The sequence below is a fragment of the Gulbenkiania mobilis genome (assembly GCA_004346645.1).
Classification (GTDB): domain Bacteria; phylum Pseudomonadota; class Gammaproteobacteria; order Burkholderiales; family Chromobacteriaceae; genus Gulbenkiania; species Gulbenkiania mobilis.
In genome coordinates this window covers 337,076-451,743 of the sequence record SMDA01000001.1, presented here as the reverse complement: position 1 = coordinate 451,743, position 114,668 = coordinate 337,076, and the positions used below count along the sequence as shown (strand labels likewise).

Sequence of the window (114,668 nt, the reverse complement as noted above, 5' to 3'; positions counted from 1 at the left end):
TGCGGTTCCGTTACCCGCTCGTTCGATCAGTTGCGGCAACCGCGCAAACACGGAAGGCGGATAACCCTTGGTGACTGGGGGCTCTCCGATCGCCAGCGCGATCTCCCGCTGTGCCATGGCATACCGGGTAACCGAATCCATCAGCAGCAGCACATCGAGCCCCTGCGCGCGGAAGTATTCAGCCAGGGCGGTAGCATATGCTGCGCCGTGCAGGCGCATCAGGGGCGGCATGTCCGCCGGTGCGGCCACCACCACCGAGCGGGCAATGCCCTCCTCGCCTAGGATGTTCTCGATGAAGTCCTTCACCTCACGGCCCCGCTCGCCGATCAATCCCACCACCACCACATCGGCCTTGGTGTAGCGCGCCATCATGCCCAGCAGCACAGACTTACCCACACCCGAGCCGGCGAACAGCCCAAGACGCTGGCCCCTTCCCACGGTGAGCAGGCCGTTGATCGCGCGCACCCCCACGTCCAGCACGTCACGTACCGGCGTGCGCTCCAGCGGGTTCATCGGCTGACTGTAAAGGGGAAAATACGCCTCCGGATGCACCGGCCCCTTCTGATCGAGTGGCCGACCCAGCGAATCGACAATCCGGCCCAAGAGGCTTTCGCCCACTGGCACCTGCCGTCCGGCGGGGCCGGCCGCACGCGGCGGCGGGGCCGGCTGGCCATAACTGGGAGGATGATGCGGGATCAGCGGAGTGACCGAGGTGCCCGGAACCAGACCATGCACATTGCTGATCGGCATCAGGAACACCTTGTCGGCAGCAAAGCCGACCACTTCGGCCTCCACGCTGCCGCCATCGGGCAACTGCACGCGGCAGGCACTGCCCACAGGTAGCTTGATGCCGGCCGCTTCCATCACCATCCCGGTCACCCGGGTCAGCTGTCCGCAGGGCTGCCAGAGCGGCGTTTCCACCGCAGCGGCGGCACAGGCAGCCAGATAACTGCGCTGACGGTCAAGCAGGGCGTTCGGCGTCATGCGTGTCGGTCTGTCCCAAAACTTCGAAAAGCGCCTTCAGGCGTGAGGAAATAGTCAGATCCAGATGAGTAAAAGGCGCATCGATGATGCAGCCACCGCGGCTGATGGCTGGGTCCTCCTGCCATTGCCATACCGTCTGCGGCGCCTCCTGCTGAAGAAAATCGCGCAGAAGCTCTACATCGTCAGGATGCGCGCGCACCCGAGCGCTGGCAAGGACTCCAGGCAGTTCGCCCAGGGCTTGGCGGAGCACCGGCAACAGTGCCTGCGGATCGACCTGCAGCTGGGTCATGAGCAGCTTTTCGGCCAAGGTCACCGCAACCCGCAACAGATCTTCGGCCAACAGGGGCTCCATCTGCGAGACAGCCTCGGCAAAACTGCGGGCAAGCGTCTCGGCAGGCGCCCACACCGTAGAGAACTGCTGCATGGCCTCGGCTCGGGCGGCTTCGAACCCGGCGGACTGGCCTTCAGCCAGACCTGCCGCCTGCCCCGCTTCGAAACCCGCCTGCCATGCTTCCTGATGGATGGCCTCGAGTTCGGCCGCCGTTGGATAGGCCGGGGGCGGCAGGTCCGGCTCGGGCGGCATCTCCCTCTCGGCGGGTGGGTCTGCAGGCTCCGGGGTGGCCGAAGGGCTATCGGGCTGGGCCGCGGGGGGGCTGCCCGTGCCGCCGACAAAGGCTGTTAGCGCCGCGGCCTGTTCCGGGGTCAGCAGCTGCGGCTTGGTGCGCCCGCTTTGCGCCAGATCGGCAGGCTGCCAAGGCTGCCAGCTAGGGGCCTCCTCCTCGCGAATGATGGGATTACTCGACGAGGCCTTCATCACCGCCCTTGCTGCCTAGCACGATCTGCCCATCGTCGGCGAGCCTGCGAACAATCTTGAGAATTTCCTTCTGCTCGGCTTCCACCTCGGACAGTTTGACCGGTCCCTTGGACTCCAGATCGTCACGCAACATCTCAGCCGCACGCGACGACATGTTGCGGAAGATCTTGTCCTTGAGTTCCTGGCTTGTCCCCTTGAGCGCCACCACCAGCGAATCGGTCTGCACTTCGCGCAGAATGGTCTGGATGGAACGGTCGTCAATGTCGAGCAGGTTCTCGAACACGAACATCTTGTCCTGAATCCGCTGCGCCAGTTCGGGGTCGTACTCGCGGATGAAATTCAGCGCCGAGGCCTCGACATTTGACCCCATGAAATTGAGGATCTCGGCCGTCATGCCGATACCGCCGGCCGCGCTCTTCTTGATGCGGTCGGAACCCGACAGCAGTTGCGTCAGCACGTCGTTCAGCTCGCGCAAAGCCTGGGGCTGCACTCCTTCCAGGGTGGCGGTGCGGATCAGCACCTCATTGCGCAGTCGCTCGGGGAAATTGGCCAGGATGGCGCTGGAGAGGTCGGGATCGAGATGGACCAGGATGGTAGCCACGATCTGCGGATGCTCGTTGCGGATCAGGTCGGCGGCCGACGCTGGGTCCATCCACTTCAGGCTCTCGATACCGCTGTGGTCGTTGCCCTGCATGATCTTGTCCAGCAGGTTGGACGCCTTGTCCGGCCCGAGGGCCTCCATCAGCACATTGCGCAGGTATTCGTCCGAGGCACCGATGCTTGCACGGGCAGCGCACTCATCCCGGAACTGCGACACCACGGTGTCGATTTCCTCGTGACTAAGGTTATTGATCGCAGCCATGGCCAAGGAAATCTTCTGGACTTCCTTCGGCCCCAGATACTTGAACACTTCCACCGCCTCGGCCTGCCCCAGACTGAAGAGCAGGATTGCGCTGCGGCGTACGCCGGCGTCACTCATCGGTGCTGATCCATTCCTTGATGATCTGGGCGGCCATGCGCGGGTCGGACTTCACGATCTCGCGGGCAGCTTCCAGATTGTTCGTGTACTGACGACGCTGCTGCTCGCGCGGATCCAGCGCGGTGGCGGCAGCGCCTGTACCCGCCCCGGCAGGCACGCTGTCTTCTTCACCGGCCACGGCGATCAGGCGGCCGCCGGTCTGGCTCGCGGCTTCGGCAGTGCCATCCGGGGGTACCACCGGCGCAGGCGGCTTGAGCACATCGCGTACGATCGGTCTCACCACTCCGAACAGCAAGTAGAGCACTGCAATGCCCAGCAGCCCGTACTTGATCAGGTCAGACAGGTTGGTGCTGACATAATCCACCACCCGCTCCTGCACGGAAGGCACGGTGCGCGCATCGGCAAAGGCCGCATTCACCACATTGAGCGTGTCGCCCCGCTGCGCGTTGTAGCCCATCGCTTCGCGCACCAGATTGTTGATCTGCTGCACCTCCTGAGCGGTGAGCGGGGTCGGCTTGAGTTCACCGTTGCGGTCCGGCATCTGTCGGTAGTTGACCACCACCGCGGCCGACAGCCGGGTGATGTTGCCCTTGGGCTGCTTGGTGTGCTGGATGGTCTTGTCCAGCTCATAGTTGGTTGTGATCTCGCGGTTGACCGCACCAGCCTGCCCAAGCGGCTGTCCAGAAAGGGTGGCCGTGCCGGGAGCGGCCCCGGGCGGGAGTGTGATCGGGGCCGAAGCGGCCGAAGGCGGCTGATTGGACAGGGCCCCGGGCACCCCGCCAGGCAACGGCGCTCCGTTGCCCAGCGATTCGACGATCTGCTGACTGCGCGTGGCCGACGGATTGGGCGTGGAGTTGGGGCGATAGGTCTCAGACGTCTGCTCGACCTCGGAAAAGTCCATCGCGGCCGTTACTTGGGCGCGGGCATTGCCCTTGCCGAAGATCGGCTCGAGGATGGCCTCAATGCGCTTGACGTAGTCTTCCTCTACCCGGCGCACATAGCCGATCTGGCGCTGGTCGAGACCGGCGTTCTCGTTCAGGTCGGGAATGCGCGACAGCAGGTTGCCATCCTGATCGACCACGGTGACATTCTTGGCCGGCAGGTTAGGCACCGAACTGGAGACCAGATGGATGATGCCGGCAATCTGCCCACCATCGAGCATCCGTCCCGGCAGCATGTTTACCATGACAGAGGCCGTGGGTTGCTGCTGGTCCCGCAGGAAAACGGTCTGCTTCGGCATGGCGATGTGCACTCTGGCCGACTCGATGACACCGATGGCCTCCACGGTGCGCGCCAGCTCGCCCTCGATCGCGCGCTGATAGTTCACCTGTTCGGCGAACTGGCTGATGCCGAATTTCTGGTTGTCCATCAGCTCGAACCCGACCCCGCCTGCCTTGGGCAGGCCTTGTGCGGCCAGGCGCAGGCGTACGTCGTACACCTGATTGGATGGAACGGAAATGACGCCCCCCGCGCCGATCTGGTAAGGCACGTTCTGCTGCTGAAGCGCAGCCGTGATCTGCCCACCGTCGCGGTCGGACAGGTTGGCAAAGAGGATCTTGTAGGGAGGTTCGCGATTAAGAAAGACGAGGCCGATGATGACAGAGACCACCGCGGCCAGAGCTGCGAACAGCAGGATTTTCTTGTTGTTGGGAAGCGCCCTGAACCGGTCCGAAGCCCCGTTCAGGCGTGCTCTCCAAGCAGGCGTAGCATTATCGACCAGATCAGCCATACAGTGGTTTTAGCTAGCGGTTCTAACCGCTGTCGGCTTGCTATCGGACAGCGCTAGACCTGGGTGTTCATGATTTCCTGATAGGCGGAAACTAGTTTGTTTCGTGCTTGCACCATGGTCTGAAATGACAGGCTGGCTTTTTGCAGCGAAACCATCACATCCTGCAGATTCACCCCTTCTTCGCCCAGTTCGAACTGCTGCTGCATTTCCTGGGAGGTCTGCTGGGCCGCGTTGACCTGCTCGATGGTCGATTTGAGAACGTTGGCAAAGTCAACCTGCGGCGTTTCCTGTGGCGCGGGGGCCTTGCCGGCGGCAAGTGCCGAGGCTGCCCGCAGTTCACCCAGGAGTTGGTCTACACCTTGCAAGGCCATGTTTACTCCAAACTGCTCGATGCTGCGTTCGGTGGGAGTGGCTCATCGGGGTGTTCTTCTTCCCGATAGCGCTGGAGCTTGTAGCGCAGTGTGCGCTCACTGATGCCAAGGCGCTCTGCTGCAAGCTTCCGCACTCCCCCGACCGCGGCCAGGGTTTCCAGAATGTGACGTTTTTCCAGGGCCTTCATGTCGGCATCCTGCGATGCCTCGGGCCCGGCCACCGAAGGAAGCACCGGTTCCGCAGTTCTGGCTTGAGTCGGCAGCATGAGGTCGGCGGCAAGTATTTCCGCCCCAGCGGCAAGAATCACCGCACGCTGCACGACATTTTCCAGTTCGCGGATGTTACCCTCCCAACCATAGGCCGTCAATTGACGCTCCGCCTCGTCGGAGAAGGCCGGGACCGGGCTGCGCCCGGCTGCTTCGGCGTGCTTCTTAAGCAGCATCCGTGCCAAGGGAAGAATGTCCTCGGGCCGTTCGGCCAACGCCGGAATCCGCAGGGGAATGACGTTGAGCCGGAAGTAGAGGTCCTCGCGGAAGCGCCCTGTGGCGACCTCGACATCAATATCACGGTTGGTGGTGGCGAGAACCCGGATGTTCAGCTTGAGCGTGCGAGTGCCACCGACCCGTTCGACCTCCCGCTCCTGCAGCACGCGCAGCAGCTTGGCCTGCAGCGCGAGCGGCATTTCCGTGACCTCATCCAAAAGCAGGGTCCCCTGCTGGGCCTGTTCGAACTTGCCGGGCAGCGTCTGGGTGGCGCCGGTGAAGGCCCCCTTCTCATGCCCGAACAGGGTGGACTCGAGCAGGTTTTCGGGAATTGCCGCACAGTTGACCGCAACGAACGGGCCGTCACGCCGGCGTGAATGGCGGTGGATGTAGCGGGCCAGCACTTCCTTCCCCGCGCCGCTGGGCCCGGAGATGAGAACTGTGGCATCGCTGCCGGCTACGCGCGAGGCGAGCGAATAGACCTGCCGCATCACGGCGGACTCGGCAATCACTTCGCCCTTTTCCTCGGGCATGCGCAAGAGGTGCTTTTCCACCTCCGCCAGCAGACTGGATGGCTCGAAGGGCTTGATCAGGTAGTGAGCGGCCCCGGCACGCAGGAGTTCGATGGCCCGCTCGATGACGCCGTAGGCGGTCATCAGGATGAAGGGGATGCCTGGGGCACGCTGCTTCATTTCGGCAAACAGGGTATAGCCGTCCATCGGCGCCATCTGTGCGTCGGACACGACCAGACCGACGGGGTGGTCCCGCAGGCGCTGCAGGGCCTGCGTACCGTCCGCCGCCTCAAGGGTGGGATAACCGGCCAGCGATAGGGTGTCGACGATGGCTTCGCGCAGATCGGAGTCGTCTTCGACGACCAGTACGGGGAGGTATTTCATACGGAAACTTGGCTAGAGGTTCAGGCAGTGGAGGCCCGCTGCACCGCCAATTGGGCAAGCCGGCCGGCGATGGCTGCGAGCGGCAGCACTTCGTGGGCAGCGCCCAGCGCGATGGCTTCCTTGGGCATGCCGAATACCACGCAGCTTTGCTCGTCCTGGGCAATATTATATGCCCCGGCTTCCTTCAGCTCTAACAGGCCCTGGGCGCCATCCCGCCCCATGCCGGTCAGGATCACGCCGATACAGTTGCGGCCGACCAGGTTGGCGGCCGAACGGAACAGCACATCCACCGACGGACGGTGGCGGTTGACCGGGGGCCCGCTGCTGAGTGCGGTGCACAGGCCGATTGTGGGGGTGGGCTTGACCATGAGGTGGGAATGACCGGGCGCAATGTAGACGGTGCCGGGCTGGAGACGCTCGCTATCCACCGCTTCCTTGACCGTGAGCTTGCACAAGGAGTCGAGCCGGGCCGCAAAGGACTTGGTGAACATCTCCGGCATGTGCTGGGTGATCAGGATCGGCGGCATGTCTGCCGGCAGTGCCGACAGCAGCACGCGCAGGGCTTCGGTTCCACCGGTGGAGGAGCCAATGGCGATCACCGTCTGCCGGGCAAGGGGCACCCGCCCCGCCACTCGCGGCAGGATGATGTCTGCGCTGTTGCTGGGGACGACGTTCAGGGCGGACTTGTCCGGGTTGGCCGAAAGCGGTGGCGACATGCGCATCCTTTCTGGTCTGTGACACGGGCGGCAGGCAAGCATAGCAGAGGCTGACGGGCGTGCATCAGGCCCCTGCTTCTTTTTCCTTTGTACAGGGCCGCCCGGGAAAGGTCGAGTCCTGCTTCGGCCAACCTTGCCTGCAAAAGGCGGCTTACAGGTCGTTGACCCAGGCTTTTTCCTTTAGCGCCTTCAGTTCGTCGCGCAGCCGGGCAGCGCGCTCGAACTCCAGATTGCGCGCGGCCTCCTGCATTTCCTTCTCGAGGCGCTTGATTTCCTTGGCCAGCGCCTTGGCGTCCATCATGGCCACCCGTGCCTTTTCCTTGAGTGCCTTCTTGTCCTCGCTGTCGTTGTAGACGCCGTCGATGATGTCCTTGATCTTCTTGCTGACCCCTTTGGGCGTAATGCCGTGCTCGAGGTTGAAGGCGATCTGCTTGGTGCGGCGGCGCTCGGTCTCGTCGATGGCGCGGCGCATACTGTCGGTGATGCGGTCGGCGTACAGTAGGGCCTTGCCGTTAAGGTTGCGGGCGGCGCGGCCGATGGTCTGGATCAGTGAGCGGTCGGAGCGCAGGAAGCCCTCCTTGTCGGCATCAAGGATCGCCACCAGGCTGACCTCGGGAATATCCAGACCCTCACGCAGCAGGTTGATGCCGATCAGCACGTCAAACATGCCCAGGCGCAGGTCACGGATGATTTCCACGCGCTCCACGGTATCGATGTCGCTGTGCAGATAACGAACCTTCACGCCATGCTCGGTGTAGTAATCGGCCAGTTGTTCGGCCATGCGCTTGGTCAGCGTAGTCACCAGCACCCGCTCGTTGCGGTCCATGCGCAGCCGGATCTCCGACAGCAGGTCGTCCACCTGGGTGGTCACTGGGCGGATTTCGATGGTCGGGTCGACCAGGCCCGTGGGCCGCACTACCTGCTCCACCACCTGCCCCGCATGGCTGGCCTCGTAGGCGCCGGGAGTGGCCGAGACGAAGACGGTCTGCGGCATCAGCCGCTCGAACTCCTCGAACTTGAGGGGACGGTTATCCACGGCGGACGGCAGGCGGAAGCCGTACTCCACCAGGTTTTCCTTGCGCGCCCGGTCGCCCTTGTACATCGCGCCCACCTGCGGCACGGTCACGTGCGATTCGTCGATGAACATCAGCGCGTTCTTGGGCAGGTAGTCGATCAGCGTCGGCGGCGGGGCACCGGCAGGCCGGCCCGAGAAGTGGCGCGAGTAGTTCTCGATGCCCTTGCAGAAGCCCATCTCGTAGAGCATTTCCAGATCGAAGCGTGTGCGCTGCTCGATGCGCTGTGCTTCGACCAGCTTGCCGTTTTCCTGGAACCAGCGCACCCGCTCGTTCAGCTCCAGCTTGATCGTCTCGCAGGCGCGCAGGACAGTGTCTCGCGGGGTAACGTAGTGGCTGGAGGGGAAGATGGTGTACCGCCCCACCCGCTGGCGCGTAGTGCCGGTGAGCGGGTCGAACAGGGTGAGGTTCTCCACTTCGTCGTCGAACAGGCTGACGCGGATCGCCGTTTCAGCACTCTCGGCCGGGAAGATATCAATGACATCGCCGCGCACGCGGAAGGTACCGCGCCCGAAATCGATGTCGTTGCGGTCATACTGCATCGTGGTCAGGCGGGCGATGATGTCGCGCTGGCTGAGTTTCTCGCCTTCCTTCAGGTGCAGGATCATCTGGTGATAGTCGGAGGGGTCGCCAATACCGTAGATGGCGGACACCGTACCCACGATGATGCAGTCGGGCCGCTCCAGAATGCTCTTTGTGGCCGACAGCCGCATCTGTTCGATGTGCTCGTTGATGCTCGAATCCTTCTCGATGAACAGGTCGCGGCTGGGCACGTAGGCTTCGGGCTGGTAGTAGTCGTAGTACGAGACGAAGTACTCCACCGCGTTTTCGGGAAAGAACTCGCGCATCTCGGCATAGAGCTGGGCGGCCAGGGTCTTGTTGTGCGCCATGATGAAAGCCGGGCGCCCCGTCCGGGCGATGACGTTGGCCATGGTGTAGGTCTTGCCAGAACCCGTGACGCCCAGCAGCGTCTGATAGGCCAGGCCGTCTTCCAGACCTTCCACCAGCTGTCCGATGGCGGTGGGCTGGTCGCCGGCCGGAGGAAACGGCTGATGCAGTCTGAAGGGGCTGTTCGGGAAGGTGATGACCATGTCCTTGGGGTCGGAGAGAAGATCGTCCGATTTTACGTGAGCACGGGCTGTCATTGCGTCTCCAGGGCAGAAAAAAACCTGCAAGGGCGGTTTTCTGCCTTTGCGCTTGCTTCAGATTGTTTAAAATGCCGAACTATCCGACACGACTTTCCACCGTCGTTATCAACCCCCACTTCTGGAGTCTGCGAATGCTCAAGCGTATCGCGAGCGGTCTGGTGGCCATCGTACTGGCCATGCCCGCCGTGGCAGCCGCGCCCGCGGGGATCGAAGTCGCCACTTCGATGGCCGGCGAGGCCGTCCCCCATCTGAATTCCAGCTCGGTGCTTGTCCTCAATGGCCTCACCGGCGAACCCGTCTATCAGAAAAACCCCACAAAAAGGGTGCCGATCGCTTCGATCACCAAGCTGATGACGGCCATGGTCATCCTGGACTCGGGCGTTTCGCTGGAGGAACCCGTGACGATCACCGACGCCGAGATCGATCGCCTGAAAAACACCAGTTCGCGCCTGGCCATTGGCACCACGCTTAGCCGTCGCGAACTGCTGCTCCTGGCGCTGATGTCCTCGGAAAACCGGGCCGCTGCCGCACTGGCGCGCAGCTATCCGGGCGGCACGCAGGCTTTCGTGGCACGCATGAACCGCAAGGCCCGCAGCTTGGGGATGAGCGACACCATCTATTACGATCCGACCGGTCTGGACGTGCGCAACACCTCCACCGCGAACGATCTGGCGCGCATGGTGCGTGCCGCCTACGGCTATCCGCTGATCCGTGCCTTTAGCACCACGCACGAGCACAGCATCACTGCGGCCAACAACCGTGTACTGCAGTACAAGAACAGCAATGCACTGGTGCGCTCGGGCGAGTGGGAGATCAACCTGCAGAAGACCGGCTATATCCAGGAGGCAGGGCGCTGCTTGGTGATGCACGCCACCGTGGGCACGCAGCCTTTGATCATCGTACTCCTGGCCGCGAGCGGCCCCAGCGCGCGCGTCAACGATGCCAAGGCCATCCGCACCTGGCTGGAGGGCCATCCCTCAAGCTGGCTGGCAGGCTGACTTCCTCACCGTCAAGCAAACCCGATGCCGAAGGTTGGCCGAAGCCGCAGGGCTTCGGCCAACCTTTTCTTCATCTGCGAGCGGAATACCAGATGGGGTCAGTGGGCCGGAAAGGCAATGAGGTGATCCATTTCCAGCCGGATGCCGATCGGCTCGCCAACAGGGTGGTCATGGTGGCTGGGCACCTCGGCCAGCACGCGCCGACCGGAAGGCAGGGCGAGGGTGTAGTGGAACTCCGAGCCGCGGAACACCTTGCTCTCTACCACGGCCTTGCGCGAGCTGGCGTCATCGTGCTGCACATCGTCCGGACGCAGCAGCACCTCCACCCGCTGCCCTACATCGAACGGTACTGGCACGGCACCGCAGAACTCGCCGATCTCCGTCTCGATGCAGGCCGGGCCCGTGACCACGCCCGGCAGGAAAACACCTTGTCCGATGAAGTCTGCCACGAAGCGGCTGGCCGGCTGATGGTAAAGCGTGTAGGGAGCGGCCCACTGCAACAGCCGCCCCGCCTGCATCACGCCAACCCGGTCGGCCATGGCGAACGCCTCGTGCTGGTCGTGCGTCACCAGGATGGCGGTGGTGTTCTCCTGCTTGAGGATGGCGCGCACTTCGGCAGACAGCCGACTGCGCAGGTCTACATCCAGATTGGAGAACGGCTCGTCCAGCAGCAGGAGTCGTGGCCGCGGCGCGAGCGCACGAGCGAGCGCCACCCGCTGCTGCTGCCCGCCCGACAGCTCGTGCGGATAGGACCGGGCCAGGCCGGCCAGCCCTACCAGATCCAGCAGCGACGCAACCCGGCGCAACCGCTCCGCGCGGGACCAGCGACGCAAGCCGAAAGCCACGTTGTCGCCCACCGTCAGATGTGGAAAGAGAGCATAGTCCTGAAACACCATGCCGATCTGCCGGGCATGCGCTGGCACCTGATGCCCGGGCAGACTGAGCGTCTGTCCGGCCAGACGGATGCTGCCGGCACGGATCGGCTCGAAGCCCGCCAGACAGCGTAGCACGGTCGTCTTGCCACATCCGGAGCTGCCTAGCAGGCAGCCGATCTCCCCCTCGACCAGGGTGAAGCTCATGGTATCGACCACCGTCTGCTGGCTATAAGCATGGCTGACCTGATCAAACTCGAGAAAAGCACTCATCACAGCGATTCCTTCTGACGCGACAGCAGGATGACGGGCAGGAGGCCGGCCAGTACGATGGCCACGGCCGGCAGTGCGGCACGCTCCCAGTCGCCCTCGGATGTGAGGGAAAAGATGCGCACGGCCAAGGTATCCCAGCCGAAGGGGCGGGTCATCAGCGTGATCGGCATTTCTTTCATCACGTCGACAAATACCATCAGTACAGCGGTGAGCAGTCCACCGCGCAGTAACGGCAGATGCAGGGCCAGCACCAGGCGCCAGCCAGTCAGGCCCAGCATGCGGGCGCACTCCTCCTGAGTGCGCGTGATGCGGTACATCGCGGCCGCAACGGCAGAATGCCCCACCGCTAGGAACCGGGCGGCATAGGCTAGCAACATCACGAACAACGTGCCCTTGAAGACGGCGGTGGTGCCCTCCGGCAGCCAGCGGCCCAGCCCGTCGATCAGAAAATTGTCCAGCGCGGCCACCGGAACGAACACGCCCACGGCCAGCACCGTACCCGGCACTGCATAGCCCAGGGTGGCCAGACGCGCCCAGAGCGGTGTCATGCCGTACGGAGCGCGCCGCACCGCGAAGGCAAGCGCCAGCGCCAGGGCCGTGACCAGGCCGGCGGCGATCAGCGCAATCAACAGCGAACGCCCCACGTATCCCAGCAGTTCGCCCGTCCATTCGCCCTCCATTGCACGCCAGGCCCAGAGGCACAGCTGGGCAAAGGGCAGCAGGAAAGCTAGCGTCAGCACCAGGGCTGCCCAGGCCGCGGCCACCCAGCCGGCTACCCCCTTCAGCGGCAGACGGGCCGCCCTCCCGCCCCTTCCCGCTTGGGTATAAGCCCGCCTGCCCCGCGAGCGCTGCTCAAACCACACCAGCACGAACACCAGCAAGATGAGCAGCGAAGCGAGCTGCTTGGCCGTAGGCAGCGAGAACAGGCTGAACCAAGCCTTGTAGATGGCCGCGGTGAAGGCGTCATAGTTGAAGATGGCCACCGTCCCGAAATCGGCCAGCGTCTCCATCAGCGCCAGGGTCAGACCGCCCGCAATCCACGGACGGGCCATGGGCAGCGCCACACGCAGAAAGCCCGCGCGCTGCGAGTAGCCGAGTGAGGCGCCCACCTCCAGCGCCCGTCGCCCCATGGTGGCAAAGGCATTGCGCGCCAGCAGATAGACATAGGGATAGAAAGCCAGCGTCATCACCAGGATCACGCCGGGCGTGGAGCGGATGGAAGGCACCCAGCTTGAATCGCCGAAGCGTTCGCGCAGGAAGGTTTGGAAGGGCCCGGTGAAGTCGAACAGCCCGAGCTGCGAAAAGGCCAGCACATAGGCGGGCATGGCCATGGGCAGCATCAGCGCCCAGTTGAAAAAGCGCCGCCCAGGAAAGTCATAGAGCGCCACCAGCCAGGCCAGGGGGACGCCCAATAGCAGGACTCCCAGCCCCACACCAGCCATCAGCCAGAAAGTGTTGACCAAGAGGCGGGGCAGCGTGTGCTGCATCAGGTGATCGACAATCGCCGGGTCCGGCGAGGCGATGGCCGAGAGGATGACCAGAACGGGCACCAGCGTCAGCAGTGCAATCAGAAAAGCCGTGACAGACCAGCGCAGAGAGGATACAGGCATTGTGAAGCAGGGTTCCGGAAAGACAGGTCAGCGTGCTGCGCCACCACAAGGTTGGCCGAAGCCGGGGCAGGAGCAAAAAAGGCGCCCTATGAGGCCGCCTCTCTTGCTCCGCCATCAGGCAGCGATCAGCGATAGCCGACGCGGTCCATCAGCATCACGGCTTCGGCCTGGCGGGTACCGGCGTTGGCCACATTAATCAGATTCTGCTTGAAAGGCCCCCAGGCCGCCACGCGCGGATCAGGTTTCACCTTCGGATTCACCGGATATTCCATGTTGAGGTCGGCAAACAGGTTTTGCGCCTTTTCGGACGACAGCCATTCGATGAAGCGCACAGCGCCCTTCTCGTTCTTGGCATAGCGCGTCACGCCGGCACCCGAAATGTTGACATGGGTCCCCTTGCCGGCCTGGTCTGCCCAGAAGATACCGATCGGCAAGGACGGGTTCTTCTCCATCATGCGGCCGTAGTAGTAGGTGTTGGCAATGCCCACCTCGCACTGGCCAGCCGCAATCGCTTCCAGCATCTTGGTGTCATCGGCAAACACATCGGTAGCAAGGTTGTTGACCCAGCCACGCACCACGCGCTCGGTGCGCACCGGCCCGATATCGGCCAGCATCATCGCCACCAGCGACTGGTTGTAGACCTTTTTAGATGACCGCAGGCAGAGCTTGCCCTTCCACTTCGGGTCGGCCAGTTCCTCGTAGGACGACAGCTGGGCAGGCTTCACTTTCTGGGTGTTGTAGAAGATGGTGCGTGCGCGGATCGACAGCCCGAACCATTCGCCCTTGGGGTCGCGCAAGTGGGCCGGAATGTTGGCGTCGAGCACCGGCGACTTCACCGGCTTGAGCAGGCCACGCTTAGAGGCCTGCCACAGGTTACCGGCATCCACCGTCAGCAGCAGGTCGGCGGGCGAGTTGCTGCCTTCGGCGCGCAGGCGCTCCATCAGCGGCCCTTCCTGGTCGTTGACAAGCTTGACGTCAACGCCAGTTTCCTTGCGATAGGCGTCCACCAGCGGCTTGACGAGCTGCTCGCCGCGGGCACTGTACACAACGAGCTCTTCGGAGAGAGCGGAACCCGACCAGGCGGCCAGAAGGGCGACCAGCAACAGCGGCTTTTTCAAGATGCGTCTCCTGCAGTGACTTGGGATCAGACGCAGGAAGTATAAACCAACACGAGAATCATTATCAATTCGTTGCAGAGCCCGTCGCAAACATTCTCAGCCTGCCTTGCGCACCACTTCATACCCCTGCGCCTTCAAGGCTTTTTCCAGCTCGGCGATGGCGATACCCACCAAGGCGGGCGCACCGGTAAAACCGAACTCGATGTGCATCTGTGCAAAGCGCGCATTGCCGAAGTTGGGCAGGCTGGAGAAGCGCAGTGCCGGATAGCGGGCGGTCATGTCTTGCATCAGGCTGATGAGGTCCCCCTCCCTTGCCTCCAGGGCCACCAGGGTTTCCTCCACATCAGGCTGGTCGTTAAAGAGATGGACATAGTGCGTGTCGAGCACCCATTCGATCATCGGCCAGGCCATGGCCGGAAAACCGGGTACGAAGTGCACGTTCGACACCGAGAAGCCGGGGATCTGGTTGACAGGGTTGGGGATGATGCGCGCGCTTTCCGGGAAGGCGCCCATGTTGATACGGTGTGGATAGGCCTCTTCCCCAAAGCGCTCTTCGATCAGCGCTCGCGCCTCTGGATGCACCGCCAGCGGCACCCCTAGCGCTGTGGCCGCGCACTGCCGGGTATGGTCGTCGGGGGTAGCGCCGATACCGCCGAAACTGAACACGAGATCCGGGCTGGCAAAGGCACGCTTCAGCGCATCGGTGATGCGTTCGGGGCGGTCGCCCAGGTACTCGGCCCAGGACAGCTTCATGCCGCGGGCGGCCAGAATCCGGATCAGCCCCTGTAGATGCTTGTCTTGACGCTTGCCCGACAAGAGTTCGTCACCAATGATGAGTGCACCAACATCCATGCCTTCTACTCCTTAGGTTCAGTACCCACGGAGCCTACCATAGATCAGCCCCACGATTTCCCGCAGCGCCTGATGGGTCTCCTGCATGGCCCGCCCAGTCGGCAGCCATCGGTACACACCGGTCTCGGCATAGCGGGTGAAGCCGGTAGGTGCGGGCACGACCGTCAGGCCCTGGGCCCGGAAATACGGCAGGGCCCGACGCATGTGCCACGCCTGGGTAACCAGCGTGATGTGTGAAATACCTGCGGCCCGCAGGAGTCGTGCGCTGTTGCGGGCATTGGCCTCGGTGTTGTCGGACGCGGCTTCCACCCAGCGGGGCACCAGCCCATAGTCCTCGGCCAGCACTTGCGCCATTACCCGCCCTTCGGCCAACCCGCCCTTGGGCGCGCCTCCGGTAACCAGAAGCGGCAGACCGGTACGCCGAGCCAGCCACGCTCCATAACGCACCCGGCTGCCACTGTCGGCGGACAGGACCATCCCACCGGTTTCTGGCGCAGGCCGGATCCCTCCACCCAGCACCACGATCGCTTGGGTCGCGCGCACGGCTGCCAGCGAGGCCGGCGGTTCGGTCTCCAGGAAACCGTTGAGCCAGATGGCGCTCTGCGGCAGGGTCAGGAGGTAGAACAGCACCCCGGAGAGCCCCAGCAGGCTTCGGCCAACCCTGGGAACCCGACGTGCCAGCCAGGCACCGGCCAAGGCTAATAACAGGATGGAGACAGGGGGCAGGAAAAAAGCCCCGAGAAGCTGACGCATCAGCACCGCGGGGCTTGTCAGATCGGGCATGTCGCTCACGCCGCCTGATCGGTTCGCCGGCTCATTCGCCCAGATAGGCGTTGCGCACGCGCTCGTCGTCCAGCAGGTCGCGCGCGTTGCCGCTCATGGTGATCTTGCCACTTTCCATTACGTAGCCGCGCTGGGAGATCTCGAGTGCCAGCTTCGCGTTCTGCTCCACCAACAGCATCGTAACGCCCTCGGCCGCCACCATCTGGATGATCTCGAAGATCTTCTGCACGATGATCGGTGCCAGACCCATGGAAGGCTCGTCCAGTAGCAGCAGCTTGGGCTTGGAGAGCATGGCGCGCCCCATGGCCACCATTTGCTGCTCGCCCCCGGAAAGAGTACCTGCCAGCTGCTTCTGGCGCTCCTTCAGGCGCGGGAAGAGCTCGTACACTCGCTCGGTCTCGGCCTGAATGGCCGCATTGTCATTGCGGTAGTAGGCACCCATCTTCAGGTTTTCCTCTACCGTAAGCTTACCGAAGATGCCGCGGCCTTCCGGTACCATGACCAGACCGTTGCGCACGAAGTTGTAGGAGGCAATGCCGGCCGTTTCCTTGCCGTTGTAGACGATGCTGCCGCCCGACTTCTTCACCATGCCCACCAGCGTCTTCAGCGTGGTGGTCTTGCCTGCACCGTTTGCGCCGATCAGGGTGACAAGTTCGCCCTGCTCGATGTGGAAATCGATGCCCTTGACTGCCTGGATGCCGCCGTACGACACCTGCAGGTTCTTCACTTCCAAGAGACTCATGCGTGTGCCGCTCCCAGGTAGGCTTCAATCACTTTCGGGTCCTTGCGCACCACTTCCGGCACCCCTTCGGCAATCTTCTTGCCGTAGTCGAGCACCGCGATGCGGTCACACAGGTCCATCATCAGCTTCACGTCGTGCTCGATCAGCAGGATGGTGACACCGCCGTCACGGATCTTGTGCATCAGGCCCTTGAGTTCGTCGGTCTCGCGCGGGTTCATACCGGCTGCTGGCTCGTCCAGCGCCAGCAGCATCGGCTCGGTGGCCAGTGCGCGGGCGATCTCCAGACGGCGCTGGTGGCCGTAGGAGAGGTTGCGGGCCCGCTCTTCGGCCACATCGGCGATGCCAACATAGGCAAGCAGTTCCATCGCCTTGCTGCGGATGGAGCGTTCCTCCTCCATCGTGCCCTTGTTGCGCAGCACCGCGCCCAGCGCACCCGCCTTGGAACGGATGTGGCGCCCCACCATCACGTTCTCCAGCGCTGTCATCTCGGCAAACAGCCGGATGTTCTGGAAGGTACGGGCGATGCCGGCGCTTACCACCACATGGGGCTTGGCACGGAACAGATCGCGTCCGTTGAAGGTAAAAGTACCTTCGTCCGGCTGGTAAAGACCGGTCAACACGTTGAACAGGGTGGTCTTGCCGGCACCGTTCGGGCCGATCAGGCCATATACCTCACCCTTGTTGATGGTCAGGCCGACGTTGTTAAGCGCGTGCAGACCACCAAAGCGTTTGTGGATGCCTTCGATTTTCAGCAATGCTTCAGCCATTTCTTAACCTTTCTGCGCAGCCGCTTCCTTGGCGTCCTCGAACTCGGCCTTGCGCCGCTTGGACGGCCACATGCCTTCCGGACGAACCAGCATCATCACGACCAGTGCCAGGCCGAACAGCAGCATGCGCGCATTCTCCGGGTCGATCAGCATGCGACCGAAGGTCTTCATCTGCAGCGGGCCGATCACGTCACGCAGCACTTCCGGCGCAATCGTCAGCACGACCGCCCCCAGGATCACTCCCGGGATATGCCCCATGCCGCCCAGCACGATCATGGCCAGAATCATGATGGATTCGAGCAGACCGAACGACTCGGGCGAGATGAAGCCCTGGAAGGAGGCGAACAGGCCACCTGCCACACCGCCGGACAGTGCGCCCAGCGCAAAGGCCAGCAGCTTGATGTTGCGGATGTTGATCCCCATCGCGGCAGCAGCGATGTCATCCTCACGCAGCGCTACCCAGGCCCGCCCGATGCGGGAGTGCTGCAGGCGCCAAGCCATGATCACCACCAGCACCGTCAGCGCCAGGAACATGTAGTAGTACAGGTACACGCTGTTGAGCGATGTGCCTCCCACCTGCAGCGCCTTGCCCAGCGACAGGCCACCAACGTTGATCGGGTCGATCAGATTGATGCCCTGCGGGCCATTGGTGATGTTCACCGGTGCATTCAGGTTGTTCATGAAGATGCGGATGATCTCGCCGAAGCCGAGGGTCACGATAGCCAGGTAGTCACCCTTCAGGCGCAGCACTGGCGTGCCGAGCAGGATGCCGAACAGTGCCGCGAACAGGGCGCCGAGCGGAATCGTGATGTAAAACGGCAGATGCAGGCCGAAATGCGGCGAGCCCAGCAGCGCGTAGGTGTAGGCACCTACGGCGTAGAAGGCGATGAAGCCCAAGTCCAGCAGGCCGGCAAAGCCCACCACGATGTTGAGGCCCAGCGCCAGCATGACGTACAGCAGCGCGAAGTCGATGATCCGGATCCAAGAATTGCCCAGCGTGTTGCCAACGATGAACGGCAGCACGGCCAGAACAACGGCTGCAATCAGGAACAGGCCGACTTTCTTGTTGGTGTCGAGTGCCTTTGTCACTTTGTTTCTCCCAGCAGATCAGGCACGGTCGGCCATCTTTTCGCCCAGCAGACCGGACGGGCGGAAAATCAGCACAGCGATCAGCACGATGAAGGCGAAGATGTCCTGATAGTGCGAACCCAGGAAGCCGCCGGTCAGCGTACCGATATAACCGGCACCCAGGCTTTCGATGATACCCAGCAGGAGGCCGCCCGCTACCGCACCACCCAGGTTGCCAATGCCACCGAGCACGGCGGCGGTAAAGGCTTTCAGACCAATCATGAAGCCCATGTAATAGTGGGCCTGATCATAGTTGGTGGCGACCATCACGCCGGCGATCGCGCCAAGGGCCGAGCCGATGACGAAGGTCGTGGAGATGATGGTGTTGACATTCACCCCCATCAGTCCGGCCACGGACGGATTCTGGCTGGTGGCCCGCATCGCCCGTCCAAGTTTGGTGCGCTCGACCATCATCAGCAGACCAGCCATGATGGCAATGCACAGCACGATGATGACGATCTGCAGCTTGGTAATGCTGGCCCCGAAGAATTCCACGGTGTCGTGGTCGAGGATTTGCGGGAAGGGAATATAGTTGCGGCCCCAGATGAGGATGGCGACCTGCTGCAGCACGATCGAAAGACCGATCGCCGTGATCAGCGGTGCTAGACGCTGGGCGCCCCGCAACGGCCGGTAGGCGACGCGTTCGATCACGTAGCCTAGCAGCATGCAGGCGGGAATCGCCACCAGCAGGCCGATCAGCACCAGCACCACACCGGGCAGGTCCACACCCGCACCGGTCAGCGCGGTGATGACCGAAATGGTCACCATGGCACCGAACATTACCACCTCGCCGTGGGCGAAGTTGATCAACCCCATGATCCCGTACACCATGGTGTAGCCCAGCGCGATCAGCGCATAGATGCTACCCAGCACGAGGCCATTGAGGATCTGTTGCAGAAAAATGTCCACGTGGGAAATCTCCTTGTTATGAACGACCCTGCGGCTTGGGATGTTTGCCTCTTTTTGCCGCGTGTAGTTATTGTCATCAGTTGCTTTTCAAGCTGGCTTCTGTCTGACAGCGGTCGGATTATGCGTGTGGATTCAATCGACTGTCAATCTTAAAACCGGCTTAAAACCCCCTTAAAAACACCCCCCAACAGTTGCATTTAAGTATTTGATACTTAAAGAATATTTCATCAGTCAACTTTAGCGTGTCACATGCTTTACGCCGGTAGTGAAGGGTTGCAAACAGCGCATGACAATGGTTTTTTTTGGACAGACGTTTTCCATAACGAAAAGCCAGCCTTGCTTTTTCTCAATAAAATGTTCGAAAGCGCACCATGTTTTGATTCAAAATTTCGCTACCGAATGGCGGGATACAATCATCAAACTACAAAAACAAAACCGCCTCCCGAGGGAGGCGGTTTTGCAACGCTTCTGTCACAGACGCCTTCAGACCAGCTGAAAGGGGTAGACACTGCCCAGCCCCAAGATCTGCGTCAGCTCATCCAGCGCCCTGCGGCATTCGTCGAGCAGCGCTGGGTCGGCAAGATCGTCCGGTGCCAGGCGATCCCTATAATGTGTATCCACCCAGTGGGTCAGCATACTGTACAGGCTGTCGTCCATCATGACACGTGGGTTGACTGCAGCCAGTTCCTGCTCCGAGAGCGCTACCCGCAGCCTGAGACAAGCGGGGCCGCCACCGTTCTGCATGCTCTGCTTGAGATCGAACACCCGCACCTCGTCGATCGGCCCGCCCGTAGCCACAAGCGCTTCTAGGTACTGCCAGACGCGTCCGTTCTGGCGACACTCTTCTGGTACAACGATGATCATGCCACCTTGCGGTTTGGAGAGCAGCTGGCTGTTGAAGAGGTAGCTCTTCACCGCTTCTTCCACAGTCACGTTGGCCTCGGGCACCTCGACGGCGACAAATTCCGTCCCCAGACAGTCCAGCTTCTGGTGTAGTTCAGCGAGCACACGGGCCTGATCCAGGAAGGCCTTCTCATGGTGGAACAGTACGTTCCCGTTGCCGACGGCAATCACATCGTTGTGGAATACGCCCTTGTCGATGGCATCCGGGTCCTGCTGCGCATATACCACCCGCCCGTCGTCAAGGCCATGCAAACGCGCGATGGCTTGGCTGGCTTCCAGAGTCTGGCGCGCTGGAAAACGCTTGGGCGCGGGATAACGGCTGTCGAAGGCCGAAGCACCAAACACGAAGAACTCCACCCCCGGGCCGTCGTAGCGGCCGCAGAAACGGGTGTGATTGGCTGCGCCCTCGTCACCGAAGTGCATCTGTGCTGGCAGGGCTTCATGCACGACGAAGTGGCGTGCGTCACCGAACATTGCCTTCAGCACGCGCCCGGTGGTGGGGTGTTCGATGCTGCGGTGGAACTTGTTGTTGAGGTTGGCTGGGGTGAAATGAACCCGGCCATCGGCGGTATCGCCCGACGGGCTGACGGTAGCAGCATTGGCAGTCCACATCGACGAGGCCGACGTGGCTGCAGCAAGGATCGCGGGCGCCTGCAGACCAGCGCGCCGGATCACCTCTGCATCGCTTCCAGTAAAACCCAGCCGACGCAGGGCGGCCACATCCGGACGCTCCTGCGGGGCGAACACGCCCTGCTTGAACCCCAGATCCGCCAGCGCCTTCATCTTGTCCAGTCCCTGACGGGCGGCCAGGCGCGGGTTGGAAACGGCCTTCTGGTTGCCGGTGGAGGCTACGTTGCCGTAGGAAAGACCGCTGTAGTTATGGGTGGGCCCGACCAGACCGTCGAAATTGACTTCAAAGGCACTCATAGCGTCATCCCCGGCGGAAGCTGTTGCGGCAGGGCCAGCGCATTGCTCTCCAGCGAAGCCACCGGCCAGGCACAATAGTCGGCCGCATAGTAGGCGCTGGGGCGATGGTTGCCCGAAGCGCCCACTCCGCCGAACGGCGCAGCACTGGAAGCCCCGGTGAGCGGCTTGTTCCAGTTGACGACACCGGCGCGGCTTTCGAGCAGGTAGCGCTCGTACAGGGCGCGCTCGTCCGACAGCACGCCACCTGCCAGACCGAAGCGGGTATCGTTGGCGATGCGAATGGCTTCGTCCACGTCACGGTAGCGGATCACCTGCAGCAGGGGGCCGAAGTACTCCTCGTCCGGGCGCTCGGAAACCGCGGTCACGTCGATCACGCCCGGGGTGAGCAGGGCGCCCTGCCCGTCCAGCCGCCGCATTTCCAGCAGCACTTTCCCTCCTTTACCGCGCAGGGCCGCCTGGGCCGCAAGCAAGGCCTCGGCTGCAGGGTTGGAGATCACCGCGCCCATGAAGGGTGCCGGCTCCGCGTTATACCGGCCGACGCGCAGCCGGGCCGACACGTCCACCAGCCGGGCGAGAAAGCTGTCGCCCCATTCTCCAATCGGCACCAGCAGGCGCCGGGCGCAGGTACAGCGCTGGCCGGCGGATACAAAAGCCGACTGGATGACGTGGTGGATTGCCGCGTCGACTTCCTTCACCTCCCCCACGATCAGTGGGTTGTTGCCCCCCATCTCCAAGGCCAGGATCTTGTCCGGATGGCCGGCGAAGGCCTTGTGCAGCAGGTTGCCGGTGGCAGAGCTGCCGGTGAAGAACAGCCCGTCCAGCCCTGCATGGTTGGCCAGCGCCACTCCCGTCTCCTTGGCGCCCTGCACCAAACCGATCACCCCCGCCGGCAGCCCGGCTTCCAGCCACAGGCGCACAGTGAGCTCAGCGGTCCAGGGCGTGAGCTCGGACGGCTTGAAAATCACGGTATTACCAGCCAGGAGCGCAGGCACGATATGCCCGTTGGGCAAGTGTCCGGGGAAGTTATAAGGTCCGAACACCGCCACTACCCCATGCGGCTTGTGGCGCAGCACGGCCTGGGCATCCCCCATGGGCGCACTGCGCTCGCCGGTACGCTCCTGATAGGCCTTGATGGAGATCTCCACCTTGTTGACCATGGTGGTGACCTCGGTCAGCGCTTCCCACATCGGCTTGCCGGTTTCCCGGGCGATGGTTTCGGCCAACCCTTCGCGCTGCGCAGTCAGGCACTCTGCGAAACGCCGCACAATAGCCACACGGGTATCGAAGGGCAGACGCGCCCAGGCAGGAAAGGCCGCGCGCGCTGCGCGCACGGCCGCATCTACCTGGTCGGTGCTGGCGGCATGTCCTGTCCACAGTAGTTCGCCCGTGGCCGGATCGGTTTTCTCAAACGGCTGGCCCTCGCCTTCCAGCCACTGGTCATGGATGAGATGAGTGGTCATCAGCTTGCCTCCTTGGGCGACAGGGCCACGCAGCGCACGTGCTCGCCCTCGCTTACGTTGAGCGCCTGCGCCTGCTCCGGCGTCAGGCAGACTTCGTGGGTGGGTGCAACGGTCTCGACCAAAATCACGCGGAACCCGGACAGGGCGGTGTTGGAGACCAGATAGCATTGCCGCTCGCCTTCGGGCAGCGGGTCGGTCAGGCGCACCGCTACTTCGCGGCTTTCCTTGACGGCGCGTACTTCGTGAACATAGGCCTGCACCGTCGGGCCGGCGTCGAAGATGTCGACGTAGCCTTCGTAGCGGAAGCCTTCGGACTCCAGCATGGCCACCGCTGGGCGGGTATTCTCGTGGGTCTGTCCGATCACCGCCTGGGCATCAGGCGGCAGGAAGTCGATGTAGACGGGATGCTTGGGCATCAGCTCGGCCACGAAGGCCTTCTGGCCGATGCCGGTCAGGTAATCGGCCTGGGCAAAGTCGATGGAGAAGAAGTGGCGGCCCAGCGCCTCCCAGAACGGCGAACGGCCTTGCTCGTCGGAAACGCCGCGCATCTCGGCCACCACCACCTTGCCGAAGAGGTGGGGGAACTGCGCCAGAAACAGGAACCGGCTCTTGGAAAGCAGGCCGCCGTTGCGATTGGCACGGAAGTCCGGGTGCAGGAACAAGGTGCACAGTTCGGAATAACCGGTGTGGTCGTTGGACAGAAACAAGGTCTCGTGCCGCGAATAGACACCCAGCTCCTCGCTGGCATGCACGATGGTGCCCACGCGGTAGTTGTACCAGGGCTCCTTCAGGCCAACGGCAGCCTCAAGGGCACAGATGCCGGCGATGGCCCCGGTGGTGCTGTCTTCGAGCACGAACACGTAGCCTTGATCGGCTCGATCCAGCTCACCGGCAAAGGACAGTTCGGAACGGCTGATGCGCCGTGCAAGCCGGTCTTCGTTGACCGGCAGCGAGGTCAGACCGACGCCGGCACTACGTGCCAGGTTCATCAGGCCATCCAGGTCTTTGCGACCGACAGGGCGAATGATCATCATGGTGAAGGCCCCTTTCGTTTACAGGCTTTTCTGGGCCGGATCGTGTAGATCGGTCAGACGCAGGGTATCCCCGTCCACCACGTCCAGAAGGCGCGCACTGTCCGGGTTGATGTAGGCCACGCCCTCGACAACGGCCACCCGGGCGAGCGCCGCCTTGAACTGGCTGACGCGACGGTTGGAAACCAGGCGCAGGTTGGCCGAAGCCGGCAGGCTGGCGGTGACACCGACCGGACAGTCGCAGCTGTGCTCCAGCGTGTGCAGGCGGTCCAGCTCGGCGGTGAGCACTGCCCCGCCATCGAAGATGTCGATGTAGTTGTCGGCCTCGAAGCCCTCGCGGGTCAGCAGGCGGAAAGGCTGCTCGAATGCGGGATGGATCTGGCCGATGGCGTTCTGCGCCTCGTCTTCCAGAAGCGGCACGTAAATCGGGTAGCTCGGCATCAGCTCAGCGATGAAGGTCTTGCTGTGCGACACGAAGGCCTGCTCCACCTGCAGGAAGTCCATATTGAAGAAACGGCGCCCGATGGCGTTCCAGAACGGCGACTGCCCGGCGTCGTCGTGAATGCCCTGCATTTCGGCGATCACGCGGCGCCCGAAACGCTCGCGCTCAGCCGCCACGAACAGCAGGCGGGCACGAGAGAGCAGCTCCCCGCCGCGTGCGGCATGGGCCGGGTCGACGTAAAAGCCGGCCAGCTGCACCATGCCCGTCAGGTCATGGCACATGTTGAGCACGTGAATACGGTTGTGCACCTTCAGCGGACGCGAGGCGTGGACGAAGGTTTCGCTGCGGTAGCTGTAGAACGGCTCGTCGAAGCCCGCCGAGGCGTTGATCGAGGCGGTGCCCACCACCTCCCCGTCGGCCTCCAGCACGAACATGTAGTATTCGGTGCCGGTCTCTGCAGTGGCTTCGTGCTCGAAGGCGGTTACCGACTGGCGGATGCGTTCGTAGAGCTTGTCGCGATTGTTCGGCAGGCTGGTGACGCCGATGCCGCTGGCCACGGCCATCCGTTCGATGGCGGGCAGGTCCGATGTGCGGACAGGACGCACGATCATCATGGCAATACCTCTTGCGCAGGGATGCCGCATGCGTCAGGCACGCGGCAACGCACGGTCCGCAGGGAGCGGACCATGTCCATCAAGATAACGGCGCCTTGTGGCGCCGTGGAAAGAAAGCTTAGCGGGGGGTGACGAAGTCGGCGATGGCAGCTTCGAAGCGGGCCAGACCCTCATCGATGTCCGCTTCCTCGATGTTCAGCGCCGGCGCGAAGCGCACCACGTTGAGCCCGGCCACCAGCACCATCAGCTGATGCTGCTCGGCAGCCTTCAGCACGTCTTTGGCGCGGCCAGCGTAAGCATCGGACAGGACCGCTCCCATCAGCAGGCCCATACCGCGCACTGCCTTGAAGACGCCGTACTTGGCATTGATGGCCTCCAGGCCCTGGCGCAACCGTGCATGACGCGCACGCACGCCGTCGAGCATGGCCGGTGTGTTGACCAGCTCCAGCACCTTCAGCGCCACCGCGCAGGCCAGCGGATTGCCGCCGTAAGTGGAGCCATGGGTGCCGATACCGAAGCTCCGGGCCACCTTCTCGGTGGTGAGCATGGCGCCGATGGGGAAGCCGCCGCCCAGCGACTTGGCCGAAGTGAGGATGTCCGGCACGATGCCATATTCCATGTAGGCGTAGAGCGAGCCGCTACGGCCGACGCCGGTCTGCACCTCGTCAAAGATCAGCAGGGCATTGTGCTGGTCACACAGCGCGCGCGCAGCCTCCAAGAAGGCTTTGTCGGCCGGCAGCACGCCACCTTCGCCCTGTACAGGCTCGATGACCACCGCGCAGGTCCGGTCGCTGATGGCGGCCTTGAGAGAATCGATGTTGTTGAATTCGACATGGGTGACGCCAGCCGGCACCGGCGCAAAGCCCTCGGTGTACTTGGGCTGCCCCCCCACCGTGACGGTGAAAAGGGTACGGCCGTGGAAGGCGTTCTTGCAGGAGAGGATCTCGTGCTTGTCGGTACCGAAATGGTCGGCGGCGTACTTGCGCGCCAGCTTGAAGGCGGCCTCGTTGGCCTCGGCACCGGAGTTGCAGAAGAAGGCACGGTCAGCGAAGGTAGCCTCGGTGAGCGCGGTGGCCAGCTTGAGCACGGGCTCATTGGTGAACACGTTGGAGACGTGCCACAGCTTGCCGGCCTGCTCGGTCAGTGCCGCTACCAGTTCGGGATGACAGTGCCCCAAGGCGTTCACCGCGATGCCGCCGGCAAAGTCGACGAATTCGCGGCCGTCCTGGTCCCATACGCGGGAACCCAGCCCCTTGACCGGGATGAAGCCGGCCGGGCCGTAGTTGGGCACCATGACCTTATCGAAGGTGGCGCGGGTGATCGAGATGCTCATCTGATGGTTTCCTTCTGTATCTTGGGTTCTGGTTATTATGGTTTCAGGTTTATGAAACGATTCTAATCGAATCCCTTTCCCCGCCCATATCCGGTTTGCGACATGGGTTTACAAAAACCTTTGACATTACGCAAAGCCGGAAAACCCGATCAGAGCGTGTCCAGCAGACGTCGCAGCGCGGCGGTATCGGGCACCCGGATGTCGCGGCCGTCCACCACGAGACCGGCCTCCTCACCCAGCTTCTGCAACAGGCGCGAGAAGGTTTCGGGCGTGAGGTTGAGCCGTGAGGCGAGAAGCTGCTTGTTCACAGGAAGCGTCACCACCCCCGACGGTGCATCACCCAGCGTATTGAGGAAATAGCTCACCACCCTCTGGCGCGCGCTGTGCAGCGTGTAGCTCTCCACATCGCGCAGCAGGCTGCGCAGACGCATCGACAGACCGGCCAGCATGCGCCGCGCCAGCCGGTTGTCCGCCTCCAGTGCCGGCAGCACACGGGAGGCGGGCAGGAACAGCACCAGACTGTCTTCCACGGCCTGGGCCATGACCGGGTACGGCTCGCCCAGGAAGAGGATGGCCTCGCCGAAGCTCTGTCCAGGATTGATGATTTCCAGCACCTTCTCCTGGCCATTGCGGGCCACGAGTACGATCTTCACCCGCCCGACCACCAGCACATGCATACCGTCGCAGGCATCCCCCGGCTGAAAGAGGATCTGTCCGCGTTCAACGCGGCGCTCGACCGCGCCTTCGGCCAACCTGGCCAGCTGCGCCGGTTCACAGGCGGAAAAGAGCGGGATATGTCGCAGGAACTGCTCGGGAGAAATCGTGCTCATGATGTGCCTTCTGAATCCTTGATCCGGGTCATTCCGGCCGGGACGGGCTGCCGCCGATACTTGGCGCCCACCTCCAACCGGTTTGCTGTGATGAATTCTGCCACCCTGCCCCTGTTGCGTGCGCCGCACCGCCTGGCCTTCCTGCCGGGCCTGCTGGCGGGCGCCCTGCTGTTGCTTGCCTGGCTGGGCGAACTCGTGATGCGCCAGGCGGCGGTCGGTCATGCGCTTGCGGTACCCCCCACGCTGGCCCATGGCTTTTTGATGCTGTACGGCATTTTTCCCTTCTTCATGGCCGGCTTCGTTCTGACGGCCGGCCCCCGCTGGCTTTCAGTGGACGGGCCGCGCCTTGCAGAGGCCGCGCCGGTGCCGGCGCTGATGACCTTGGGCCTGAGCCTGTGGCTGGCCGGGTTGTGGTTCGGCCAACCCTGGCTGCTGACGGGCACGCTACTGTACATGGCCGGCCTGGGCTGGCTGGCGCTGCTGCTCATCCGCCTCATCCGGCGCAGCCAGGTGGACGACACCCTGCATGCGCGGCTGGTGGCGCTAGCGTTCCTGTTGGGCCTTGTCGGGCTGGCATGTGCCGCGTACTGGCTCGCCACAGGCGATGCTCGCAGCTGGCTCTGGATGCGGGACCTGGCGCTCTGGGGGTGCCTGTTGCCGGTATTCGTCACTGTCTCCCATCGGATGATACCGTTCTTTACTGCCAGCGCCCTGCCCGGCCGGGCCGCTTGGCGCCCACGCAGCTGGCTGTTTGCCACTCTGGGCGGGCTCTGGCTGCATGGCCTGCTGTCAATTGCGGGCTGGAGCACCCTGTTGCCCGACGCTGTGCTGACTGTCCTGTCGGCCTGTGCACTCTGGCGCTGGCATCTGAAGGCCAGCCTGACCGTGCCGCTCCTTGCGATGCTGCACCTGGCCTTTGCTTGGCTGCCGGTTGCCTTCTTCCTCTATGTGTTGCACGGGCTCACCGGCCTCTCTACCTTGGCACCGCTGCATGCGCTCACCACCGGCTTCTGCCTCACCATGCTGTTGGGCTTCGCCTCACGCGTGATGTTGGGTCACTCTGGGCAGCCGCTGACGGCCTCACCCGGCCTGTGCCGTCTGTACACCCTGGCCCAGTTGCTGGCGCTGGTGCGGGTGGCTGCCGATCTGGTGCCCGCTGCGTTCACCCCTTGGCTGTACCTGATTGCTGCTGCGGGCTGGCTGGTCGTGTTTGCCGGCTGGGCCCGACGTTTCGTTCCTGTCTTGCTGCGGCCGCGTGCTGATGGCAAGCCCGGCTGACCTGGAGAATTAAATGACTGCCGTGAACAGACTGATCGATGAGCACCGCCACTGCGACGACCTTTTTGCCGCCACCGAGGCCGCCGTGCAGGCCGGGCGGGTGGGCGAGGCGAAGGAAGCGTTCGCCGGCTTCCGTACACAGATGGAAGCGCACTTCCGGCTGGAGGAGGAGCGCCTGTTTCCGGCCTTCGAGCAAGCCACCGGCATCCATGGTGGCCCCACGCAGGTAATGCGCAGCGAGCACGCCGACATGCGCGCCCTGATGGATGAGATGGAAGCCAGTCTGTCCGGCACCGGACTTGCCACGTTCCCGGGGTTGGCCGAAACCCTGCTCATCCTCATGCAGCAGCACAACATGAAGGAGGAGAACATCCTTTACCCCATGTGCCAAGCGCATGTGCCGGACATGGGCGCGCTCCTGGCCGGAGAACCCGCATGACCCCACGTGACCTGCGCGACCTGGTACCGCCCGAGCCCATGGAAATCATCCTTGATGCGGTCGAGGCAGCCCGGCCTGGGGATACTCTGGCGTTCGTCCTGCCTCATTTCCCCACACCGCTGCTGCCGCTGCTGGAGCCCTGCGGCGTCCGCTATCACAGCGAACTGTCGGGCGATGGCGGCATCATCTTCCATATCGAACGCCTCTGAATGCAGCCGGTTCTTGCCTACGACCAAGCCCCACCCTTCACACTGCCGGCACGGTTCTTCTTGGCCATGCCGGTTTGGCTGGCCTGTAGCGGGCTGGTCTGCCTCGCTTGGGGTAGTCAGGCTGAAGCCGGGCGTTTCAGCCCGGTGGTCCTGGCCCTGACCCACCTCCTCGCACTGGGCGTGCTCGGGAACGTAATGGCCGGTGCAGTCCTGCAGATCCTGGCGGTGGTGGCGGGGGCGGGCTACCGCCACCCCGGGCGCCTGGGGCTGGCAGTTTTCTGGCCCCTTCAGCTTGGGGTGGGTGCCTTGGCAGGCGCCTTCCTCACCGGCTTTTCGGCACTGCTCTTCCGTCTGGCCTTGGCCTGTCTTGTCTGGGGGCTTGGCCTGCTCGCGCTGGTGCTGACCCGGGGCCTCCTCAACAGCCCGGCACGCGATGCCACCAGCCGGGCACTGGCGTTTGCCGCAGTCGGTCTGCTGTGCACAGTATTGTTCGGCGGCACTATGGCGGCGGTGTTCGGATGGGCCCTGCCCTTGCCAATGACAGGGCTGCTGGAATTGCACATGCTCGCGGCCGCTCTGGGATGGCTGCTGATGCTGGTGGCAGGGGTGGCGGTGACCGTGGTGCCGATGTTCATGCTGACCCCCGCCTACCCAGCCAGCTTCATGCGCGTTTTCAGTCCGGCCCTGGCCTTGGCAGCGCTCCTCGGGGCGCTGGCAGTTGTCGCGGGCTGGCCCCGGCTCGCGGCCCTGCCCGCCATCGGAGCGGCAGCTGGCTTCGCACTTCTCACGCTGGGCCGGCTGCAGGCCAGCCGGCGTCCGGCCGACCCCGCACGCCGCTTCTGGCTGACAGGCATGCTCGCTCTGTTGCTGGCGCAACTCACGCTCGCCGTGGGCCTCTGCTTGGCCGAAGCGGCCCCGTTGTGGGCCTTGGCTACCGGCTGGCTGTGGCTGGCAGGGTTTGGTTGTGCGGCGGCGTTCGGCATGCTCTACAAGATCACCCCGTTCCTGGCTTGGCTGCACCTGAAAGCGCTGCATCCTCCCCGCGGAGCCCTGCCCTCGATGCATGGCTTCATCGATGCCTCCGCGCAGGCACGCGGCTGGCAGGTCTATCTTTTTTGGCTGGCAAGCGGGCTGCTGTGGTGTGCTTGGCCGGCCACTGCGCCCTTGCTGGGCATGGCCACCCTGGCGCTGGCTGGAGTGCTGGGCCATGCCCACGGTCGCGCCCTCTGGCGTTATTACCGGCTGCGGCAAGCTTTCCTGGCCGCACCAGACTACCCCCCCTCATGAAAAAAGCCCGCTTCAAAGCGGGCTTCTGACTTCTTGCAACTCGGTGTTACTTATCGGTTTTCAGGCCGAAGGAGTCGGCAGTCTCGCGGGCCACCTTGGCTTCGTCTTCCAGCAGCGCCTTGATCGACAGACGGACGCGGCCGCGGTCGTCGGTCTCGATTGCCTTGACCTTCACCACCTGGCCTTCCTTCAGGTAGTCCGAAACATTCTTGATGCGCTCGTTGGCGATCTGGGAGATGTGCACCAGCCCATCCTTGCCCGGCATGATCGAGACGATCGCACCCACGTTGTTGTCGAGAATCTTCACCACGGTGCCTTCGTAGACCTTGCCCACTTCTACTTCGGCGGTGATTTCCTCGATGCGCTTCTTGGCCGCTTCCGCGCCTTCATTGGAGACGGAGGCAATGGTGATGGTGCCGTCTTCCTGAATGTCGATCTCGGTGCCGGTGTCCTTGGTGATGGCGCGGATGGTCTCGCCGCCCTTGCCGATCACTTCACGGATCTTGTCCGGATTGATCTTCATCACGTAGAGGCGCGGTGCATACTGCGACAGTTCCTGCGTGCCCGAAACCGCATCCTTCATCAGCTTGAGGATATGCAGACGGCCTTCCTTGGCCTGATCCAGCGCGATCTGCATGATTTCCTTGGTGATGCCCTGGATCTTGATGTCCATCTGCAGGGCAGTTACGCCCGCCTCGGTACCGGCCACTTTAAAGTCCATGTCACCCAGATGATCCTCATCACCCAGGATATCGGTCAGCACCGCAAAGCGGTTGCCTTCCAGGATCAGACCCATGGCGATCCCGGCCACATGCGCCTTCAGCGGCACGCCGGCGTTCAGCAGCGACAGGCAGCCACCGCACACCGAAGCCATCGATGACGAGCCGTTGGACTCGGTGATCTCCGACACTACGCGCATCGAGTAACCGAAGTCCGCTTCGGACGGCAATACCTGCAACAGTGCACGCTTGGCCAGACGGCCGTGGCCGATCTCGCGACGCTTGGGCGGGCCCATGCGGCCGGCTTCACCGGTGGAGTACGGCGGGAAGTTGTAATGCAGCATGAAGCGGTCGGTGTATTCCCCGGCCAGCGCGTCGATGATCTGCTCGTCCTGCTTGGTACCCAGCGTGGTCACCACCACGGCCTGCGTCTCACCGCGGGTGAAGAGCGCGGAACCATGCGTACGCGGCATGATGCCGGTACGGATGCTGATCGGGCGTACGGTGCGGGTGTCGCGGCCGTCGATGCGGGGCTCGCCCGCAAGGATCTGGCCACGCACGATCGAGGCTTCCATCTCCTTGAAGATGCCCTTGATCTCGTTGGCCTTGAGGGTGTCGGTGTCTTCGGTAATCAGTGCGGACTTTACTTCGTCCCAGGCTTCATTCAGCGCCTGGCTACGCACCTGCTTCTGGCGCTGACGGAAGGCGGCGGCCACTTTTTCGCCTGCGATTTCGTGGATGCGGGCTACCAGCGCCTCATCCTTGGCCGGCGGAGCCCAGTCCCACATTACCGGGTTCACTTCGTCCGCGAACTCGTTGATGGCGCGGATGGCAGCCTGCATCTGCTCGTGGCCGAAAACGACGGAGCCAAGCATCACGGCTTCGGGCAGCTCCTTGGCTTCGGACTCGACCATCAGCACGGCACGTTCGGTACCGGCGACGACCAGATCCAGCTCGGAGGTTTCCAGCTCGGTCTTGGTCGGGTTGAGGATGTATTCGCCATTGGCGTAGCCAACGCGAGCGGCGCCGATCGGACCCGCAAACGGAATGCCCGAGATGGCCAGTGCTGCGGAGGCACCGATCATAGCCGGAATATCGGCGTCCACTTCAGGGTTGAGCGACATCACGGTGGCGACGATCTGCACGTCGTGGAAGAAGCCCTCGGGGAACAGCGGACGCAGCGGGCGGTCGATCAGGCGGCTGGTGAGCACTTCCTTCTCGGACTGCTTGCCTTCGCGCTTGAAGAAGCCGCCGGGGATCTTGCCGGCCGCGTAGGTGCGCTCGAGATAGTCGACGGTTAGCGGAAAGAAATCCTGGCCCGGCTTGACGTTCTTGCTGCCAACCACGGTCACCAGCACAACGGTTTCTTCAACGGTCACCAGTACGGCGCCGGAGGCCTGACGGGCGATTTCGCCGGTTTCGAGCGTCACGGTGTGGCGGCCGTACTGGAACGATTTGGTCACTTTATTGAACACGGGTTTCCCTTTTCGTTGATGCAGGAATACAAAAAACAACGGGAACCCCTAGGATTGCGGACCGGTCCGGTGCGGCTTCGCAGGCCTAGAGGCTCCCCCCGTTGCAGACAATATGGTGCATCAGTCAGGAAAAACGAAAAAGTCGCAGCGGACTGCGACTTTTTCGTACCTGAATGGTTACTTGCGCAGACCCAGACGGGTGATCAGGGCGCGGTAGGCTTCGGCATCAGTGCGCTTGAGGTAGTCCAACAGGCGACGACGACGGCTTACCATCTTCAGCAGGCCACGGCGGCTGTGGTGGTCCTTGGTGTTGGCCTTGAAGTGCGGGGTCAGGTCATTGATACGTGCGGTCAGCAGTGCAACCTGCACTTCCGGGGACCCGGTGTCGCCTTCCTTGCGCTGAAAATCCTTGACGATGTCTGCTTTTTGCGCAGTCGTAACGGCCATTTTTGTAACTCCAGTTTTTAAATGAGGGTATTGCTACCCGACAAGCAGGGCGAGCCAGAACCCATCCCTGCTCCTCAGCCGGCAGCGTGTGCTGCCAGGAGCCTGACCGGATGCAGCATGCCATCGGCACGTTGCTCCCCAAGCCCCAGGAATCCGCGTCCGCCGGAGCGGTACACGCGAAAGCGCGACATTATGGCATGGTTTTCGGTTACGTGCACGGCTTGGCCATGCAGGAAGCGGCCAGCAGCGACCTCGTCAAGGCTGCAGGCCGGCAAATGCCCGACCAGTACGTCCACAGGCAGGAGGCGCGCATGGCGCTCTGTGCGATCCAGTGCCTCGAGCGCTTCAAGTGTGACGGCGTCATCCAGGCTGAACCCGGCAGTGCCTGTGCGGCGCAAGGCAGTCAGGTGGGCACCGCAGTGAAGGTGTTCGCCGATGTCTTCGGCCAAGGTGCGGATATAGGTACCCTTGCTGCACACCACATCGAATACCGCACTCTCCTCCTGCAAGGCAACCAGGGTGATCGAATGAATCGTGACGGTACGTGCCGCCCGCTCGATTTCCACCCCGGCCCGTGCATATTCATAGAGTGCCTTGCCCTGATGCTTGAGGGCGGAGTACATCGGCGGAATCTGTTCGATCTCGCCAGTGAAGCGTTCGAAGGCCGCCAAAAGATCCGCTTGGCCGAAAGCGACCGGGCGTTCGCGTACCACCTCGCCTTCGGCGTCACCCGTGGTAGTGGTCACGCCAAACCGGGCCGTGGCCCGGTAAGACTTGTCCGCATCCAGCAGGAACGAGGAGAACTTGGTCGCTTCACCCAGACATACCGGCAACAGGCCTGTCGCCAGCGGATCCAGCACACCGGTATGGCCGGCCTTGGCGGCATTGTAAAGCCAGCGCGCCTTTTGCAGAGCGGTGTTGCTACTCAGTCCCAAGGGCTTGTCCAGCAACAGCACGCCATTCACTTCTTCCCGCTGACGGCGCGGCTTGCTCATTCGCGTGCCTCGCCCGCCTCATCCGCAGGTGGGGAGGGCGCTCCTTCATCAGACTCACCCTGGCGGGCGGCGTCCTCGCGGGCCACCTGTGCCAGCAGCTGATCCATGCGCATGCCGCGCTCGATGGACTCGTCATAGACGAACACCAGCTGCGGCGTGGTGAACATCTGCAGGTTACGGCCCAGCTCGCTGCGCAGGTAACCTGCAGAATGCTCCAGCGCTGCCTGCGTAGCATCGCGGGTAGCACTGTCCATCACGGTGTAAAACACCTTGGCATGTGAGTAGTCACGTGCGACCTGAACGGCTGTGATCGTGACCCAGCCGGCACGCGGGTCCTTCAGCCCCTTGCGCAGCAGCTCGGCCAGGTCGCGCTGGATCTGATCGGCCACACGGTCGGCACGGGCAAAGCCTCTCTTGGGTTTGGGCATGATGGGTCCTTCCTAAATAGGGCAGAAATGACAAGGCGGGTGCCGCTCGCCAAGCGTGCGGCACCCGCCCTGAGCCGGCAACTTACAACGTGCGGGCCACTTCCACGATTTCGAACACTTCCAGCTGGTCGCCTTCACGGATGTCGTTGAAGTTCTTGAGCATCAGACCGCATTCATAGCCCTGCTTCACTTCCTTGACGTCGTCCTTGAAGCGCTTGAGCGAGTCGATCTCGCCGGTGTGCATCACGACGTTGTCGCGGATCACACGCACCGAGGCGCTGCGTTTGACGATACCGTCGGTCACCATACAACCGGCGATGTTGCCCACCTTGGAGACAGTGATCACTTGGCGGATCTCCACCGTACCGATGACCTGCTCCTTCTTCTCTGGCGAGAGCATGCCCGACATGGCCGCCTTCACGTCATCCAGCGCATCGTAGATGATGCTGTAGTAGCGGATCTCCACGCCTTCGGACTCGGCAAGTTTGCGGGCGGCGGCATCAGAACGAGTATTGAAGCCGATCACGATGGCCTTGGAGGCGATCGCCAAGTTGATGTCGGACTCGGAAATCCCCCCGACACCCGAGTGCAGGATGTTGACGCGCACTTCGTCCGTCGACAGTTTCTGCAGGCTCTGAGCCAGCGCTTCGTAGGAACCCTGCACGTCTGCCTTGATGATGATGGACAGCGTCTGAACTTCACCTTCGGCCATCTGGGCAAACATGTTCTCGAGCTTGGCAGCCTGCTGCTTGGCAAGACGTACGTCGCGGAACTTACCTGCACGGAACAGCGCAATCTCACGGGCCTTCTTCTCGTCGGCCAGCACCATTGCATCTTCGCCAGCGGACGGAACATCGGACAGCCCCAGGATTTCCACGGGGATCGATGGACCGGCTGCGTCGATCGGCTTGCCGTTCTCGTCCACCATCGCACGGACACGACCGAAGGCGGTGCCGGCGAGGACGATGTCCCCCTTGTGCAGGGTGCCGGACTGCACCAGCAAGGTGGCCACAGGGCCACGGCCCTTATCGAGACGGGCCTCGACGATGACACCCTTAGCGGGCGCATCCTTCGGGGCAGTCAGTTCCAGCACCTCGGCCTGCAGCAGAATCGCCTCGAGCAGTTGATCGATCCCTTGTCCGGTCTTGGCCGAAACCTCGACGAACATGGCATCGCCACCCCAGTCTTCCGGTACAACTTCCTGGGCAACCAGTTCCTGACGGATACGCTCGGGGTTGGCGCCTTGCTTGTCGATCTTGTTCACTGCCACCACGATAGGCACCTTGGCCGCCTTGGCATGGTGGATGGCCTCAATCGTCTGCGGCATCACGCCATCGTCGGCCGCTACCACGAGGATCACGATATCGGTGGCCTTGGCACCGCGAGCCCGCATGGCGGTGAACGCCTCGTGCCCCGGCGTATCCAGGAAGGTGACCACACCGCGCGGGGTTTCCACATGGTAGGCACCAATGTGCTGGGTAATGCCACCGGCCTCGCCCGCCGCCACTTTGGCACGACGGATGTAGTCCAGCAGCGATGTCTTGCCATGGTCGACGTGACCCATGACGGTCACGACCGGCGGACGCGGCTGCGCCTCGACCTCGGTCACGCCGTCAGTGTTTTCCAGATAGGCCTCCGGATCATCTGCCTGGGCGGCCTTGGCCACGTGGCCCATTTCCTCCACTACGATGATGGCGGTTTCCTGGTCCAGTACCTGGTTGATGGTCACCATCATGCCCATCTTCATGAGCACCTTGATCACCTCTACCGCTTTTACTGCCATACGGTGGGCGAGGTCGGCCACGGTGATGGTTTCAGGCACCAACACCTCGTGAACGATCGGCTCGGTGGGCGCATGGAAGGCGTGCTGGCCACCGCCGGACTTATTCTTGCCGCCCTTGCGGGATTTCCAGTCGTTTCCGGCATCCCCGCCACGGGTCTTGAGGCCGCGGCCTTTCTTGCCGTTGTCATCCCAGCTGCGATCGCCGGCCTTCTTACCTTTTTTGTCGGCAGAGGGACTACCCGGACGGGCGCTACCCGGCGCAGGCGCGGCAGCGGGAGCCGGACGGCCCTGGCCACCCGGGGCCGGACGCGCAGCCGGTGCACCACTGCGTGTCGGTGCTCCAGCAGCGGGACGCGGACCGCGACGGTCGTCAGCAGCCGGCCGTGCCTCGGCAGCACGTGGTGCGGGCTCTGCAGGCTTAGGCGCCGGAGCCTGGGCGGCCGCCTGTGCAGCGGCTCGGGCAGCCTGACGGCGCTCTTCCCGTTCGATCTTCTCGCGCATCAGCGCCTCTTGGCGAGCGCGGAACTCGGCCTGGCGGCGTGCCTCGGCTTCGCGCGCTGCGATCTCCTCAGGCGTCAAAATGGAAGCCTGAGTGGGCGCAGCTGCGCGCGGAGCCGGCTTGGCCGGTTCGGGCTTGACTTCTGCCTTGGGCGCCTCGGCAGCAGGCTTCGGCTCCGCCTTGGCGGGCTCGACAACTGCTTTCGGAGCAGGGGCCGGCTTTTCTTCCACCTTTTCCGGTGTAGCCGCTACCGGTGCCACGGGGGTCTCTACCTTGACAGGCGCAACCGGCGCTTCTGCCGGAAGGATCGGTGCTTCCGCCTTCACAGGCTCGGCCACCGCTACGGCCGGCTGCGGCGCGGCGGGCGCTGCTGCAACGGGCGCATCTTCGGGGCGAACCACCACCCGCTTCTTGCGGGTTTCGACGCGAACGGTGCTGCCGTCAGCGGTGCGGATCTCGCTCGTCTGCTTGCGGGTTACGGTAATGGCACTGTTGCCTGCCGCTCCCCCATGTGCGCGCTTCAGGTATCCCAGAAGCTGCGACTTGTCCTGCTCGGAAAGGGTGTCGTCAAGCGAACGCTTGGCTACGCCCGCCGCTTTCAGCTGCTCCAGCAACCGATCCGGAGACATGCCAATTTCGCTTGCGAACTGTCTTACGTTAGTCAATACCATGCGTGTTCCCAAATTTCCTCGAATCCTTGCGGAGCCTTACTGGTTGAACCAGTGCTCGCGTGCTTTCATGATGATGGCGCGGGCAGCCTCCGCGTCGATGCCGATCATGTCGGTCAGGTCGTCCACGGCCAGATCCGCCAAGTCATCGCGGGTCACAACCCCCTGTTCGGCCAAGGTGCGAATCATCTCCGCGCTCAGGCCGTCGATCGATTTCAGATCGTCGGAGGCTGCTTCCACTTTCTCTTCGGACGCGATCGCAAGGTTGAGGAGTGCGTCGCGGGCACGGCTGCGAAGATCGTTCACGAGGGTTTCGTCGAAGCCCTCGATTTCCAGCATTTCGTTGATCGGTACATAGGCCACTTCCTCCAGCGAGGTGAAGCCTTCCTGCACCAGCGTATTGGCCACGTCTTCCGGCACGCTCAAGTGCGTGACGAAGAGTTCGCGCAGGGCGGCATCCTCGGCCTGATGCTTTTCCTCTGCCTCGGCCACGGTCATGATGTTGAGGTACCAGCCGGTCAGCTCGGCGGCGAGCTTGACGTTCTGGCCTCCACGGCCGATAGCCAGGGCCAGTTGCTCTTCCTCGACGACCACATCCATGCTGTGATTGTCTTCGTCGATCATGATGCGGTTTACCTCTGCAGGTGACAACGCATTGATGACGAACTGGGCCGGATCCGGTGCCCAGAGGACAATGTCGATGCGCTCGCCGGCCAGTTCCTGTGTTACAGCCTGGACGCGGGAGCCGCGCACGCCGATGCAGGTACCCTGCGGGTCAATGCGCGGGTCGTTGGCCTTGACGGCGATCTTGGCGCGCATTCCCGGGTCGCGGGCTGCCTCCTTGATCTCCAGCATGCCTTCCTCGATTTCGGGCACTTCGAGTTCGAAGAGCTTGACCAGAAATTCGCGTGCTGTGCGCGACAGAATCAGTTGCGGACCACGACCCAGACGGTCGATACGGAGCAGATAGGCCTTCACGCGGTCGCCCACGCGCAGGTTCTCTTTCGGAATCATCTGCTCGCGCGGCAGCACGGCTTCTAGCTTGCCGCATTCTACGATGGCATTGCCGCGCTCGATGCGCTTCACGGTCCCGGTAACCAGATGTTCACGGCGCTGCAGGAAGTCGTTCAGCAGCTGTTCGCGCTCGGCATCGCGGATCTTCTGCAGGATGACCTGCTTGGCAGTCTGCGCACCGATGCGACCGAACTCGACGGCTTCCAGCGGCTCCTCGATCACGCCGCCCACTTCCGCGCGTGGGTCGCGCTCGCGGGCATCGGTCAGACCGATCTCACGGGCCTCGAACTCGACCATGTCGTCTTCCACAACCGTCCAGCGACGGAAGGACTGGTGCTGGCCCGTCTGGCGGTCGATCTCGACGCGCACATCCACTTCGTCTTCGTTGAACTTCTTCTTGGTCGCCGAAGCGAGCGCCAGTTCCAGCGCCGAAAACACCACTTCCTTGGCTACGTTCTTTTCACTTGCCAGCGCATCCACCAGCAACAGAATCTCGCGACTCATGCAATCCTCCGAAATTTATCCTTTGCGCGGGTCCGCATCCGACTCAGAACTCCGGCTCCAGCCGGGCCTTGTCGATGTTGCTGAACGGAATCACCACGGTGCGTCCTTCGACCTCGAGCTTGACGGCGCCATCCTCGACGCCGGCCAGACGGCCCAAGAACCTTTTTTGCTGTTCGATCGGCAGGCGGGTCCGGATCTTGGCCAGCTGCCCGGTGAAGCGCACGAAGTCGGCCTCCTTCTTGAGAGGGCGGTCCAGCCCGGGAGAGGAGACTTCGAGGCGCTCGTAATCCACATTTTCTACAGTAAAGAGGCGGGTCAGGTGGTTGCTGACCTGTACGCAGTCCTCGACGGTAATGCCACCGGGCTTGTCGATGAACACACGGAAGCTCCCCCCTGGGGCGAGCTCGAAATCGACGAGCTCGTACCCCAGGCCGGGCAGCGTGTTGTCTAGAAGAGAACGTACATCCATTGCGGTTTCCGGAAACAAAAAATGGGCGAGCCGCCCATCCCTAAATACTTGGATTCTAATGCATTCAGCGCGAAAAGGGAACCACGCGCACGGGTTGCGGAAACGGGACGGGGCAAGGCCGCTGTCATGGGCCCACTTTGCGGGCCAGTCACTCTCCTGTAAATTAACTGCGCCCGAAAAGGCTTTGCCGGGCCATAACAATAGCTAACGCAGCAACTACGACACTCGTTGGGCTCCGCTTCGCGGAAACGCCCGCACGCACGATGGAGAAGCACAACATGGAAAAGGTCTGGCTGAAGAATTACCAGCCTGGGGTAAGCCACGAGATCGACGTGAACGAATTCCGCTCGGTGGTGGAAGTCTTCGAACGCAGTGCGGCCAAATTCCGCGATCGCCCGGCCATGGCCAACATGGGCAAGGTCCTCACCTATAGCGACCTCGACCGGCTTTCGGCCAACTTTGCCTCCTTCCTGCAGCATGGTCTGGGGCTCAAGAAGGGCGACCGCGTGGCGGTGATGATGCCCAACCTGCTGCAGTACCCCATCAGTGTCTTCGGTACACTGCGCGCTGGCATGACGGTAGTGAACGTCAATCCGCTCTATACGCCGCGCGAGCTGGAGCATCAGCTCAATGACGCAGGCGTGGAAACCATCGTCATCCTGGAAAACTTTGCCAGCGTACTGGAAGAGGTCATCCGCAAGACCAAGGTCAAGAACGTGATCCTGGCTACCATTGGCGACCTGCTGGGCTTCCCCAAGGGCCTGATCACCAATCTGGTGGTGCGCAAGGTCAAGAAGATGGTACCGCCTTTTCGTCTGCCGGGCGCCATTGGCTTCAAGGATGCCTTGGCCCGCGGTGCGCACAAAGCGCCGGCACCGGTGGACATCGGCCACGATGACATTGCCTTCCTGCAATACACTGGGGGCACCACGGGTGTTTCCAAGGGCGCCATGCTGCTTCACCGCAACATCATCGCCAACATGCTGCAGGCCGGAGAGTGGGTGAAGCCGGTGGTACGGGAAGGTCAGGAAGTCATTGTGACTGCCCTGCCGCTGTATCACATCTTCTCGCTGACCGCGAACCTGATGGTGTTCACCAAGGTGGGGGCGCTGAATGTGTTGATCACCAATCCGCGCGACATCCCCGGCTTCATCAAGGAAATGAAACAGTACAAGGTGACCGCGATGACCGGCGTGAACACGCTGTTCAACGCCCTGCTTCACCATCCAGACTTCAAAACGATCGACTTCTCCACGTGGCGCGTGGTGCTGGGCGGCGGCATGGCCGTGCAGAAGGCGGTGGCCGACCAATGGAAGGCGGTCACGGGCGTGCCGCTGATCGAGGCCTACGGATTGACGGAAACCAGCCCGGCGGCGTGCATCAACCCGATGGATCTGAAAGAATACAACGGCACCATCGGCGTACCGGTGCCTTCCACGGACATCGAGATCCGCGATGGTGATGGCAAGCCCGTGGCCCCTGGTGAGCGGGGTGAGCTGTGGATCAAGGGACCGCAGGTGATGAAGGGCTACTGGAACCGCCCTGACGAGACGGCCAAGGTGATCGACGCCGAAGGCTTCCTAGCCACGGGGGACATGGCTGTGCTGACCCCGGAAGGCTTCGTGAAGCTGGTGGACCGCAAAAAGGACATGATCCTTGTGTCGGGGTTCAACGTGTATCCCAACGAGGTGGAGGACGTGGTCGCAGCCCATCCGGGCGTGCTGGAGGTGGCATGCATCGGCGTACCCGACGAAAAGTCCGGTGAGGTGGTGAAGATCTTCGTGGTACGCAAGGATCCCAGCCTCACCGTGGAGGCGCTGCGTGAGTACTGCCGGCACAACCTGACCGGCTACAAGGTGCCGAAGTACATCGAGTTCCGGGACGAACTGCCGAAGACCAACGTCGGCAAGATCCTGCGTCGGGCGCTGCGCGACCAGGAAGTGGCAAAATCGGCCTGACCGGGTCTGGCCGCAAGCCCGCCTGTCGGCGGGCTTTTTTGTTGAGGGGGTACCACCCTGCCCCCGTAACCGCAGGATGACGAAGCATGTTGATGCTGCCCTTTTTCCGTCTGATGGCCGAAAAGAAAGCCAGTGATCTTTTCTTCACCGCTCATGCAGCGCCGCAGATCAAGATTGACGGTACCACGCTGCCGGTCAACGACAAGCCTTTGGCCCCTGAGACCGTTCGCCAGTTGGCTTACAGCCTGATGAACGAGGCCGAGATCGCGCGCTTCGAGACCGAGCTGGAAATGAATTTCGGCCGGCAGGTGGAGGGGTTGGGCAACTACCGCATCAACATCTTCCGCCAGCGGGGACATGTTGCGATGGTGATCCGCTACATCCTGCCGAACATCCCTTCGCTGGAGGCGCTGAACCTGCCGGAGAAACTGCGCCCGCTGGTAGAGCAGAAACGCGGCCTGATTGTGGTGGTCGGTGCGACCGGCAGCGGCAAGAGTTCCACCGTTGCGGCACTGCTCGAAAACCGCAACCAGCGCATGAGCGGGCACATCCTGACGGTGGAGGATCCGATCGAGTTCATCTACGCGCACGGCAAGTCGATCGTGAACCAGCGCGAGATCGGGGTAGACACGCTCAATTACCAGAACGCACTTAAAAACGCGATGCGCGAAGCGCCGGACGTGCTGATGATCGGCGAAATCCGTGATGCGGAGACGATGACATATGCGATCAACTACGCACAGTCCGGCCACCTGTGCCTGTCCACGCTGCATGCCAACAACAGCTATCACATGCTCAACCGCATCATCAGCTTCTTTCCGCCAGAATCGCGGACAGCCCTGCTGATGGACCTGTCGGTCTCGCTGCGTGCGGTCATTTCGCAGCGGCTGATCCCCACCGTGGACGGCAGGCAGGTCCCTGCGATCGAGCTGATGGTCAACACCCCGCACATCGCCGAACTGATCCGCAACGGACAGATCGACCAGATCAAGGAAGCCATCGAGAACAGCATGAGCGATGGTGCCCAGACCTTTGAACAATCACTTTTCCGGCTGTATCAGGCGGGCCGCATCACCCTCGACGAAGCGTTGCGAAACGCAGACTCGCCCACCAACCTGTACTGGCTGGTCAATCATGCGCAAGACAAGAAGAGCAGCGACGCCCCGGCGACTCCGCTGCCCAGCCCCCACGACGGAGACGCGCCGCGCTTCGACGGTTTTACCCTTAACGACTGACCGCCCACCACCATGACCACGATTTACGGCATCCCGAACTGCAGCACCGTCAAGAAGGCCCGCCAGTGGCTGGCCGACCAGGCTATTGACGCCACATTCCACGATTTCAAGAAGCAGGGTGTTCCCGGCCCGGCCCTGGCCGAATGGGTGCAAAAGGCGGGGCTCGATACCGTGCTCAACCGCAAGGGCACCACCTGGCGCGGCCTGAGCGACAGCGACAAGGCGCAGGCCGATACGCCGCAGGGCGCGCTGGCCCTGCTTTCGGCCAACCCTTCCCTGATCAAGCGCCCGGTGCTGGAGCACAAGGGCCAGCTGCTGATCGGCTTTGACGAGTCCCGCTACCGCGAGGTGTTCGACCGATGAGCCGCTCTACCCTTGCCCTGACCGAAGCCCTGATCCGGCGCGACTCTATTACCCCACATGATGCCGGCTGCCAGCTGCTGATGATCGAGCGCCTGGAAGCACTCGGCTTTCAGGTGGAGCAGCTGCGTTTTGGCGAAGTGGACAACTTCTGGGCCCGCCGCGGCAATGGCGGCCCCGTCCTGTGCTTTGCCGGCCATACCGACGTGGTCCCCACCGGCCCGATGGAAAAGTGGCACACCCCGCCATTCGAGCCCACGATTCGGGACGGCTACCTTTACGGACGCGGCGCGGCCGACATGAAGGCATCGCTGGCCGCCTTCATCACTGCCATCGAGGACTTCGTCCAAAGGCACCCCAACCACAGCGGCAGCATTGCCCTGCTCATCACGTCCGACGAAGAAGGCGTTGCCCATGACGGTACCGTGCGTGTGGTGGACTGGCTGGAAGCGCGAGGCGAGACCATCGACTACTGCATCGTGGGCGAACCGACCTCGACCAGCACGCTGGGCGACACCATCAAGAACGGCCGGCGCGGCTCGCTGTCGGGCACGCTGACCGTCAAAGGCCAACAGGGTCATATCGCCTACCCGCATCTGGCGCGCAACCCGGTACACCTGCTGGCGCCGGCGCTGGCCGAGCTGACGGACACGGTATGGGACCGGGGCAATGCCCATTTCCCCCCCACCAGCTGGCAGGTGTCCAACCTGCATGCAGGCACTGGCGCCACCAACGTCATCCCGGGCACCTGCGAGGTGAAGTTCAACTTCCGCTTCTCAACCGAAAACACCGCCGACACCCTCAAGCAGGGCGTGCATGCCATCCTGGACCGTCACGGGCTCGAATACGACCTGGAGTGGGCGCTTTCGGGCAATCCCTTCCTGACGGAGCCGGGCACGCTCACCGCCGCGCTCGGCGAGGCGATCAGTGAGGTGACAGGTCTGTCGCCCGCCCTGTCCACCAGTGGCGGCACGTCCGATGGCCGCTTCATCAAGCGCATCGCGCGTGAACTGGTGGAGTTCGGTCCGGTCAACGCCACCATCCACAAACTGAACGAGTGCGTGGCGGTGGAAGACATTGAACGTCTTTCGGCGGTATACCGCAGGACGCTGGAAAAACTGCTGGCGTGACCGCCTTCCGGGTGCGGCGTGTCCCGTACCCGGAGAAACCTGTCCCATACCGGATTGAGCCCTTTCGGGCCAGCCGCTACCATCAAGGCATTATGGAACTCGAAATCGCCAAAATCTTCATCTCGCTCCTGGTGCTGGTCAATCCGCTGGGTGCCATCCCCATCTTCATCAGCCTGACGCCGCGCTCCAGCCAGGCGGAGCGCAAGCGGATCGCCAAGACATCCGCCACCGCCGTGGCCGTAGTGGTCGGCGTTTTTGCCCTGGTCGGCGAATCCCTGCTGCGTTTTCTGGGCATCAGTCTTGGCTCGTTCCAAGTGGGTGGCGGGCTGCTGGTGATGCTGATCGCCATTGCTCTGATGAATGCCCAGCCCGCACCGACCAAAACCACTGACGAGGAGCGCGAGGAAGCCGAAGCGCGCACCAATATCGCCGTCGTGCCGATGGCCATCCCGTTGCTCACCGGCCCGGGCACCATTTCCACCGTCATCATTTATGCCTCCAGCGGGCAAGGCTGGCTGCAGCTTCTGTATCTGGTGGTCAGCGGCATCCTCGTTGCCATCACCTGCTACGGTGCGCTGGTCATGGCCTCGCCCATCAGCCGGCTGCTGGGCCAGACCGGAATCAACATCGTGAACCGGGTCATGGGCATGCTCCTTGCCGCGGTATCGGTCGAGATTGTGGTGGACGGGGTTTACCGTCTCTTCCCGCAACTGACTCGCTGAACACGCCGGGCCCGCACGCACACCCGGTTTTCCTGGTCCCCCGCCATGCCGCCGTGCTGGGTTAGAATCGGGGGCTTTGAATTTTTCTTCGCGGACAGCTCACTTCCATGCGCATTGCACTGGCCCAATTCAATCCTGTCGTCGGCGATCTGGCCGGCAACACCCGCAAGATCCTCGACCTCGCGCAGGAAGCTATGCGCGCCGGCGCCGATGTCCTGGTGACTCCGGAACTCGCCCTCACCGGCTACAGCCCGGAAGACCTGCTACTGCGCGATCACTTCTACAAGGCGTGCGATGCGGCCTTGGATCAACTGCTGGAGCTGGATGGCATTACCTTGGTAATCGGCCATCCGGTCAAGCTGGGCAACGAACGGTTCAACGCCGCGACCGTCCTGCGCGACGGCAACCGGCTGGGGCAGTACCACAAGATGCTGCTGCCCAACGATGAAGTATTCGATGAATGCCGCTACTTCCTGCCGGGCGCTGCTCCTCTGGTGTTCGAACAGAACGGCACCAAGGTGGGTGTGCTGATTTGCGAGGATGTGTGGGCTCTGGACCCGGCCGCCGAGACCGCCGATGCCGGAGCAGAGGTGGTGGTGGTGCTCAACGCTTCACCCTTCCACCGCAACAAGATTGAAACCCGGCGCGAGATCGTGGCCTACCGGGTTCAGGAAACCGGCCTGCCGTTTGCCTATGTCAACATGTTTGGTGGCCAAGATGAGCTGGTGTTCGACGGAGGCTCCTTCGCACTCAACAAGGCTGGGGAAGTGGTGGCGCAAGCCCCTGCCTTTGCCGACAGCCTGCTGATGGTGGACTTCGACGACGGCGATCTGCAAGTTGGCGCGCGTACTGCCCTGCCCGGGCCGGAGGAAAGCGTTTACCGCACCCTGGTGACCGGTGTACACGACTACATCACCAAGAACGGGTTTCCGGGGGTGCTGCTCGGCCTCTCGGGCGGGATCGACTCGGCGCTGACACTGGCGATCGCCGTGGATGCCCTGGGTGCCGACAAGGTGCATGCGGTGATGATGCCCTCACGCTACACCGCCGATATCAGCGTGGACGACTCTCGCGACATGATCGCCCGCCTGGGGGTGAAGTACGAGGAAATCGCCATCTGGCCGATCTTCGAGAGCTTCCGCAGCGCGCTTGCCCCGAGCTTCGCAGGGTTGGCCGAAGATACCACCGAAGAAAACCTGCAGGCCCGTATCCGGGGGACCCTGCTGATGGCGTTGTCCAACAAGACCGGCAAGCTGGTGCTGACCACGGGCAACAAGTCGGAGATGACCACCGGCTACGCCACGCTGTATGGCGATATGGCAGGTGGCTTTGCAGTATTGAAAGATGTGGCCAAGACTCTGGTATACCAGTTGGCCGAATGGCGCAATGCGCAAGGGGAAGTGATTCCGCGCCGCATCATCGAGCGCCCGCCCTCCGCGGAACTTCGTCCCGACCAGAAAGACCAAGACAGTCTGCCGCCCTACGATGTGCTGGATGCCATCATGCAGCGCTACGTCGAGTTCAACCAGTCGGCCGAGGACATCATCGCCGACGGATTCGAAGAGAGCGACGTGTGCCGTGTGGTGCGCCTGCTCAAGATCAACGAGTACAAGCGGCGCCAGGCGCCGGTGGGCCCGCGCATCACACAGCGCGCCTTCGGCAAGGACTGGCGCTATCCGATCACCAACCGATTCAGCTAACCGGACGACTGCATGAAAAAAAGCTTCTTTGCCCTGTCGATGCTGGTGCTGGCGCCGTTTGCTAGCGCTGCTGCCATTCCGCAACTCAAGGCCTTCGTGGCCGAAAGCCGGACCCTTTCGGCCAGCTTTCACCAAACGGTGACGGCCAAAGGCAAGCGTGACGAGGCGCAGGGCACGCTGGAGATCGCCCGCCCTGGCAAATTTCGCTGGAACTACAACAAGCCTTACGACCAGCAGATCGTAGGCGACGGCAAGAAGCTGTGGATCTACGATCGGGAGCTAGCGCAGGTGACTACAAAGCCGCTTGATGCCGCGCTGGGTTCCAGCCCAGCAGCGCTCTTGGCCGGTAGCAACGCGATCGAGCGCGACTACACGCTGAAGGAAGCAGGCACCCAGAACGGCCTGGAGTGGCTGACGGCCGCCCCGCGCAAATCCGAGAATACCTTCGAGTCGATTCGCATGGGGTTTAGCGGTAACACCCTGCGTGAGATGGAGCTGGCCGACAGCTTTGGCAACGTCACCCGCATCCGCTTCGACAACCTGAAGAAGAATCCGCCGATTGCAGCCTCGCACTTCACCTTTACCCCGCCCAAGGGAGTGGACGTGCTGAGCGAGTGAGAAAGGCAGCGCCCCCAGGAACAGCCCTGCCCCGTTGTGGCGGGGCTTTTCTTTTGCCGGACACCGCTTCTGACGCTGGCGGCCCGATGCATTAAACTGGCCGATTGAGCCTTGTGACACCGTCGCCCATGGATGATCTATTCCAGCACGAACCCCGCAAACCGTTGGCCGAAGCACTGCGGCCCGGTTCGCTTGACGAAGTGGTCGGTCAGGCACACCTGATCGGCCCGGGCAAACCCCTACGACTGGCCGTGGAGTCCCGCACGCCCCATTCGATGATCCTATGGGGCCCGCCGGGTGTGGGCAAGACCACGCTGGCACGCATTCTGGCGCGATCCTTCGACGCCGAGTTCATCCCGCTTTCGGCGGTGTTCTCTGGCGTCAAGGACATTCGTGAGGCCGTGGAGCGCGCCCAGACGCTCCTGGCACAGAGCGGACGTCATACCATCCTGTTCGTGGATGAGGTTCACCGCTTCAACAAGGCCCAGCAGGATGCTTTTTTGCCGTATGTGGAATCCGGTCTGCTGACCTTCATCGGGGCCACCACCGAAAACCCCTCGTTCGAGGTCAATTCCGCCCTCCTCTCCCGCGCGCAGGTGTACGTGCTGCACAGTCTGAGCGATGAGGAGATGCGGCAGCTTATCGGCCGTGCCCGTGACAGCGGTGCCTTGGCAGGGCTGTCATTCGATGCCGCAGCCGAAAGCATCCTGATTGGCTATGCCGATGGCGATGCCCGCCGGCTCCTCAACCTGCTGGAGCAGGTACGCACCGCGGCCCAAGTGCGCGGTGCCACGACGGTCGATGCCGCCTTTCTCGAGGAGGTGCTCACCCTCAATGCCCGACGCTTCGACAAGGGGGGAGATGCCTTCTACGATCAGATCTCGGCCCTGCACAAGTCGGTGCGCGGCTCACATCCGGACGCCGCACTCTACTGGCTGACGCGCATGCTCGACGGAGGCGCCGACCCGCGTTATCTGGCGCGCCGCCTGATCCGCATGGCGTGGGAGGACATCGGCCTGGCCGACCCACGCGCCGCCGAGGTAGCCATGAACGCGGCCGATACCTATGAGCGGCTGGGCAGCCCCGAAGGCGAGCTGGCCTTGGGCCAGGCCGTGATCTATCTGGCTGTGGCCGCCAAGAGCAATGCCGGTTACAACGCGTATAATGAGGCCCGAGCCTTCGTAAAGAAGGACCGCTCGCGCGAGGTGCCGGTGCATCTGCGCAATGCCCCGACGCGGCTGATGAAGGAACTGGGTTACGGCAAGGCCTACCGGTATGCCCACGATGAACCGCATGCCTATGCCGCAGGAGAGACCTATTTGCCAGACGGCATGGAAGAGCCGGGCTGGTACCGGCCTGTGCCCCGCGGCATGGAACTCAAGATCTCGGAAAAACTGGCGTTTCTCAGACAACTGGACGCACAGGCGAAACAACAGGAATAAAAATGCTCGATATTCAATTGCTAAGGAACGATGTGCAGGCGGTGGCCAACCGTCTGGCACTGCGTGGCTATGTACTGGACACCGAACTGTTCGCCTCGCTGGAAAGCGAGCGCAAGGCGCTGCAGACCCGCATGCAGGACCTGCAGGCCCGACGCAATGCCACGTCCAAGCAGATTGGCGAAGCCAAGCGCAAAGGAGAGGACGTCTCGGCCATCATGGCCGATGTGGCATCCCTCGGTGACGAGCTGAAGGCTGCCGAAGGCGCCTTCGAGGTGGTACAGAAGAAGCTGGATGAATGGCTACTGTCCATCCCCAACCTTCCGCACGAGTCCGTCCCCTCCGGCCGGGACGAGCAGGACAATGTGGAAGTGCGCCGTGTGGGTACGCCCCGCGCCTTCGACTTTGAGGTGAAGGATCATGTCGACATCGGCGCGCCGCTGGGCCTGGATGCCGACACCGGGGCCAAACTGTCCGGCGCTCGCTTTACCGTGCTGCGCGGTGACATCGCCCGGCTGCACCGCGCCCTTGCGCAATTCATGCTCAATACCCACACCGGCGAGCACGGCTACACGGAGATGTACACACCGTACATCGTCAACGACTACGTGCTGTACGGCACCGGCCAGTTGCCGAAGTTTGCCGAGGACATGTTCAAGGTGCAGAAGGGTGACGATGACAGCGGTACCGCTCAGTACCTGATTTCCACTTCGGAGATCACGCTGACCAATACCGTGCGCGAGAGCATCCTCAAGGCCGATGAGCTGCCGATCCGCCTGACGGCGCATTCGCCATGCTTCCGCTCGGAGGCTGGCGCTTACGGTCGTGACACGCGCGGTATGATCCGACAGCACCAGTTCGACAAGGTGGAAATGGTGCAGATCGCCCATCCGGACCACTCCTTCGAAGCATTGGAGGAAATGGTGGGCCATGCTGAGGTGATCCTCCAGCAGCTGGGACTACCCTACCGTGTAGTCACACTGTGCGCGGGCGACATGGGCTTCGGCGCTACCAAAACCTACGACCTGGAAGTGTGGCTGCCCGCGCAGCAAACCTATCGCGAGATCAGCTCCTGCTCCAATATGGGCGATTTCCAGGCACGGCGCATGATGGCCCGGTTCAAGGACGAGAACGGCAAGAACCGGCTGGTGCACACGCTCAACGGGTCGGGTCTGGCGGTGGGACGCACCTTGGTGGCCGTGCTGGAGAACTACCAGAATGCCGATGGGAGCGTCACTGTTCCGGAGGTACTGCGTCCTTACATGGGCGGCAAGGAACGCATCGGCAGCTGAAGAAGCCATATCGAAACGACAAAACGCCGGCCTTGCCCGGCGTTTTGCTTTGAATCGCTCCGGCCTGCGCTAGGGTTGGCCGAAGCCTGGTCTAGCGAGCGCCCTTGAGGTCCTCGGCCTGCTGTGCCCGCAGTCGTGCTTCGAACTCTGCGGGTGGCAACGGGCGGCTGAATAGGTAGCCTTGCGCCCAGATGCAGCCGTTGCGCAGCAGAAACTCCCGATGCTCCTCCAGCTCCACCCCTTCGGCCACCAGATCCAGTCCCAGACTGCCAGCAATCGAGATGATCGCGCGCGCAATCGCGGCATCATCCCGGTCTTCGTGCAGGTTGAGCACAAATGAGCGGTCGATCTTCAGCCCCCGTACCGGCAGGCGCTTCAGGTAGGACAGCGAGGAGTAACCGGTGCCGAAGTCGTCGATGGAGAGATAGACGCCCAGCTCCTGCAGACGGTACAGCACGTCGATCATGCCGCTGTCGTCGTCCATCGCCACGCTTTCGGTTACTTCCAGCTCCAGGCAGTCGCTGGGCATCCCCAGGTCGGAAAGGGTTCGGTTGACCAGCTCTGCGATCCCGCCGAACTTGAGCTGGCGGCCGGAAATGTTGACCGCGATCCGGCCCGGGAAGAGTGCCTGGCGCTTCCACTCGGCCACGGTCTCGCAGGCCGTGCGAAACGCCCATTCGCCCAGGCTGACGATCAGCGAGCTCTCCTCGGCGATGGGGATGAAAACCGCAGGCGATACCATGCCCATCTCCGGATGCTGCCAACGGATCAGGGCTTCGGCGCCGATGATGCGCCCGGTGGCCAGCTGCACCTTGGGCTGGTACCACACCTGGAGTTCGTCCTGCGCCAACGCACGGTGCAGCGCATACTCCAGACGCAGGCGCTCAAGGCGCCCGCGCGTTCATGTCGGCCGTGTAGAACTGGAAGGTGTTCTTGCCCCGCTCCTTGGCGCGATACATCGCGGTATCGGCATTCACCAACAGGGTATCGGCGCTGGTGCCGTCTTCGGGGTACATGCTGATCCCCACGCTGGCCGAAACGAAGACCTCCTGGCCCGACACCACCGTTTCGCCGGAAATCTGGTCCAGCACCGCCTGCGCCTGGCTAGCCACCTGCTGCACTGTACCGACGTTCTCCAGCAGGATGATGAACTCGTCCCCCGAAAGCCGCGCCACTGTGCCATCCGCCGGTACGCTGCGACGCAGACCTTCGGCAATCTCGCACAACAGCTCGTCGCCGGCATGATGGCCGAGCGTGTCGTTGACCAGTTTGAAGCGGTCCAGGTCGATGAAGAGGAGCGCACACCGCTGATGGTTGGACTTGGCGTGCATCACCGCCATCTGCAGCTTTTCGATGAACAGTGTGCGGTTGGGCAGTCCGGTCAGCGCGTCGTGGTTGGCGAGAAAGTGCAGCCGCTCCTCGGCCTGCTTGCGCTGGGTGATGTCCGAGAAGACCGCAACATAGTTGGCAAAGCCACCGCTCTCGTCGCGGATGCCGGTGATGCTGAGGTGCTCGGTATACAGCAGGCCGTTCTTGCGGCGGTTGATTACCTCTCCTTGCCAGAAGCCCTCCTTCTTGAGGTTGTTCCACAGGTGCTCGTAGAACTCTGGGGCCTGCTTGCCGGATTTGAGGATGGCGGGCGTCTGCCCGATGGCTTCTTCGGCCGAATAACCGGTGATGCGGGTAAAGGCCGGATTGACGGAACGGATGATGCCGTACCCATCGGTGATGAGGATGCCTTCCAGGGTGGATTCAAACACCTTGTCGGCCAGAAGCAGGCTCTGGCGCGAGCGCAGCAGTGCCTCATCCCGCTCGCGAAGGGCATGGTGCAGTTCCAGCACGAACTCATGTTCGATGTTCTGCAGGATATCGCCAAGGCCGACGATATGGGCCAACTGGCCTGCATTGTCGAGCACACCCAGGTGCCGCACCTGATGCTGGATCAGCAGCCGTCGCGCCTGCAGCAAGCTGGTTGAGGCCGGCAGCGACAGCAGCGTGGCCGAGCTGGCCTCCCCTGCCGTGGAGGCGCGACCGCCCTGGGCCAGAAGGCGGATGACATCGCGCTGGGTAAGGATGCCGTGGCTGCCATCGGCAAAGCGGACCCCGAGCGCATCCACCGTCAACGCACGCATGCGGTTGATGGCATCCCGGATGTCGGCGCCAGCGTCAATCACTCCCGCAGGGGTGAGTTCCAGCGCGTCCAGCCGCTTGAGGCCAAGAAAAGCCTCGGCGCCGTGGTTGAAGATAATGTCGGTGACCGAAACCACGCCGAGGTACTGCTTGCCATCGGACACCAAGGCATGGCGGATATTGTTCTTGCGGAACACGCCGGTGGCATCGTGCACCGTCATTTCCCCGGTCAGGGTGACCACTGGCTGGCTCATTACCTCCGAAATCGGCTGACGACAGCTCTTCTCGTCGGAAAAGTCCACTTTCAGGGCATCGGTTTCGGTCCAGATGCCCAGGGCCTCCCCGGTTTCGTTCATCACGATGATAGAGCCGCAACGCGTCTCGGCCATGCGCCGGGCAGCTTCGAACACCGGCGTCTCCGGCGCGCAGCTGAGGATGTCGGGTGTCACGATCTGCTTGATGGGTTGCAGAAGCTGGGACATGGCCTTGGTTTTGGTTTCAGACATCAGCGAGATCGGGCAGCCCGCGAGAAGGGCTGAACATTATTCATTCTCAAAAAAACGGTAACCCGGGACTTGTTCCCGAGGCCTCGCTGCAATGCCCGAGGTCAAATCCGCACGAGCTTTCAGCTTTTGTTGAGGCCGAGGCAGCCACTATAGTGGAAATGCTGAACAAATAGTTTGCATTTGATCAATACCACAAATATTGACAGCCCCGGTGCAACTCCGTTCCTGCCCGCTCAGAGCCTTTCTGCCCAAAGATCATGTTCGCTGGCATCGACGATGGACACGTTGGCAAACGCTCCCGGAGCCAGACCAGCGCTATCCTCAATGAAGACCAGCCCGTCGATCTCGGGCGCATCGGCGTAGGTGCGGCCGATCGCGGTACCCTCGTCGTCGATTTCGTCGATCAGCACCTGCATGGTTCGGCCAACCTTGGCCGCGAGCTTGGCCGCACTGATTTCGGCCTGCACCTCCATGAAACGAGCCTTGCGGGCCTCCTTGATCTCCTCGGGTACAGACCCCGGCAGGGCATTGGCGGCAGCGCCGTCGACGGGCGAGTAGGTGAAGCACCCGACGCGATCAAGCCGGGCCTCGCGCAGGAAGGCCAGCAGTTCCTCGAAGTCCGCCTCGGTCTCGCCGGGGAAGCCGACGATGAAGGTGGACCGCAGCGCGATGTCTGGACAGATGGCGCGCCAGTTCTCAATGCGCTTGAGCACGTTATCGACATTGGCCGGACGCTTCATTGCCTTGAGCACGCGCTGCGATGCATGTTGGAAAGGAATGTCCAGATATGGCAGCAGCTTGCCCTCGGCCATCAGGGGGATAACCTCATCCACATGCGGATAGGGGTACACATAATGCAATCGGGTCCAGATGCCCAGCCGGCCCAGCTCCTCGCACAGCTCCGTCATCCGCGTCCGGACCGGACGACCGTTGTGAAAGCCCAGCCGGTAACGCATGTCCACCCCGTAGGCAGAGGTATCCTGCGAGATTACCAGCAGTTCCTTCACACCACTGCGTGCAAGGTTCTCCGCCTCGCGCAGCACGTCGTGCACCGGTCGGCTGACCAGGTCCCCCCGCAGGGAGGGGATGATGCAGAAGGTACAACGGTGGTTACATCCTTCGGAAATCTTGAGATAGGCGTAGTGACGCGGGGTGAGCTTGATGCCCGCCTCCGGTACCAGATCCACGAAAGGATCATGCGGCTTGGGCAGGTGGGCATGCACTTGGCTGAGTACTTCGTCGGCTGCATGCGGGCCGGTGATGGCGAGTACCGAGGGGTGCACCTGACGTACCACATCGTCTTTGGCGCCCAGGCAGCCGGTGACAATGACCTTGCCATTTTCGTTCAGCGCTTCACCGATGGCATCCAGCGATTCGGTGATGGCGGAATCGATGAAACCACAGGTATTCACCACGACGAGGTCGGCCCCGTCGTAGCTGTCGGCGATGTCGTAACCTTCCGCCCGCAGGCGGGTAATGATCTGTTCGGAATCCACCAGGGCCTTCGGGCAACCAAGGGACACCATTCCAATGCGCGGGGCTTTCATGCTGGGCAGTACGAGTTAGAAATAAAAATCGCAAAGTATACAACCCTTTAAAGCACCCTGACTGAAGAGTTCGTCTGTGAAAGTCATGAGGCGGCACGGGTAGCACTGACACTAGGGGAAATCCGCCATGGTCCTGGTCAGCAGGCGGTGTATGCTTGTGAAAACAGCCCTGCCCGCCGCGCTGCCGTCCGATAGCAGGCCCCACCAGAAGGAGACCCCACCATGTTCAACAGCGCCCTCAAGAAGGATATGCTTGCCTGCCAGGCGCGCAATGCCGAACTCGAAGCCACGCTCGCCGCCATTCGCAGCGCCCTGGCACAGATCGAGTTCGCACCGGACGGCACCATCCTCGATGCCAACCCCCTCTTCCTGAACACGGTCGGCTATACGCTGGAGGAAATCCGTGGCCAGCATCATCGCCTGTTCTGCAGCCGCGACGAGGTGACAAGCCCCGGTTATACCCGCTTCTGGGAACGGCTTAAATCCGGTGAGAGCTTTACCGACAAGTTTCTGCGTTACGGCAAAGGCGGGCGGGAAATCTGGCTGGAGGCAAGCTACATCCCCCTGCGCGGGGCGGATGGCCAGGTACGCCGCATCCTCAAGCTCGCGTCCGACATCACTGCGCGCATCCGCAAGGCACAAGTGCAGGACAGCCTGGTGAATGCGCTCAACCGGTCGACGGCCGTCATCGAGTTCGACCTGGAAGGCCGGGTGGTGAACGCCAACGAGAACTTTCTGGAAATGATGGGCTACCGCCTGGAAGACATCCGTGGCCAGCATCATCGGATGTTCTGCGACCCGTCCGAGGCCGATGCACCCGATTACCGGGGGTTCTGGCAGCGCCTCACGCAAGGCGAATACATCTCGGGGCGCTTCCGGCGTCTGGACCGCAACGGCCGCACGGTATGGCTGCGCGCCACCTACAACCCACTGTTCGATGCACGGGGGCGGCAGTATGGCGTGGCGAAGTTTGCCACCGATGTCACCGAGCAGACGCTGCAGCGCGAAGAAGAACATCAGGCGGCACAGCTGGCCTATGTCATCTCGCAGAAAACCGACGAGAGCGCCAGCGCGGGCGCGGCCGTGGTACGCGAGACTGTCAGCGTGGTGCAGCACATCGCAGGCGAACTGCAGGGTGTGTCGCAGGACATCGGCGCCCTTAGCCAGCAGTCTGACAGGATCAGTTCGATCGTGGAGACGATCAGCGGCATCGCCGACCAGACCAACCTGCTTGCGCTCAATGCGGCGATTGAGGCTGCCCGGGCGGGCGAGATGGGACGCGGCTTTGCGGTAGTGGCCGACGAGGTGCGCCACTTGGCGGCCCGCACCAGCCAGGCAACGATCGAGATCGCCGACGTGGTGCGCCAGAACCAGGCACTGGCAAAGAGCGCGGTGGACAACATGCAGGCCAGCCGAAGCAAGGCCGAGCAGGGGGTGGCGTTGGCCAACAGCGCCGGCGCCGTAATCGTGGAGATCCACGAGGGCGCCCGGCAGGTCGTGGATGCAATCGGCCGATTTGCCGATGCGTTGAAGCAATAGCCGGCTTCGGCCAAGGCACAAAAAACCGGCTCTCGGAAGCCGGTTTTTCTTTCACTGCCGTGAAGGTCAGCCTTTCGGGGGCTCGTCCTTCTTGTCCGGCCCCTTTTCCTGGCTGCCGGGCGCGGCATAGGGATTGAAACCGAAGCCGCTGAAGAGCTGACGGGTCTGCTCCTGCATGCGATTCTGCATATCCAGGAACAGGTTGGTACTCTGCTCCATGTAGTTGGACATCATATTCTGCATGTTCGGACCCTGAAACTTCATCAGGTCGGACCAGATATTGGGGTTGAGCATGGCATTTTCCCCGTAGAGCGCGCGCGTCTGCTCCTGCATCTTCTGCTGCAGCTGCGAGAACACCTGCAGATTGCGCTCGAGGAAGGGCCCCATCATGCCCTGCATGGCCTGGCCATAAAAGCGGATGAACTGCGTGAGCACTTCATAGCTGAACATCGGCATGGTGCCGTTTTCCTCGTCCAGGATGATCTGCAGCAGTACGCTGCGAGTGATGTCCGCCTGCGTCTTGGCATCCACCACCTGGATGTCGACCTGGTCGAGCACCAGCTGCTTCACGTCCCCCAGCGTGATGTACGAGCTGGTGGCGGTGTCGTACAGCCGCCGGTTGGGGTACTTCTTGATGACCCGCTTCTCAACACTCATTCATTACTCCCGGTTTTGTATTGTGGTTGGTGTTGTGCGCGTGCAATTTACCATAAATACAACAATATAGAGCAATCATCCTAGGCGTATGCTGCACCGCCGTGATACATTTTGCCACTTATTGTGCAGTGCGCAAAAAAACCCGGCACCGCACCCCCTACATCGCTCGTAACCAGCAGAGGTTAACTATGGTCAACAACACCGAACAGCTGAACCAGTTTTCGATGGACCTGGTGGAAGGCGCGCTGCGCTTTGCCCAACTGTCGCTCGACAGCACCGAACGCCTGATGCGCTTCCAGTTTGAAGCCTCCAAGCAGATTCTTGAAGAAAACGTGGCCGCCGCCCGCCAGCTGACCCAGCTTGGTCTGACCGCGGAAGCCATGGAAGAAGCCCGCAAATACTCCACTCAGGCCATGGAGCGCTCGCTGGCACAGTCCCGCACCCTGTACGACATCGCATCGCAGGTTCAGGGGGATTTCACCCGCCTGGCCGAAGACCGCGTGGACACCCTGACCAAGTCGCTGACCAACGGTCTGGACCACCTTTCCAAAAATGCTCCGGCCGGCTCCGAGACCGCCGTCAATGTAGCCAAGTCCTCGCTTGCAACCGCCACGGCCGCGATGAGCAGTCTGAGCAAAGTCGCCAAGCAGATGGCTGAATTCACCGACACCAATGTGAAGGCCGCCTCACATGCCACCGTCGAAGCCGTGAAGACGGTAAGCCGTCGCGCACCGCAAGGCCCGACCGCGCAGGCCTGATCGCATACGTCCCGCTTCTGCAACCCGGCGCACTGCTGCGCCGGGTTTTTGCTGTCCGGCCGCCGGCGGGCGTACAATGCCACCATTCCTTTGTCCGTCCTTCCAGGGTTGCGCATGAAAATCAGCAGTAACTTCGATGCCGGCAGCATCGAGATCGTTTCCGCCGAAACGTTCGACGACATCCAGCTGCGGATCCGCCGCGACAATGCCGCCGAATTCGCCCAGTGGTTCTACTTCCGCCTGCAAGGGGCGGCCTATCAGAACTGCACGCTGCGCTTCCTCAACGCCGGTGAATGCGCCTATCCCGCGGGCTGGGAAAACTACCAGGTAGTGGCCTCCTATGACCGGGTAAACTGGTTCCGTGTGTCCAGCACCTACGCCAATGGCGTGATGACGGTCGAACATGTGCCCTTGGCCAATAGTGTCTACTACGCCTATTTCGAACCCTATTCCTACGAGCAGCATCTCAACCTTATCGGCCAAGCCCAGGGATCCGGCTTGTGCGACGTGAGCTGCGTGGGGGAAACGGTAGAAGGCAGAGACCTGGACTTGCTGACCATCGGCCATCAGGTGGAGTCCGACTTGAAGGTATGGGTGATCGCGCGCCAGCATCCTGGCGAGACCATGGCCGAATGGTTCGTCGAAGGCTTCCTGAACCGTCTTCTGGACCCGCAGGATCCCACAGCCCGCGCCCTCCTCGATAAGGCCACCTTTTATGTAGTGCCCAACATGAACCCGGACGGCTCGGTGCGCGGCAACCTGCGCACCAATGCGGCGGGCGCCAATCTCAACCGCGAATGGCTGGAGCCGTCGCTGGAGCGCAGCCCCGAGGTGTTTCATGTACGTCGCAAGATGGAGGAAGTTGGCGTGGACCTCTTCCTGGACATCCATGGCGACGAGGCGATCCCGTATGTGTTCGTAGCTGGCACCGAAGGTGTGCCAAGCTACAACCCGCGCATCGCCGCACTGGAAGAACGCTTCAAGCATTACCTGCATCTGGCGAGCCCGGACTTTCAGGATGAATTCGGCTATGCCAAGGACGCGCCCGGCACGGCCAACCTGTCGATGGCGACGGCCTGGGTGGGCAACCGTTTCGACTGTCTGGCCTACACGCTGGAAATGCCCTTCAAGGACAACGACAACCTGCCGGACGATGACTACGGCTGGAGCGGCCAGCGTAGTCTGCGTCTGGGCGAGGCAGCACTGACGGCGATCTACGCCGTGATCAACCAGCTGCGATAGTCCATACCGCACCTCATCATGAAAAAACCGCCCTCCGGGGCGGTTTTCTCTTGAAAGGTTGGCCCAAGGCCGCTTTGCTTCGGCCAACCTTACCGGCGCTACACGCGCTGACGGCGCATCTCCACTGCAGGCACGCGCATCATCTGGCGGTACTTGGTCACGGTCCGGCGCGCCACTTGCAACCCTTGACGAGCGAGAAGGCGGGCGATTTCCGCATCCGAGAGCGGGTTGGTCGCATCTTCACCATCGATGAGGTCCTTGATCACTCCCCGGATGGCGGTCGCCGAGCAGGCTCCTCCACTGGAAGTGGGCAGCGCACGCGAGAAGAAATACTTCAGTTCGAACACACCGGCCGGCGTGGCCAGATACTTGTTATTGGTAACGCGCGAAACCGTGGATTCGTGCAGCCCCAGCTCCTCGGCAATTTCCTTGAGCCCCAGCGGCTTCATCGCCAGCGCACCATACTCGAGGAAGTTCTTCTGGCGTTTCACGATGGCTTCGGCCACGCGCAGGATAGTGGCAAAGCGCTGCTCTACGTTCCGTACCGTCCAGCGTGCCTCCTGCAGATGAGAGGCGAGGTCGCCATGGTGCGATTCGCGGTGGCTCTGGAACAGCTCTGCATACACCTTGTTGAGGCGCACTTTGGGAATGGCGCTGGGGTTGAGCGTGGCTTGCCACTCGCCCTTTACTTTGCGCACGATCACATCGGGCGTGACGAACTGCACCGCAGTCGAACCGAAGCGCCAGCCCGGGCGCGGGTCCAGGTGCCGGACGCGTTCGCAGGCCGCCTCGACAGCGGCGACGGTGGATCCTAGGGCCTTGGCCATGCGCGAGATATCGCGCTGGGCCAGTTGTTCCAAGTGATGGGCGACGATACGCTCGGCCAAGGCACGCTCCGCCTCGTCGGGGATGTCGCACACCTGCAGCAGCAGGCATTCGCGGATGTCGCGGGCGCCCACGCCGTTGGGTTCCAGCGACTGCACAATGCGGATGGCAGTCTGCATTTCGGTCTCGTCCGGCAGCGGATCGAGTTCCACCATCTCCTGCAAGTCTTCCAGGGTCAGGCGCAGGTAGCCGTCGTCATCCAGGGCCTCGACGATCACCGCCGCCAGCAGGCGGTCGCGCTCGGAAAGCGGCATCACGTTCACCTGACGATGCAGGTGATCGCGCAGCGATACGGTGGATTCTGCCAAGTCCATCATGTCGACATCACTGTCACCGTGGCTGGCCCCAGAGCCGGAGCCCCAGGTTTCGGTGTCCCATTGTGCATCCTCTCGGCTGGAATGGTCGTCTTGGGCCGGGGCGGCCACGGGGAGTTCTTCGGCAGGCGCGACCGAGGCCATTCCTGCCATGCCGTCCAGATCCTGGCCAACCCCTTCCTCGCCGTCATCATCCGGCTCCAGGAAGGGGTTGGTATCCAGTGCCTGCTGGATCTCCTGTGCGAAGTCCAGCGACGAAAGCTGCAGCAGGCGCACGGCCTGTTGCAGGCGAGGGGTAAGGGTTTGCTGCTGGCGGGACTCAAGCCGGATTACCGGTGCATTCATGCATAGCTCCTGCAATATTCCGTCTGCCACCGGGCGGGTCCGTCTGCCGCAGGCCCGTCGGTGCTTGTTGTGTGCGTGACGATGCTCTTTGTCATCGGCTCGTGTTCTTGGTCAGCGCCCTTGCTTCGGATGGAAGGGCGGGCCCGGCCGTGCCGCAGAGGGGCGCTCTGTCGGACGGGCCGGGCACCGGAATAGTAGCAAACAGCGTGCCCGGGTTCGGCTGGGCACGCAAGGGGCACGATCAGGCGCTCCGTCCCATCAGGACAGCGAGGAGGAGGAAGCCGCGCTACCGTTGGCCGAACGGGCCACCACCGCCGCTTCGGCCAAGCTGGCGAGCGTGGCGTCGTCCAGTTCGTTCTCCGTCGATGCCGCCGGCTTGAGCGGACCGATATCGAGCGGGCGCACCACAGTCTGGGCATGGCCCGCCAAACGGCGTGCGGGCAGATCGGTAAGCTGCTGGGCAGTGTGCAGCAGAAGTTGCCGGAAGTCGCTGCCAAGCTCAGCATGCTTAAGGGCATATGCCAGCGTGGCTTCCAGATACCCGAGCTTGCTACCACAATCGTAGCGCTTACCTTGATAGCGATAAGCAAACACCGACTCATGCTGCAGCAAGCGAGCGATGCCATCGGTGAGCTGAATCTCGCCTCCGGCCCCCGCCTCAAGACCATCAAGGCAATCGAAAATTGCCGGGGTGAACACATAACGGCCCACAACGCCGAGCGTGGAGGGCGCGTCTTCGGGCTTGGGCTTTTCCACAACCGTTTTGAGGCGGGCGCCGCGCGCATCAGTGGCATGGATGTCCACGATACCGTAGCGACGGGTGTCCTCACGCTTGACCGGCTGCACCGCCACCAGGCTGGCCGGCACCTTCTCGTAATGGGCTACCAATTGGGCCAGCGCCCCGGGCTGCGCGTCGATCAGGTCGTCAGGCAGCAGCACCGCGAAGGGTTCGTTGCCCACCAGATGCCGCGCACACTGGATGGCATGCCCCAGCCCGCGTGGCGCACTCTGGCGTACGAAGCTGAACTTCACGCCCTCGGGCGTAAGCGCTCGCAACTCCTCCAGAAGCGCATGCTTGCCTTGCTGCTCCAGCTCTGCCTCCAGATCCGGCATGCGGTCCACATGATCTTCGATCGCACGCTTGGTGCGGCTGGTGACAAAGATCATCTCGGTGATTCCCGCAGCGCGGGCTTCCTCAATCGCATATTGGATCAGGGGCCGGTCCACCACCGGCAGCATTTCCTTGGCCACAGCCTTGGTGGCGGGGAGGAAGCGGGTGCCCAGCCCGGCGACGGGGAACACGGCTTTGCGGATTACACCGGTACGGGGGGATGCCTCAGCGAGGGAAGCGGGACGTTTTTTCGAAGTTTCGAAATTCATGGGGAGGTCCCAGTTCGGTTTTCGTTTGCTGGACAGTTCAATGCAGGGGCGTGGCAGCATCGACCATGCGGTCAGCGGTCCACATAGCTCTGGTCGCCCGGCCCCCGGCGGTCGGTATCGACCAGCCCGTTCTCAAGGTCATCATGGGCCTGCTCGATGCGGGCGTCCTCATAGCCCTGCTGGCTGTCGGGCGACTCGTCCCGTTCATGTGGCTGGCGCGGCACCCGCGGACGGCGCGGGTCGACTCCGTTTTCCTGTTCGGTCAGCGGCGTGACCTGATCTGCCGGGGGGGACGGTGGTCTCTTCTGGCTCATGGCAGCTTCCTTGTCTCAAATTCGTGCGTCATGGATCAGCAAACATCGTGCCTGTGTTAAGCGCACTTTAATGCTGCTCGCATCAAAAGCCGTGGATCCTGCCGGCACGTGAATTGCTGACGGCCAAGGGTGCGCAGTTCAAGCCTGCGACCGATTCCCGACCCCGCCGCAAGGAGACTCTTATGGCAACCCGCAGCCAGAGCAGTGCCCGTGAAGAATTGCTGGGCATGCTGATCGAAGACCACAAACGCATGAAGAAAGCCCACCGCGATTTTGAAAAACTGGACCCCGAGTCCGACCGTGAGGCCCGTACCGCCATCGTGGAGCGCACCTGTGCCGAGCTGGAAGTGCACGCCCAGCTGGAAGAAGAACTGCTCTACCCCGCCGCGCGCACCAAGGTGGCGGAAGACAACCTGATCGACGAGGCCGAGGTGGAACACCAAAGCGCCAAGCAGCTGATCGCCCAGATCAAGACCATGAACCCGGACGATCCCAAGTACTCGGCCAGCTTCACCGTGCTGTGCGAATACGTTAAGCATCACGTCCGCGAGGAAGAAGGCGAACTCTTCCCGCAGCTGGGCCGTTCGCGCCTGGACTGGATCGGCATGCTGGAAACCATGGTCAGCCGTCGCCGTGAACTGATGACGGAAATGGGTCTGCTGGACGAAAGCCTGGTGGCCGACGCGATGGAAGACCTGGAAAAGAATGTCAAGACGCCGGCAGCACGCCGCAGCGGCCGTGCAGCGGGGAGCACCGGCAACCCATGACAGGCAGCACGTTTCGAAAGCGCGCCTTCGGCCAACCTGGCGGCATGGTCCGCCGGGCGCCGGGAGGCGTTTTCCGTTCCTTCTGGATGGCCGGCTTCGAAGGGGCCGATCATGTGAATGGCTGGGGCCAGCCCTTGGATATGGCGGCCCTATCCGGTCATGCGGAACAGGTGGAAGAAGATTTTGCACGCTTGGCCAGACTGGGCATCCGCACCGTGCGCGAGAGCCTGGGGTGGAGGCTATGTGCCCGCCCCATTGCCCAAGGAGGCGGCTACGACTTCAGCCGGCTGCTGCGGATCGCCTCGGCCGCCCAGCGACACCGCATCCAGGTGCTGTGGACGCTCATGCACTACGGCATGCCCGAGGATGTGGATCTGTTCAGCGACAGCTTTCTGCCACGCTTCGTGGAATATGCCGCCAAGACCGCGGCGATGATCCGGCCGCTGTCCGACCTGCCGCCGGTCTATACACCGATCAACGAAATCAGCTTCTTTGCCTGGGCGGCGACCGAAACCAACCTGATGCACCCGTATCGTGGCGACGCCCACGCGCCCGATCCGGATCAGCCACCGCGCAGCGGCTATGCGCTGAAGTGCCGGCTGGTCAAGGCCACCCTCGCAGCCATGGAGGCCATCCGCGAGGTGGACCCACGCGCACGCTTCCTGCACATCGAGCCGGTGGTGCACATCACCCACCCTGCAGACCGTCCGGACCTGGCTGCACGTGCTCAGGAAGTCCGTGACTACCAGTGGCAAGCCTGGGACATGCTGGCCGGGCGGCGTGAGCCCCAGCTGGGCGGCCATCCCGCCGCACTCGACCTTCTCGGGGTGAACCACTACCACAGCGGCCAGTGGGAGGTGGACACCAACGAACGCCTGCACTGGCACCTGAACGACCCGCGCCGGCTGCCATTTGGCGACTTGCTAACGGAAGTGTGGGAGCGCTACCGCCGACCGGTGGTGGTCGCCGAGACCGGTCACGTCGGTGAAGGCCGTTCCGCCTGGCTGAACGATATCGCCGCAGAAGTGGCACGCGTGCGCCGGGCCGGCGTGCCGGTGGAAGGGCTATGCCTGTACCCGGCGGTGGACCGACCGGATTGGCAAGACCTCAGTCACTGGCACCACAGCGGCCTGTGGGACGCAGTACTGCCCGCTGAAACCGACAACAAGACGGCGCCGATCCAGCGTCGCCTGCACTGGCCGTTGGCGAAAAGCCTGCGGCGCTGGCAGCAGCGCCTGCCACAACACCTTGCTGTGTCAACCCTCAATACCGGAGAGAAGAACATGAAAAACCTGATCGTATTTTCCCACCTGCGCTGGGACTTCGTTTATCAACGCCCGCAGCACCTGCTGTCGCGCCTGGCACGTCATTACAACGTGATCGTCTTCGAAGAGCCGGTACGCATCGATGGCGAGGCCTTCCTGCAGCATTTCGAGCCGAGCGAGAACATCACCGTCCTGCGCCCGCACACGCCGGTGGAACAATGGGGCTTCAGCGACGCCCAGATGCCGACCCTGCGCCATCTTCTTGACGATTACCTGCAGGAAAACGGGGTCGACGACTATATGGTGTGGTGCTACACCCCGATGGCGCTGCCCTTGCTGGAAGGCCTGGAGCCCGAAGCCATCATCTACGACTGCATGGACGAGCTGGCTGCCTTCAAGGGCGCGCCGCAGGCAATGCTGGACCGTGAGACCGAACTGATGCGGCGTGCCGACCTGGTGCTGACCGGCGGACCGAGCCTGTTCGAATCCAAGCGCGACAAGCATCACAACATCCATTGCTTCCCGAGTGCTGTGGATGCAGGGCATTTCGCACCGCGCAGCGATACCGACCCCAACGTCGAAAAGCTGCAGGGCCATCTTGGCCGTCCACGCATGGGCTTCTATGGTGTGATCGACGAGCGTCTGGACACCGAGCTGGTGGCGCGTCTTGCCGATGCCCATCCCGAATGGCAGATCGTGATGGTGGGTCCGGTGGTGAAGATCGACCCGGCCTCGCTGCCCCAGCGCGACAACATCCATTGGCTGGGACAGCAAGGCTATGAGCGCCTGCCCTACTTCCTGGCCGGCTGGGACGTCGCCCTGCTCCCGTTCGCGCTGAACGAGTCCACCCGATTCATCAGCCCCACCAAGACCCTGGAATATCTGGCTGCGGAAAAGACCGTGGTCAGCACACCGATCCATGATGTGGTGGGTCTGTACTCCGATGTGGTGCGTCTGAGCGACGGCCACGACAGCTTCATTGCCGCCTGCGAGCAGGCCCTGGCGGAAACCGCCCAGGAACGCGCCGACTGGGATGTACGCCGTCAGGCCTGCGTGGCCCGCTTCTCGTGGGATGGCGCTGCAACCGCCATTCATACCCTGATCCAGGAAGCCCTGCAGAAGCGTGCCGAGCAGGACATCGCCCAGATCACGGTACCGGAGATCGTGGTCTCCGCCACCTCCGTGACTGAGACTGCGCCGCAAGAGGAAGACGAACCGGCCTTCGAAGCAGGCTTCGTCCCGCCGCCACAGAAGCCGACCACCGGTTCCGCCTTCGGCGTGCACTGAGCTGCATCCGCACAGCCGGCCCCGACCGAGGCCGGCTTTTTCCTTCCTTCGGCCAACCTCAGGCCGCAGGCCTCTTTCCAGGAGAAACCGATGAACAGCAGCAAGCCGCAAGATGCCGACGTAACCCCTATCCAGGCCGTATCCAAGGTGGCCGAGCTCGAACCCAACCGTGAAGCCCCGGCCGCCATGCTGACCACCAACCAGGGCGTGGGTATCGTCGACAACCAGAATACGCTCAAGGCCGGCACGCGTGGGCCCAGCCTGCTGGAAGACTTCATCTACCGGGAAAAGATCACCCACTTCGACCATGAGCGTATTCCGGAGCGTGTGGTGCACGCTCGCGGCCACGGTGCGCACGGCTACTTCCAAGTGTACGAATCACTGGCCCCGTACACCCGTGCCCACTTCCTGCAGGATCCGGCGGTGCGCACCCCGGTGTTCGTTCGCTTCTCCACCGTGCAGGGCTCGCGCGGCTCGGCCGATACCGTGCGCGACGTGCGCGGCTTTGCCACCAAGTTTTACACCCAGGAAGGCATTTTCGACCTGGTTGCCAACAACATCCCGGTGTTCTTCATCCAGGACGCGATCAAGTTCCCGGACCTGGTCCATGCGCTGAAGCCCGAGCCGCACAACGAAGTGCCGCAAGGTTCCACCGCCCACGACACCTTCTGGGACTACATTTCCGTCACGCCCGAGTCGGCACATATGATCATGTGGGCGATGTCGGACCGCGCCATCCCCCGCAGCAACCGCATGATGGAGGGCTTCGGCGTCCACACCTTCCGCTTGGTGAATGCCGAGGGCGTGAGCACCTTCGTCAAGTTTCACTGGAAGCCCCTGCTGGGTATCCATGGCCTGTCCTGGGATGAAGCCCAGACATTGGCGGGCCGCGATCCGGATTTCCACCGCCGCGACCTCTGGGAAGCGATCGAGACTGGCAACTATCCCGAATGGGAGCTGGGTCTGCAGCTGATCACAGAAGAAGACATGGACAAGCTGGACTTCGACCTCTTGGACTCCACCAAGATCATCCCTGAGGAGATCATCCCGGTAAAACGCGTCGGCAAAATGGTACTCAACCGCAACCCCGACTACTTCTTCGGTGAAACCGAGCAGGTGGCCTTCCACATTGGCCATGTGGTGCCCGGCATCGACTTTACCAATGACCCGCTGCTGCAAGGCCGGCTGTTTTCCTACACCGATACCCAGTTGCTGCGCCTGGGTGGCCCCAATTTCCACCAGATTCCGATCAACCGCCCGATCAACCCGGTATACAACAACCAGCGCGACGGCTTCCACCAGCACCGCATCTACACGGGGCGTGTGGCTTATGAGCCCAACACGCTCGCCGGCGGCCTGCCCAAGGAGGCTCCGCCGGAACGCGGCTTCGTTACCTATCCTGATGCAGAGAGCGGCCCGAAACTGCGCGATCGCAGCCACACCTTCATGGACCACTACACCCAGGCCCGCATGTTCTGGCTGAGCATGACCCAGCCCGAGCAGGACCACATCGTCGAGGCGTTCAGCTTTGAACTGGGCCGGGTGGAAACCGTAACGGTACGCGCACGCATCGTCACCATGCTGCAGCAGGTCGACGCCACACTGGCACAGCGTGTGGCCGATAACCTGGGGCTGGCACTGGAAGGTCAGCCCGGCCCGACCGCCTCCACCGAAGTGATGCCGTCCCCCGCGCTAAGCATGATCGGGACTGGCAACGGCACCATCCGCACCCGCAAGGTCGCCATCCTGGCAGCAGACGGAGTGGACGTGGATGGGCTCAAAGCGATGAAGGAAGGGCTGGAAGCGGCCGGTGCTCTCACCAAGATCATCTCGGTCAGACTGGGCGGCCTGGTCGGCGCACAGGGGGGGCCGGGGCTGCCGATCGACGCTACCCCGAAGACCATGCCCTCGGTCATGTTCGACGCGGTGTTCGTGCCCTGCGGTCCCGACAGTCTGGAAGTTCTCAAGGCCAACGGAGACATGCTCCATTTCGTGATGGAAGCCTACAAGCACTGCAAGCCGATTGCAGCGGCCGGCTACGGGGTGGACCTGCTGCGCATGACCGGCATCGTTCAGGACGGTGTCCCCCCCCAGGACGGCGTGCTGCTGGCTGAAAAGGGCGGCGCCGACAAGGCTCTCGCCCAGCAATTTGTTCAAGCGATCGGTATGCACCGCTTCTGGATGCGTGCAGACAAAATGCAGATTCCGGCGTAAAACGCCTGATTAGTATGCAAGCCCGGCTACGGCCGGGCTTTTTCTTTGCAATGCTGGGCCTGCTTTGGGCACGCCCCTTGCTATTCACACAGGGCGGATTTGCCGCAGAGATATTCCGATCAATTGCCGGAGGACATTCCGATGAAAAAGCTTCTCGTTGCCGCCAGCCTTGCCGCTGCCACCATGACTGCCGTGACCGGCTGCGCTGTCACCAGCGGCCAGAGCTCGATGGGCCAGTATGTGGATGACGCCACCATCACTACCCGCGTGAAGACCCGCATGGCCGAGGACAAGACCGTCAGCGCCATGCGCGTGAACGTGGAAACCCTGAACGGTGTGGTGCAGCTGTCGGGCTTTGCGGCCAATGAAGCCGAAAAAAGACGCGCAGCCGAGATCGCTCGCAGCGTGCCGGACGTGAAGGACGTGCGCAACAACATCATTATCCGCACCCCGACCAACTAAACGGTCCTTGATGCAGACAGGGCGCTTTCCCGAGGGAAAGCGCCCCTTCTTTTTTGGTGCTGGCAAGCGTCCCGTTCTTTAAGCCGCGTCCGCCGCCTGCCCCACTGCCTCGATCGTGACCGGCTTGCCCGCGGCCGCTTCGGCCACCAGCCACTCGATGGAGCGCTCCACGTCCTCGCCGCGCACCGGTTTTGTCAGATGCAGCGCAAACCCTGCCTTGCGGCTGTCCTCGATATCCGCGGCCTTGCCATAACCGGACAGTGCCACAGCCACCAGCTCAGGCTGGATGCTGCGCAGGCGGGCCACCAGCACCAGTCCGCTCTCGTCAGGCAGGCCCAAGTCACTGACCAGTACGTCATAAGGTTGCTGCTGCGCCAGCGCCAGCCCTTCGGATGCTGTGGCCGCTACGTCCACCTGCCAGCCCCGTAACCGCAGTACCAGCGCCAGCATCTCTGCGCTGTCGGCATGGTCTTCCACCATGAGGATGCGCAGGGCATCCACCATCGGACCGTGGCTGGGTCCGTCGTGGCGACCAGCGCTGTGGTGCAGCGGCGCGGCTTCCAGGGGTAGAGTCAGGGTGAAGGTGGCGCCCTTGCCGGTACCGTCGCTGTGAACGGTCAGCGTGCCATCGTGCAGTTCGGTGAGCGCGCGCGAGATGGCCAGCCCCAGCCCCAGGCCCCCGTACTGCCGCGCAATGCCGCTGCCGCCCTGCTCGAATGCGTCGAACACACGTGGCAGCACATGCGGGTCGATGCCCAGCCCGGTATCGCGCACCTCCACCACGATGCAGCCATCGCGGTTGAAGGTGTCCACCATGATGCGACCGTGCTCGGGGGTGAACTTGATACTGTTCTTCAGCAGATTCCAAAGCACCTGTTGCAAGCGGGCCGCATCTCCCATCACCCCCGCCTCCCCTGCCTCCAGCCCCAGCACCAGCGTCTGGTGCTTGGCGGTCAGTTCGGGAGCGCAAATTTCGGCGGCATGGCGGATGATGTCGTGCATGTTGGCCGCAACACGCCGCACGTCCAGCGAACCGCGCGTCAGATGGGTGAGATCCAGAAGATCGTCGATCAGCTTGATCTCCAGGCCGACGTTGCGGCGGATCATGGCCACCTTGTCGGCCAGCGGACGCGGCAGGTCTGGATATTTTTCCATCAGCTGCGACGCCAGCAGCACTGGCGTGAGCGGCGTGCGCAGTTCGTGGCTGAGCACCGCCAGGAAGTGGTCCTTGGCGGTGTTGGCTTCCTCGGCCTGGCGCTTGGCGTGCAGTAGTTCCTCCTCAGCGCGCTTGCGGGCGGTGATGTCGCCGATCATCATCCCGACTCCGATGGGCACCTCGCTGCCGGCGGTGAAAACCGGGTAATAGCTGCCCTGGAGCGTACGTACGGCGTCGCCCGGCCGGATGGGCGGTGCAGCCACCTCGAGCCCGGTCTGTGGCTGACCCGTCTCCAGCGCAGCGCGGAACACTGGCTCCAGCTGCGGCCACAGATGTGGAGTGACGTCCGCCACGGTCTTGCCGATGATCTCGTCAGGGTCACGCCCGGTCAGCCCGGCAGCCACCAGGTTGCAGCGGACATAGCGGAAGTCGCGATCCACGAAGGCCACGCCTTCGGGCGCGTTTTCCAGGAGCGTATCCAGCAGGGCCAGGTTTTCGGCCAAAAAGTCCTGCAGTCGCCGGGTGTCGGTGATGTCCTGCACGATGCCGAAGAAACACTGCCGGCGCGGCGCATACTGGCCCACGGCCGAGATCCAGCGCAGCTCACCATTGTCCAGGCGTACACGGTACTCGTAGCGCACCTCGCTGCGGCTGGCAAACGCCTGTGCGGCCCGCCCCTCCAGCCGGGGCAGATCGTCCGGATGGATGCGCTCTCGGATATCCAGGGGTGAGGCCAGCAGTGCATGGGCGGCAAAACCGTGCATCAGCTTGGCGTGCACGTCCGCAAAGAAGGATTCGGTATCAGGGTTGTAGGTCCAGGTACCCAGTTGCGCACCATCCAGCGTGGCCAGCAGGCGGTATTCGTTGTCCTGCAGGGCTTCGGCCAGACGCTTCTGCTCGTCGATATCGGTGAAACTACCAAACCAGCGCGCAATGCGTCCGTGGGCATCGTATACCGGCAGTGCATGTGCCAGGTGCCAGCGGTAGCTGCCATCATGGTGACGCAGGCGACACGGCTGCTCGTAGGCGGCATCTGCCTGCACCGCACGGCACCAGGCGGCTCGCACTTCGGTAAGGTCCTCCGGGTGAACCGCGCTCAACCAGCCCGAGCCATAGGAGGCACAAGGCTCCAGCCCGGTGTATTCGAACCAGCGCCGGTTGAAGTCATCGGCCTGACCGGCCGCATCGGTTGCCCACAGCAGCTGTGGCACGCTCTCGGCGAACCCGCGGTAGCGCGACTCGCTCTGCCACAGCGTTTCATCCAGCTTGCGCCGCTCGGTGATGTCCTGGGTGATGCCCACCACGCGCAGCACTTGCCCGTCGAGATGGCGCACGATCAGCGCATGGGTGGCGATCCAGCGCACCTGCCCGTCCGGTCGGCGGATGCGGAATTCGTCCCGATAGGCCGAGGCACAGCTGCCGAGCTTCTCCATGAACGTGTCGCGCGCCGAGCGCCGGTCGGCCGGATGCACAAGGCGCATGAAGGCGCGCGAGGCACGATGGTAGCCGGGCAGGTCCAGCCCGAACACGGCGCGGCAATGGCTTTCCCAGACGATCTTGTCCGAGGCCAGGTCCCACTCCCAGGCCCCCATGAAGCCGGCGGCCAGCGCCAGCTGCAGGCGCTGCTCGCCGGCGCGGGAGGATTGCTCCAGTTCGCCGATCCGCGCCTCCCCGGCCAGCTTCTCGGTGATGTCCTCGGCCGTGCCGACCAGCTCGCGGCAGGTGCCTTCAGGCAGCCGCGAGAACACGCCCTCGTGGGCGTGAAACCAGCGGTAGCGTCCGTCGGCATGACGCAGCCGGTACAACGTCTCCAGGGTTTCACCATCGCGTAGCCCCGCCACACGCTTACGCTGGGTAGCCAGCACTGAAGCGTCATCCGGGTGAACCAGTTCACGCAGCACGTCCTCATGACCTTCGGCCCAGCCGGCCGGGTAGCCCAAGAGCTCTGCAAGGCGGTCGTTGAGGTAGCTGATGCGCTGGGCGCTCAAGTCGTAGAGATAGAACACCTGTGGCAGCCGCTGGGCGATCTGGGCAAGGGTGTCGACGCCGGGGGGGGTGCCCAAGGCGGGATCAACCGGCTGGAAGAGATACACCGTGACCGACAGGCCGGCATGGGTAGCAGGAGCCGAGTCGGCACTCAGCCAGATTTCGGCGCCATCCGGACGCAGGAAGCACAGGGGCCGCCCCGTCGGCAGCGTGCCGGCCGACACGGCAGCGTCATCCGGATACAGTAGCGTGGAAAGAGGTTGGCCGAAGAGATGGGGCAACGGTCGGGCCAGTTGCTGGCAGAAAGCCGGACTGGCCTCCATCACCCGTCCATCGTCCGATACAGTGACGCTCAGCACACCCGGGCGGGCGGCAAGCAGGCGCCCCAGTACTTCGGCCGGGGCAGCCGGCCTGGGGCCAGGAGATGGAATAGGCGCATCGGCCGACGGCGCGGCGGCCCTGCCCTTTTTAAACCATCTCCACAAACTCAGCATTGCATCTCCCGCCAGGCTCTTATCAATAACCATCATACCGTCGCAAGCGAACGGCATCAGCTTTGTTCGGTTCGTAGGACAGGAGTTCCGGCACAGAAAAGAGGTGCGGCAGGACGACAGGGCTGTACTTTTTACCGAGCAGACCCGGTTGTTGGCTCCGCGCCGGTCGGGCGGCGCGGATCGGTAGTTTCCAGGGCACGCCCGAAGGCAGCCCCCAGCAGCAGGATCTGGGAGGAATAATACACCCACATCAGCAACACCACGAAGGAGCCGGCCGCGCCGTAGCTGGAGGCGACGCTGGCCCGTCCAAGGTAGAGCCCGATCAGATGCTTGCCGACCGCGAACAGTAGGGCACTGATGAAGGCACCGGCCACCACCACGCGCCAGTTGGGGCGGGTATCCGGCAGCCAGCGCAACAGCACCGCGAAGGCCACGCCGATCAGCAGGGTGGAACTGACCAGGTCCACCACCGTGATCACGCCTTCCAAGGCTGGATAGCGACTGGAAAAGAAGGCGGAAACCGCTGCCAGCGCAGCACTGACGATCAGCGAGACAATACTGAGGAAGCCGAAGCCCAAGACCAGTGCGAAGGCGGTGAGGCGCGCCTTGACGAAGGCGGTCAGCCCGCTGGGCGCAGGGCCGCTATGCAGAATGGCGTTGAGTGCTCGTCGCAGCTCAACGAATACCCCGCTCGCACCGACCAGCAGCGTGCCCACCCCGATGAGGGCCGCCAGAAGGCCATCGTCCTCGCGCCAGGCCGAAGCGATGATCGCTTCCACCCCCTTGGCGGCCTGTGTGCCAACAAGCGAAGCGATCTGCCCCACGATCTGGCCGCGGGCGGCCTCGGGACCGAACACCATGCCGGCCAAGGCGATCGCCACCACTAGCAGCGGCGCGAGCGCGAAGATGGAGTAGAAGGCGATGGTGGCGCCCATCTGCGGGCCTCCGTCATCCACCCAGCCGATCAGGGTGTGCCAGACGAGTTCGGCCGGTCGGCGCAAACGAGGGGGCAGACGGTGCCAGTAGGCAATCAGGGTATCGGTAAGTTTCATGCCGCTCGGCCGGCATAAAGCATGCCCGGCAGGGCAGGCACGCCGCATGCTAGGAACCGCCTATCGACCCTGTTGTGTTTGGACACCGCCATGCATCACGCCCCTGCCAACTTCTACGGACTTCTGGTCCAGCTGCCCGGTTTCATCCCCGACGATGAGCGTGCGCTGCGCGCGCGCCAGCCCTTCTCGGGCTTGGCCACCACTGTGCCTGTGACGAGCCGCAGCGGCGGGGAAGCGCAATGCATCCGCCAGGTTCAGGGTCTGATGAACGATGCACAGGATGCCGAGGAAAAAGGCAACCTATTGCGAGCACGCCGGTTGGCCGAAGCGGCCGAGCTGGCCTTGCTTTCCGCACGTTCCGACCATGCAGCGGTGGACCACAAGCTGACGCTGGCCGCTCTACGCGAACGGCTGCGCCTGATGCGCGCCCAGCTCGACCGCGGCGTGTCCCCCTTGGCGGGAGAAACCGATCATGAAATCTGCTGACTTCCTTGTCCTGCGTATCGTAACCTTGGCCGCCGGAAGTGTGCTGGCCGTTGCAGCCACCCTGGCCGGCGAAGAGATGGCCCCCGCCGGCGCCCGTGGCGAACACCACTTTGCCGCCAGCACCCTCACCTCGCCTTCACCTGCGCCCTTTCTCCTGCACCCGGTCGGTCAGGGGGCTGGCACCGCGCGGCCACATGAAGGCAGCCGGCCGTTGGGGCTGGTGCGCCCTGCCAAGCCTCTGCTGATGAAAGCCTGATGTGCCGCGAGAGTCGCGCCCTACGGTAGATGCGCCAGTCGCGGAGCTAGCCTTTGTCGGCAAGGGGCTCCTGGCCTTGGCTGTCCTTTTTACCCTGCAGGCGGCCAGCGCCGTTCTATTGCCGGTTGCAATGGCGGTGATGCTCACCTTCGTGCTGGCCGGACCCGTACGACGCCTACGCCAATGGGGCATTCCGGAAGTGTTTGGCGCTGCGCTGGTGCTGGTCACCCTGCTGGGAGGTATCGGCCTACTGGTGTCCGTTCTGGCACGCCCGGCGGTGGAGTGGTCCGCGCGCGCGCCCACCGACCTCAAGCAACTGATGGAATCGGTGGACCGGCTGCGTTCCACCATCCCGCTTCTGGCACCGCCTCCCGCACCAGCGGCACCGGTCAGCCGCGTGGGTCCGGTACCGCCGGTAGACCCGATCAAGGAAAAGCTCACCACCGAGAGCGTCAATTTTACCCGTGCTATCGTGGCCCAGCTCGGCTCCTTCGTGATCCAGGCGGCAGCCACGCTGATCCTGCTGTATTTCCTGCTGATTTCAGAACGCTGGATGATCACGCGTACGGTGGAGACCATCCCGCGGCCTAGGGCGCGTGGGATGCTGCTGGCCAGCATCCGCGACGCCCAGCGCGAGATCGGCCAGTTTCTGGCCACGATGACCATGATCAATGTCGGGCTGGGGGTGTTCACCGCGCTGGTGCTGGCCCTGGTAGACATGCCCAATCCTCCCCTGTGGGGCACGATCGCGGCCGTGCTCAATTACATCCCTTATCTTGGCCCCCTGCTGACGATGCTGATGCTGCTGATGGCGGGCATCCTCACTTTCAACACTTTCGGCGCCATGGTGGCGCCGGCCTTCGCCTTCGTGCTCGTCAACCTGGTGGAAAGCAATCTGGTCACACCCTTCGTGGTGGGGCGGCGGCTGCAGCTTAGCCAGGTGGCGGTATTCCTGTCCGTGCTGTTCTGGGGCTGGTTGTGGGGGATCGTCGGCGCGCTCTTGGCGGTCCCCATCGTGCTCGGACTGCGCACCTTCTGCAAACGCCGCAAGCGCTACCGTCTACTATGTGCCTTCCTCAACGGCGACGATGAGGAGCAGCCCACGCTGCGCACCCTGCTGCGCGAGCGCACCCGGCGCAATACCTGGCTGACACGTCGCACCGCGCCCAGCAACCGGCAGTGAGCCCGCCAGCAGCCTTCGGCCAACCTTTCTAGCGTTCTTCTCCCTGACCGCTGCAGCAAAAAGGGACAGCCTGAGCCGTCCCTCTTCTTTCCTGATCCCGGGATCAGAACTTGTAGCGCATGCCCACCGAATACATCCGTACATCCTCGCGACCATCAACGAACTTGAAGCGATGGTTTTCCCATTCGGCCACGGCCTGCAGGTTCGGGGTGACGTCATAGCCCAAACCCGCACCGTAGGAAAGCCCGAATCCGTCTTCCTTGCCGCTGGGGTAACCGGCCGCCGCATTGGTCTTGGTGAAGCCATAAGTGGTGCCCACCTTGGCAAAGGCGTTGAAGCGTTCGGTCAGCGGTGCGTTCCCCACCAGGCTCAGGTTCACGCCTTGGGCACGGCTGCGCCCGCCGTTGCGCTCGGCATTGCCCATGTTGACGTAACCGAGTTCAAGTCCGATGCGGTCGTTGATCAGCCCGCCGGTGTATACCTTGCCACCGAAGCGGCTGGTATCGCAGTCCTGGCCACTGGCACACGCGAGGTCGAAGTCGGTGCCCCCGAGGTTGATGCCCGCGTACCCGCGGGTGGTGTAGGGAATCCACGATGCGCCCGAGGCTGCGCGGGCCGCGCCGGGGTTGGCAGTATCGGGATAGTTAGAGGGGGCAGAAGAGGTGTCCGCCAAGGCGGGCAACGCCAGAACACTACACAGGATCGCAGGCAGAAACAGTTTCTTGTCGTTCATTGCTTGGTACTCCTTATCTTGCAACAGGGAAACGGGCTGTGGCAGCAGCCCAATTACCTTTCGGCAAACACCGTGCCCCGCCGCCCCACCCATGCCGGACGGCCGCAGCCGCAGCACCTTCGACCCGATCGACATGCCCCCTTTCCAAGCCGTCCCGGGTGCGCAGAGGCAGGCACAGAGCTTGCCATATATAGGCGTGTTCCAACGGATCTAGAGAGGCAACGCATGGCATCAACCGGGCACGAGTCTTCGGCCAGCCGGCTGCAGGTCGCGGTCCGACGCTGGCTGCGTTCCCGAAAGGCTGACATGGGGGCTTCAGAACATCTTGGCGCGCGCGATGGCGCGCGTCTTTTCTACTTCAACGAAGACCGCTCGGCACCCTCGGGCGGTCCGCTGTTCCGCAAGCACGCCGAAGTACTGACCACCGCGCTGGGGGCCACGCTCTCGGAGGGGAATGCAGTGCGCGTGCTGGTGAACGGCCCGCCCACTTACGAAGCGATGTTCCGCGCCATCGAAGGCGCACGCGACCACATCAACATCGAGAGCTACATCATCGACGGCGAAGGCCCGGGCAAGGCCCTGGCGGACCTGCTGCTGGCCAAGCGCCGCGAGGGCGTGCGCATCAACGTGCTCTTCGACAGCTTCGGTTCGCTGAGCACCGACCGGGTGTACTTCGACATGCTGCGCGATGCGGGCATCGCCGTATGGGAGTTCAACCCCCTGCGCCCGCTGCGCAACCTGCTCAACCGTGCCTTCCACCTGCGTGACCACCGCAAGCTACTGATCGTGGATGGGCGCATCGCCTTCATCGGCGGTGTAAACATCAGCAGCGTCTACTCGCCCGGTCTCTCCAAACCCGACGAAAAGGAAGAAGCCACGCAGTGGCGCGACACCCATCTGGAGATACGTGGCCCGGTGGTCAAAACACTGCAGCGCCTGTTTCTGGACCATTGGCGCAGCCAGAGCGGCCGCCCTGCCCAGCGCGCGCTGTACTTTCCCACCCTTCAGCCTTGCGGCGGTCAGCGCATCGGGGTGGCGGCCTGTGACGCCGGACGTCGGCGCAACCCCTTCTACCGCTCGCTGGTTTCCGCCATCGACGCGGCCGAGGAGCGCATTCTCGTCACCGTTGCCTACTTTGTTCCCCCGCGGCGCATCGTCCGTGCCTTGGTACGTGCAGCGCGACGGGGTGTGGAGGTGCGGCTGATGCTACCGGGCTTCAGTGACGTGTGGGCCTCGCTGCACGCCGGCCGCTCGCTCTATGGCCGGCTGCTGCATGCGGGCGTGAAGATTTATGAACTGCACGATGCTTTTCTGCATGCCAAGACGACGGTGATCGACGGAGTCTGGACCACTGTCGGCTCCAGCAATATGGACTGGCGCAGCTACCTGCACAACGCAGAGGCCAACGTGATCGTGCTGGACACCGGCCTGGCCCGCGAGATGGAAGACCTCTTCTGGCAGGACGTAGAAATTGCACAGCCCGTCACGCTTGAGGCGTGGCGCGGCCGGGGCACTCTTCAGCGGCTGGCGGAGTGGCTGGCCCGAAAATTCCAGTTTTTCTTATGAGAAACAGGCCTTTCCATGGCCATTTACCGGTTTTGGATGCAGATGCGGGCACAAAAGCTGCTGTAGCTGAGTTACCAATCACACCCGAGACCGGAACCATGGAATCCAATCTTTCCCAGCCCCAGACGGCCCACGTCACTCAGCCACCCCGCCTCGGGGTGCTCGGCACCATCGCGATGATCCTGATGATTGTCGGCGGCCTGAACTGGGCTCTGGTGGGCCTCTTCGAGTTTGACCTGGTGGCCGCACTGTTCGGTGTGCTCTCGCCGCTGAGCCGCATCGTCTATGTGCTGGTAGGCCTTGCAGCGGTGTATGGCCTGGCCCTCCTGGCCCGGCTGTCCAGCGCCCGATAGAACCCGTAACGGCCGCGCGCCGCCCCCGGGTAAAGGTCCGGCATCCTGCCGCCTTCCCGCATACCTTAAGCAAGTAAGGAGAAGAAAGATGGACATGATGACCAATGAGCAAGTTGTCGAAACCCTGAACGACCTGATTGAGACCAGCAAGGATGGCGAGTACGGTTTCGAGAGCTGCGCCGAGTATGTGGACTCCCAAGAACTGCGCAACCTCTTTACCGCCCGTGCACAGGAGTGCCGCCAGGCTGCGGAAGAACTGAAGACCCTGGTGGTGCAGTATGGCGGCACCCCGGACAAGGGCGGTACCGCTTCGGGCGCCCTGCACCGCGGCTGGGTATCGGTACGAGGCACCCTGTCGGGCAACGATGACAAGGCCATGCTTGACGAGTGCGAACGCGGCGAGGATACCGCTCTGTCGCGTTACCGCGACGCCATGGACAAGGCCCTGCCGGAGCCGGTGAAGACCGTGATCGCGCGCCAGCTGATGGGCGTGCAACGCAACCACGACCAGATCAAGGCCCTGCGCAACCGCTTTAACGCAGCCAGCTGATCCTGCCCTTCACCATTCACCCGATTGAGGAGTTCCGCATGAAAGCACAATGGAAAGTGGCCCTGATCGCTCTGGCCGTCACCGGCCTGGCCGCCTGCAAGAACAATCCCTACGACCCGTCGGTCTCGGCGGCTGCTTCGGCTGCGCGCACCAGTGACAAGGGCGTGGATGATCGCAGCCCGCTGACCGTCATCACCGACGAAACCTTCCTTCTGGAAGCCGCCAAGTCCGGCATGTTCGAGGTGGAAGCCGGCCGTCTGGCCCTGCAGAAGACGACCAACCCGAACGTGCGTGGCTTTGCCAACACCCTGGTCACCCATCACAGCCAGGCCAATGCTGAAGTGAAGATGCTGGCCCAGCGCCGCAACCTGGCCCTGCCCACCGCCATCCCGGAAGACAAGCTGCGCCAGCTGGAAACGCTGCGCGGTCTCAGTGGCGACCGCTTCGACCGTGCCTTCCTTGAGACTGTGGGCGTGGGCACCCATCGTGGCGACCTGCAGCTCTTCAACCGCGAGCTGAAGTACGGCCGTGATCTGGACGTGAAGGCCTTTGCTGACAAGACCATCAAGCTGATCCAGATGCACCACGATCTGGCGCAAGGCCTGCTGAGCGGCAAATCGCTGTCGGACTTCTCGCCGCACCAGTAACCGTGCCTTCAGCACCTAGCGATCCGACCAGCCCCGGCCGCCCTCCAGCCCCGGGGCTGGTTTATGTGGGCGACGAAATGCCGGGCATTCAACGCCGACGCTGCGGCAGGGGCTTCGTTTATCACGATGCCTCCGGGCGCCGGGTACGGGATGCGGAGACGCTGGCCCGTATCCGCCGGCTGGCCATTCCTCCAGCCTACACCGAGGTCTGGATCTGCCCCGACCCCTGCGGTCACCTGCAGGCCACCGGCCGGGATGCACGCGGCCGCAAGCAGTACCGGTACCACGACGACTGGCGGGCCCTGCGTGACGAGGGCAAGTTTGACCGCATGACGGCCTTTGCCGCCGTGCTGGGACGACTGCGGCGTCAGGTAGATGCGGACTTGCGCCGGCGCGGACTCAGCCGGGAGGTGCTGCTGGCCACGCTGGTCCGTCTTTTGGACACCACCCACATCCGCGTGGGCAACGTGGCCTACCGCCGTGCCAACAACTCCTACGGACTGACCACGCTGCGCAACCGCCACGCACGCATCCGTGGCCATACGGTGGAGCTGGCCTTCCGCGGCAAAAGCGGGGTGCGCCACAGCCTGCGCCTGACCGACCCGAGGGTGGCGCGCATCGTGCGCCGTTGCCAGGAACTGCCGGGCCAGACCCTGTTCCAGTACCTGGATGAGGAAGGCGCGGTGCACGCGCTGGGTTCGGCCGACGTCAACGGCTATCTGCGTCACCACTGCCGGGCCCCATTCACCGCCAAGGATTTCCGTACCTGGCATGGCAGTGTCTATGCCTTCGAACGCTTGGCGCCGCTGCGCTTCTCCACCAAGGCGGAGGCCCGGCGCCAGCTGATGGGTGCACTGCGCGAGGTGGCCGCGCATCTGGGCAACACGGTAGCGGTGTGCCGCAAGGCCTATGTCCACCCGGCCCTCGTCGACGACTTCCTTGCCGGAAGGTTGGCCGAAGAGGCTGCACGCTTTGCCCGCCTGCGCGCGGCCGGCGGGCTCACGGCTGCCGAACACCAACTGCAGGCCTATCTGGAAGCGCGAACAGCCGCAGATCCCCCCCGGCCTCAAAAGGCCGCGGCCCCGTCCGCAGCAAGCCAGCGCGCGGTAGCCCATCAAGGAGCGCTCCGATGATCGAGTTCTGGTTCTTTCTCGTCGGTGCCGTGCTGATCGTGATGGCCTTCGCCGGCCATACGGTGCAGCGCCTGCCACTGTCCTCCGCCATCATCTATCTGATCGTCGGCTACACCATCGGCCCGGCAGGCTTCGGCCTGCTGCGCGCGCACCCGGTAGAGGATGCGGCCGTGCTGGAGGTCCTCACCGAAATCGCGGTGCTGATCACGCTGTTTGCGGTGGGATTGCGGCTGCGCGCACCGCTTACCTGGAAGGAATGGCACCTGCCCCTGCGCCTGGCCTCACTGGGGATGGTGGCCACCATCGTCATCGTCACCGCGGTCGGGGCGCTGCTGCTGGACCTGCCCTGGGGCGTGGCGCTGCTTCTGGCGGCCATCCTCGCCCCCACCGATCCGGTGCTGGCGGCGGACGTGCAGATTCAGGAGCCGGGTGATCGCGATGCGGTACGCTTTACCCTCACCGCCGAAGGCGGGATGAACGACGGCGCCGCCTTCCCGGGCATCATGCTCGGCCTGGGGCTGATCGGCATGCACGAGATCGGCAGCGCCGGCTGGCGCTGGATCGCATTCGATCTCGTCTGGGCGATCGCCGGGGGAGTGCTGCTGGGCTGGCTGTGCGGTACGCTGGTGGCACGTGGCGTCCGCCTTCTGCGGGCCCGGGGACACCACCTGGAATTCGAGGAGTTTTTGGTGCTGGGGGTGATCGCACTGTCCTACGGGCTGGCACTTCTGCTCAAGACCTACGGCTTCCTCGCCGTATTCGCCGCAGGGCTGGCGATGAACCACATCGAGAACCACGGCAGCGATGGTGAACGTCGGTTGAATGCCCGGCTGCTCAGCTTCTCCGAGCAATGCGAAAGGTTGGCCGAAGTGGCCGTGGTGCTGCTGATCGGCGCGATGCTGCCCTGGATCAGCTGGAGCTGGCTGGTAGTGGCCTTGACGGGCACCATCCTGCTCATCGCGCGGCCGGTGGCAGCCTGGCTTACCTTGCCCCACCACCATGTACGCGCCAGCCAGCGGCGCCTGATTAGTTGGTTCGGCATCCGTGGGGTGGGGTCGGTGTACTACCTGTCGTTTGCACTGGACGAACATCTGCCGGCCGAAGTGGCTGGCGTGCTGGTGAGTGTAACGCTCGCCACCATCACCATCTCCATCGTACTGCACGGCATCTCCGCCACCCCGCTGATGTCGCGATACGAAGCACGGGCTCGTAGCCGGACATGACAAGGGGCCGGCACCCTGTGGTGCCGGCCCCAAAGCCTGATGGCAGGGGTTTACTGGGCCTGGAAATTGTTGGCCACATGTTCGCCGGGGTAAACCGGCTGCGTGGGCTGGCCGCCTTCGCCCTCCCAGCGCTCCTCCTCGTGCTGACGCACAGGCTGGCGCTTGCGGCGCAGCATGCCTTGGCCTGCGCTGGTACGTTTGTAAACCATGGCCGTGCCGACCACGAAACCGACTGTCAGGGCGATCAGAAGACTACGCATGATTGTTTTTCTCCCAGTGAGGTTGCGTTCCGTAATAGCTGTGCACATCCTGCTGCCAGCCCAGCTCTGCCACATCAGGCCAATGGTCCTTGTCGAAGCCGGGGGCATTCGAGATGGTTTCCTTGGCGATGTCGCAGATGAAGCACTTGCGCTCGGTGTCGAGCGTCAGCAGGTTCCACGGCAGGGCGAACAGCTTGCCGCCCATGCCGAGAAAACTTCCGGAGGTCATGACCGCATAGGCAATCCGGCCCTGCGGCACGTCGAGCATGATGTCGGTGATCGTGCCCAGCGTTTCGTCGGCCTGGTTGATGACGGCGTTGCCTTCCAGCGTGTTGGCGGTCATCAGGCGCGGGCCGGGGCCGCTGGAATTGATGCGGATGGCGGCGCCCGGGGCGGCATTGGGTTGCTCATGCATGGTCGTCCTCCTTGTTTGCCGGCGCGTCAGCGCGCCGCAGGTCAGTAATACTTGCGGTTCTCGTTGATCCAGCCCGGGCTCTGCATGTCGGGCCAATGGCGCGGACTGAAACCGGGCGCCTTGCCCAGCGCGGAACGGCTGGCATTAAGCACGAAGTGGGGGCCGTTCTCCGCTTGGTAGCGCAGCGCCTTCCAGGGCACGGCGCGCAACCGGTCGCCCATGCCGAAGATCCCGCCCACCGACACGATCGCATAGGCCACGCGGCCTTCACGGTCCAGCACCAGATCCTCGATGGACCCCAGCCGCTCGGAGGCGGGCGAAACCACCTTCATGCCCACGATGCGCGAGGCACGATACGGGCCGGGCGTACCGTTGCCCAGCGCCATGCGCTGGTACGGGCTGTCGGTTTCGTGTCGGAACGGGGGCGTATTCAGCGGGGGGGAGACGGGTACACCGGTCTCGGCAGGTGCCAAGGGGCCGGTGGTGCTGCGGGTGTCGTTGACGCCTTCGCGGCTGGTGCGGTCCACTGTCCCAGATGCGTCGCGCGATGCACTGCCCAGCCCGCCCCCGGCGCTGCCCTGTCCCGGTTGGCCCAGGTCGGCGCCATCCGGCTTAGGGCCGGTATAGAAGTCGGAAACGGCCGCCAAATGCAGTACGGCCATATCCAGCGTAGACGGCAGATCGGAGCTATCGGCCGTGTCGGCCACGACCTTGCCCGAGCCCAGCGCGACCACTACCGCCGCCAGCGGCGCCAGGATCGTCTGCACTTTCATCGTTTTGCTCCTTCAACAGGCGTTGCGGTTGTGCAGGGTTGGCCAAAGCACCCCGCCATTGCCCCACAGGACGGCAAGCGCCGTGCCCGCCCAGCTTTCCTGTAAACCTTGCCGGCTGTTCCGCTGCCAACGCCGCGTTCGCCTCCCTTGTCGTGCCCGCCAGAAACGAAAAACAAAATCCTTTTATTAACAAAGTTTTGTATTAAAGCGCCGTGTCCGGATAGGCGGCTTCTACTGCGTGGCGGGCACCCACCTTGCTGCCTTGTACCTCAGGTGGGAGCGCCGAACCTCCGACCCTCCCAGTCCTTCAACAACCGTCATGAACAATGACTTGGAGAAGCGCATGAACCAGCAGAATCCGCAGAATGCCCAAGGCCAGCAGCAGAACAGTCAGCAACAGGCTTCGCGCCAGCAGCCCGATAGCCAGCAGCACCAGCAATACGCCGGCCAGAGCGGCCAGGGCAACGGCAACACCAATGCCAACAAATCCACCGGTGGCAACACCGCCAATGCCAACAGTGCCGGGCAGCTGAACCGGCAGCAGCAGAATGCCGATGCCAGTCAGTCACAGGATCAGCGCCAAGCGCCCCCGCAAATGGGCGCCGACAGCCGCTCTTCCGGCAACAAGCAACAGCTCTGATCTTTTGATCGTGCTTGAACGCACCGCCCCCGCCGCCCGCCGGCCGGGGCGGTTTTTAATGGCCAGCCTCGGGAATGGACCTTGCTGGCAGCCCGGGAGCCGTCCTCTTCCGCTGGCAATGGCTAGCCACCCCATACAGGAGCCCGCATGACCCGCCCCCTCTGGAAAGGCGCCCTTGCCTTGGGCCGCCTGAACATCCCTGTCGCCCTGCGCCCCGCCTCACGCAACCAGGCGCTGGACTTCGACTGGCTGGATCGTCGTGATATGGCCCCTGTGGGCTACCAGCGCATCAACAAGCGCACTGGACAACCGGTGGCCCCCGAAGACATCGTGAAAGGCTATCAGTACGAGCCGGGCGACTATGTTCTGCTGTCGGACGAAGACTTCCGCCAAGCGCATCCGCACGGCACGCAGGCGGTGGAACTGCTGGGCTTTGCAAAGCTGGCGGAGATCTCCCCCATCTATTTCGATACGCCCTACTTTCTGGAAGCCGCCGAGCGGGGCGAGAAAGGCTATGTCCTGCTGCGGGAGACCTTGCGCAAGACGGGCCGGGTGGCGCTGGCACGGGTGGTGATCCACGGGCGCCAGCATCTGGCCGCTGTGCTGGTGAGCGACCATACCCTGGTGCTCAATACCCTGCGTTTTCATGAGGAAGTACTGCCGGGCGACGACCTGAACGTTCCCAAAGACGACGCCGCGGCCATCGGGCTGACCGCCGAAGAGCTCGACACGGCGGCACGTCTGGTACGCCGCATGACCCGCCGCTTCACCCCCGCCGATTATGTGGATACCTACCGTGCCGATCTTCTGGCCCGCATCGAAAGCAAGATCGAGGCAGGCGAGACCCACTCACTGATGCCCGAGCCCCCCAGTCCCGACGCCGAGGAAGCCCCAGAGCTCGCCGATGCCGGCACCGATGACCTGCTGAGCGCCCTGAAGGAAAGCCTGAAGGGCCCGGCCAGGCGGAGTCAGAAACATGCCGGCCCCAAGCCTGCGCCCGCGCCCGGCAATGCGCGGCGCTGACCGGTTCACAGCCGCCCACCTTGGCCGAAGCCGCCGGGGATACCGCTCCAATACCCTCGACCACGCTGTGTGTATTCGCAAAAAGGGTGTGGCTATACTCGTCCGTCTCGGTGTTGGTCCTGATGAGAACTCTCTGGAGGCTGGGTGAAATATTCTTTATGGCGCGCTTACGGCGTGGGCATCGCGGCCTGCGGTGCCGCGATCCTGATCCGCAAGGTGCTGGATGAACACCTCGCCACCACCGCCCCTTTGCTCATCTTCCTGCTGCCGGTACTGGTGGCAGGCTGGCTGGGCGGTCGGGCGCCCGCTTTGTTTGCCGGCCTGATCAGTGCCGTGGCGGCCAAGTACTTTTTCATTCCCCCAATCCATACCTTCGACTTTTCCGAAATCAACGCGCGCATCAGCCTCTTCCTCTTCCTGTTGGAAAGCATCCTGATGGCGGTGGTGTGCGAAAGCTGGCACCGGGTGCGCCGCAAGCTGCAGCGGGAGCGCAGCCGCCTGGCGGAAAGCAACCAGTTCCACGCCGCGATCGCCGGACTGACTACCGACTTTGCATTCAGCGCCCACCCGGGGCCACAGGGGGAGTTCTTTCTGGACGCGGTCACCGAAGGCTTTCACCGCTTGTTCGGCTATAGCACCGACGACCTGGTGCAGGACGAATGCTGGCTCAAGGTGATCCACCCTGCCGACCACGGTCGCACCCGTGCCGACGTGGCGCGCCTCAACCGCGGGGAAGCAGTGGACAACACGGTGCGCAGCCTCACCCGTGACGGGCAGGAGGTCTGGCTGCACTATTCGGTACGTCCCATCTTCGATCGCCACCAGAAAGTGGTGCGCTTCTATGGCGGTGCACAGGACATCACTCGCACCAAGCAGCTCGATGACGCGCTGCGGGCCTGGAAGGAACGCTACGAGGCTGCGGTGTTGGCCAGTGGCCATGTGCTCTACGACTACAACCAGGAAACGGGTGAAGTGGTATTTGGCGGCAACTGTCTGGGCATGCTGGGCCACGCGGCCGAGCGCCTGAGCGGGCCGATCGATCTCTTCCTGACCCTGCTGCACCCGGACGACCGCTTCGTCTTCCGGCGGGAACTCGATCACGCGGTTGCCCGCCAGGAGCCCTTCCGGCTTACCTTTCGGCTCTTTCATGCCCAAGGACACCTGCTCTACATACAAGGCGAAGGGCATTTCGTCGACTTCGATGCACGCCGGCCCGCGCATCTGGTGGGCTTTCTGAAGGATGTCACCGCCCAGCGTGAAAGCGAACTGCGCATTCAGGAGCTGACCCGCCGCCTGCAGCAGAAGGTGAACCAGCTGGAGACGGTGTTGAACATCGTGCCGATTCCACTGGCCTACTCCGACGACCCGCACTGCGCCCACGCCCATGGCAACCGGGCGCTCGCGCACCTGCTGCAACGCCCCGAGCAGAGCAACTACTCGGCGCTGGAGCCGGCCATACGCGATGCGCTGGAGATCCTGCACGACGGACAGCCCATCGCCACCGAAGACCTGCCGATGCAGTACGCGGCCCGTACTGGGGAAACAGTCAGCGGCATGCCGTTCGAGATCCGCCGGCCGGGGAGCGACCCGGTGCGGCTGCTGGGCTACGCAGCGCCGCTGACCGACGACCTTGGCCGAACCACGGGTGCGGTCGGGGCCTATCTGGATGTAACCGAACCCTACCGGCTGCAGAACGCGCTGCGCGAAAAGCTGGAACAGCTGGCGGAGGCCGACCGGCGCAAGGACGAATTCCTGGCCACCCTGGCCCATGAACTGCGCAACCCACTCGCGCCGCTGCGCAATGTGGTGGAAGTGTTGCGCCTGCGGCAGGACCTACCAGCCGAGATGGCATGGGCGCGACAGATGGTAGCGCGGCAGGTGGACCACATGGCACGCCTGATCGACGATCTGCTGGATGTAGGGCGCATCACGCAAGGCAAGCTGGTGCTGCGCCGCGAGCGGCTGTCGCTGGACGACACTATCCAGCATGCGGTGCAGGCGCTGGGCCCTCTGCTGGAGGAACAGCAGCATACCTTGGCGCTGACGCTACCCGAACAGCCGCTGTGGGTGGAGGCCGACCCGGTGCGTCTGACGCAGATCTTCAGCAACCTCATCAGCAATGCCGCCAAGTACACCCCTGCCGGTGGACACATCGCGGTGTCGGTCTACAGCGAGGCCGGCCAGGCGGTGTTCAGCGTGCGCGACAACGGTATCGGCATTCCGCCCGACAAACTGGCCCATCTGTTCGAAATGTTCTACCAAGTGGACAACCGGATCGAGCGTGGCCATGCCGGCCTGGGCATCGGCCTGACTCTGGTGGAGCGCTTGGTGCACATGCACGATGGCACGGTATCGGCCGCCAGCGAGGGGGTGGGCAAGGGTGCCACCTTCACCGTGCGCCTGCCTCTGCTGGAAGCCTTGCCTGCCCAGACGCCGCAGACGGCCTCGGGCAGTACGCCCGGGCTGCCTGCCAGCGGACGGCGGGTACTCGTGGCGGACGATAACGTGGATGCGGCCGAGAGCCTGGCCACGCTGCTGTCGCTGGCCGGCCATCAGGTAGTGGTGGCGCACGACGGCATCGAGGCGGTGGAGAAAGCGGTGGATTTTGTACCGGACCTGGCCCTGCTGGATATCGGTATGCCCGGCCTGAACGGCTATGAGGTCTGTAGCCGGCTGCGACAGCTGCCGGCCGGCCGCCACATGACGCTGCTGGCGCTGACGGGCTGGGGGCAGGAGGAGGACAGCCGCCGTGCACTGGCGGCCGGCTTCGATGCCCATTTCGTCAAGCCGCTGGACTACGGCCAGCTTGCTGCCTATCTCGACCTGGGCGGCCTGGCCTGAGGCCTAGACCGCCTTGGGCTTGCCCGTGCCCTGGTCCCCTTTCCTGCTGGACGGCTGCATTTCGATCACACTCAGCTCGCCATCGGTTTCCAGGTAGGCTTTCTTTACCTCTGCGAGGTTCTCGATACCGTTCTCGCGCAGCTTGGACATCAGCTCTTCGCGGGTAATGAACTCCCGGCGCATGTTGTGCCGCTGCAGCCGCCCCCGGTCCACGAGCAGCAGGGGACGGGGTTCTACGATCTTCCGGACAGCGGCAAAACGGAAGCTCAGCCAGTCCAGCGCCAGATTCCATCCCACGATCGTGCCCACCAGCACCATGCCGTCGCTGACGGTCTTGTACTCGCCGGCCATTGCGTTCTGCGAAGCATCGGCAATCAGGACCAGCAGCAGGATGTCGGCAATCGCCACCGACCCTACATCCCGCCGCAACAGAAAGCGGAAGATCAGGAACAGAAACCAGTACATCAGCGTACCGCGCACCACCAGCTCCCAGGGGCTCATGCTTAGCCCGATGATTTCCTGCCAGTTCATGTTCATGGCTTTTCCTTATCGTGTGTCCAGACACAACTTCGGCCAACCCTCTCCCGGCGAGGGAAGAGAGGTTGGCCGAAACCACGGGCTGCCGGCACCGGCCTGCGGCCGGGTGGGCCAGACCCGTCAGAGGCTGCGACGCAGCCGGGCGCGGGTCTGGTAGCGGGCCCACATGCGCTTGACCAGCCAAGTGGCAGCAGCCATGGCCATGCCTTTCATCCAGGGACGCATCATGGTTCTCCTTTTCGGTTGGGATCAGCCAGGTTGGGCAGCAGCCACCTCGGCCCCTGCTGCGGCCGCGGCTGGCGACTGCGCCGGGTCGGGCCGGCTGTGGATCTGGGGTGTACGGATCAGCCGGGACACATCGAAGCCTTTCATCTCGGCAGCGTTAACCATCCGCTGGTAGACCTCTGGCGCGACCTCCGGCGTGCGGGACAGCAACCACAGGTAGTCGCGTTTGGGGGTGGCCACCACCGCGGTACTGTAGTCATCGGCCAGGTCGATGATCCAGTAATCCGCCCAGACAAAGGGCACCCAGTGCAGCCAGTCGGGCACGAAGGTCACCTTCAGCTTGGCGTTGGTCGCCCCGTCTGCCACATAGGCATAGCCCGTTGCTTCCTCGCGCCGGCCATCGGCCCGCCGGCAACTGTTGAGCACCTGCAGTCCGCCATCGGGTAGCGGCAAGTAGTGCGCGGTGACGTTCCGGTCGCACTTGCGCTCGAAGCGCATCGGAAAGCGCGCCAGTTCGTACCACTCACCTGCATAACGCTCCAGGTCGACATGGCTGACTGTTTCCAGCTGGGCGGCGGCGTTGGCCGCAGCCGGCGCGCCAAAGGCCAGCAGCAGGGCAGTCATGTGCTTTCCTAGTGACGAAGTCAGCACCGGTGCCAGGCTGTAGACCAGCGCTTCGAGTGGCCCCGCAGCATGCCGCCGCTCGGCCCGGTAGCGTGCCCGGCTCTTGAGGAAAAGCTGCAGCAGCGTCACCCCGGCAGCCATCCCCCCCACGATGCGCAACTGGCGCGCAATGCGCAGCCGGAAGCGAGAACGCAGGCTGGCTGTTTCCAGCGTTAGGCGCTCGTCCAGCGCCACGATGCGGGCCTCCGAAGCGCGGATCTGGTCGTTGAGTTGGTCAAGATCAGGAAATTTCATCGAGAGCCCTCATCGGATAACGGGGCGTCCGCATTGGCGCGACCGCGGTGCAGATGGCGCAGGGTGGAAGGAAACGTCAGGTAGCTTACCAGCGTACGGGCCCGCTTCAGCAGCACCCAGGCCCCCACTCCGTTGGCCGCCACGCCCAAAAGAATGGCCAGGAACCACGGCATGCCCAGCTGCACCAGCCCGACGACGATGGCACTCACCAGCCCGAACCAGGCAGTGATGACGAGCAGGGCGGCAGCCACACCCATCACCACCATCTGGGCCAGCGCCAGCCCAGCACGCTTCGCCTCCAGCGAGAACAGCAGGGCCCGTTCGTGAACCACCTCGTGCAACGTTTCCATCATCGTGCGCGCCGCCTCTTTGAGAGACGGCTGCGCACGTGCGCCGTTTTCAGTCGTCTTGGCCGAATCCGGCGTTGCGCTCATATCAGCGGCCCCAGCGGCTCAGCAACATGCCGGCCAGCACGGCAATTCCGATGGCGGTCAGCGGGCGCTCGCGGATGTAGTCACGGCAGCATTCGGTCCACTCGCTTTGCATTTCGCCCAGCTCTTCGGCTTTGGCACGCAGCGCTTCATTGGCACCGGCAGCCGAGCTCTTTACCTGGTCCATGGCCGGAGCCACCTTGGCCGCCACTTTGTCCACGGCGGCGTGGGCATTCTGGGCCATGCGATCCACTACGGTCTCGGCCTTGTTGGCAGCCTGGTCGATGCCCTGATGAGCGTTGTCAGCAGCGGCATTCGGATTCATGTTCAGGGTGTTTTCGTTCGGATTCATTTTTCAGCACTCCTCGATGGGGATGAGCGGGCGGCGTTGCCACCGCCCGACTGATATTGGGAAGACGGTACAGGTCCGCAAGGCGCCGCTTAGCGGGCACGACCACGGCGGAACAGGTTGACGATCAGCAGCAGGATGATGGCACCGATCAGCGAGACCACCAGGGCGCCGAAGCTGAAGGCGTTCTGGTTGATGGTGGGCACACCCACCATCGGCGAAATCAGCCAGCCACCGAGTGCGGCACCGACGATACCGACGATCACGTTCAGGAACATGCCCTGTTGCGCATCAGTGCGCATGATCATGCTGGCTACCCAGCCGATCAGGCCCCCTACCACCAACCACACGATGAAGTTCACCATTTTGAGTACTCCCCGAAGTCAGGTAATGGATAACGAATTGCTTCACTTGCGGCGCGAATTCCGTTGGCTGCGCTCGCCCCAAGGGTTCAGCAACCGTCATGCCTGCCGGAGGGTTCGAATGCGAATGGCACGCGCAAGGCATGCCAGCGCGCTAATGTGTCGGGAACGCCAATTGCTCAATGACTGGCAGCCCGCACGGGCATTCATGAACCGTATGGATTAAAGGAGAACGCTATGAACTGGGACCGCATCGAAGGCAACTGGAAGCAAATGCGCGGCAAGGTGAAGGAGCGGTGGGGCGACCTGACAGACGACCATCTTGACCAGCTCAGCGGCCAGCGCGATCAGTTGGTCGGCCGTATCCAGGAGACGTATGGCATCGCCCGCGATGAAGCCGACCGCCAGGTCACCGACTGGGCCGACCGCCTGTAAACAGGCAGACAGGCCCTCTACCCAACGCCGCAGAGCATGCTCGCCTGCGGCGTTTCTTGCGTTTACCGTGAGCAGGCTTTTTTAAACAACAAACCTATGTCTTACCGGGCTTGGAGGTGTTTCAAGCAGTCGCCGCGCTTGCTTTACTTGGCCGATGCCGCTGCTATCATGCCTCCATCCCCACCAGAAACGTCCCCCTTTTCCTGCCGGAACGGGTGGTAAGACGTTCAAGAAACCTGTTAACCGGTCTGATGAAGGCACCCGACTTCGTGCCAGAACGTCCCCGGCGCAAGGGGCCGCTCCCCGGTGCCGGTAGCATCCGCTCTTCATCAGCCGGGCGCTGCCCGAAACGACACCGCCCCCGGTTTTTGCCTTAATCAAGTGTCACCTTCCCATGCCCGGGAGGTGCCTGGAGGAAATGATGGCGCATGCTCTGATTGTCGAAGACGATGCCGATGCCGCAGAAATGATGGCAGCCCTGATCGTCAGCGAAGGTTTTACTGCAGCGACCGCCAGCTCGCTTCGGGATGCCAAGCGCCAGCTGGCCCTGCAGGAGCCGGATATCGTCCTGCTCGACCTGATGCTGCCGGACGGAAGCGGCATGGAGCTCTTCGACCACCCGGAAATCCTGGCCAACACCGAAGTGGTGCTCATCACCGGCCATGCCAGCCTGGAAACCTCGATTCAGGCGCTGCGTCTGGGCGCGGCGGACTACCTGCTCAAGCCGATCAACATCAAGCAGATCCAGGGCATTCTGTCGCGCGTTACCAAACCGGCCAAGCTGAAGGCTGAGATCGACAGCCTGAAGGACCAGCTAGACCGCGAAGGCAAGTTCGGCCTGCTCTGGGGCCGCTCCGCAGCGATGCAGAAGGTCTATGCCCAGATCGCCCGGGTAGCCGGCACAGCCGTCACCGTGCTCATCACCGGCGAGAGTGGCACGGGCAAGGAAGTGGTGGCGCAGACCATCCACGAACTGAGCCGTCGCCGCAACCGTCCCTTCCTGGCAGTGAACTGTGGCGCCATTTCGCCCCAGCTGATCGAAAGCGAGATCTTCGGTCACGAGAAAGGCAGCTTCACCGGCGCCAACCGCCAGCACCAAGGCTTCTTCGAGCGTGCCAACGGTGGCACGCTGTTCCTTGATGAGGTGACAGAGATGCCGCTGGAGCTGCAGGTCAAACTGCTGCGTGTGCTCGAGACCGGAACCTTCATGCGCGTGGGGTCGAGCGACCTCATCGAAACCGATGTGCGTGTGATCGCCGCCACCAACCGCTCGCCCGAACAAGCCGTGGCCAATGGCAAGCTGCGAGAAGACCTGCTGTACCGCCTGAACGTTTTCCCCATCCAGCTGCCGCCGCTGCGCGAGCGGCTGGACGACGTGCCACTGCTGGCTCAGCACTTCCTGGCGGACATCTGCGAGCGCGAAGGTACCAGCAAGCACTTCAATCAGGCGGCGCTCGACCGCATGAGCGCCTACCGCTGGCCTGGCAACGTGCGCCAGCTGCGCAACGCGGTGCAGCGCGCCTACGTGATGGCAGTTGGCGAGGAGATCGACGACGAGTGGCTGCCTTCGGACACTCCGGCCGTGAAGAAGGAAAACGGGCAGTACCTGTCGGTAAAGGTTACGTCCACCTTGGCCGAAGTGGAAAAAACGCTCATCCTTGCCACCTTGGCCCATTTCGGTGGCCACAAGGAAAAGACGGCCGCTGCGTTGGGCGTCAGCCTTAAAACCCTCTATAACCGGCTGAAGGAATATGCCGAAGCCGGCGATACCGACAAGGAACACATGACCAGCGAGTAAACCGCACTGCGGGTGGTTGGTCGACTGTAATTATTTTTATGCCGAGGCAGCCCCTCGGCATATTTTTTGCCTCTTTACCATCAGGGCGGAATATTGAAAAAGCCGCCTACAAATCAAGAGGTTGCTGTTGCCCTTCGGGCACAGTAGTTGCTCATTCCAAGGTACGTCAACCCGCTCGCGCGCATGCGTGCCCAGCCAAAGCATTCAGGAGAATGTGATGTACCAAACCACCATCCCGGCCTGGAACCCCAGCAACTACAGCCCGAACCGCAAACCTCATTCGCAGAACCAGATCGAGGAACCGGGTGAGTTTCCGTTCCGTTCGTACATCGACCCGGACGACATGAACTGGGATTACGAGCCCACCCCGGACAGCGTGCCGACGTTCCACTGATCGCCGACATATCCTATAGGAGTCAACATGTCCCTTACCTTGCGCACCTCTGCCACCAAGCTCACCATTGCCCTCCTGATGGTTGCAGGTCTTGCCGCCTGCAACCGCTCGGACCGTGAAAACGTCAGCCAGGAAACCTCCGAGGCTGCTTCGGCAGTTGGCCAAAGCATGGAAAATGCTGCTAGCGACGCGCGTGCTGCCACTGCCTCGGCCATGGACAGCGCAAGCGGGGCCATGAACAACGCAGGCCAGGAAGCCAGTAATGCCGCCAGCAACGCTGGCCAGGCGATCGATGATGCCACCGTCACCACCAAGGTGAAGGCTGCGCTGCTCGCCGACGAAACCGTCAAGGGCCTGAACATCAATGTCGACACCAAGGATGGGGTCGTCACCCTGAAGGGCAACACTGATACCGCGCAGAAGACACGTGCCGAAGAGATCGCCAAGACCGTCGAGGGCGTCAAATCGGTCGAAAACCAGCTGACGGCCAAATAAACGCGCCGCGTTTTCCGCTTCGCACAGACAGGACAGGGCACCGCCCTGTCCTGTTTTTGTCTGTTTTTACCGATGTCCGGTCCGCAGTATTTACAGTGTTTAAAATTCGCGCCCCCTGCGTGACACGCCATCATTGGTGTGGAGGCTGCCCCGCGCCACGGCGCACCAGCGCAGATGCCGCATTGCACAAGGTGTTCGCGACCTTAAATGCCAGAGCAGGTGTCTACAGCGATGCATCAGGCAGTCCGGGCATATGTCTTGCTACTTCGGAGAGTGAGGTCTGCCCTGATGGCTCCCACCGTCAAGCAGACTTCAGATCAATAAGTCTGCTTATTGATCTTCTCTCTCTCCTCTTCCCGTCCTTGGGCCCCGCCATTGAGCGGGGCGCTTTTTTTGCGCGCCCTTTCCTTTGCAAGGGGTTTGTTTAGAATGCCCAAGACCCAGCTTTCCGATGAAGCGACCATCCTGATGAAAAAAACCCTTCCCGAAAGCAGCCGTGTGTGGCTGAGGATTGCCCTCACCGCCGGAACACTCGTGCTTCTGGTAATCCTTGCCATCCTCAACAACAAGGGGCTGCTATTCTCCCGCAGCGGTTTCCTGCCTCATGGCGTGTGCTACACCTGGATGCCGGGTGTGCTGCAGTTGCACGTAGTCTCCGACCTGCTGATCGGGCTGGCATACTTCGCCATCCCGGCCGTCCTGGTGTATTTCGTGCGGCGCCGCCGCGATCTGCCTTTCAACTGGCTGCTGCTGCTCTTTGGCGCCTTCATCATCAGCTGTGGCACCACCCACTTCGTGGAAGTGCTCACGCTCTGGTACCCCTACTACTGGCTTTCCGGCGTGATCAAGCTGGTAACGGCAGTGGTATCCATCGGCACCGCACTGGCGCTGATGTCGATCATGCCCAAGGCACTGCAGGTACCCAGCATCGAACAGATGGAAGCGGAGGTGGAGGAGCGCCGCCGTGTGGAAGAAGCCCTGCGTCAGACCCAGGCTGAGCTGGAGCAGCGCGTGGTGGCACGCACTGCCGAACTCGAGGCGGTACATGCCCGGCTGCAGAATCAGCAGAAATGGTGGCAGGCCACGGTGGAGAGCATTGGCGATGGCGTGATTACCGTGGACAACGGTGGTCAGATCCTGCTGGTCAATAACCTGGCCGGCGAGCTGACCGGCTGGAGCGAACAGGACGCCATCGGCCAACCGCTCGCGGCGGTATTGCAGCTGGCCGATGAACATGGCCTACCCTTGGATACGCGTATCCTGGACGCAGCGTTGGCCGAAGAAGGCACCCCGGCGCCCGGCAGCAGCCTGCAGCTCATCAACCGCGACGGCCAGACCCTGCCGGTGGCGTTGACGGCCACTCCGATCCGCGATGCCTCGGGTGCTCGGGTAGGATGCGTGGTGGTGCTACGCGACATCCGGACCGAGTATGAGTTCGAGCGCCAGCGTCAAGCGCTCACCCAGGATCTGGCCTCGGCACAGGCACTGTTCGACACGGTATTCACTCAGGCCCCGCTGGGCCTGGCCCTGTTCGACCTTGATCTGCGCTTCATCCGGGTCAACGAAGCCCTGGCCCAGATCAACGGCATCCCCCAGGAGGAGCACCTTGGCCGAACCGTGGAGGAACTGCTGCCGGATGTGGAACAGGCGGTCTCACGCACCCTGCGCACGGTGGCCGAAACCGGCGAGCACGTCATCGGCCACGAAGTCAGCGGCATGACACCCGCCGAGAACGGCCGCCTACGGGCCTGGTCGGTCAGCTACTTCCCGATCCGCTTCAACGGGCGCATCAGCGCGCTGGGGGTGGTGTGCGAAGAAATTACAGACAAGAAGGAAGCCGAACGCGAACGCATGCTGCTCCTGGAGGCCGAGCGCGAGGCCCGGGCGGAAGCGGAGGCAGCCAATCGCCTGAAGGACGAATTCCTGGCGACCGTCTCGCATGAACTGCGCACGCCCCTGCACTCGATGCTCGGCTGGCTACACCTGATCGAGAGTAACAAGCTGCCGCCCGAGGAGGTGAAAAAGGCTATCGGCCGCATCCACAACAACGCCCGCACCCAAACCAAGCTGATCGATGACCTGCTGGATGTTTCCCGCATCGTGGCCGGCAAGCTGCGCCTGGAGGCGCGCAGCGTGGACCCATATGCCATCACCCGCGCCGCCATCGACACCGTGCGTGCCGGCGCCGAAGCACGGGGTATCCGCATCGATACCCATTTCGACGAGAGCGGCATTAAGCTGATGGCCGACCCCGACCGCCTGCAGCAGATCATCTGGAACCTGCTCTCCAATGCGGTGAAGTTCACCCCGGATGAAGGACAAATCGATGTATCGGTGCGCAAGCTGGGCGCACAGCTGGAAATCAGCATCGCCGACACCGGACAGGGCATTCCGCCTGAATATCTGCCGCTGATCTTCGAGCGCTTCCGGCAATCGCCCGCTGGCAGCAAGCGCAAGCTGGGGCTGGGGCTGGGCCTGGCCATCGTGCGCCAGCTGGTGCAAATGCACGGCGGTACCGTCAGCGCCCACAGCGAAGGCGTGGACAAGGGCGCTACCTTTACCGTCCGCCTGCCGATCGTGGTCCAGCCCGGTGAAACACCGATGGCGCTCGAGCAGACAGACTCCGCGGCGGCTACCCCGGCTGGCGGTCCGAAACTGGCCGGCTTGCGCCTGTTCGTGGTCGACGATGAAACCGATGCGAGAGAAGTGGTGGTGAAAACGCTCACAGGCTTTGGCGCCGAAGTATGGGCGGCCGACTCGGTGGAAGCGGCTCTGTCACAACTGGAGCGACAGCAGCCTGATGTGCTGATCTCCGACATCGGGCTGCCGGAGCTCGACGGCTACGATCTGGTGCGCGAACTGAGACGGCGAGAGAAGGAAGAAGGCCGCAGACTGCTACCCGCCATCGCCCTCACCGCCTATGGCCGCCCTGAAGACCGCCTGAAGGCGCTGGCAGCTGGTTTCCAGCTGCATCTGAGCAAGGCAGCGGTCGGGCCAGAGGAGCTGGCCGAGCACGTTTTGGAGGTGCTGCACAGCTATGGTAGCGGCCGTCAGAAGCCCTGAAAGGTCTTCGGCCAACCCTGACCATAGCCCTTGGTGCGCAGCAGGCCCTACCCCTAGCCCTGCGCAGTCGACATGAAAAAGCCACCTCCTCGTAGGTGGCTTTTTCTTCTATTCCTAGCAGCCCCCCAAGCAGGGCGGGACACCCCAGAGGAGCGGGCCGAGCACGTTCTGGAGGTGCGGTACCCCTACGGTAGCGGCTGCCAGAAGCCGTGAAAGGCTTTCGGCCAACCCTAACCATAGCCCTTGTGCGCGGCGGGCCCTATCCTTAGCCCTGCGCAGTAGACATGAAAAAGCCACATCCGAGGATGTGGCTTCTCTTTGATTACCGTTGCTACCCACCGGGTAGCAACGGTTCATCGCCCTTAGGACGAGGACTTACCGGACTTGCTCGAAGTGCCCGAGCTTTCCTTGCTGCTGCTCGACGAAGCCGAGCCGGTATTGCTGCCACCGCTGATGCTGGAGCTGCCGCTGGACGAAGCCGACAGATCGGAGCCCGACTGACTGCCCGAGCCCGAAAGCGTACTGCTGCCCGAGCCGGAAGACATCGACGAGCCGGTAGACGCGCTGCCGGCATTAGAAGACCCGCCGGTGGAACCCGAGGACATCGACGAGCCCCCCAGGGTGCTGCCGGAAGATGCATGGTCACCCGAGCCCGACATCGACGAGCTCCCCATGGACGACGTGCCACCGCTGCTACTCATCGAGCCGCTGCTGCCTTGGTTTTGATGGGAGCCGCTGCTGCCTTGACCTTGGGAGTTTTCACGATTGCGGCGCCATTCGTTGAACTCGTCCGAGAACTTGCGGTACCGCTCTTGGCGCCAGTTATGATAGTCATCGTCCAGTTTGCGCATCTGCTCGCTACGCCACTGGTGGTAATCATGGTCGTGGTGCATCGCACCGCCCATGCCACCCATGCTCTGGCCCATGCTGCCTTGCTGACCGTTATTACCGTACTGATTGTACGAACCGTACTGACCGGTCATGCTGCCACCGGTACCGCCCAGGCCGTAGCTGTCCCCGGTGCCCTGCTGGCTGTAACCGTAGCCCTGCTGACCCATCGAACCCATCGAAGACTGGCCGCCACCAAGCGAACTGCTGCCTTGATAAGCGCCGGTATTGAACTGGCCGTATTGTCCCTGTCCGCCTGCCGGCGACTGATGGCTCATGCCATGCATACCCTGCTGGCTGCCGCCATACTGGCCACCCTGATAACCTTGTTGATCACCGTACTGACCGCCCTGATAGCTCTGGTGTCCGCCGTACTGGCCGCCTTGATGACCTTGATGGCCGCCATACTGCCCACCCTGGAAACCACCTTGGCTACCGTAGCTGCCCGAGCCGTGTGAACCACCGCCACCAAACTGGCCACCTTGGTAGGTGCCGTACTGGCCGCCTTGCGAGCCTCCACCGTACTGGCCACCCTGATAGCCGCCGAAGGACTGGGCTCCCGAAGACTGGTTGTTGGAACCGAAGAGGTTGCCGCTACCGTAGTCATTGCCTTGCGAGCCATAGGAGGCGCCACCGCCGTAGCTACCGAACTGTGCACCTTGGCCGCCTTGGTAACCGCCTTGGGACTGGCCGCCGTACTGGTTCTGGCTGCCCCCAAAGGATTGGCCGCTGCCCTGGCTACCATAGGCGCCACCATTGCCTTCATAACCCTGGCTACTGCCATATTCCTGCCCACCGGACTGACCATACTGGCCACGCCCCGAGCCATAGGCAGCGCCACCGTTCTCATAGCCCTGATTTCCGCCGAAGCTGGTACCGCCGAAACCACCACGTTCCGACTCGATACCGCGGCCGCCCTGCTCACCCCGGATTTGCCATTGGCTGGAGCCGGACTGATACTGCGATCCTTGATCGCCAAAACCGTTGTCGCGACGCTGATCCCCGTAGTTGCGTTGATTCATCGTACTGTCCTTTCGGTTGATTGCAGGATTGCTGCCTGGCCCTGCCCTCCGCCAGAGGAATGCACTGAATGGTCTTCATCCTAGAGGTCGGGCTTTTACATTCAATACAGCGAGTGAGTCTGTAACGGAAGGGGCCTGGCAGTGCTTACTGCGCAGCAATCCCCATTCCTGCCTTTAAAAAAGGCTTACAAATACCCTTGGCATTTCTTTTTTGTCTTGAAGGAGCAAGGCGAGAACGATCAGAGACAGAAAAACACTTTAAGAACGCAGAAAACCGCAAAACGTCTGCGAAACAGCGAAGCGTGCTTTAGAAAGTCCTATACAGCCCAGCAGCAGGAAGGAGGGAAACCCGGTCAACAGAAGACGCGTTGATCAAAGGGGGGTAAAAAAACCGGTAACAGCGGTAGGCATAAGCCGGGCGGCCTGATCGACAATCACCCCATGCCCACAGAAGCCGAAAACCAGGCACAATGCAAAACGCCCTGACCATGGTGGTCAGGGCGTTGAATGCTTGGCTCCCCGAGCAGGGCTCGAACCTGCGACCTGCGGATTAACAGTCCGTCGCTCTACCAACTGAGCTATCAGGGAATTGCCGTAAAGAGGAGCTCATTGTAGAGCCCCCTCCCAAGCCTGTCAAGCCCCTTTAGGCTCGCAGGCTAGGTACTTCACTCCGGTTGGCGCGTCTGCGTCTGTACCTGAACCAGCTGCACAGGTTCGACAGCCTCACCTGCCCCGGAAGGTTTACGGTCGCGACGCCGTACACCTGCCGGCACGACGGGCTCGACAGCCTCGACAGGGGCAGCCGAGGGGCGCGTCACCACCATCACCAACCCAGCCGCCTGGACGTCTTGGACCTGAACCGGCACCTCTTGAGCTTGCGGCTTCACCGGCTCTGCCGGTTCCGTGGCAACCTCGACCACAGCTGCGTCCTCCACGGTCGAGGAAGCGGCTTGTACTTGGGCCTGCTCTTCTTCCGGCTTGGCATCCAGTACAGCCTCTTCCATCGCCGGCACGGTTTCCTCTAGGTGCGGTGCAGGTGCGTCCATAGCCGTGCCCGCTTTTTCAGCGGTAGGCAAAACCTCGTGACTCTCAGCGACCTCGGCGGTTTCGGAAAGCTCAGTCGTTTGAGGCACTTGGGCTACTGCGGCTGTGCGGACAGACTCGGTCTCGATAGTAACGGTTTTCTCTTCCTTAACCACTACGACGGTCTCAACCGGCTGCGCCACCGGTGCAGTCGATTCGACAGCCTGAACGGGTTCGCTGCTCACACTGTACCCAGTGGCTGCTTCCGCTGCGGCAGCGTCCCTCTTGCGCTCACGGGCTTCTTCACCTTCCACCTCAGGCAGCACCGTTTCCTGAACCGGTCCAGCCACTTCGGCTTCCTGGGAGGAGACTTCTGCCCCCTCGGTGGCCTCCGGCGTGTCTTCACGCTGGGTGTTCTCATCCGACGGCTCCCGACGGCGATCACGGCGGCTGCGACGACGACGGCGCTCACTCTTCTCGGCCTGCTCACCGTTTTCCAGGGTCTGGGGTACAGCCTCAGTCCCCTCGACCGCATCCATCTGCAGCGGGATCAGGGCTTCGGGATCTCGCTGCTCGGTACGCTCGGTACGCTCGGTACGCTCGGTACGCTCGGTACGATCGGTACGATCGGTACGCTCGGTACGCTCGGTACGATCGGTACGATCGGCACGGTCGGTGCGCTCCGTGCGACGACGGCTTTCCGGGGCCTTCTCCCCCTCACTCGAAGTCGGCACAGCACCAGTGTCGCGCAGTTCCCGACCTTCACGCGGCTCACGTTCCCGCCGCTCACGGCGACCATTCTCGTTACGCTCGTTGCGTTCGCCACGCTCGGCGCGCGGAGCTCGGCTCTCACCCGTGCGGTTCTCGCTCTGGCGCGGCTCAGTCGTGCGCTCGGCAGTGCGCGCATCTTCGCGCCCTGCGTTGTCGCGGCCCTCCGACACAGCGGTACGGCGTTTGTCCTCGCCACCGGGCGCACCGTTGCGCTCGCGGCGGGGCCCGTTGTTACCACGGCGCTCGCCATTGCTTCCGCCAGTTCGGGTGCCAGCGCGACCATTGTTCCGGCCGCCCGCTTCACGCGGCTGCTGCGGCGACTTCTTGCGTTCGGGCGTGGCCGGCGCAGTCTCGGAGGCGGCAAACAGTCCCTTCACCATCGACACGATACGTCCGAAGAGCCCACCACCGGACACTTCCGTTGCAGGGGCAGCAGCACGGCGTGGCTCGGGCTGAGGAGCCGCCTGCGGGGCTGGCTGCAACGGTGTGATGCCCTTGACGGCTGCTTCCTGCCGCTCCAGCTTCGGCTTGGCTTGGCCGAAGGTGGCCAGCGATTCTTCCTCGGGCATTTCTACCCGCAGATAGCTGGGCTCATCGCCGATTTCGGTCAGGTCATCGTTGCGAACGCGTACGATCTTGTAATGTGGCGTTTCCAGATGGATATTCGGCACCAGGATGATGCTGACGCCCAGACGCTCTTCCAGCGAATAGAGTTCGGTGCGCTTCTCATTGAGGAGGAAGGTGGCTACGTCTACCGGTACCTGTGCATGCACAGCGCCCGTGTTGTCCTTCATCGCCTCTTCCTGAATGATGCGCAGGATGTGCAGTGCCGAGGATTCGGTGCCACGGATAAAGCCAATGCCGTGGCAACGCGGGCACGGCTCGTGACTGGTCTCACCCAGGCTCGGCTGCAGGCGCTGACGGGAGAGCTCCAACAGGCCAAAGCGGGAGAGTTTCCCCATCTGGACGCGTGCACGGTCATGCTTGAGCACGTCACGCAGGCGGTTCTCGACTTCACGCTGGTTTTTCTGGTTCTCCATATCGATGAAGTCGATCACGATCAGCCCGCCCAAGTCGCGCAGGCGCAGCTGGCGTGCAATTTCCTCCGCCGCCTCCAGGTTGGTGCGCAAGGCGGTTTCCTCGATATCCGCACCTTTGGTGGAGCGGGCCGAGTTGACGTCGATGGAAACCAGCGCCTCGGTGTGGTCGATCACGATCGCGCCGCCCGAAGGTAACTGCACGCTGCGGGCGAAGGCGGTTTCGATCTGGTGCTCGATCTGGAAGCGGGAGAAGAGCGGCACGTGGTCCTGATACAGTTTCACGCGGCTGAGCGTGTTGGGCATCACGTGGCGCATGAACTGGCAGGCCTGATCGTGGATTTCCTCGGTATCGATCAGGATTTCGCCGATGTCGGGATGATAGTAGTCTCGGATGGCACGGATGACGAGGCTGCCTTCCTGCAGGATCAGGAAAGGGGCATTCTGGGCGCCAGCGGCGGACTCGATGGCACGCCACAGCTGCAGCAGATAGCCGAGATCCCATTCCAGTTCTTCCAGGCTGCGTCCAATGCCTGCGGTACGGGCGATCAGGCTCATGCCCTGGGGCACTTCCAGCTGGGACAGCAGGTCCTTCAGCTCCTGACGCTCCTCCCCCTCGATACGGCGGGACACGCCACCGCCACGGGGATTGTTGGGCATCAGCACCAAATAGCGACCAGCCAAGCTGATGTAGGTGGTCAGTGCGGCGCCCTTGTTGCCACGCTCGTCCTTTTCCACCTGCACGATGACTTCCATGCCTTCGCGCAGCACGTCCTGAATGCGCGGTCGGCCGCCGTCATAGTTCTGGAAATAGGCGCGGGAGACTTCCTTGAAAGGCAGGAAACCGTGGCGGTCGGTACCGTAGTCGACAAAGCAGGCCTCCAGCGAGGGTTCGATCCGGGTGATCGTGCCCTTGTAGATGTTGCCCTTGCGTTGTTCCTTGCCGACGGTTTCGATATCGAGGTCGATGAGCTTCTGCCCATCGACGATGGCAACGCGCAGCTCTTCAGCCTGCGTTGCGTTAAACAGCATGCGTTTCATTGTTTACTTCCCTGCGTAGCACTCACGCAAGGACGCAGCCAGTATTTGACGGCCCAGAGATTGAAATGGGCGCTTTCCGATTCAAGAAGTGTCAGTCTAAAGAGCGTCTGGTGTTGCGGGCGGGCAAGCCTACTTCTAGTCATTGTTACGCAGCCTGGGACGCCGTCATTCCGACTCACGCTGGCGACTGGCCAGTGGATGCCGGAATTAAGGGAGGGCGAGACAGGCTACGCCGGGTCAAACTTTGCTGCACGATTCCCTGCCGGGCTTGCGTACAGGAAATGGAATTGATGAGTGCGTAACGCGTTCAAATGCTTTACCATCGCTGCTTCTCGGTGAGCGAGACAACCTTGGCTGTGGCCGGATACCGGGCGTCAGGTCAGGGGGTTTCCCTGCCGGCCCGGCAACATTCCCACAGCAGCACCGCGCACCTTCCCGGCGGCGGCCTGACTTTCCGGTTTGGGCTGCGATTGCGTCGTAAAAGCCCGCAATCGAGCGTTCGAAGTATAAGCAATATGACCAATATTCGCAAAGAGTCCGTAACCTTTCATACGGTTGACGAAACCGACGCGGGACAGCGGATCGACAACTTCCTGATCCGTCTGCTTAAAGGCGTGCCCAAGAGCCACGTCTATCGCATCTTGCGCTCGGGCGAGGTGCGTGTGAACAAGGGGCGGGTGGATGCCGCCTACCGGCTGGAACCGGGGGACGAGGTACGCCTGCCTCCGGTGCGCATAGCCGAGCGCGAGGAGAAGGTCGTGCCCCCCGGACACTTTCCGGTGGTGTACGAGGACGAGGCTTTGCTGGTGATCGACAAACCGGCGGGCGTGGCCGTCCATGGCGGCAGTGGGGTGTCGTTCGGTGTGATCGAGCAACTGCGCCGCGCGCGCCCGGAAGCCCGCTACCTGGAACTGGTGCATCGCTTGGACCGTGAGACTTCGGGCCTCCTGATGGTGGCAAAGAAGCGTTCTGCGCTGGTGCGCCTGCATGAGATGATTCGCAACGACGTGCCGGAAAAACGCTATGCGGCACTGGGATTGGGTGCTTGGCCGGAAGGACGGCGACATGTCAAACTTCCGCTGCACAAGTGGAATACGCCGGAGGGCGAGAAGCGGGTACGCGTCCAGGAGGACGGCCAGTACGCCCACACGGTATTCACGGTGGAGGAGCGCTTTGCGGACTTCACCCTGGTGGAGGCGCTGCTGCGCACCGGCCGTACGCACCAGATACGGGTGCACATGCAGGCCATGGGCTGTCCGATCGCAGGCGACGAGCGCTACGGTGACTTTTCGGCCAACCGCGAACTGGCGCGCCAGGGGCTCAAGCGGATGTTCCTGCATGCCAGGTCGCTGAAGCTGCCCCACCCGCTCAGTGACGAACCCTTGGACCTGAGCGCCCCCCTCCCAGCCGAACTCAACCGCTATCTGGAGAGCCTGCGCCGCCATGCGCCACAACTATGACCTGATCGTGTTCGACTGGGATGGCACGCTGATGGACTCCACCGCGCACATCACTCGCTCCATCCAGGCTGCCTGCGCCGACCTGGGCCTGCCGGTGCCGGAGCGCGAACGGGCCAGTCATGTCATCGGCCTGAAGCTGTCCGATGCGCTGCGCTATGCCTGCCCCACCCTGCCGGCCGAGCGCTATGAAGAGATGGTGGATGCCTTCCGGGTACACTATCGTGCCACCGAGGGGCAGATCACGCTGTTCGACGGGGTGCGCGAGAGCCTGGCAGCCCTGAAAGCCTCGGGTGTGTTCCTGGCGGTAGCTACCGGAAACAGCCGCGCCGGCCTCAACCGCCTGCTGGAAGCGACCGGACTGGGCGAACTCTTCGATGCCACCCGCACTGTGGACGAGTGCCCTTCCAAACCGCATCCAGCGATGCTGCTGTCGCTGACCGAGCAGCTTGGAGTGGAGACTGCCCGCACGCTGATGGTAGGAGATACGACGCATGACCTGCTGATGGCCCGCGAGGCGCGCACCCCTGCGGTGGGTGTAACCTACGGCGCGCACCCGCGCCCGCAACTGGAAGCCTGTGGCCCCTTGGCTCTTTTTGACCGGTACCGGGACTTTTCCGCATGGCTGCACCCGAACGCCTGAGCCTCTGCCCTTCGGCCAACCTTGTTGAAGGCGGCCCCGGCTTGCGTTTCGAAGTAGCCGGCCAGGCGGCCTTCGCAGTGCGTTACCAGGGCACGGTGCGTGCTTATCTCAACGCATGCCGCCACATACCGGTGGAACTCGACCTGTCCGACGGCCGCTTCTTCGACCTCAGCGGCCACTACCTCGTCTGTAGCATGCATGGTGCGCTGTACGCCGCCGATACCGGCGTCTGCGTGAGCGGCCCGTGCCGGGGCGCGCGGTTGATGCCGGTGGGGGTAACGGAAGAGGACGGCAGTGTGTGGCTGCTGTCCGTCCCGGCAGGGAATTGAACGAACCGGTGGGCCTGGCCCACTGCAGACAATGGAGTGAGAGCGTGAACGACAACCCGAACTGGGAACGTGATCTTGTTGAGAAACTTGCCATGGCCGCGCTGGTAGAACAGCGCCGTGCACGGCGGTGGCGCATCTTCTTCCGGCTGGTGTGGCTGGTCTTCTTCCTGGTGCTGATCGCCAGCCTCTGGGGAGGTAAGCGTGCGGCGGAGCGCCTGGAGGGAAGCGGCTACACTGCGCTGATCAACCTCAACGGTGAGATCAGCACCGAAAACGACACGGCTGAGATGATGATCGAGGCGCTGAAGGATGCTTACGACGACACCGGTACCAAAGGTATCGTCATCCGTGCCAACAGCCCTGGGGGCAGTCCGGTGCTCTCCGGCATCGTGTACGATGAAATGCGACGCCTCAAGAAGCTGCATCCTTCGGTGCCGGTGTATGTGGTGGTGGAGGAAATGTGCGCCTCGGGCTGCTATTACATCGCCTCCGCTGCAGACCGGATCTATGTGGACAAGGCGAGCATCGTCGGCTCCATCGGTGTGCTATCGGACGGCTTCGGGCTAACCGGGCTGATGGAGAAAATGGGGGTGGAGCGTCGTCTGCAGACCTCCGGTGCCAACAAGGGCATGGGCGACCCTTTCTCCCCGCGTAATCCGCGCCACGAAGCCATCCGTCAGGAGATGCTGGATGCCATCCATGCCCAGTTTATCCAAGCAGTGAAGAACGGCCGCGGCAACCGCCTGAAGGACGACCCGGAGCTCTTCAGCGGACGGGTGTGGATCGGCGAGAAAAGCCTGCCACTGGGACTGGCAGACGGCTACGGCTCGGTTGAGTCGGTGGCGCGCGACGTCATCAAGTCGTCGGCCATCGTGGACGTGACCCCCAGCCCCGCCCTGCCCGACCGGTTCGTGCGACAGTTTGGCGTAAGCTTCGCCGATGGAGTACAGTCTTTCTTCAAGACCCGCTGGTACTGACCCCCTGACGAGGAAGGCATGGCACGCAGAAAGCAGGAAGAAGAGCACGAGAACCACGAGCGCTGGCTGGTTTCGTACGCCGACTTCATCACGCTGCTGTTTGCCTTCTTCGTAGTGATGTATGCGATCTCCTCGGTAAACGAAGGCAAGTACCGTGTGCTTTCGTCCGCCATTCTGGATGCTTTTCGCACCGGATCCACCATGAATCTGCAGACGGTGCCACCCTCCGGCGGCGCCAACACCATGGTTGAAGTACCTCATGCCAAGCCGATCGCCCGCAGCGTGAAGAGCGAGATGCAGGTGCGCGAGAACCAGAAGCTGGGCGCCCTGGCCAGCGATCTTCAGAAGCTGATGGACCCACTGGTGAAGGGCGGCCAGGTCAAGATCACCCAAAGTGACAAGGGAGTGGTGATCGAGATCCGCGATACCGCACTGTTCCCGGTCGGCCAGGCCATCCCCGCTCCGCAGTCGCAACGGGTGCTGGCGCAGATGGCCCAGATCCTGGCCCGGGTGGACAACTCCGTCAGCGTGGAAGGCTTTACCGACAACATCCCGATCAGCAACCCCGTCTTCCCGTCCAACTGGGAGCTTTCGGCGGCGCGCGCCGGCAGCGTGGTGCGTCTTTTCGTGGAAAACGGCATCGACCCGTCGCGCCTGGTGGCCGTAGGACGCGCCTCCAACCAGCCGGTAGCCGCCAACGACAGCGCCGAAGGCCGGGCACGCAACCGTCGCGTGTCGATCACCGTCAGTTCCAAGACGCACGAAGAGGCCCAGGCGCTGCCGATAGAAGCCCTGCAAGAAGCACAGCACCCCGCTTCCGCCTCTGCCGCAGGCACCCCTTGATCCCACAGAACCAGAGGAGCCTCACGTGCCCACTCCGCTCGATCCAGCCGCCCTGGCCCAACTGTTCACCGAAGCCCGTACGCATTCTGCCTGGCAAGATCGTCCGGTGAGTGTGCAGACCCTGCACCAACTGTATGAACTGGTGAAGTTCGGCCCGACCAGTGCCAATGCCTCTCCGGCACGCTTCGTATTCGTACACACGCCCGCAGGCAAGGCCCGGCTGCAACCCTATCTCTCCGAAGGTAACGTCGAGAAGACGATGAGCGCGCCGGTGACGGTGATTGTGGCGCAGGACATGGCGTTCTATGAGGAACTGCCCCGACTGTTTCCGCATGCCGACGCACGTAGCTGGTTTGCCGGCAACCCGACCGCCATCGAGGCCACCGCTTTTCGCAACAGCTCGCTGCAGGGCGCCTACCTGATGCTGGCTGCCCGGGCGCTGGGGCTGGACTGTGGCCCGATGTCGGGCTTTGACGCCGCCGGGCTCGATGCCGAGTTCTTCCCAGACGGGCGCGTGAAGTCCAACTTCCTCGTCAACCTGGGTTACGGCGACCCCAGCCGTCTTTACCCCCGATCACCGCGGCTGGCTTTTGACGAAGCCTGCCGCCTCGAATAAGCCATTTCGGCCAACCCTGATCTGCCCGGTATAATCCGGGCATTTTCCTGTCCGGAGACGCTCCATGCTCTACCCGCTTCTGCGCCCGCTACTTTTTCGCCTCGACGCAGAATTGGCGCACAACACCACGCTTGGCCTGTTGAACCTTGCCCATCGCGCCCACTTGGACAACCTGATGGCCAAGCCCATAGTGCGCATGCCGGTAAAGGCAATGGGACTAACATTTCCCAACCCGGTGGGGCTGGCAGCCGGCGTGGACAAGAACGGCTCGAGCATCGACGGCTTGGCCGCGCTCGGCTTCGGCTTTCTCGAGATCGGCACCGTAACGCCCCGTCCGCAGGCGGGCAATCCGCGGCCGCGCCTGTTCCGGGTACCGGAACACCAGGGCATCCTCAACCGGATGGGTTTCAACAACCAAGGCGTGGATGTGCTGCTGCGTAACGTGCAGGAATGCCGCTTCAAAGGTGTGTTAGGCATCAACATCGGCAAGAACGCCACCACCCCCATCGAGAATGCGGCGGACGACTACCTGACCTGTCTGGACAAGGTCTACGCTTACGCAAGTTACGTAACGATCAACATCTCCTCCCCCAACACCAAGAACCTGCGTCAGTTGCAAGGCGCGGACGAACTAGCCCAGCTGCTGGCGCTGCTCAAGGGGGAACAGGAGCGGCTGGCGCAGAAGCACGGGCGCTACGTACCGCTGGCGGTGAAGATCGCTCCTGACCTGAACGACGGTGAGGTAGCCGACATTGCCCGGCTACTGGTAGCCCACGGCATCGACGGGGTCATTGCCACCAATACCACGCTTGCACGCGATGCGATCGCCGGACACCCCTTGGCCGAAGAAGCCGGCGGACTCTCCGGAGCACCGGTGCGCGACAAGTCCACCCGGCTGATTGCCCGGCTGGCCCGGGAACTTGACGGTGCCCTGCCCATCATAGGGGTTGGTGGCATTTCTTCCGGCGCGGATGCGGTGGCCAAGATCGAGGCCGGCGCATCGCTGGTGCAACTGTACACCGGTCTGATCTACCGCGGACCCGGACTGGTAGAAGAATGTGCCAGCGCCATCAAGCGCCACTTTTCCCCGGGGGTTCCCGTCGCCTGAACGCGGACCGGAACGCCCGCGCTTCCGGAGAACCCAAATGAAGACACTGATCCGCTCGGCCGTGCTGGGCACGCTCGTGCTAGGCACGCTGGCTGGCTGCGCCAGCTCCGACTCGGCCGCCGTCTACTCCAAGTCACAGATGCGTCAGGCCCAGAACGTGGACTTCGGCACAGTGGTGTCGGTCCAGCCCGTGCGCATGGAAGGCCGCAACAACGAACTTCTGACCATGGGGGGCGCTGCCCTCGGCGGTCTGGCAGGCAGCAATGTTGGTCGTGGCACCGGCGCGATCGCCGGGTCGGTTGCCGGAGCAATGATCGGCGGGCTTGGCGCCCAGGCAGCCCAGCGTAACATCGGTGGCAAGACGGCACTGGAAGTGACCGTTCGCCTCGACAACGGCAGCCGCATGATCTCGATCGTGCAGGAAGCCGACGTCCCCCTGGCGCCCGGCCAGCGGGTACGCGTGCTCACGGGTGGCGGCAACGACCGCGTGGTACCGATGTAAGCGCGCAAACCCGAGCGCATAGTAAAAAGGTTGGCCGAAGGGTTTCGGCCAACCTTTTTGATTCAAACCTTATCCTTGCGTCGACGGCTTCTCAGCCTTCCGGCCCCTGCAGTGTCCGAACCAATTCGACCTCGGCCAGACACCAGTCCAGGCCCTTTTCCGCCACCTTGCCCAACGCCACCAAGAAATACTTCCCCCGCGCGCTCATCACGTACTGCTTGCCCAGGGTGTAGGCACTCAGCGGCAGAATGAGAGCATTCACCGTCTTGCCCCCCTTCCCGAGCGCGACAAAAAGACTGATCAGCCCGCCGCTCCACACCAGTTCCGGCGCCAGCGATGGATCGAGCACGCGCGTGTCGGCCGGCCGAATCGCCGCCGCCACCGGGCGGTCCGAGAGCAGCTCGATACCCAGATACACCCGGTTACCCTGCTGCCGCTTCAGGCGGCGCACCAGACCCAGTTGCCAAGCCGGATGGTCGGCATGACGAATGCCCAGCAGCGTGCCCAGCTGTGCCCATTCATTGCCCAGCGCCTCGAAGGTCACCCCCAACCCAGTCAGACTGATGTTGTCCAGCTCCCATTTGGCGAACTCGTCATGCAGCGCCACTGCCTCCGCAGCTGGCGCCAGCGCGCTCATGCGGTCACGCCGCCGGGTGGTGACAAAACCGTAGATGCGAATGTCGGTCGCCTCTTCAAAGCCTTCTCCGGCTTGGGCGGCGCGGCTGCGTGCCTCTTCCTCCGGCTTGCGGATCAGGCGGTGAAGCACCGGCAAACGATGCGCCACCTCGATCTGACGCTCTTTCACGCTTACCCGCTCGGCGCGGGCAAACAGCATCTGCCGTGGCGCCCACTCCCGGCACAGCACGCGCAGCAGGGTGGCATCGATACCAGGCTCGATCAGTCGGCGTAGCTCTTCGGGCGTGCGGCCGCCTTCGAGGCTGCCAGCCCAGCCGTGCAGGATTTCCACCATGTCGGCCGTACTCCAGCCGCGGTACTCCCCCCCGGCCGCCTGCGCCCGCGGTCGATGCGCCGGCTGGTCGGCCAGCAGGTCCACCACGAAACTCGACGTCTCCTGAACACCGGCATGCAGCGTCATCCTGTCTGACACCAAGCGCAGCAATTCATGGCTGAAATTCAGCTGGCGGGTGCTCAGGTTGCCGCTGGTGAGCGTAGCCAGCATCTGCAGGATGAGAAACTGGTCTTGCACCGTGGTACCACGTTCCTCATTGAAGAGGCAGATGGGCAGACTTTCCGCCTTCCATTGCTCGGCGCACCGCAAGTGCTCGTTCACCTGCAGCCAGAAGCCGTCTTGGGGCGCTCGGTGACGGTAGAATTGCCAGCGGGCGCGCTCACCGAGGAAAAACAGGCTACGCGATAGCATCAGCGCCACCTGTGCGGGGCTAGCAGCCGAGCCAGGCTGGCTGGCCAGCCGATAAAAGGAGATGAAGGCCTGACCGTAATCGAGGATCTGGCTGCGCACCTGCTCTTCCAGCAGCTTGGGCAGTCGCCCGTTCATCAGGTACTGCAGACCCAGTTGCTGATGCAGCGACGCGGTGTCCAGGTTCAGCCTCAGTACCGCATCGATTCGTCCGGCATCCGGAGAGGCACCATCGGTAACCGCCTGACTGACCAGGTCGGTGACACGCTCATGCGCAGCAGAGCCGAACTCGGCCTTGAGTTCGGCAACCCAGGTCGCAGCCGCTTCGGCATCTGCCAAAGGGTCATTCCTGCGGCGTGTATTGCGCACGAAAAAATCAAGCATGGTGTAACCCGGTCAACAAGGGGACAGGCCAGCGCGACAAGTGTGGACAGTCTGCGCCAGAGTGCCTGAATTATTACCGCTCGGTCCGCCGAGGGCAAGGAAGCCCGTAAAAGAAAAAGGCACCCTGAGGTGCCTTATCGGTAGGACCTGCATGCGGCTCAGATGGCCAGGTCCTGCAGGGCCCCACCACCATCCAGATGCTCCTGCACCCAGGCCGGCTTGCGACCGCGACCACTCCAGGTGATGTCAGGGCGGCTCGGATGGCGGAACTTGGCTTCGGCCGACTTGCGGGCCGAGCCAGCGGACACCTTGGTCAGTACTTCTTCCAGGTTGAGACCATAGGTACGAGCCAGTTCCATGATCTGCTTCTTGGCCTTGGTGCGCTCTTCCTGCTCGCGGCGCTTCATTTCCGCTTCTACATCTGCTTTCAGGTTTTGCAGCTCGGCAAAGTCGAGTTTCGAGAGATCCATAATCGGTTTTACCTGTGTCGGTATTGTTTTAAGGTTTTTGAAATGTATAAGCTGGTTTTAATTACGTCAAGGCTGCAAAACATTTCAATCGACCGAATAAGGCAGTTCCAGCTTTTCCAACAGCGGTCCCTGCAAAGACTGATAATGCACGCCTTCTTCCCAAGCAGCGGATTGCACCACTACCAGTCCCTCCCAGGTGCCTCCTTCAAGCGCCACCGATTCCACCACGGCGCCGATTGCCTGTTCACCGGTTTCCTCTCCGAATAAGGGCTGCCCCGGCTCTAAGGCGATGGATGCCAGCACCCGATACATGCGGCGTTTCACTTTGCCCAAATACTGGGTACGCGCAACGATTTCCTGGCCGGGATAACAGCCTTTCTGAAAGCTGATGGCGCCGATGACTTCCATATTGGCCATTTGCGGCACGAAGGCTTCATAAGTGGCTGCCGATACCCAGCCGATACCAGCACGGATGTCACGCAGCGTCCAGAACGCCTCGTCGGCCAGCCGCATCTGTGCAGCAAGGCGTGCAAGGTCTGCAGGCTGAGGGGACTCAAATAGCAGCAGCGCCGAAGTGGCATCCAGCTGGATGCGCACTTCACGTTCGGTGGCGGACACCTTCAGGCCGGTAGCGTCATGGTCGGACAGAGCCTCATCGCTGATGAGACCCACCAAGCCCCAGCCAGCATCCACACGTTCCAGCTTGACCTTGGAGCGCAGGATGAACATGGAAAGACGCTGTCTCACTCTGTCGGCAATATCGGCCTTGAGCAGCAGATAATAATCACCCTGATAAAGCCAGATCAGAAAACTGCCTTGCATACGGCCTTTGGCATTGGAATAGGTGCTGTATTGGGCCGACTGGGATGAAATCAGTCTGATATCGCTAGAAAGCTGGCTTTGCAGGAAATTCTGTGCGTCCTCGCCACTGGCCCGCAGCAGTGCAAAGCCTGACAGGGGAATAAAGCGCCCAGCCGCTGCAGGGGCCACATCACCGGTTTTAAGGATCTCGGTCGGGGCTTGGCTGCTCAGCCATTCTTGCCAGACGGAATGCATGGAAACACCACCGTGCTTATGTGAGTAAAGAAGGGAATGTTACCGCGTGGCCTGCCGCCCTACAAACGGAAAGCACCCGTCCAAACCCATGATCCGGAACGGGTTTTTAAGCCGCTTACAGTGCGCATCCTCTCAACGAGGAGACGCTGTCCGCAGGGGGTTGACAGCTTCTGCCTCCATCCGTATAGTTCGCGTCTCTGCTGTTCCCCGATAGCTCAGTTGGTAGAGCGACGGACTGTTAATCCGCAGGTCGCAGGTTCGAGCCCTGCTCGGGGAGCCAGGTTTACTCAAAAAAGCCACGATAGTTCGTGGCTTTTTTGTTTTGGCTTTTTAAGCCAGAATGGCAGTCTCCCCATCTGGAAGCCACCATGCGTTTATCTCCTGCCTACTGGGCCCTAGGGGCCATCCTCCTCTGGGCCTCGCTTGCCACCCTCGGTGCACTGACCCGTAGCCTGCCGCCTTTCTTCGTCGTGGGTGTGTCCCTGACCTTGGGCAGCCTGCTTTCGCTGCGTCACCTGCGCCAGTGGAAGGTCTCGGCCCGCGTGTTCCTGACAGGGCTGTACGGCATCTTCGGCTATCACTTCCTGCTGTTCTTTGCTTTTCGCCATGCACCGGCCATGGAAGCCAACCTGCTGAACTATCTGTGGCCGCTGCTGATCGTGCTGCTGTCCCCCTTGCTGATTCCGGGCACCCGCCTGATGGCACGCCATATCCTGGCAGGAGTACTCGGCTTTTCGGGCGCGGCGCTGATCGTTACCGGCGGCAGGCTGGCCCTCTCGCTGGACAGCCTGTCCGGGTACCTCCTGGCGATTGCAGCTGCTTTCGTCTGGTCCACCTACAGTCTGCTGACACGCCGCCTGCCCCCCTTCCCCAACAGCGCGGTGGGCGGATTCTGCCTTGCTTCGGGTCTGCTCTCGCTCGGCTGTCACCTGTTGTTCGAACCGGCTGTTCAGCCCACAAGCGCACAGTGGGCGTCGTTACTGGCTCTGGGGCTCGGGCCGATGGGGGGCGCCTTCTTCCTGTGGGACCGGGCGATGAAGGAAGGAGACCCGCGCCAGATCGGCTCGCTTTCGTATGCCACACCCCTTCTGTCGACGCTGCTGCTGGTGGCATCGGGTACGGGTAGCCTCAATCCGGTGGCAGGCATCGCCATCGCGCTCATCCTGGGAGGTGCCCTGCTGGGCAGCCTGCCAGCACGTTCTGACAGCGTGCTGGCCGTTAAAGGCGAGTAGGGCACGGTTAGGGGCGTTTGAGGCAGGCGGGGTTTTTGACTACCATCGTCGAGTCTGCCTTTCGGCCAACCTTTACTCAGGGAGCATCCATGTCCGTACTCAAGGAATTCAAGCAGTTTGCCGTGCGCGGCAATGTCATCGACCTCGCCGTCGGTGTGGTGGTGGGGGGCGCCTTCAGCACCATCGTCAAGTCGCTGGTGGACGACGTAATCATGCCGCCCATCGGCCTGCTGATCGGCAACGTGGATTTCTCCAACCTGTTCATCGTGCTCAAGGAAGGCGCAAAGCAGGCCGGCCCGTATGTCTCGCTGGGGGCGGCCAAGGCAGCCGGGGCAGTGACGCTGAACCTGGGACTGTTCATCAACTCGGTGGTCAGCTTCATCATCATCGCCTTTGCCATCTTCATGCTGGTCAAGGGGATCAACCGTCTCAGGGAAGAACACAAGCCGGCCGCTGCCACCAGCGAACCCGACACGCGCCCCTGCCCCTACTGCCTGTCGAACATTCCGCGCAAGGCCAGCCGCTGCCCCTGCTGCACCTCCGAGGTCGCGCCGGACACCACCCCAGCCAGCGCTTGACCGCGCACGCGCGCGCTCGCTAAGCTGGCCGCCTTTTCGCCCCCCGCCCGGGGAGGCATCGGCCAGCCGGAAACCACCATGATCAGGATTACCCTCAAGCCGGGACGCGAGAAGTCCCTTCTTCACCGTCACCCGTGGATCTTTTCGGGCGCCATCGCCCGGCTGGATGGAGTACCCACCGCGGGCGAAACCGTCGAGGTGCGTGCCCAGGATGGGCGCTTCCTGGCGTGGGCCGCGTACAGCCCGCAGTCACAAATCCGGGCGCGCGCCTGGAGCTTTGACGAACACGAGAACATCGACGATGATTTCTTCCGGCGCCGGCTGGAGAATGCCCTGACCCAGCGCGAGGAGTTGGTCGAGGCCAGTACCGGCGTGCGTCTGGTGCATGGCGAGTCCGATGGACTGCCTGGCCTTGTGGTGGACCGCTACGGACCGGTACTGGTGCTACAGGCGCTGTCAGCAGGCGTGGAGGCACGCAAGCAGACGCTGGCCCAACAACTGATGGCACTGACCGGAGCGGTAGGGGTCTATGAGCGCTCCGACGTAGATGTGCGGCAGCTTGAGGGCCTGCCCCCGGTCACCGGGCTGCTGGCCGGCGCCCTGCCACCGGACCCACTGACCATCGACGAGTACGGACTGCGCATGCATGTGGATGTGGCAGCCGGGCAGAAGACCGGCTTCTACCTCGACCAGAGGGAGAACCGCCACCGCATCGGCCGCCTCGCTGCCGGGCGGGATGTCCTCAACTGCTTTTGCTTCACCGGCGGGTTCTCGCTGGCAGCCTTGCACGGCGGCGCACGCAGTGTGTTGTCGGTGGACTCCTCCGCAGAGGCCCTGCAACTGGCCGAGGCCAACCTGGCGCTCAACCCGCTGCCAGCCGAGCGCGCCAGCTTCGTCGAAGCCGATGTGTTCAAGTACCTGCGCCTCCTGCGCGATCAGGGCAAGAGCTTCGACCTCATCATTCTGGATCCGCCCAAGTTCGCACCGACCGCACAGCATGTGCAGAGTGCCGCGCGCGCCTACAAGGACATCAACCTCCTCGGCCTGAAGCTGCTGCGCCCGGGCGGACTCTTGGCCACCTTCACCTGCTCGGGCGGCATGAGTGCCGAGCTCTTCCAGAAGATCATCGCCGGCGCGGCGGTGGACGCACGCTGCGATGCGCGCATCGTGGAGCGTTTCACTGCGGCGCCCGACCACCCGGTGTCGCTGGCCTTCCCTGAAGGCGATTACCTGAAAGGCCTGCTCGTACGCAAGGGCTGAGCCCGGAAGGTTGGCCGAAGCGCACCCGGAACAGCCAAGCATTGTAGAGCCCGCCGCAAGCGGCTAGAATGGCGGCCGTTCTGGGGGAGTAGCCGCGGCGTGTGACAGCGCCGGCACGTGTCAACAGACTTGGCTTAGGCCATGGCCCGTGCGACCCAAGGTTTGGCAAGACCCATGACGTTCCTGTGCGCCTGAGGGGGCTGCGGCACAGGGCGTCATGGTGCATGCGCAGCCCCCGGGAAACCCTTCATGCAAGCCCTTCTCCTCTCCACGGGCATCGTTGCCCTCGCTGAAATCGGCGACAAGACCCAGCTGCTCGCCCTGCTGCTGGCTGCCCGCTACAAGAAACCTGTCCCGATCGTGCTCGGCATCCTGGTTGCCACCATCCTCAATCACTGGTTTGCCGCGGCCGTGGGTCAATGGCTGACCGGTCTGGTCAGCCCAGAGGTAATGCGCTGGATACTGGGGGCCTCCTTCCTGGCGATGGCAGCCTGGATGCTGGTTCCGGACAAGCTGGACGACGATACCCGACTGTTCGATCGGCTTGGCGTGTTCGGTGCCACTTTCCTCGCCTTCTTCTTGGCCGAGATGGGCGACAAGACTCAGATCGCCACTGTGGCCCTCTCAGCGCGCTTTGACTCCCTGCTGGCCGTGGTTACCGGCACCACCCTCGGCATGCTGTTGGCCAACATTCCAGCCGTACTCCTCGGTGAAGCAGCTGCCCGTGCCCTGCCCAAGCACATTGTGCACAGGATTGCGGCAGCAATTTTCGCCCTGGTAGGTGTGGCTACGCTGGTGGCTTTCTGAAACGCCGGGACATCCATTAAAAAACGCCAGCGATTGCTGGCGTTTTTCATGGGCCCGGCTGGTCTACTGACCGATCATGTAGCTGCTCGGATCGAAACCGAAGCGCAAGGCCCCCCAATGCCTCCCCTTCACATGAATCGGCAAGGCGATTTCGGAAAGCACCTCGCCGGTGTCCCGGGTATAGGTATGCAGGAGGAAGGGCTGAGTGTTGGTGGCCGACTTCATACCTGCCGGGTCGTTGAAAATGCGCTTGTCCCGGCTGTTCACGAGATCGGTTTCGGGATTGCCGGTAGGGGCCTGCGAATAAACGCTGTTGTGTGTGGGCGCATAGCCTCGGGTGTCCACCGCCAGGCAGAAGCGGCCGCCCTTGACGCTGGACACCGCTTGGTCATACACCGGCTGCA

At 62.9% G+C, this 114,668-nt stretch carries 103 protein-coding genes, 2 tRNA genes and 1 pseudogene (2 of these 106 running past the window's edge); 51 read left to right on the top strand and 55 right to left on the bottom strand.

Annotation, left to right across the window (positions count from 1 at the left end):
- The 8 genes from fliI to uvrB form a co-directional block, all read right to left on the bottom strand.
- A protein-coding gene (gene fliI, locus EV669_RS02175; RefSeq protein WP_054285023.1) for a flagellar protein export ATPase FliI crosses the window boundary here: on the bottom strand, positions 1–984 show its 5' portion. It extends 414 nt beyond the left edge of the window; the window shows 984 of its 1,398 coding nt (coding positions 1–984); it begins with the start codon at positions 982–984; the stop codon falls past the left edge of the window.
- Positions 962–1,798, bottom strand: coding sequence for a flagellar assembly protein FliH (locus EV669_RS02170; protein WP_132097764.1), 837 nt, complete (start codon positions 1,796–1,798; stop codon positions 962–964). Before EV669_RS02170 ends, fliI begins: the two co-directional genes overlap by 23 nt.
- Complete coding sequence (gene fliG / locus EV669_RS02165; protein ID WP_054285025.1) at positions 1,779–2,777, bottom strand: flagellar motor switch protein FliG; 999 nt, start codon at positions 2,775–2,777, stop codon at positions 1,779–1,781. The genes EV669_RS02170 and fliG overlap by 20 nt, the downstream gene beginning before the upstream one ends.
- The gene (gene fliF, locus EV669_RS02160) at positions 2,770–4,506 is read right to left on the bottom strand and encodes a flagellar basal-body MS-ring/collar protein FliF (protein WP_055433557.1); all 1,737 of its coding nucleotides are present in this window, start codon (positions 4,504–4,506) and stop codon (positions 2,770–2,772) included. Before fliF ends, fliG begins: the two co-directional genes overlap by 8 nt.
- A gap of 53 nt (positions 4,507–4,559) precedes the next feature.
- Positions 4,560–4,877, bottom strand: coding sequence for a flagellar hook-basal body complex protein FliE (fliE, locus tag EV669_RS02155; protein ID WP_054285027.1), 318 nt, complete (start codon positions 4,875–4,877; stop codon positions 4,560–4,562).
- 2 nt (positions 4,878–4,879) lie between these two features.
- Complete coding sequence (locus EV669_RS02150) at positions 4,880–6,256, bottom strand: sigma-54-dependent transcriptional regulator (RefSeq protein WP_132097763.1); 1,377 nt, start codon at positions 6,254–6,256, stop codon at positions 4,880–4,882.
- 20 nt (positions 6,257–6,276) lie between these two features.
- Entirely contained in the window at positions 6,277–6,972 is a 696-nt protein-coding gene (locus tag EV669_RS02145) for a CheB methylesterase domain-containing protein (RefSeq protein ID WP_132097762.1), read from the bottom strand.
- Between the two features lie 151 nt (positions 6,973–7,123).
- Positions 7,124–9,136 carry an excinuclease ABC subunit UvrB gene (gene uvrB, locus EV669_RS02140; RefSeq protein WP_054285133.1) on the bottom strand — a complete coding sequence of 671 codons (2,013 nt, stop codon included), beginning with the start codon at positions 9,134–9,136 and terminating at the stop codon, positions 7,124–7,126.
- 188 nt (positions 9,137–9,324) lie between these two features.
- Between uvrB and EV669_RS02135 the strand changes: the two genes are divergently transcribed.
- Complete coding sequence (locus EV669_RS02135) at positions 9,325–10,191, top strand: serine hydrolase (RefSeq protein WP_132097761.1); 867 nt, start codon at positions 9,325–9,327, stop codon at positions 10,189–10,191.
- Between the two features lie 98 nt (positions 10,192–10,289).
- Here EV669_RS02135 and EV669_RS02130 read toward each other — a convergent pair whose 3' ends face one another.
- The 15 genes from EV669_RS02130 to EV669_RS02060 form a co-directional block, all read right to left on the bottom strand.
- Complete coding sequence (locus EV669_RS02130) at positions 10,290–11,336, bottom strand: ABC transporter ATP-binding protein (protein WP_132097760.1); 1,047 nt, start codon at positions 11,334–11,336, stop codon at positions 10,290–10,292.
- On the bottom strand, positions 11,336–12,946 hold the full coding sequence (locus EV669_RS02125; RefSeq protein WP_055433554.1) for an ABC transporter permease: 1,611 nt from the start codon (positions 12,944–12,946) through the stop codon (positions 11,336–11,338). Before EV669_RS02125 ends, EV669_RS02130 begins: the two co-directional genes overlap by 1 nt.
- Positions 12,947–13,071: 125 nt before the next feature.
- Positions 13,072–14,064: an extracellular solute-binding protein gene (locus tag EV669_RS02120; protein ID WP_132097759.1), complete on the bottom strand. Its 993-nt coding sequence runs from the start codon at positions 14,062–14,064 to the stop codon at positions 13,072–13,074.
- Positions 14,065–14,160: 96 nt separating this feature from the next.
- Entirely contained in the window at positions 14,161–14,916 is a 756-nt protein-coding gene (locus EV669_RS02115; protein WP_132097758.1) for a competence/damage-inducible protein A, read from the bottom strand.
- 18 nt (positions 14,917–14,934) lie between these two features.
- Positions 14,935–15,699, bottom strand: a complete 765-nt coding sequence (locus tag EV669_RS02110) for a YdcF family protein (protein WP_132097757.1) — start codon at positions 15,697–15,699, stop codon at positions 14,935–14,937.
- A gap of 31 nt (positions 15,700–15,730) precedes the next feature.
- Positions 15,731–16,441: an ABC transporter ATP-binding protein gene (locus EV669_RS02105; protein ID WP_054285035.1), complete on the bottom strand. Its 711-nt coding sequence runs from the start codon at positions 16,439–16,441 to the stop codon at positions 15,731–15,733.
- A complete protein-coding gene (locus EV669_RS02100) occupies positions 16,438–17,208 on the bottom strand; it encodes an ABC transporter ATP-binding protein (RefSeq protein ID WP_054285036.1) in 771 nt (256 codons plus the stop codon). Before EV669_RS02100 ends, EV669_RS02105 begins: the two co-directional genes overlap by 4 nt.
- A 3-nt stretch (positions 17,209–17,211) precedes the next feature.
- Positions 17,212–18,297: an ABC transporter permease subunit gene (locus EV669_RS02095; RefSeq protein WP_055433553.1), complete on the bottom strand. Its 1,086-nt coding sequence runs from the start codon at positions 18,295–18,297 to the stop codon at positions 17,212–17,214.
- 18 nt (positions 18,298–18,315) lie between these two features.
- Positions 18,316–19,245: a branched-chain amino acid ABC transporter permease gene (locus EV669_RS02090; protein WP_054285038.1), complete on the bottom strand. Its 930-nt coding sequence runs from the start codon at positions 19,243–19,245 to the stop codon at positions 18,316–18,318.
- A gap of 483 nt (positions 19,246–19,728) precedes the next feature.
- On the bottom strand, positions 19,729–21,075 hold the full coding sequence (gene astB, locus EV669_RS02085; protein WP_132097756.1) for an N-succinylarginine dihydrolase: 1,347 nt from the start codon (positions 21,073–21,075) through the stop codon (positions 19,729–19,731).
- Complete coding sequence (astD, locus tag EV669_RS02080; RefSeq protein WP_132097755.1) at positions 21,072–22,535, bottom strand: succinylglutamate-semialdehyde dehydrogenase; 1,464 nt, start codon at positions 22,533–22,535, stop codon at positions 21,072–21,074. The genes astB and astD overlap by 4 nt, the downstream gene beginning before the upstream one ends.
- The gene (astA, locus tag EV669_RS02075; protein WP_054285041.1) at positions 22,535–23,569 is read right to left on the bottom strand and encodes an arginine N-succinyltransferase; all 1,035 of its coding nucleotides are present in this window, start codon (positions 23,567–23,569) and stop codon (positions 22,535–22,537) included. The genes astD and astA overlap by 1 nt, the downstream gene beginning before the upstream one ends.
- An 18-nt stretch (positions 23,570–23,587) precedes the next feature.
- Entirely contained in the window at positions 23,588–24,622 is a 1,035-nt protein-coding gene (gene aruF, locus EV669_RS02070; protein WP_054285042.1) for an arginine/ornithine succinyltransferase subunit alpha, read from the bottom strand.
- Positions 24,623–24,740: 118 nt separating this feature from the next.
- Positions 24,741–25,955 (bottom strand): aspartate aminotransferase family protein, encoded by a 1,215-nt coding sequence (locus tag EV669_RS02065; protein ID WP_132097754.1) that lies wholly within the window; start codon positions 25,953–25,955, stop codon positions 24,741–24,743.
- A 149-nt stretch (positions 25,956–26,104) separates the two neighbouring features.
- Entirely contained in the window at positions 26,105–26,785 is a 681-nt protein-coding gene (locus EV669_RS02060; protein ID WP_054285044.1) for a Crp/Fnr family transcriptional regulator, read from the bottom strand.
- Positions 26,786–26,875: 90 nt separating this feature from the next.
- Here EV669_RS02060 and EV669_RS02055 point away from each other — a divergent pair, with 90 nt between their 5' ends.
- Genes EV669_RS02055 through EV669_RS02040 form a run of 4 tightly spaced genes read left to right on the top strand, consistent with a single transcriptional unit; the run spans position 26,876 to position 29,998 of the window.
- Positions 26,876–28,063: an NnrS family protein gene (locus EV669_RS02055; protein WP_132097753.1), complete on the top strand. Its 1,188-nt coding sequence runs from the start codon at positions 26,876–26,878 to the stop codon at positions 28,061–28,063.
- A gap of 13 nt (positions 28,064–28,076) precedes the next feature.
- On the top strand, positions 28,077–28,502 hold the full coding sequence (locus EV669_RS02050; protein ID WP_055433549.1) for a hemerythrin domain-containing protein: 426 nt from the start codon (positions 28,077–28,079) through the stop codon (positions 28,500–28,502).
- A complete protein-coding gene (locus tag EV669_RS02045) occupies positions 28,499–28,711 on the top strand; it encodes a DUF2249 domain-containing protein (protein WP_132097752.1) in 213 nt (70 codons plus the stop codon). Before EV669_RS02050 ends, EV669_RS02045 begins: the two co-directional genes overlap by 4 nt.
- Entirely contained in the window at positions 28,712–29,998 is a 1,287-nt protein-coding gene (locus tag EV669_RS02040) for a hypothetical protein (protein ID WP_132097751.1), read from the top strand.
- Positions 29,999–30,044: 46 nt separating this feature from the next.
- Here the strand turns inward: EV669_RS02040 and pnp are convergent, their stop codons facing one another.
- The 7 genes from pnp to rimP form a co-directional block, all read right to left on the bottom strand.
- On the bottom strand, positions 30,045–32,192 hold the full coding sequence (gene pnp / locus EV669_RS02035) for a polyribonucleotide nucleotidyltransferase (RefSeq protein WP_054285048.1): 2,148 nt from the start codon (positions 32,190–32,192) through the stop codon (positions 30,045–30,047).
- A gap of 177 nt (positions 32,193–32,369) precedes the next feature.
- Complete coding sequence (gene rpsO / locus EV669_RS02030; RefSeq protein ID WP_054285049.1) at positions 32,370–32,639, bottom strand: 30S ribosomal protein S15; 270 nt, start codon at positions 32,637–32,639, stop codon at positions 32,370–32,372.
- A 74-nt stretch (positions 32,640–32,713) separates the two neighbouring features.
- Positions 32,714–33,634 (bottom strand): tRNA pseudouridine(55) synthase TruB, encoded by a 921-nt coding sequence (gene truB / locus EV669_RS02025; protein ID WP_132097750.1) that lies wholly within the window; start codon positions 33,632–33,634, stop codon positions 32,714–32,716.
- Complete coding sequence (gene rbfA, locus EV669_RS02020) at positions 33,631–34,062, bottom strand: 30S ribosome-binding factor RbfA (protein ID WP_054285051.1); 432 nt, start codon at positions 34,060–34,062, stop codon at positions 33,631–33,633. The genes truB and rbfA overlap by 4 nt, the downstream gene beginning before the upstream one ends.
- 82 nt (positions 34,063–34,144) lie before the next feature.
- Positions 34,145–37,015, bottom strand: a complete 2,871-nt coding sequence (infB, locus tag EV669_RS02015; RefSeq protein WP_132097749.1) for a translation initiation factor IF-2 — start codon at positions 37,013–37,015, stop codon at positions 34,145–34,147.
- A gap of 36 nt (positions 37,016–37,051) precedes the next feature.
- Positions 37,052–38,530, bottom strand: coding sequence for a transcription termination factor NusA (gene nusA / locus EV669_RS02010; RefSeq protein ID WP_054285053.1), 1,479 nt, complete (start codon positions 38,528–38,530; stop codon positions 37,052–37,054).
- Between the two features lie 43 nt (positions 38,531–38,573).
- Positions 38,574–38,999, bottom strand: coding sequence for a ribosome maturation factor RimP (gene rimP, locus EV669_RS02005; protein WP_054285054.1), 426 nt, complete (start codon positions 38,997–38,999; stop codon positions 38,574–38,576).
- A gap of 278 nt (positions 39,000–39,277) precedes the next feature.
- Here rimP and EV669_RS02000 point away from each other — a divergent pair, with 278 nt between their 5' ends.
- From EV669_RS02000 to serS, 9 genes are all read left to right on the top strand, one after another.
- Positions 39,278–40,957 carry a long-chain-fatty-acid--CoA ligase gene (locus EV669_RS02000; RefSeq protein ID WP_132097748.1) on the top strand — a complete coding sequence of 560 codons (1,680 nt, stop codon included), beginning with the start codon at positions 39,278–39,280 and terminating at the stop codon, positions 40,955–40,957.
- 86 nt (positions 40,958–41,043) lie between these two features.
- Positions 41,044–42,192: a PilT/PilU family type 4a pilus ATPase gene (locus EV669_RS01995; RefSeq protein ID WP_055433543.1), complete on the top strand. Its 1,149-nt coding sequence runs from the start codon at positions 41,044–41,046 to the stop codon at positions 42,190–42,192.
- 12 nt (positions 42,193–42,204) lie between these two features.
- Complete coding sequence (locus tag EV669_RS01990) at positions 42,205–42,555, top strand: arsenate reductase (RefSeq protein ID WP_054285056.1); 351 nt, start codon at positions 42,205–42,207, stop codon at positions 42,553–42,555.
- Positions 42,552–43,682: a succinyl-diaminopimelate desuccinylase gene (dapE, locus tag EV669_RS01985; RefSeq protein ID WP_132097747.1), complete on the top strand. Its 1,131-nt coding sequence runs from the start codon at positions 42,552–42,554 to the stop codon at positions 43,680–43,682. Before EV669_RS01990 ends, dapE begins: the two co-directional genes overlap by 4 nt.
- A gap of 92 nt (positions 43,683–43,774) precedes the next feature.
- Positions 43,775–44,404: a MarC family protein gene (locus EV669_RS01980; RefSeq protein ID WP_054285058.1), complete on the top strand. Its 630-nt coding sequence runs from the start codon at positions 43,775–43,777 to the stop codon at positions 44,402–44,404.
- Positions 44,405–44,511: 107 nt separating this feature from the next.
- On the top strand, positions 44,512–46,104 hold the full coding sequence (locus EV669_RS01975; RefSeq protein ID WP_132097746.1) for an NAD+ synthase: 1,593 nt from the start codon (positions 44,512–44,514) through the stop codon (positions 46,102–46,104).
- A 12-nt stretch (positions 46,105–46,116) separates the two neighbouring features.
- Positions 46,117–46,722: an outer membrane lipoprotein chaperone LolA gene (lolA, locus tag EV669_RS01970; protein WP_054285060.1), complete on the top strand. Its 606-nt coding sequence runs from the start codon at positions 46,117–46,119 to the stop codon at positions 46,720–46,722.
- Between the two features lie 128 nt (positions 46,723–46,850).
- Positions 46,851–48,164 (top strand): replication-associated recombination protein A, encoded by a 1,314-nt coding sequence (locus EV669_RS01965; RefSeq protein ID WP_132097745.1) that lies wholly within the window; start codon positions 46,851–46,853, stop codon positions 48,162–48,164.
- A 2-nt stretch (positions 48,165–48,166) separates the two neighbouring features.
- Positions 48,167–49,453: a serine--tRNA ligase gene (serS, locus tag EV669_RS01960; protein WP_054285062.1), complete on the top strand. Its 1,287-nt coding sequence runs from the start codon at positions 48,167–48,169 to the stop codon at positions 49,451–49,453.
- Positions 49,454–49,544: 91 nt separating this feature from the next.
- Here serS and EV669_RS14170 read toward each other — a convergent pair whose 3' ends face one another.
- From EV669_RS14170 to rimO, 3 genes are all read right to left on the bottom strand, one after another.
- Positions 49,545–50,303, bottom strand: coding sequence for a putative bifunctional diguanylate cyclase/phosphodiesterase (locus tag EV669_RS14170; protein WP_318271269.1), 759 nt, complete (start codon positions 50,301–50,303; stop codon positions 49,545–49,547).
- A 34-nt stretch (positions 50,304–50,337) separates the two neighbouring features.
- Positions 50,338–52,089, bottom strand: coding sequence for a diguanylate cyclase domain-containing protein (locus EV669_RS01955; RefSeq protein WP_318271268.1), 1,752 nt, complete (start codon positions 52,087–52,089; stop codon positions 50,338–50,340).
- A gap of 233 nt (positions 52,090–52,322) precedes the next feature.
- On the bottom strand, positions 52,323–53,615 hold the full coding sequence (rimO, locus tag EV669_RS01950) for a 30S ribosomal protein S12 methylthiotransferase RimO (RefSeq protein WP_318271267.1): 1,293 nt from the start codon (positions 53,613–53,615) through the stop codon (positions 52,323–52,325).
- A gap of 243 nt (positions 53,616–53,858) precedes the next feature.
- Here rimO and EV669_RS01945 point away from each other — a divergent pair, with 243 nt between their 5' ends.
- Positions 53,859–55,175, top strand: coding sequence for a methyl-accepting chemotaxis protein (locus tag EV669_RS01945; protein ID WP_132097744.1), 1,317 nt, complete (start codon positions 53,859–53,861; stop codon positions 55,173–55,175).
- 66 nt (positions 55,176–55,241) lie between these two features.
- On the opposite strand, the gene phaR is transcribed toward EV669_RS01945, so the two are convergent.
- Positions 55,242–55,832 carry a polyhydroxyalkanoate synthesis repressor PhaR gene (gene phaR / locus EV669_RS01940; RefSeq protein WP_132097743.1) on the bottom strand — a complete coding sequence of 197 codons (591 nt, stop codon included), beginning with the start codon at positions 55,830–55,832 and terminating at the stop codon, positions 55,242–55,244.
- Between the two features lie 188 nt (positions 55,833–56,020).
- On the opposite strand from phaR, the gene EV669_RS01935 reads away from it, so the two are divergent.
- Together EV669_RS01935 and EV669_RS01930 are read left to right on the top strand one after the other, a co-directional pair.
- Positions 56,021–56,590, top strand: a complete 570-nt coding sequence (locus tag EV669_RS01935; RefSeq protein ID WP_054285066.1) for a phasin family protein — start codon at positions 56,021–56,023, stop codon at positions 56,588–56,590.
- Between the two features lie 114 nt (positions 56,591–56,704).
- Complete coding sequence (locus EV669_RS01930; protein WP_054285067.1) at positions 56,705–57,832, top strand: M14 family metallopeptidase; 1,128 nt, start codon at positions 56,705–56,707, stop codon at positions 57,830–57,832.
- Between the two features lie 98 nt (positions 57,833–57,930).
- On the opposite strand, the gene EV669_RS01925 is transcribed toward EV669_RS01930, so the two are convergent.
- The 3 genes and pseudogenes from EV669_RS01925 to EV669_RS01915 all read right to left on the bottom strand — a co-directional run bounded on the left by EV669_RS01925 (position 57,931) and on the right by EV669_RS01915 (position 61,070).
- On the bottom strand, positions 57,931–59,376 hold the full coding sequence (locus EV669_RS01925; protein ID WP_054285068.1) for an RNA polymerase factor sigma-54: 1,446 nt from the start codon (positions 59,374–59,376) through the stop codon (positions 57,931–57,933).
- A 471-nt stretch (positions 59,377–59,847) separates the two neighbouring features.
- A pseudogene (galU, locus tag EV669_RS01920) lies at positions 59,848–60,690 on the bottom strand (UTP--glucose-1-phosphate uridylyltransferase GalU); the annotation flags it as partial.
- Between the two features lie 137 nt (positions 60,691–60,827).
- On the bottom strand, positions 60,828–61,070 hold the full coding sequence (locus EV669_RS01915) for a hypothetical protein (protein ID WP_054285069.1): 243 nt from the start codon (positions 61,068–61,070) through the stop codon (positions 60,828–60,830).
- A 182-nt stretch (positions 61,071–61,252) separates the two neighbouring features.
- On the opposite strand from EV669_RS01915, the gene EV669_RS01910 reads away from it, so the two are divergent.
- From EV669_RS01910 to EV669_RS01895, 4 genes are all read left to right on the top strand, one after another.
- Complete coding sequence (locus tag EV669_RS01910) at positions 61,253–61,837, top strand: hemerythrin domain-containing protein (protein ID WP_132097741.1); 585 nt, start codon at positions 61,253–61,255, stop codon at positions 61,835–61,837.
- Positions 61,834–64,389, top strand: a complete 2,556-nt coding sequence (locus EV669_RS01905; protein WP_132097740.1) for a glycosyltransferase — start codon at positions 61,834–61,836, stop codon at positions 64,387–64,389. The genes EV669_RS01910 and EV669_RS01905 overlap by 4 nt, the downstream gene beginning before the upstream one ends.
- Before the next feature lie 90 nt (positions 64,390–64,479).
- Positions 64,480–66,603 carry a catalase gene (locus EV669_RS01900; RefSeq protein WP_132097739.1) on the top strand — a complete coding sequence of 708 codons (2,124 nt, stop codon included), beginning with the start codon at positions 64,480–64,482 and terminating at the stop codon, positions 66,601–66,603.
- 141 nt (positions 66,604–66,744) lie between these two features.
- Positions 66,745–67,065, top strand: coding sequence for a BON domain-containing protein (locus EV669_RS01895; protein ID WP_132097738.1), 321 nt, complete (start codon positions 66,745–66,747; stop codon positions 67,063–67,065).
- A gap of 78 nt (positions 67,066–67,143) precedes the next feature.
- Here EV669_RS01895 and EV669_RS01890 read toward each other — a convergent pair whose 3' ends face one another.
- Together EV669_RS01890 and EV669_RS01885 are read right to left on the bottom strand one after the other, a co-directional pair.
- Positions 67,144–70,566 (bottom strand): PAS domain-containing protein, encoded by a 3,423-nt coding sequence (locus EV669_RS01890; protein WP_165922680.1) that lies wholly within the window; start codon positions 70,564–70,566, stop codon positions 67,144–67,146.
- 266 nt (positions 70,567–70,832) lie between these two features.
- Positions 70,833–71,753, bottom strand: coding sequence for a YihY/virulence factor BrkB family protein (locus EV669_RS01885; RefSeq protein WP_054285074.1), 921 nt, complete (start codon positions 71,751–71,753; stop codon positions 70,833–70,835).
- Positions 71,754–71,843: 90 nt separating this feature from the next.
- Between EV669_RS01885 and EV669_RS01880 the strand changes: the two genes are divergently transcribed.
- The 3 genes from EV669_RS01880 (at position 71,844) to EV669_RS01870 (ending at position 73,678) form a co-directional block, all read left to right on the top strand.
- Complete coding sequence (locus EV669_RS01880; RefSeq protein WP_132097736.1) at positions 71,844–72,239, top strand: hypothetical protein; 396 nt, start codon at positions 71,844–71,846, stop codon at positions 72,237–72,239.
- A complete protein-coding gene (locus EV669_RS01875) occupies positions 72,226–72,495 on the top strand; it encodes a hypothetical protein (protein ID WP_132097735.1) in 270 nt (89 codons plus the stop codon). The genes EV669_RS01880 and EV669_RS01875 overlap by 14 nt, the downstream gene beginning before the upstream one ends.
- A 76-nt stretch (positions 72,496–72,571) precedes the next feature.
- A complete protein-coding gene (locus EV669_RS01870) occupies positions 72,572–73,678 on the top strand; it encodes an AI-2E family transporter (RefSeq protein WP_161803906.1) in 1,107 nt (368 codons plus the stop codon).
- A 103-nt stretch (positions 73,679–73,781) separates the two neighbouring features.
- On the opposite strand, the gene EV669_RS01865 is transcribed toward EV669_RS01870, so the two are convergent.
- Positions 73,782–74,411 carry an outer membrane beta-barrel protein gene (locus EV669_RS01865; protein ID WP_132097734.1) on the bottom strand — a complete coding sequence of 210 codons (630 nt, stop codon included), beginning with the start codon at positions 74,409–74,411 and terminating at the stop codon, positions 73,782–73,784.
- A gap of 306 nt (positions 74,412–74,717) precedes the next feature.
- On the opposite strand from EV669_RS01865, the gene EV669_RS01860 reads away from it, so the two are divergent.
- The 6 genes from EV669_RS01860 to EV669_RS01835 all read left to right on the top strand — a co-directional run bounded on the left by EV669_RS01860 (position 74,718) and on the right by EV669_RS01835 (position 79,883).
- On the top strand, positions 74,718–75,977 hold the full coding sequence (locus EV669_RS01860; RefSeq protein WP_165922679.1) for a phospholipase D-like domain-containing protein: 1,260 nt from the start codon (positions 74,718–74,720) through the stop codon (positions 75,975–75,977).
- A 98-nt stretch (positions 75,978–76,075) separates the two neighbouring features.
- Positions 76,076–76,330 carry a DUF378 domain-containing protein gene (locus tag EV669_RS01855; protein ID WP_054285080.1) on the top strand — a complete coding sequence of 85 codons (255 nt, stop codon included), beginning with the start codon at positions 76,076–76,078 and terminating at the stop codon, positions 76,328–76,330.
- 88 nt (positions 76,331–76,418) lie between these two features.
- Positions 76,419–76,880 carry a ferritin-like domain-containing protein gene (locus tag EV669_RS01850; protein WP_200906431.1) on the top strand — a complete coding sequence of 154 codons (462 nt, stop codon included), beginning with the start codon at positions 76,419–76,421 and terminating at the stop codon, positions 76,878–76,880.
- A 38-nt stretch (positions 76,881–76,918) separates the two neighbouring features.
- Positions 76,919–77,527: a DUF4142 domain-containing protein gene (locus EV669_RS01845; RefSeq protein WP_132097732.1), complete on the top strand. Its 609-nt coding sequence runs from the start codon at positions 76,919–76,921 to the stop codon at positions 77,525–77,527.
- A gap of 77 nt (positions 77,528–77,604) precedes the next feature.
- The gene (locus EV669_RS01840) at positions 77,605–78,660 is read left to right on the top strand and encodes a DNA topoisomerase IB (protein ID WP_132097731.1); all 1,056 of its coding nucleotides are present in this window, start codon (positions 77,605–77,607) and stop codon (positions 78,658–78,660) included.
- Positions 78,657–79,883, top strand: a complete 1,227-nt coding sequence (locus EV669_RS01835; protein ID WP_055433527.1) for a cation:proton antiporter — start codon at positions 78,657–78,659, stop codon at positions 79,881–79,883. The genes EV669_RS01840 and EV669_RS01835 overlap by 4 nt, the downstream gene beginning before the upstream one ends.
- Before the next feature lie 50 nt (positions 79,884–79,933).
- On the opposite strand, the gene EV669_RS01830 is transcribed toward EV669_RS01835, so the two are convergent.
- Genes EV669_RS01830 through EV669_RS14095 form a run of 3 tightly spaced genes read right to left on the bottom strand, consistent with a single transcriptional unit; the run spans position 79,934 to position 81,331 of the window.
- A complete protein-coding gene (locus tag EV669_RS01830; protein WP_054285083.1) occupies positions 79,934–80,143 on the bottom strand; it encodes a hypothetical protein in 210 nt (69 codons plus the stop codon).
- A complete protein-coding gene (locus EV669_RS01825; RefSeq protein ID WP_054285084.1) occupies positions 80,136–80,558 on the bottom strand; it encodes a PRC-barrel domain-containing protein in 423 nt (140 codons plus the stop codon). The genes EV669_RS01830 and EV669_RS01825 overlap by 8 nt, the downstream gene beginning before the upstream one ends.
- A gap of 41 nt (positions 80,559–80,599) precedes the next feature.
- On the bottom strand, positions 80,600–81,331 hold the full coding sequence (locus EV669_RS14095) for a PRC-barrel domain-containing protein (protein ID WP_132097730.1): 732 nt from the start codon (positions 81,329–81,331) through the stop codon (positions 80,600–80,602).
- A gap of 319 nt (positions 81,332–81,650) precedes the next feature.
- On the opposite strand from EV669_RS14095, the gene EV669_RS01815 reads away from it, so the two are divergent.
- From EV669_RS01815 to EV669_RS01805, 3 genes are all read left to right on the top strand, one after another.
- Positions 81,651–81,971, top strand: coding sequence for a hypothetical protein (locus tag EV669_RS01815; RefSeq protein WP_165922678.1), 321 nt, complete (start codon positions 81,651–81,653; stop codon positions 81,969–81,971).
- 147 nt (positions 81,972–82,118) lie between these two features.
- On the top strand, positions 82,119–82,994 hold the full coding sequence (gene ku, locus EV669_RS01810; protein WP_072242821.1) for a non-homologous end joining protein Ku: 876 nt from the start codon (positions 82,119–82,121) through the stop codon (positions 82,992–82,994).
- A gap of 144 nt (positions 82,995–83,138) precedes the next feature.
- Positions 83,139–85,835, top strand: a complete 2,697-nt coding sequence (locus EV669_RS01805; RefSeq protein WP_132097728.1) for a hybrid sensor histidine kinase/response regulator — start codon at positions 83,139–83,141, stop codon at positions 85,833–85,835.
- Positions 85,836–85,838: 3 nt separating this feature from the next.
- Here the strand turns inward: EV669_RS01805 and EV669_RS01800 are convergent, their stop codons facing one another.
- From EV669_RS01800 to EV669_RS01780, 5 genes are all read right to left on the bottom strand, one after another.
- Positions 85,839–86,372: a DUF421 domain-containing protein gene (locus tag EV669_RS01800; RefSeq protein ID WP_132097727.1), complete on the bottom strand. Its 534-nt coding sequence runs from the start codon at positions 86,370–86,372 to the stop codon at positions 85,839–85,841.
- A 249-nt stretch (positions 86,373–86,621) separates the two neighbouring features.
- Positions 86,622–87,515, bottom strand: a complete 894-nt coding sequence (locus EV669_RS01795) for a lipocalin family protein (RefSeq protein WP_207913762.1) — start codon at positions 87,513–87,515, stop codon at positions 86,622–86,624.
- Positions 87,512–87,949 carry a phage holin family protein gene (locus EV669_RS01790; RefSeq protein ID WP_054285090.1) on the bottom strand — a complete coding sequence of 146 codons (438 nt, stop codon included), beginning with the start codon at positions 87,947–87,949 and terminating at the stop codon, positions 87,512–87,514. The genes EV669_RS01795 and EV669_RS01790 overlap by 4 nt, the downstream gene beginning before the upstream one ends.
- A 1-nt stretch (position 87,950) precedes the next feature.
- The gene (locus EV669_RS01785; protein ID WP_054285091.1) at positions 87,951–88,298 is read right to left on the bottom strand and encodes a DUF883 family protein; all 348 of its coding nucleotides are present in this window, start codon (positions 88,296–88,298) and stop codon (positions 87,951–87,953) included.
- Between the two features lie 89 nt (positions 88,299–88,387).
- A complete protein-coding gene (locus EV669_RS01780) occupies positions 88,388–88,660 on the bottom strand; it encodes a GlsB/YeaQ/YmgE family stress response membrane protein (RefSeq protein WP_200906433.1) in 273 nt (90 codons plus the stop codon).
- 234 nt (positions 88,661–88,894) lie between these two features.
- Here EV669_RS01780 and EV669_RS01775 point away from each other — a divergent pair, with 234 nt between their 5' ends.
- The 5 genes from EV669_RS01775 (at position 88,895) to EV669_RS01760 (ending at position 94,842) form a co-directional block, all read left to right on the top strand.
- The gene (locus EV669_RS01775) at positions 88,895–89,092 is read left to right on the top strand and encodes a CsbD family protein (protein ID WP_132097726.1); all 198 of its coding nucleotides are present in this window, start codon (positions 88,895–88,897) and stop codon (positions 89,090–89,092) included.
- A 421-nt stretch (positions 89,093–89,513) separates the two neighbouring features.
- A complete protein-coding gene (locus EV669_RS01770; RefSeq protein WP_054285139.1) occupies positions 89,514–90,890 on the top strand; it encodes a sigma-54-dependent transcriptional regulator in 1,377 nt (458 codons plus the stop codon).
- Positions 90,891–91,107: 217 nt separating this feature from the next.
- Positions 91,108–91,284, top strand: a complete 177-nt coding sequence (locus EV669_RS14000) for a hypothetical protein (RefSeq protein WP_156340748.1) — start codon at positions 91,108–91,110, stop codon at positions 91,282–91,284.
- Between the two features lie 27 nt (positions 91,285–91,311).
- Entirely contained in the window at positions 91,312–91,779 is a 468-nt protein-coding gene (locus EV669_RS01765) for a BON domain-containing protein (protein ID WP_055433522.1), read from the top strand.
- A gap of 429 nt (positions 91,780–92,208) precedes the next feature.
- Positions 92,209–94,842, top strand: coding sequence for a PAS domain-containing hybrid sensor histidine kinase/response regulator (locus EV669_RS01760; protein ID WP_132097725.1), 2,634 nt, complete (start codon positions 92,209–92,211; stop codon positions 94,840–94,842).
- 362 nt (positions 94,843–95,204) lie between these two features.
- On the opposite strand, the gene EV669_RS01755 is transcribed toward EV669_RS01760, so the two are convergent.
- The 3 genes from EV669_RS01755 to EV669_RS01745 form a co-directional block, all read right to left on the bottom strand.
- Positions 95,205–96,752: a hypothetical protein gene (locus EV669_RS01755; protein ID WP_132097724.1), complete on the bottom strand. Its 1,548-nt coding sequence runs from the start codon at positions 96,750–96,752 to the stop codon at positions 95,205–95,207.
- Between the two features lie 512 nt (positions 96,753–97,264).
- Positions 97,265–97,340, bottom strand: a tRNA-Asn gene (locus tag EV669_RS01750).
- A gap of 77 nt (positions 97,341–97,417) precedes the next feature.
- Positions 97,418–100,624 (bottom strand): Rne/Rng family ribonuclease, encoded by a 3,207-nt coding sequence (locus EV669_RS01745; protein WP_132097723.1) that lies wholly within the window; start codon positions 100,622–100,624, stop codon positions 97,418–97,420.
- A 515-nt stretch (positions 100,625–101,139) separates the two neighbouring features.
- Here EV669_RS01745 and EV669_RS01740 point away from each other — a divergent pair.
- From EV669_RS01740 to EV669_RS01705, 8 genes are all read left to right on the top strand, one after another.
- On the top strand, positions 101,140–102,084 hold the full coding sequence (locus EV669_RS01740) for an RluA family pseudouridine synthase (RefSeq protein ID WP_054285733.1): 945 nt from the start codon (positions 101,140–101,142) through the stop codon (positions 102,082–102,084).
- Complete coding sequence (locus EV669_RS01735; RefSeq protein ID WP_055433518.1) at positions 102,068–102,724, top strand: HAD family hydrolase; 657 nt, start codon at positions 102,068–102,070, stop codon at positions 102,722–102,724. The genes EV669_RS01740 and EV669_RS01735 overlap by 17 nt, the downstream gene beginning before the upstream one ends.
- Entirely contained in the window at positions 102,703–103,053 is a 351-nt protein-coding gene (locus EV669_RS01730) for a Rieske (2Fe-2S) protein (RefSeq protein ID WP_132097722.1), read from the top strand. Before EV669_RS01735 ends, EV669_RS01730 begins: the two co-directional genes overlap by 22 nt.
- Before the next feature lie 44 nt (positions 103,054–103,097).
- Positions 103,098–104,030, top strand: a complete 933-nt coding sequence (locus EV669_RS01725) for a S49 family peptidase (protein WP_054285730.1) — start codon at positions 103,098–103,100, stop codon at positions 104,028–104,030.
- A gap of 18 nt (positions 104,031–104,048) precedes the next feature.
- A complete protein-coding gene (motD, locus tag EV669_RS01720) occupies positions 104,049–104,873 on the top strand; it encodes a flagellar motor protein MotD (protein ID WP_054285729.1) in 825 nt (274 codons plus the stop codon).
- Between the two features lie 25 nt (positions 104,874–104,898).
- Complete coding sequence (locus tag EV669_RS01715; RefSeq protein ID WP_054285728.1) at positions 104,899–105,489, top strand: malonic semialdehyde reductase; 591 nt, start codon at positions 104,899–104,901, stop codon at positions 105,487–105,489.
- Between the two features lie 64 nt (positions 105,490–105,553).
- Entirely contained in the window at positions 105,554–106,597 is a 1,044-nt protein-coding gene (locus tag EV669_RS01710; protein WP_054285727.1) for a quinone-dependent dihydroorotate dehydrogenase, read from the top strand.
- A 37-nt stretch (positions 106,598–106,634) separates the two neighbouring features.
- Positions 106,635–107,099, top strand: a complete 465-nt coding sequence (locus EV669_RS01705) for an outer membrane lipoprotein (RefSeq protein ID WP_054285726.1) — start codon at positions 106,635–106,637, stop codon at positions 107,097–107,099.
- A 91-nt stretch (positions 107,100–107,190) separates the two neighbouring features.
- Here the strand turns inward: EV669_RS01705 and EV669_RS01700 are convergent, their stop codons facing one another.
- From EV669_RS01700 to ygfZ, 3 genes are all read right to left on the bottom strand, one after another.
- Positions 107,191–108,816 carry a hypothetical protein gene (locus EV669_RS01700; RefSeq protein ID WP_318271265.1) on the bottom strand — a complete coding sequence of 542 codons (1,626 nt, stop codon included), beginning with the start codon at positions 108,814–108,816 and terminating at the stop codon, positions 107,191–107,193.
- 203 nt (positions 108,817–109,019) lie between these two features.
- Positions 109,020–109,331 carry an H-NS histone family protein gene (locus tag EV669_RS01695; protein ID WP_132097720.1) on the bottom strand — a complete coding sequence of 104 codons (312 nt, stop codon included), beginning with the start codon at positions 109,329–109,331 and terminating at the stop codon, positions 109,020–109,022.
- An 84-nt stretch (positions 109,332–109,415) separates the two neighbouring features.
- Entirely contained in the window at positions 109,416–110,387 is a 972-nt protein-coding gene (gene ygfZ / locus EV669_RS01690; RefSeq protein WP_132097719.1) for a CAF17-like 4Fe-4S cluster assembly/insertion protein YgfZ, read from the bottom strand.
- A 204-nt stretch (positions 110,388–110,591) separates the two neighbouring features.
- Here ygfZ and EV669_RS01685 point away from each other — a divergent pair.
- The 5 genes from EV669_RS01685 to EV669_RS01665 all read left to right on the top strand — a co-directional run bounded on the left by EV669_RS01685 (position 110,592) and on the right by EV669_RS01665 (position 114,264).
- Positions 110,592–110,667: transfer RNA gene (locus tag EV669_RS01685), tRNA-Asn, on the top strand.
- An 88-nt stretch (positions 110,668–110,755) separates the two neighbouring features.
- Positions 110,756–111,619 (top strand): DMT family transporter, encoded by an 864-nt coding sequence (locus tag EV669_RS01680; RefSeq protein WP_132097718.1) that lies wholly within the window; start codon positions 110,756–110,758, stop codon positions 111,617–111,619.
- A gap of 89 nt (positions 111,620–111,708) precedes the next feature.
- On the top strand, positions 111,709–112,197 hold the full coding sequence (mscL, locus tag EV669_RS01675; protein ID WP_055433514.1) for a large-conductance mechanosensitive channel protein MscL: 489 nt from the start codon (positions 111,709–111,711) through the stop codon (positions 112,195–112,197).
- A 78-nt stretch (positions 112,198–112,275) separates the two neighbouring features.
- On the top strand, positions 112,276–113,457 hold the full coding sequence (locus EV669_RS01670) for a class I SAM-dependent rRNA methyltransferase (RefSeq protein WP_132097717.1): 1,182 nt from the start codon (positions 112,276–112,278) through the stop codon (positions 113,455–113,457).
- 249 nt (positions 113,458–113,706) lie between these two features.
- Entirely contained in the window at positions 113,707–114,264 is a 558-nt protein-coding gene (locus EV669_RS01665) for a TMEM165/GDT1 family protein (RefSeq protein ID WP_055433513.1), read from the top strand.
- A 63-nt stretch (positions 114,265–114,327) separates the two neighbouring features.
- Here the strand turns inward: EV669_RS01665 and EV669_RS01660 are convergent, their stop codons facing one another.
- Positions 114,328–114,668: the 3' portion of a methyl-accepting chemotaxis protein gene (locus EV669_RS01660; protein WP_132097716.1), read on the bottom strand. Its footprint extends 1,459 nt past the window's final position; 341 of the gene's 1,800 nt are visible here — the last part of the coding sequence; its start codon lies off the right edge, out of view; its stop codon occupies positions 114,328–114,330.

Excerpts from the sequence above, each read along its gene's own strand:
- EV669_RS02170 (WP_132097764.1), bottom strand. The coding sequence starts at position 1,798 with ATGAAGGCCTCGTCGAGTAATCCCATCATTCGCGAGGAGGAGGCCCCT.
- fliG (WP_054285025.1), bottom strand. The coding sequence starts at position 2,777 with ATGAGTGACGCCGGCGTACGCCGCAGCGCAATCCTGCTCTTCAGTCTG.
- fliF (WP_055433557.1), bottom strand. The coding sequence starts at position 4,506 with ATGGCTGATCTGGTCGATAATGCTACGCCTGCTTGGAGAGCACGCCTG.
- fliE (WP_054285027.1), bottom strand. The coding sequence starts at position 4,877 with ATGGCCTTGCAAGGTGTAGACCAACTCCTGGGTGAACTGCGGGCAGCC.
- EV669_RS02150 (WP_132097763.1), bottom strand. The coding sequence starts at position 6,256 with ATGAAATACCTCCCCGTACTGGTCGTCGAAGACGACTCCGATCTGCGC.
- EV669_RS02145 (WP_132097762.1), bottom strand. The coding sequence starts at position 6,972 with ATGTCGCCACCGCTTTCGGCCAACCCGGACAAGTCCGCCCTGAACGTC.
- uvrB (WP_054285133.1), bottom strand. The coding sequence starts at position 9,136 with ATGGTCATCACCTTCCCGAACAGCCCCTTCAGACTGCATCAGCCGTTT.
- EV669_RS02135 (WP_132097761.1), top strand. The coding sequence starts at position 9,325 with ATGCTCAAGCGTATCGCGAGCGGTCTGGTGGCCATCGTACTGGCCATG.
- EV669_RS02130 (WP_132097760.1), bottom strand. The coding sequence starts at position 11,336 with ATGAGTGCTTTTCTCGAGTTTGATCAGGTCAGCCATGCTTATAGCCAG.
- EV669_RS02125 (WP_055433554.1), bottom strand. The coding sequence starts at position 12,946 with ATGCCTGTATCCTCTCTGCGCTGGTCTGTCACGGCTTTTCTGATTGCA.
- EV669_RS02115 (WP_132097758.1), bottom strand. The coding sequence starts at position 14,916 with ATGGATGTTGGTGCACTCATCATTGGTGACGAACTCTTGTCGGGCAAG.
- EV669_RS02110 (WP_132097757.1), bottom strand. The coding sequence starts at position 15,699 with ATGCCCGATCTGACAAGCCCCGCGGTGCTGATGCGTCAGCTTCTCGGG.
- EV669_RS02105 (WP_054285035.1), bottom strand. The coding sequence starts at position 16,441 with ATGAGTCTCTTGGAAGTGAAGAACCTGCAGGTGTCGTACGGCGGCATC.
- EV669_RS02100 (WP_054285036.1), bottom strand. The coding sequence starts at position 17,208 with ATGGCTGAAGCATTGCTGAAAATCGAAGGCATCCACAAACGCTTTGGT.
- astB (WP_132097756.1), bottom strand. The coding sequence starts at position 21,075 with ATGAGTGCCTTTGAAGTCAATTTCGACGGTCTGGTCGGGCCCACCCAT.
- astD (WP_132097755.1), bottom strand. The coding sequence starts at position 22,535 with ATGACCACTCATCTCATCCATGACCAGTGGCTGGAAGGCGAGGGCCAG.
- astA (WP_054285041.1), bottom strand. The coding sequence starts at position 23,569 with ATGATGATCATTCGCCCTGTCGGTCGCAAAGACCTGGATGGCCTGATG.
- aruF (WP_054285042.1), bottom strand. The coding sequence starts at position 24,622 with ATGATGATCGTGCGTCCTGTCCGCACATCGGACCTGCCCGCCATCGAA.
- EV669_RS02065 (WP_132097754.1), bottom strand. The coding sequence starts at position 25,955 with ATGAGCATCTCGATCACCCGCGCCACCTTCGATAAGGTCATGGTGCCC.
- EV669_RS02060 (WP_054285044.1), bottom strand. The coding sequence starts at position 26,785 with ATGAGCACGATTTCTCCCGAGCAGTTCCTGCGACATATCCCGCTCTTT.
- EV669_RS02055 (WP_132097753.1), top strand. The coding sequence starts at position 26,876 with ATGAATTCTGCCACCCTGCCCCTGTTGCGTGCGCCGCACCGCCTGGCC.
- EV669_RS02050 (WP_055433549.1), top strand. The coding sequence starts at position 28,077 with ATGACTGCCGTGAACAGACTGATCGATGAGCACCGCCACTGCGACGAC.
- EV669_RS02045 (WP_132097752.1), top strand. The coding sequence starts at position 28,499 with ATGACCCCACGTGACCTGCGCGACCTGGTACCGCCCGAGCCCATGGAA.
- EV669_RS02040 (WP_132097751.1), top strand. The coding sequence starts at position 28,712 with ATGCAGCCGGTTCTTGCCTACGACCAAGCCCCACCCTTCACACTGCCG.
- rpsO (WP_054285049.1), bottom strand. The coding sequence starts at position 32,639 with ATGGCCGTTACGACTGCGCAAAAAGCAGACATCGTCAAGGATTTTCAG.
- truB (WP_132097750.1), bottom strand. The coding sequence starts at position 33,634 with ATGAGCAAGCCGCGCCGTCAGCGGGAAGAAGTGAATGGCGTGCTGTTG.
- rbfA (WP_054285051.1), bottom strand. The coding sequence starts at position 34,062 with ATGCCCAAACCCAAGAGAGGCTTTGCCCGTGCCGACCGTGTGGCCGAT.
- infB (WP_132097749.1), bottom strand. The coding sequence starts at position 37,015 with ATGGTATTGACTAACGTAAGACAGTTCGCAAGCGAAATTGGCATGTCT.
- nusA (WP_054285053.1), bottom strand. The coding sequence starts at position 38,530 with ATGAGTCGCGAGATTCTGTTGCTGGTGGATGCGCTGGCAAGTGAAAAG.
- rimP (WP_054285054.1), bottom strand. The coding sequence starts at position 38,999 with ATGGATGTACGTTCTCTTCTAGACAACACGCTGCCCGGCCTGGGGTAC.
- EV669_RS02000 (WP_132097748.1), top strand. The coding sequence starts at position 39,278 with ATGGAAAAGGTCTGGCTGAAGAATTACCAGCCTGGGGTAAGCCACGAG.
- EV669_RS01995 (WP_055433543.1), top strand. The coding sequence starts at position 41,044 with ATGTTGATGCTGCCCTTTTTCCGTCTGATGGCCGAAAAGAAAGCCAGT.
- EV669_RS01990 (WP_054285056.1), top strand. The coding sequence starts at position 42,205 with ATGACCACGATTTACGGCATCCCGAACTGCAGCACCGTCAAGAAGGCC.
- dapE (WP_132097747.1), top strand. The coding sequence starts at position 42,552 with ATGAGCCGCTCTACCCTTGCCCTGACCGAAGCCCTGATCCGGCGCGAC.
- EV669_RS01980 (WP_054285058.1), top strand. The coding sequence starts at position 43,775 with ATGGAACTCGAAATCGCCAAAATCTTCATCTCGCTCCTGGTGCTGGTC.
- EV669_RS01975 (WP_132097746.1), top strand. The coding sequence starts at position 44,512 with ATGCGCATTGCACTGGCCCAATTCAATCCTGTCGTCGGCGATCTGGCC.
- lolA (WP_054285060.1), top strand. The coding sequence starts at position 46,117 with ATGAAAAAAAGCTTCTTTGCCCTGTCGATGCTGGTGCTGGCGCCGTTT.
- EV669_RS01965 (WP_132097745.1), top strand. The coding sequence starts at position 46,851 with ATGGATGATCTATTCCAGCACGAACCCCGCAAACCGTTGGCCGAAGCA.
- serS (WP_054285062.1), top strand. The coding sequence starts at position 48,167 with ATGCTCGATATTCAATTGCTAAGGAACGATGTGCAGGCGGTGGCCAAC.
- EV669_RS01955 (WP_318271268.1), bottom strand. The coding sequence starts at position 52,089 with ATGTCTGAAACCAAAACCAAGGCCATGTCCCAGCTTCTGCAACCCATC.
- rimO (WP_318271267.1), bottom strand. The coding sequence starts at position 53,615 with ATGGTGTCCCTTGGTTGCCCGAAGGCCCTGGTGGATTCCGAACAGATC.
- EV669_RS01945 (WP_132097744.1), top strand. The coding sequence starts at position 53,859 with ATGTTCAACAGCGCCCTCAAGAAGGATATGCTTGCCTGCCAGGCGCGC.
- phaR (WP_132097743.1), bottom strand. The coding sequence starts at position 55,832 with ATGAGTGTTGAGAAGCGGGTCATCAAGAAGTACCCCAACCGGCGGCTG.
- EV669_RS01935 (WP_054285066.1), top strand. The coding sequence starts at position 56,021 with ATGGTCAACAACACCGAACAGCTGAACCAGTTTTCGATGGACCTGGTG.
- EV669_RS01930 (WP_054285067.1), top strand. The coding sequence starts at position 56,705 with ATGAAAATCAGCAGTAACTTCGATGCCGGCAGCATCGAGATCGTTTCC.
- EV669_RS01925 (WP_054285068.1), bottom strand. The coding sequence starts at position 59,376 with ATGAATGCACCGGTAATCCGGCTTGAGTCCCGCCAGCAGCAAACCCTT.
- EV669_RS01915 (WP_054285069.1), bottom strand. The coding sequence starts at position 61,070 with ATGAGCCAGAAGAGACCACCGTCCCCCCCGGCAGATCAGGTCACGCCG.
- EV669_RS01910 (WP_132097741.1), top strand. The coding sequence starts at position 61,253 with ATGGCAACCCGCAGCCAGAGCAGTGCCCGTGAAGAATTGCTGGGCATG.
- EV669_RS01905 (WP_132097740.1), top strand. The coding sequence starts at position 61,834 with ATGACAGGCAGCACGTTTCGAAAGCGCGCCTTCGGCCAACCTGGCGGC.
- EV669_RS01900 (WP_132097739.1), top strand. The coding sequence starts at position 64,480 with ATGAACAGCAGCAAGCCGCAAGATGCCGACGTAACCCCTATCCAGGCC.
- EV669_RS01895 (WP_132097738.1), top strand. The coding sequence starts at position 66,745 with ATGAAAAAGCTTCTCGTTGCCGCCAGCCTTGCCGCTGCCACCATGACT.
- EV669_RS01885 (WP_054285074.1), bottom strand. The coding sequence starts at position 71,753 with ATGAAACTTACCGATACCCTGATTGCCTACTGGCACCGTCTGCCCCCT.
- EV669_RS01880 (WP_132097736.1), top strand. The coding sequence starts at position 71,844 with ATGCATCACGCCCCTGCCAACTTCTACGGACTTCTGGTCCAGCTGCCC.
- EV669_RS01875 (WP_132097735.1), top strand. The coding sequence starts at position 72,226 with ATGAAATCTGCTGACTTCCTTGTCCTGCGTATCGTAACCTTGGCCGCC.
- EV669_RS01865 (WP_132097734.1), bottom strand. The coding sequence starts at position 74,411 with ATGAACGACAAGAAACTGTTTCTGCCTGCGATCCTGTGTAGTGTTCTG.
- EV669_RS01860 (WP_165922679.1), top strand. The coding sequence starts at position 74,718 with ATGGGGGCTTCAGAACATCTTGGCGCGCGCGATGGCGCGCGTCTTTTC.
- EV669_RS01855 (WP_054285080.1), top strand. The coding sequence starts at position 76,076 with ATGGAATCCAATCTTTCCCAGCCCCAGACGGCCCACGTCACTCAGCCA.
- EV669_RS01850 (WP_200906431.1), top strand. The coding sequence starts at position 76,419 with ATGGACATGATGACCAATGAGCAAGTTGTCGAAACCCTGAACGACCTG.
- EV669_RS01845 (WP_132097732.1), top strand. The coding sequence starts at position 76,919 with ATGAAAGCACAATGGAAAGTGGCCCTGATCGCTCTGGCCGTCACCGGC.
- EV669_RS01840 (WP_132097731.1), top strand. The coding sequence starts at position 77,605 with ATGCCGGGCATTCAACGCCGACGCTGCGGCAGGGGCTTCGTTTATCAC.
- EV669_RS01835 (WP_055433527.1), top strand. The coding sequence starts at position 78,657 with ATGATCGAGTTCTGGTTCTTTCTCGTCGGTGCCGTGCTGATCGTGATG.
- EV669_RS01830 (WP_054285083.1), bottom strand. The coding sequence starts at position 80,143 with ATGCGTAGTCTTCTGATCGCCCTGACAGTCGGTTTCGTGGTCGGCACG.
- EV669_RS01825 (WP_054285084.1), bottom strand. The coding sequence starts at position 80,558 with ATGCATGAGCAACCCAATGCCGCCCCGGGCGCCGCCATCCGCATCAAT.
- EV669_RS14095 (WP_132097730.1), bottom strand. The coding sequence starts at position 81,331 with ATGAAAGTGCAGACGATCCTGGCGCCGCTGGCGGCGGTAGTGGTCGCG.
- EV669_RS01815 (WP_165922678.1), top strand. The coding sequence starts at position 81,651 with ATGAACAATGACTTGGAGAAGCGCATGAACCAGCAGAATCCGCAGAAT.
- ku (WP_072242821.1), top strand. The coding sequence starts at position 82,119 with ATGACCCGCCCCCTCTGGAAAGGCGCCCTTGCCTTGGGCCGCCTGAAC.
- EV669_RS01800 (WP_132097727.1), bottom strand. The coding sequence starts at position 86,372 with ATGAACATGAACTGGCAGGAAATCATCGGGCTAAGCATGAGCCCCTGG.
- EV669_RS01795 (WP_207913762.1), bottom strand. The coding sequence starts at position 87,515 with ATGAAATTTCCTGATCTTGACCAACTCAACGACCAGATCCGCGCTTCG.
- EV669_RS01790 (WP_054285090.1), bottom strand. The coding sequence starts at position 87,949 with ATGAGCGCAACGCCGGATTCGGCCAAGACGACTGAAAACGGCGCACGT.
- EV669_RS01785 (WP_054285091.1), bottom strand. The coding sequence starts at position 88,298 with ATGAATCCGAACGAAAACACCCTGAACATGAATCCGAATGCCGCTGCT.
- EV669_RS01780 (WP_200906433.1), bottom strand. The coding sequence starts at position 88,660 with ATGGTGAACTTCATCGTGTGGTTGGTGGTAGGGGGCCTGATCGGCTGG.
- EV669_RS01775 (WP_132097726.1), top strand. The coding sequence starts at position 88,895 with ATGAACTGGGACCGCATCGAAGGCAACTGGAAGCAAATGCGCGGCAAG.
- EV669_RS01770 (WP_054285139.1), top strand. The coding sequence starts at position 89,514 with ATGGCGCATGCTCTGATTGTCGAAGACGATGCCGATGCCGCAGAAATG.
- EV669_RS14000 (WP_156340748.1), top strand. The coding sequence starts at position 91,108 with ATGTACCAAACCACCATCCCGGCCTGGAACCCCAGCAACTACAGCCCG.
- EV669_RS01765 (WP_055433522.1), top strand. The coding sequence starts at position 91,312 with ATGTCCCTTACCTTGCGCACCTCTGCCACCAAGCTCACCATTGCCCTC.
- EV669_RS01760 (WP_132097725.1), top strand. The coding sequence starts at position 92,209 with ATGCCCAAGACCCAGCTTTCCGATGAAGCGACCATCCTGATGAAAAAA.
- EV669_RS01755 (WP_132097724.1), bottom strand. The coding sequence starts at position 96,752 with ATGAATCAACGCAACTACGGGGATCAGCGTCGCGACAACGGTTTTGGC.
- EV669_RS01745 (WP_132097723.1), bottom strand. The coding sequence starts at position 100,624 with ATGAAACGCATGCTGTTTAACGCAACGCAGGCTGAAGAGCTGCGCGTT.
- EV669_RS01740 (WP_054285733.1), top strand. The coding sequence starts at position 101,140 with ATGACCAATATTCGCAAAGAGTCCGTAACCTTTCATACGGTTGACGAA.
- EV669_RS01735 (WP_055433518.1), top strand. The coding sequence starts at position 102,068 with ATGCGCCACAACTATGACCTGATCGTGTTCGACTGGGATGGCACGCTG.
- EV669_RS01730 (WP_132097722.1), top strand. The coding sequence starts at position 102,703 with ATGGCTGCACCCGAACGCCTGAGCCTCTGCCCTTCGGCCAACCTTGTT.
- motD (WP_054285729.1), top strand. The coding sequence starts at position 104,049 with ATGGCACGCAGAAAGCAGGAAGAAGAGCACGAGAACCACGAGCGCTGG.
- EV669_RS01710 (WP_054285727.1), top strand. The coding sequence starts at position 105,554 with ATGCTCTACCCGCTTCTGCGCCCGCTACTTTTTCGCCTCGACGCAGAA.
- EV669_RS01705 (WP_054285726.1), top strand. The coding sequence starts at position 106,635 with ATGAAGACACTGATCCGCTCGGCCGTGCTGGGCACGCTCGTGCTAGGC.
- EV669_RS01695 (WP_132097720.1), bottom strand. The coding sequence starts at position 109,331 with ATGGATCTCTCGAAACTCGACTTTGCCGAGCTGCAAAACCTGAAAGCA.
- ygfZ (WP_132097719.1), bottom strand. The coding sequence starts at position 110,387 with ATGCATTCCGTCTGGCAAGAATGGCTGAGCAGCCAAGCCCCGACCGAG.
- EV669_RS01680 (WP_132097718.1), top strand. The coding sequence starts at position 110,756 with ATGCGTTTATCTCCTGCCTACTGGGCCCTAGGGGCCATCCTCCTCTGG.
- mscL (WP_055433514.1), top strand. The coding sequence starts at position 111,709 with ATGTCCGTACTCAAGGAATTCAAGCAGTTTGCCGTGCGCGGCAATGTC.
- EV669_RS01670 (WP_132097717.1), top strand. The coding sequence starts at position 112,276 with ATGATCAGGATTACCCTCAAGCCGGGACGCGAGAAGTCCCTTCTTCAC.
- EV669_RS01665 (WP_055433513.1), top strand. The coding sequence starts at position 113,707 with ATGCAAGCCCTTCTCCTCTCCACGGGCATCGTTGCCCTCGCTGAAATC.